The 115,343-nt window shown below is 71.6% G+C and carries 90 protein-coding genes, 1 other RNA gene and 3 pseudogenes (2 of these 94 only partly in view); 45 read left to right on the forward strand and 49 right to left on the reverse strand.

The features are described 5' to 3' along the window. The 3 genes in view from RLT59_RS28125 to RLT59_RS28135 are tightly spaced (each overlapping or abutting the next) and all read left to right on the forward strand, a layout consistent with a single transcriptional unit that may run on beyond the window. A protein-coding gene (locus RLT59_RS28125) for a Nif3-like dinuclear metal center hexameric protein (protein WP_311305967.1) crosses the window boundary here: on the forward strand, window positions 1-146 show its 3' portion. The gene continues 691 nt to the left of window position 1, outside the view; the window shows 146 of its 837 coding nt (coding positions 692-837); its start codon lies beyond the left edge, outside the window; it ends in the stop codon at window positions 144-146. Next, window positions 143-886: a zinc ribbon domain-containing protein gene (locus RLT59_RS28130; RefSeq protein ID WP_311307891.1), complete on the forward strand. Its 744-nt coding sequence runs from the start codon at window positions 143-145 to the stop codon at window positions 884-886. The genes RLT59_RS28125 and RLT59_RS28130 overlap by 4 nt, the downstream gene beginning before the upstream one ends. Continuing rightward, window positions 886-2,157, forward strand: a complete 1,272-nt coding sequence (locus tag RLT59_RS28135) for a bifunctional RNase H/acid phosphatase (RefSeq protein WP_311305968.1) — start codon at window positions 886-888, stop codon at window positions 2,155-2,157. The genes RLT59_RS28130 and RLT59_RS28135 overlap by 1 nt, the downstream gene beginning before the upstream one ends. Window positions 2,158-2,470: 313 nt before the next feature. Here the strand turns inward: RLT59_RS28135 and eda are convergent, their stop codons facing one another. Further along, window positions 2,471-3,091 carry a bifunctional 4-hydroxy-2-oxoglutarate aldolase/2-dehydro-3-deoxy-phosphogluconate aldolase gene (gene eda / locus RLT59_RS28140; RefSeq protein ID WP_311305969.1) on the reverse strand — a complete coding sequence of 207 codons (621 nt, stop codon included), beginning with the start codon at window positions 3,089-3,091 and terminating at the stop codon, window positions 2,471-2,473. Between the two features lie 155 nt (window positions 3,092-3,246). Further along, window positions 3,247-4,047: a peroxide stress protein YaaA gene (gene yaaA, locus RLT59_RS28145; RefSeq protein WP_311305970.1), complete on the reverse strand. Its 801-nt coding sequence runs from the start codon at window positions 4,045-4,047 to the stop codon at window positions 3,247-3,249. 273 nt (window positions 4,048-4,320) lie between these two features. Here yaaA and RLT59_RS28150 point away from each other — a divergent pair. The 4 genes and pseudogenes from RLT59_RS28150 to rnpB all read left to right on the forward strand — a co-directional run bounded on the left by RLT59_RS28150 (window position 4,321) and on the right by rnpB (window position 7,156). Then, a pseudogene (locus RLT59_RS28150) lies at window positions 4,321-5,744 on the forward strand (RNB domain-containing ribonuclease). Between the two features lie 111 nt (window positions 5,745-5,855). Beyond that, window positions 5,856-6,386 carry a TetR/AcrR family transcriptional regulator gene (locus tag RLT59_RS28155; protein WP_311305971.1) on the forward strand — a complete coding sequence of 177 codons (531 nt, stop codon included), beginning with the start codon at window positions 5,856-5,858 and terminating at the stop codon, window positions 6,384-6,386. Window positions 6,387-6,434: 48 nt separating this feature from the next. Then, window positions 6,435-6,710: pseudogene (locus RLT59_RS28160) on the forward strand (Uma2 family endonuclease); the annotation flags it as partial. 44 nt (window positions 6,711-6,754) lie between these two features. After that, window positions 6,755-7,156, forward strand: an RNA gene (gene rnpB / locus RLT59_RS28165) — RNase P RNA component class A. Window positions 7,157-7,222: 66 nt separating this feature from the next. Here rnpB and RLT59_RS28170 read toward each other — a convergent pair. Then, window positions 7,223-7,582: a hypothetical protein gene (locus RLT59_RS28170; RefSeq protein WP_311305972.1), complete on the reverse strand. Its 360-nt coding sequence runs from the start codon at window positions 7,580-7,582 to the stop codon at window positions 7,223-7,225. Between the two features lie 161 nt (window positions 7,583-7,743). Here RLT59_RS28170 and RLT59_RS28175 point away from each other — a divergent pair, with 161 nt between their 5' ends. Further along, a complete protein-coding gene (locus RLT59_RS28175; protein WP_311305973.1) occupies window positions 7,744-10,242 on the forward strand; it encodes a hypothetical protein in 2,499 nt (832 codons plus the stop codon). Window positions 10,243-10,298: 56 nt separating this feature from the next. Here RLT59_RS28175 and RLT59_RS28180 read toward each other — a convergent pair whose 3' ends face one another. Beyond that, window positions 10,299-11,984 carry a hypothetical protein gene (locus RLT59_RS28180; protein WP_311305974.1) on the reverse strand — a complete coding sequence of 562 codons (1,686 nt, stop codon included), beginning with the start codon at window positions 11,982-11,984 and terminating at the stop codon, window positions 10,299-10,301. 410 nt (window positions 11,985-12,394) lie between these two features. On the opposite strand from RLT59_RS28180, the gene RLT59_RS28185 reads away from it, so the two are divergent. Beyond that, window positions 12,395-13,399, forward strand: coding sequence for a YdcF family protein (locus RLT59_RS28185; protein WP_311305975.1), 1,005 nt, complete (start codon window positions 12,395-12,397; stop codon window positions 13,397-13,399). A gap of 196 nt (window positions 13,400-13,595) precedes the next feature. Beyond that, window positions 13,596-14,588: a non-homologous end joining protein Ku gene (locus RLT59_RS28190; protein ID WP_311305976.1), complete on the forward strand. Its 993-nt coding sequence runs from the start codon at window positions 13,596-13,598 to the stop codon at window positions 14,586-14,588. A gap of 33 nt (window positions 14,589-14,621) precedes the next feature. On the opposite strand, the gene RLT59_RS28195 is transcribed toward RLT59_RS28190, so the two are convergent. The 4 genes from RLT59_RS28195 to RLT59_RS28210 form a co-directional block, all read right to left on the reverse strand. Further along, the gene (locus RLT59_RS28195; RefSeq protein ID WP_311305977.1) at window positions 14,622-14,888 is read right to left on the reverse strand and encodes a hypothetical protein; all 267 of its coding nucleotides are present in this window, start codon (window positions 14,886-14,888) and stop codon (window positions 14,622-14,624) included. 142 nt (window positions 14,889-15,030) lie between these two features. After that, complete coding sequence (locus RLT59_RS28200; protein ID WP_311305978.1) at window positions 15,031-15,411, reverse strand: ArsR/SmtB family transcription factor; 381 nt, start codon at window positions 15,409-15,411, stop codon at window positions 15,031-15,033. 461 nt (window positions 15,412-15,872) lie between these two features. Next, window positions 15,873-16,250 carry a VOC family protein gene (locus RLT59_RS28205; RefSeq protein WP_311305979.1) on the reverse strand — a complete coding sequence of 126 codons (378 nt, stop codon included), beginning with the start codon at window positions 16,248-16,250 and terminating at the stop codon, window positions 15,873-15,875. A gap of 104 nt (window positions 16,251-16,354) precedes the next feature. Further along, entirely contained in the window at window positions 16,355-17,017 is a 663-nt protein-coding gene (locus tag RLT59_RS28210; protein WP_311305980.1) for a ScbR family autoregulator-binding transcription factor, read from the reverse strand. 254 nt (window positions 17,018-17,271) lie between these two features. Between RLT59_RS28210 and RLT59_RS28215 the strand changes: the two genes are divergently transcribed. Beyond that, complete coding sequence (locus RLT59_RS28215) at window positions 17,272-18,204, forward strand: ScbA/BarX family gamma-butyrolactone biosynthesis protein (protein WP_311305981.1); 933 nt, start codon at window positions 17,272-17,274, stop codon at window positions 18,202-18,204. Further along, a complete protein-coding gene (locus RLT59_RS28220; RefSeq protein ID WP_311305982.1) occupies window positions 18,201-19,142 on the forward strand; it encodes an NAD-dependent epimerase/dehydratase family protein in 942 nt (313 codons plus the stop codon). The genes RLT59_RS28215 and RLT59_RS28220 overlap by 4 nt, the downstream gene beginning before the upstream one ends. On the opposite strand, the gene RLT59_RS28225 is transcribed toward RLT59_RS28220, so the two are convergent. Both RLT59_RS28225 and RLT59_RS28230 read right to left on the reverse strand, forming a co-directional pair. Beyond that, window positions 19,132-20,031, reverse strand: a complete 900-nt coding sequence (locus tag RLT59_RS28225; RefSeq protein ID WP_311305983.1) for a PhzF family protein — start codon at window positions 20,029-20,031, stop codon at window positions 19,132-19,134. The genes RLT59_RS28220 and RLT59_RS28225 overlap by 11 nt on opposite strands. Window positions 20,032-20,121: 90 nt before the next feature. Further along, the gene (locus RLT59_RS28230; RefSeq protein ID WP_311305984.1) at window positions 20,122-20,895 is read right to left on the reverse strand and encodes an SDR family oxidoreductase; all 774 of its coding nucleotides are present in this window, start codon (window positions 20,893-20,895) and stop codon (window positions 20,122-20,124) included. Window positions 20,896-21,217: 322 nt separating this feature from the next. Here RLT59_RS28230 and RLT59_RS28235 point away from each other — a divergent pair, with 322 nt between their 5' ends. Then, entirely contained in the window at window positions 21,218-22,852 is a 1,635-nt protein-coding gene (locus RLT59_RS28235; protein ID WP_311305985.1) for an alkaline phosphatase D family protein, read from the forward strand. 5 nt (window positions 22,853-22,857) lie between these two features. Here the strand turns inward: RLT59_RS28235 and RLT59_RS28240 are convergent, their stop codons facing one another. Then, a complete protein-coding gene (locus RLT59_RS28240; protein WP_311305986.1) occupies window positions 22,858-23,862 on the reverse strand; it encodes a Gfo/Idh/MocA family protein in 1,005 nt (334 codons plus the stop codon). A gap of 78 nt (window positions 23,863-23,940) precedes the next feature. Between RLT59_RS28240 and RLT59_RS28245 the strand changes: the two genes are divergently transcribed. Both RLT59_RS28245 and RLT59_RS28250 read left to right on the forward strand, forming a co-directional pair. After that, window positions 23,941-25,242: a multidrug effflux MFS transporter gene (locus RLT59_RS28245; protein ID WP_311305987.1), complete on the forward strand. Its 1,302-nt coding sequence runs from the start codon at window positions 23,941-23,943 to the stop codon at window positions 25,240-25,242. Window positions 25,243-25,292: 50 nt separating this feature from the next. Then, window positions 25,293-26,291 carry a small ribosomal subunit Rsm22 family protein gene (locus tag RLT59_RS28250; RefSeq protein ID WP_311305988.1) on the forward strand — a complete coding sequence of 333 codons (999 nt, stop codon included), beginning with the start codon at window positions 25,293-25,295 and terminating at the stop codon, window positions 26,289-26,291. Here the strand turns inward: RLT59_RS28250 and ddaH are convergent. After that, entirely contained in the window at window positions 26,288-27,184 is an 897-nt protein-coding gene (gene ddaH, locus RLT59_RS28255; protein WP_399126246.1) for a dimethylargininase, read from the reverse strand. The two genes, RLT59_RS28250 and ddaH, sit on opposite strands and share 4 nt — an antisense overlap. Before the next feature lie 187 nt (window positions 27,185-27,371). Between ddaH and RLT59_RS28260 the strand changes: the two genes are divergently transcribed. Further along, window positions 27,372-28,118 (forward strand): bifunctional DNA primase/polymerase, encoded by a 747-nt coding sequence (locus RLT59_RS28260; protein WP_311305990.1) that lies wholly within the window; start codon window positions 27,372-27,374, stop codon window positions 28,116-28,118. A gap of 21 nt (window positions 28,119-28,139) precedes the next feature. Here RLT59_RS28260 and RLT59_RS28265 read toward each other — a convergent pair whose 3' ends face one another. From RLT59_RS28265 to RLT59_RS28295, 7 genes are all read right to left on the reverse strand, one after another. Further along, the gene (locus RLT59_RS28265; protein WP_311305991.1) at window positions 28,140-29,072 is read right to left on the reverse strand and encodes an SCO2278 family lipoprotein; all 933 of its coding nucleotides are present in this window, start codon (window positions 29,070-29,072) and stop codon (window positions 28,140-28,142) included. Beyond that, the gene (gene efeU, locus RLT59_RS28270; protein WP_311305992.1) at window positions 29,005-29,976 is read right to left on the reverse strand and encodes an iron uptake transporter permease EfeU; all 972 of its coding nucleotides are present in this window, start codon (window positions 29,974-29,976) and stop codon (window positions 29,005-29,007) included. The genes RLT59_RS28265 and efeU overlap by 68 nt, the downstream gene beginning before the upstream one ends. A 39-nt stretch (window positions 29,977-30,015) precedes the next feature. After that, window positions 30,016-31,290 carry an iron uptake transporter deferrochelatase/peroxidase subunit gene (efeB, locus tag RLT59_RS28275; RefSeq protein ID WP_311305993.1) on the reverse strand — a complete coding sequence of 425 codons (1,275 nt, stop codon included), beginning with the start codon at window positions 31,288-31,290 and terminating at the stop codon, window positions 30,016-30,018. Between the two features lie 42 nt (window positions 31,291-31,332). Then, the gene (gene efeO / locus RLT59_RS28280) at window positions 31,333-32,469 is read right to left on the reverse strand and encodes an iron uptake system protein EfeO (protein ID WP_311305994.1); all 1,137 of its coding nucleotides are present in this window, start codon (window positions 32,467-32,469) and stop codon (window positions 31,333-31,335) included. 191 nt (window positions 32,470-32,660) lie between these two features. Next, window positions 32,661-33,500, reverse strand: coding sequence for a heme ABC transporter ATP-binding protein (locus RLT59_RS28285; protein ID WP_311305995.1), 840 nt, complete (start codon window positions 33,498-33,500; stop codon window positions 32,661-32,663). Continuing rightward, window positions 33,497-34,594 carry a FecCD family ABC transporter permease gene (locus RLT59_RS28290; RefSeq protein ID WP_311305996.1) on the reverse strand — a complete coding sequence of 366 codons (1,098 nt, stop codon included), beginning with the start codon at window positions 34,592-34,594 and terminating at the stop codon, window positions 33,497-33,499. Before RLT59_RS28290 ends, RLT59_RS28285 begins: the two co-directional genes overlap by 4 nt. Further along, on the reverse strand, window positions 34,591-35,670 hold the full coding sequence (locus RLT59_RS28295) for a heme/hemin ABC transporter substrate-binding protein (protein WP_311305997.1): 1,080 nt from the start codon (window positions 35,668-35,670) through the stop codon (window positions 34,591-34,593). The genes RLT59_RS28290 and RLT59_RS28295 overlap by 4 nt, the downstream gene beginning before the upstream one ends. Window positions 35,671-35,804: 134 nt before the next feature. On the opposite strand from RLT59_RS28295, the gene RLT59_RS28300 reads away from it, so the two are divergent. From RLT59_RS28300 to RLT59_RS28310, 3 genes are all read left to right on the forward strand, one after another. Further along, a complete protein-coding gene (locus RLT59_RS28300; RefSeq protein ID WP_311305998.1) occupies window positions 35,805-37,223 on the forward strand; it encodes an HtaA domain-containing protein in 1,419 nt (472 codons plus the stop codon). A 109-nt stretch (window positions 37,224-37,332) separates the two neighbouring features. Then, window positions 37,333-38,901 (forward strand): HtaA domain-containing protein, encoded by a 1,569-nt coding sequence (locus tag RLT59_RS28305; RefSeq protein ID WP_311305999.1) that lies wholly within the window; start codon window positions 37,333-37,335, stop codon window positions 38,899-38,901. A 76-nt stretch (window positions 38,902-38,977) separates the two neighbouring features. Further along, a complete protein-coding gene (locus RLT59_RS28310; protein WP_311306000.1) occupies window positions 38,978-39,649 on the forward strand; it encodes a PhzF family phenazine biosynthesis protein in 672 nt (223 codons plus the stop codon). Between the two features lie 111 nt (window positions 39,650-39,760). Here RLT59_RS28310 and RLT59_RS28315 read toward each other — a convergent pair whose 3' ends face one another. Both RLT59_RS28315 and map read right to left on the reverse strand, forming a co-directional pair. Next, window positions 39,761-40,426 (reverse strand): biliverdin-producing heme oxygenase, encoded by a 666-nt coding sequence (locus RLT59_RS28315; protein WP_311306001.1) that lies wholly within the window; start codon window positions 40,424-40,426, stop codon window positions 39,761-39,763. 224 nt (window positions 40,427-40,650) lie between these two features. After that, the gene (map, locus tag RLT59_RS28320) at window positions 40,651-41,508 is read right to left on the reverse strand and encodes a type I methionyl aminopeptidase (protein ID WP_311306002.1); all 858 of its coding nucleotides are present in this window, start codon (window positions 41,506-41,508) and stop codon (window positions 40,651-40,653) included. 58 nt (window positions 41,509-41,566) lie between these two features. Between map and RLT59_RS28325 the strand changes: the two genes are divergently transcribed. Then, window positions 41,567-41,800, forward strand: coding sequence for a hypothetical protein (locus tag RLT59_RS28325; protein WP_024494784.1), 234 nt, complete (start codon window positions 41,567-41,569; stop codon window positions 41,798-41,800). Between the two features lie 37 nt (window positions 41,801-41,837). On the opposite strand, the gene RLT59_RS28330 is transcribed toward RLT59_RS28325, so the two are convergent. Together RLT59_RS28330 and RLT59_RS28335 are read right to left on the reverse strand one after the other, a co-directional pair. After that, window positions 41,838-43,148, reverse strand: a complete 1,311-nt coding sequence (locus tag RLT59_RS28330; RefSeq protein WP_311306003.1) for an MFS transporter — start codon at window positions 43,146-43,148, stop codon at window positions 41,838-41,840. 78 nt (window positions 43,149-43,226) lie between these two features. Beyond that, the gene (locus tag RLT59_RS28335) at window positions 43,227-43,829 is read right to left on the reverse strand and encodes a hypothetical protein (RefSeq protein WP_311306004.1); all 603 of its coding nucleotides are present in this window, start codon (window positions 43,827-43,829) and stop codon (window positions 43,227-43,229) included. A 342-nt stretch (window positions 43,830-44,171) separates the two neighbouring features. On the opposite strand from RLT59_RS28335, the gene npdG reads away from it, so the two are divergent. Next, window positions 44,172-44,882 (forward strand): NADPH-dependent F420 reductase, encoded by a 711-nt coding sequence (npdG, locus tag RLT59_RS28340; RefSeq protein ID WP_311306005.1) that lies wholly within the window; start codon window positions 44,172-44,174, stop codon window positions 44,880-44,882. 95 nt (window positions 44,883-44,977) lie between these two features. Continuing rightward, complete coding sequence (locus RLT59_RS28345) at window positions 44,978-45,166, forward strand: hypothetical protein (protein ID WP_311306006.1); 189 nt, start codon at window positions 44,978-44,980, stop codon at window positions 45,164-45,166. A gap of 40 nt (window positions 45,167-45,206) precedes the next feature. Here RLT59_RS28345 and RLT59_RS28350 read toward each other — a convergent pair whose 3' ends face one another. Beyond that, complete coding sequence (locus RLT59_RS28350; RefSeq protein ID WP_311306007.1) at window positions 45,207-45,995, reverse strand: site-2 protease family protein; 789 nt, start codon at window positions 45,993-45,995, stop codon at window positions 45,207-45,209. Between the two features lie 50 nt (window positions 45,996-46,045). Between RLT59_RS28350 and RLT59_RS28355 the strand changes: the two are divergent. Next, window positions 46,046-46,173, forward strand: a pseudogene (locus RLT59_RS28355) (IS5/IS1182 family transposase); the annotation flags it as partial. 70 nt (window positions 46,174-46,243) lie between these two features. On the opposite strand, the gene RLT59_RS28360 reads toward RLT59_RS28355, so the two are convergent. After that, entirely contained in the window at window positions 46,244-46,438 is a 195-nt protein-coding gene (locus tag RLT59_RS28360; protein ID WP_311308002.1) for a hypothetical protein, read from the reverse strand. On the opposite strand from RLT59_RS28360, the gene RLT59_RS28365 reads away from it, so the two are divergent. Beyond that, window positions 46,383-47,183, forward strand: a complete 801-nt coding sequence (locus RLT59_RS28365) for an SGNH/GDSL hydrolase family protein (RefSeq protein ID WP_311306008.1) — start codon at window positions 46,383-46,385, stop codon at window positions 47,181-47,183. The two genes, RLT59_RS28360 and RLT59_RS28365, sit on opposite strands and share 56 nt — an antisense overlap. A gap of 206 nt (window positions 47,184-47,389) precedes the next feature. Here RLT59_RS28365 and RLT59_RS28370 read toward each other — a convergent pair whose 3' ends face one another. From RLT59_RS28370 to RLT59_RS28395, 6 genes are all read right to left on the reverse strand, one after another. Continuing rightward, the gene (locus RLT59_RS28370) at window positions 47,390-49,294 is read right to left on the reverse strand and encodes an ABC transporter ATP-binding protein (RefSeq protein ID WP_311306009.1); all 1,905 of its coding nucleotides are present in this window, start codon (window positions 49,292-49,294) and stop codon (window positions 47,390-47,392) included. A 67-nt stretch (window positions 49,295-49,361) separates the two neighbouring features. After that, complete coding sequence (locus RLT59_RS28375; RefSeq protein WP_311306010.1) at window positions 49,362-50,540, reverse strand: glycosyltransferase; 1,179 nt, start codon at window positions 50,538-50,540, stop codon at window positions 49,362-49,364. Then, on the reverse strand, window positions 50,537-51,346 hold the full coding sequence (locus RLT59_RS28380; RefSeq protein ID WP_311306011.1) for an alpha/beta fold hydrolase: 810 nt from the start codon (window positions 51,344-51,346) through the stop codon (window positions 50,537-50,539). Before RLT59_RS28380 ends, RLT59_RS28375 begins: the two co-directional genes overlap by 4 nt. A 114-nt stretch (window positions 51,347-51,460) precedes the next feature. Continuing rightward, window positions 51,461-51,790: an acyl carrier protein gene (locus RLT59_RS28385; protein ID WP_311306012.1), complete on the reverse strand. Its 330-nt coding sequence runs from the start codon at window positions 51,788-51,790 to the stop codon at window positions 51,461-51,463. Further along, entirely contained in the window at window positions 51,787-56,289 is a 4,503-nt protein-coding gene (locus RLT59_RS28390) for a type I polyketide synthase (RefSeq protein WP_399126255.1), read from the reverse strand. Before RLT59_RS28390 ends, RLT59_RS28385 begins: the two co-directional genes overlap by 4 nt. Beyond that, window positions 56,286-63,158, reverse strand: coding sequence for an SDR family NAD(P)-dependent oxidoreductase (locus RLT59_RS28395; protein WP_311306014.1), 6,873 nt, complete (start codon window positions 63,156-63,158; stop codon window positions 56,286-56,288). The genes RLT59_RS28390 and RLT59_RS28395 overlap by 4 nt, the downstream gene beginning before the upstream one ends. A 783-nt stretch (window positions 63,159-63,941) precedes the next feature. On the opposite strand from RLT59_RS28395, the gene RLT59_RS28400 reads away from it, so the two are divergent. Next, entirely contained in the window at window positions 63,942-67,283 is a 3,342-nt protein-coding gene (locus RLT59_RS28400) for an AfsR/SARP family transcriptional regulator (RefSeq protein ID WP_311306015.1), read from the forward strand. A 3-nt stretch (window positions 67,284-67,286) separates the two neighbouring features. Here the strand turns inward: RLT59_RS28400 and RLT59_RS28405 are convergent, their stop codons facing one another. The 3 genes from RLT59_RS28405 to panB all read right to left on the reverse strand — a co-directional run bounded on the left by RLT59_RS28405 (window position 67,287) and on the right by panB (window position 70,171). Beyond that, entirely contained in the window at window positions 67,287-68,150 is an 864-nt protein-coding gene (locus RLT59_RS28405; RefSeq protein ID WP_311306016.1) for an ABC transporter permease, read from the reverse strand. Then, window positions 68,147-69,163, reverse strand: a complete 1,017-nt coding sequence (locus RLT59_RS28410; RefSeq protein WP_311306017.1) for an efflux ABC transporter ATPase subunit, DrrA-related — start codon at window positions 69,161-69,163, stop codon at window positions 68,147-68,149. Before RLT59_RS28410 ends, RLT59_RS28405 begins: the two co-directional genes overlap by 4 nt. Window positions 69,164-69,283: 120 nt before the next feature. Then, the gene (panB, locus tag RLT59_RS28415; RefSeq protein WP_311306018.1) at window positions 69,284-70,171 is read right to left on the reverse strand and encodes a 3-methyl-2-oxobutanoate hydroxymethyltransferase; all 888 of its coding nucleotides are present in this window, start codon (window positions 70,169-70,171) and stop codon (window positions 69,284-69,286) included. A 187-nt stretch (window positions 70,172-70,358) separates the two neighbouring features. Between panB and RLT59_RS28420 the strand changes: the two genes are divergently transcribed. The 4 genes from RLT59_RS28420 to RLT59_RS28435 all read left to right on the forward strand — a co-directional run bounded on the left by RLT59_RS28420 (window position 70,359) and on the right by RLT59_RS28435 (window position 75,324). Beyond that, window positions 70,359-71,975, forward strand: a complete 1,617-nt coding sequence (locus RLT59_RS28420) for a DHA2 family efflux MFS transporter permease subunit (RefSeq protein WP_311306019.1) — start codon at window positions 70,359-70,361, stop codon at window positions 71,973-71,975. A gap of 83 nt (window positions 71,976-72,058) precedes the next feature. Next, window positions 72,059-72,739 (forward strand): TetR/AcrR family transcriptional regulator, encoded by a 681-nt coding sequence (locus tag RLT59_RS28425; protein WP_311306020.1) that lies wholly within the window; start codon window positions 72,059-72,061, stop codon window positions 72,737-72,739. 190 nt (window positions 72,740-72,929) lie between these two features. After that, the gene (locus tag RLT59_RS28430) at window positions 72,930-73,973 is read left to right on the forward strand and encodes an endonuclease/exonuclease/phosphatase family protein (protein ID WP_311306021.1); all 1,044 of its coding nucleotides are present in this window, start codon (window positions 72,930-72,932) and stop codon (window positions 73,971-73,973) included. A 130-nt stretch (window positions 73,974-74,103) separates the two neighbouring features. Further along, window positions 74,104-75,324 (forward strand): MFS transporter, encoded by a 1,221-nt coding sequence (locus RLT59_RS28435; protein ID WP_311306022.1) that lies wholly within the window; start codon window positions 74,104-74,106, stop codon window positions 75,322-75,324. A 51-nt stretch (window positions 75,325-75,375) separates the two neighbouring features. Here RLT59_RS28435 and RLT59_RS28440 read toward each other — a convergent pair whose 3' ends face one another. From RLT59_RS28440 to RLT59_RS28465, 6 genes are all read right to left on the reverse strand, one after another. Further along, a complete protein-coding gene (locus tag RLT59_RS28440; RefSeq protein ID WP_311306023.1) occupies window positions 75,376-77,130 on the reverse strand; it encodes an NAD+ synthase in 1,755 nt (584 codons plus the stop codon). 91 nt (window positions 77,131-77,221) lie between these two features. Next, a complete protein-coding gene (locus RLT59_RS28445) occupies window positions 77,222-78,787 on the reverse strand; it encodes a multicopper oxidase family protein (protein WP_311306024.1) in 1,566 nt (521 codons plus the stop codon). 60 nt (window positions 78,788-78,847) lie between these two features. After that, entirely contained in the window at window positions 78,848-79,285 is a 438-nt protein-coding gene (locus RLT59_RS28450; RefSeq protein WP_311306025.1) for a DUF6153 family protein, read from the reverse strand. A 99-nt stretch (window positions 79,286-79,384) separates the two neighbouring features. After that, window positions 79,385-79,810, reverse strand: coding sequence for a CBS domain-containing protein (locus tag RLT59_RS28455; protein WP_024489914.1), 426 nt, complete (start codon window positions 79,808-79,810; stop codon window positions 79,385-79,387). 138 nt (window positions 79,811-79,948) lie between these two features. After that, window positions 79,949-80,689: a DUF305 domain-containing protein gene (locus tag RLT59_RS28460; protein WP_311306026.1), complete on the reverse strand. Its 741-nt coding sequence runs from the start codon at window positions 80,687-80,689 to the stop codon at window positions 79,949-79,951. After that, entirely contained in the window at window positions 80,686-81,372 is a 687-nt protein-coding gene (locus RLT59_RS28465) for a thioredoxin-like domain-containing protein (protein ID WP_399126262.1), read from the reverse strand. The genes RLT59_RS28460 and RLT59_RS28465 overlap by 4 nt, the downstream gene beginning before the upstream one ends. A gap of 244 nt (window positions 81,373-81,616) precedes the next feature. On the opposite strand from RLT59_RS28465, the gene glnA reads away from it, so the two are divergent. Beyond that, window positions 81,617-82,978, forward strand: coding sequence for a gamma-glutamylpolyamine synthetase GlnA2 (gene glnA / locus RLT59_RS28470; protein ID WP_266778016.1), 1,362 nt, complete (start codon window positions 81,617-81,619; stop codon window positions 82,976-82,978). A gap of 79 nt (window positions 82,979-83,057) precedes the next feature. On the opposite strand, the gene RLT59_RS28475 is transcribed toward glnA, so the two are convergent. Then, window positions 83,058-84,008, reverse strand: a complete 951-nt coding sequence (locus tag RLT59_RS28475) for a LysR family transcriptional regulator (protein ID WP_311306027.1) — start codon at window positions 84,006-84,008, stop codon at window positions 83,058-83,060. A 102-nt stretch (window positions 84,009-84,110) separates the two neighbouring features. Between RLT59_RS28475 and RLT59_RS28480 the strand changes: the two genes are divergently transcribed. The 3 genes from RLT59_RS28480 (at window position 84,111) to RLT59_RS28490 (ending at window position 85,820) form a co-directional block, all read left to right on the forward strand. Continuing rightward, window positions 84,111-84,335, forward strand: a complete 225-nt coding sequence (locus tag RLT59_RS28480; protein WP_311306028.1) for a cold-shock protein — start codon at window positions 84,111-84,113, stop codon at window positions 84,333-84,335. A gap of 184 nt (window positions 84,336-84,519) precedes the next feature. Beyond that, window positions 84,520-84,795: a hypothetical protein gene (locus tag RLT59_RS28485; protein WP_311306029.1), complete on the forward strand. Its 276-nt coding sequence runs from the start codon at window positions 84,520-84,522 to the stop codon at window positions 84,793-84,795. Between the two features lie 224 nt (window positions 84,796-85,019). Beyond that, window positions 85,020-85,820, forward strand: coding sequence for a putative protein N(5)-glutamine methyltransferase (locus RLT59_RS28490; RefSeq protein WP_311306030.1), 801 nt, complete (start codon window positions 85,020-85,022; stop codon window positions 85,818-85,820). A 29-nt stretch (window positions 85,821-85,849) separates the two neighbouring features. On the opposite strand, the gene RLT59_RS28495 is transcribed toward RLT59_RS28490, so the two are convergent. Further along, the gene (locus tag RLT59_RS28495; RefSeq protein WP_311306031.1) at window positions 85,850-86,365 is read right to left on the reverse strand and encodes a pyridoxamine 5'-phosphate oxidase family protein; all 516 of its coding nucleotides are present in this window, start codon (window positions 86,363-86,365) and stop codon (window positions 85,850-85,852) included. A 136-nt stretch (window positions 86,366-86,501) separates the two neighbouring features. Here RLT59_RS28495 and RLT59_RS28500 point away from each other — a divergent pair, with 136 nt between their 5' ends. Then, window positions 86,502-89,498 carry a bifunctional [glutamine synthetase] adenylyltransferase/[glutamine synthetase]-adenylyl-L-tyrosine phosphorylase gene (locus RLT59_RS28500; RefSeq protein WP_311306032.1) on the forward strand — a complete coding sequence of 999 codons (2,997 nt, stop codon included), beginning with the start codon at window positions 86,502-86,504 and terminating at the stop codon, window positions 89,496-89,498. 93 nt (window positions 89,499-89,591) lie between these two features. Here RLT59_RS28500 and RLT59_RS28505 read toward each other — a convergent pair whose 3' ends face one another. Continuing rightward, window positions 89,592-90,548: a phosphatase PAP2 family protein gene (locus RLT59_RS28505; protein WP_311306033.1), complete on the reverse strand. Its 957-nt coding sequence runs from the start codon at window positions 90,546-90,548 to the stop codon at window positions 89,592-89,594. Window positions 90,549-90,623: 75 nt separating this feature from the next. After that, window positions 90,624-91,691 (reverse strand): LacI family DNA-binding transcriptional regulator, encoded by a 1,068-nt coding sequence (locus RLT59_RS28510; RefSeq protein ID WP_311306034.1) that lies wholly within the window; start codon window positions 91,689-91,691, stop codon window positions 90,624-90,626. Between the two features lie 415 nt (window positions 91,692-92,106). On the opposite strand from RLT59_RS28510, the gene RLT59_RS28515 reads away from it, so the two are divergent. From RLT59_RS28515 to RLT59_RS28535, 5 genes are all read left to right on the forward strand, one after another. Continuing rightward, window positions 92,107-93,384 carry an extracellular solute-binding protein gene (locus RLT59_RS28515; protein ID WP_311306035.1) on the forward strand — a complete coding sequence of 426 codons (1,278 nt, stop codon included), beginning with the start codon at window positions 92,107-92,109 and terminating at the stop codon, window positions 93,382-93,384. 21 nt (window positions 93,385-93,405) lie between these two features. Continuing rightward, the gene (locus tag RLT59_RS28520) at window positions 93,406-94,425 is read left to right on the forward strand and encodes a carbohydrate ABC transporter permease (RefSeq protein ID WP_311306036.1); all 1,020 of its coding nucleotides are present in this window, start codon (window positions 93,406-93,408) and stop codon (window positions 94,423-94,425) included. After that, on the forward strand, window positions 94,422-95,300 hold the full coding sequence (locus RLT59_RS28525; protein WP_311306037.1) for a sugar ABC transporter permease: 879 nt from the start codon (window positions 94,422-94,424) through the stop codon (window positions 95,298-95,300). Before RLT59_RS28520 ends, RLT59_RS28525 begins: the two co-directional genes overlap by 4 nt. A 121-nt stretch (window positions 95,301-95,421) precedes the next feature. Then, window positions 95,422-97,149: a glycoside hydrolase family 13 protein gene (locus tag RLT59_RS28530; protein WP_311306038.1), complete on the forward strand. Its 1,728-nt coding sequence runs from the start codon at window positions 95,422-95,424 to the stop codon at window positions 97,147-97,149. Continuing rightward, complete coding sequence (locus RLT59_RS28535; RefSeq protein ID WP_311306039.1) at window positions 97,134-98,204, forward strand: LacI family DNA-binding transcriptional regulator; 1,071 nt, start codon at window positions 97,134-97,136, stop codon at window positions 98,202-98,204. The genes RLT59_RS28530 and RLT59_RS28535 overlap by 16 nt, the downstream gene beginning before the upstream one ends. Before the next feature lie 15 nt (window positions 98,205-98,219). Here RLT59_RS28535 and RLT59_RS28540 read toward each other — a convergent pair whose 3' ends face one another. Further along, window positions 98,220-98,978, reverse strand: a complete 759-nt coding sequence (locus RLT59_RS28540) for a DUF8017 domain-containing protein (protein WP_311306040.1) — start codon at window positions 98,976-98,978, stop codon at window positions 98,220-98,222. Window positions 98,979-99,563: 585 nt separating this feature from the next. On the opposite strand from RLT59_RS28540, the gene RLT59_RS28545 reads away from it, so the two are divergent. The 6 genes from RLT59_RS28545 (at window position 99,564) to RLT59_RS28570 (ending at window position 111,949) form a co-directional block, all read left to right on the forward strand. Then, window positions 99,564-101,288, forward strand: coding sequence for a carbohydrate-binding module family 20 domain-containing protein (locus RLT59_RS28545; protein ID WP_311306041.1), 1,725 nt, complete (start codon window positions 99,564-99,566; stop codon window positions 101,286-101,288). A 91-nt stretch (window positions 101,289-101,379) separates the two neighbouring features. Further along, entirely contained in the window at window positions 101,380-106,692 is a 5,313-nt protein-coding gene (pulA, locus tag RLT59_RS28550; protein WP_311306042.1) for a pullulanase-type alpha-1,6-glucosidase, read from the forward strand. A gap of 193 nt (window positions 106,693-106,885) precedes the next feature. Next, complete coding sequence (locus RLT59_RS28555; RefSeq protein ID WP_311306043.1) at window positions 106,886-108,922, forward strand: ATP-binding protein; 2,037 nt, start codon at window positions 106,886-106,888, stop codon at window positions 108,920-108,922. Between the two features lie 78 nt (window positions 108,923-109,000). Next, window positions 109,001-110,074 (forward strand): trypsin-like serine peptidase, encoded by a 1,074-nt coding sequence (locus RLT59_RS28560; protein WP_311306044.1) that lies wholly within the window; start codon window positions 109,001-109,003, stop codon window positions 110,072-110,074. Window positions 110,075-110,142: 68 nt separating this feature from the next. Beyond that, window positions 110,143-111,456 (forward strand): alpha/beta hydrolase, encoded by a 1,314-nt coding sequence (locus RLT59_RS28565; protein ID WP_311306045.1) that lies wholly within the window; start codon window positions 110,143-110,145, stop codon window positions 111,454-111,456. A gap of 142 nt (window positions 111,457-111,598) precedes the next feature. Continuing rightward, the gene (locus tag RLT59_RS28570) at window positions 111,599-111,949 is read left to right on the forward strand and encodes a 5-carboxymethyl-2-hydroxymuconate Delta-isomerase (protein WP_311306046.1); all 351 of its coding nucleotides are present in this window, start codon (window positions 111,599-111,601) and stop codon (window positions 111,947-111,949) included. Between the two features lie 12 nt (window positions 111,950-111,961). Here the strand turns inward: RLT59_RS28570 and RLT59_RS28575 are convergent, their stop codons facing one another. The 4 genes from RLT59_RS28575 to RLT59_RS28590 all read right to left on the reverse strand — a co-directional run. Continuing rightward, the gene (locus tag RLT59_RS28575) at window positions 111,962-112,684 is read right to left on the reverse strand and encodes a TetR/AcrR family transcriptional regulator (protein ID WP_311306047.1); all 723 of its coding nucleotides are present in this window, start codon (window positions 112,682-112,684) and stop codon (window positions 111,962-111,964) included. A gap of 37 nt (window positions 112,685-112,721) precedes the next feature. Next, window positions 112,722-113,798, reverse strand: coding sequence for a PDR/VanB family oxidoreductase (locus RLT59_RS28580; protein WP_311307893.1), 1,077 nt, complete (start codon window positions 113,796-113,798; stop codon window positions 112,722-112,724). Between the two features lie 8 nt (window positions 113,799-113,806). After that, the gene (locus RLT59_RS28585) at window positions 113,807-114,712 is read right to left on the reverse strand and encodes a metal-dependent hydrolase (RefSeq protein ID WP_311306048.1); all 906 of its coding nucleotides are present in this window, start codon (window positions 114,710-114,712) and stop codon (window positions 113,807-113,809) included. A 76-nt stretch (window positions 114,713-114,788) separates the two neighbouring features. Continuing rightward, window positions 114,789-115,343, reverse strand: partial view of a hypothetical protein gene (locus tag RLT59_RS28590; RefSeq protein ID WP_311306049.1) — the end only. 1,392 nt of this gene lie beyond the right edge of the window; only the last 555 of its 1,947 coding nucleotides appear in the window; its start codon lies off the right edge, out of view — the gene reads right to left on this strand; its stop codon occupies window positions 114,789-114,791.

The raw sequence follows: 115,343 nt of genomic DNA on the forward strand, positions 1-115,343 counted from the left end.
GGGCCACCGAATGGCCGTGGTGCGAACAGGCCGCGGCACAGCTCGACGCGATTTCCGACCGCCACGGATGGGACCTGCGGGTCCATGTCTCGAAGCAGGTCACCGACCCCTGGACCACCCACCACTCTTCTGGAGCCCCCAACTGAACGCCGCGCCCGCCGACCAGATCCGACTCCTCGACGTCCAGGCCCTCGACCAGCGCCTCTCCCAGCTCGCGCACAAGCGCGACACCCTTCCCGAGCACGCCGAGATCGATTCGCTCACGACCGACCTCGCCCAACTCCGTGACCTGCTCGTCGCCTCCACGACCGAGGAGAGCGACACCGCCCGCGAGCAGACCAAGGCCGAGCAGGACGTGGACCAGGTGCGCCAGCGCGCCGCCCGCGACCAGCAGCGGATGGACTCCGGCAGCGTCACCTCGTCCAAGGACCTGGAGAGCCTGCAGCGGGAGATCGTCTCGCTGGCCAAGCGCCAGGGCGACCTGGAGGACGTCGTCCTTGAGGTCATGGAGCGCCGGGAGTCCGCCCAGGAGCGGGTCGCGGAGCTGACCGACCGGGTCGCCGCCGTCCAGGCGAAGGTCGATGACGCGACCGCCCGCCGGGACGCCGCGACGGACGAGATCGACGCGGAGACCGCGACGATCATCAAGGAGCGCGAGCTCGTCGCCGCCTCCGTCCCCGCGGACCTGCTCAAGCTGTACGACAAGCTCCGCGCCCAGCAGGGCGGGGTGGGCGCCGCCCGCCTCTACCAGCGCCGCTGCGAGGGCTGCCGCCTGGAGCTCAACATCACCGAGGTCAACGACGTGAAGGCCGCGTCCCCCGACACGGTGCTGCGCTGCGAGAACTGCCACCGCATCCTGGTCCGCACCGCGGACTCGGGTCTGTAGTGACCCCTGCGCGCCAGTTCGTCATCGAGGCCGACGGCGGCTCCCGGGGCAACCCGGGGCCCGCCGGGTACGGCGCGGTCGTCATCGACCCGGTGACGGGGGAGACGCTCGCGGAGGCGGCCGAGTACATCGGCGTCGCGACGAACAACGTCGCGGAGTACAAGGGCCTCATCGCCGGTCTGCGGGCCGCGAAGGCCCTCGTGCCGGACGCCCCGGAGGGCCCGGACGCGCCGGACGGCGGCGGAGTGCGGGTGCACGTCCGGATGGACTCCAAGCTGGTCGTGGAGCAGATGTCGGGCCGCTGGAAGATCAAGCACCCGGACATGAAGCCCCTCGCGGCCGAGGCCGCCCGGATCCTCCCGGCGTCCGCCGTCACCTACGAGTGGATCCCGCGCGAGCGGAACAAGCACGCGGACCGGCTGGCGAACGAGGCGATGGACGCCGGTAAGCGGGGCAGGCAGTGGGAGCCGTCCTCCTCGACGGCCGCCCTCGACACCCCGCGCTCCTCGGCGGCCGCCACCCTGCCGCCGGTCTCCGGTCCGCCGGGCGACGCGGCGGCCGGTGCGGCGAGGGCCAGGGCGGCGCTGAACCGGCCCGCTCCCGCCGCAACGGCCACCCCGCAGACCGGCTGGGGCGCCCCTGACCTGGGCGCGCCCGCAACCTTCGTGCTGCTGCGGCACGGCGAGACCGCGCTCACCCCCGAGAAGCGGTTCTCCGGCAGCGGCGGCACCGACCCCGAGCTCTCCGCCACCGGCCGCGAACAGGCCGCGCACGCGGCCGAGGCGTTCGCCGCCCGAGGCACCGTGCAGGAGATCGTCAGCTCCCCGCTGCGCCGCTGCCGCGAGACAGCCGGAGCGGTGGCGGCCCGGCTGGGCCTTGAGGTCCGGATCGAGGACGGGCTGCGCGAGACGGACTTCGGCGCCTGGGAGGGCCTGACGTTCGGTGAGGTCAAGGAGCGGTACGGCGCCGATCTGGACGCCTGGCTGGCCTCCGCGAAGGCGGCCCCCACCGGCGGCGGCGAGAGCTTCGCCGAGGTCACCCGCCGGGTCGCCGCAACCCGCGACCGACTCGTCAGCCGCTACGCCGGCCGCACGGTCCTCGCGGTCACGCACGTCACGCCCATCAAGACCCTGGTCCGGCTGGCGCTCGGCGCCCCGCCCGAGTCGCTGTTCCGGATGGAGCTCTCGGCGGCGTCCGTGTCGACGGTGGCGTACTACGCGGACGGCAACGCCTCCGTACGGCTGCTGAACGACACGTCCCACCTGCGGTAAGGACCACTAGGGCCTGTCTTCAAATTGCCGTCGTCGCCCGGCAGACGGCAGTTTGAAGACAGGCCCTAGGACCAACCAGGACGGCTTCGGCCTTCCGGACAGCGCTCGGCCCCATCGGCGGGGGGAAGCCGGTGGGGCCGAGGCGGTTCCGGCGGGCTGGGGGATTGCCTGCCGGAACCCGGGTCACCCGGAGTCCGGGTCACGTGTCCCTGAAGGTCTCGTGCCCTGGCTGCCGGGGAGCATGCACGCGAAATCGCGCCAAATGTTCCGCCCTTTTCCCGCCTCCAGCCTCCTGCCCCCGGCCGTTCGCCCGTCAGCCGCGCAGCGCCGACGCCTCCGCGGCGAGCCGCTCCACCCGGGCCCAGTCCCCGGCCGCCACCGCGTCGGCGGGCACCATCCAGCTGCCGCCCACGCAGCCGACGTTCGGCAGGGCGAGGTACGACGGTGCGGAGGCGAGCGAGATGCCGCCGGTCGGGCAGAACCGGGCCTGCGGGAGCGGGGCGGAGAGGGCCTTCAGATAGGCCGTGCCGCCCGCGGCCTCCGCCGGGAAGAACTTCATCTCGGTGACCCCGCGCTCCAGCAGCGCGACCACCTCGGACGTCGTGGAGACGCCCGGCAGGAACGGCACCCCCGACGCCTTCATCGCGTCCAGGAGGGCGTCCGTCCAGCCGGGGCTGACCAGGAACCGGGCGCCCGCGGCCACGGTGTCGGAGACGTTCCGCGCCGAGATCACCGTGCCGGCGCCGACCACCGCGTCCGGCACCTCCGCCGCGATGGCCCTGATCGCGTCCAGGGCGGCGGCGGTCCGCAGCGTCACCTCGATCGCCGGGAGCCCACCCGCGACCAGGGCACGGGCGAGCGGCACCGCGTCGGCGGCGTCCTCCAGGACGACGACGGGCACGACGGGGGCAAGGTCCAGCACGGAGGAGGTCATGCCCTCATCCTGCCGCGAAGACCGCACTCCACGCAACGAGCGTTGCGTATGTTGCAACGAGCCCGGCGAGCCCGGCGAGCCCGGCGAGCCCGACGAGCCCGACGAGCCCACGAGCTCGCCGGGGCGCGGGCCCGCAGGCTCGCGGGTTCACAGACTCAGTGGATCTCCGTCACCACGACATCGAGCTCCCACGCCCGCCCGGCGCGCGCGGGCGCCTCGGCCTCCACCACGTAGCCGAGATCACGCAGGACGCCCACCAGCTCAGCGGGCCCCTTCGGCGCGGCGCCCGACCGGAGGAGATCGCGGACCATCCGGCCCTTCGTGGCCTTGTTGAAGTGGCTGACCACCGACCGCTTCTCCACCCCGTCGACCAGCTGGGAGTGCAGCACCCGCACACTCGCCGTGCGCTCCGCGACCTCGCCCTTCGGTTTCCACGCCGCCGCGTACGCGGACGAGCGCAGATCCAGCACCAGGCCGTCCCAGGCCGCCTCCGGCATGACCTCCGCCATCGGCGTGCGCCAGAACGCCCCGAGCGCGCCGAGCCCCGGCAGCTTCACCCCCATCGAGCAGCGGTACGGGGGAATCCGGTCGCCCACCCGTACCGCGCCCCACAGCCCGGAGAACACCAGCAGCGACTTCCCGGCCCGGCGGCGGGCGGCGGTGTCCAGGGACGCCAGGTCCAGCGCGTCGTACAGCACCCCGGTGTAGATCTCCCCGGCCGGGCGGGTGCCGGCCGTCCGCAGCTCGGCGTTCTTCGCGATCTCGCCGCGCAGGCCCTCGCTCAGCCCCAGCACCACGCGGGCCTTCTCCTCGTCCGCCACGGACAGCTCCACGAGGGCATCCAGCACCGCGGCCCGCGCCTCGGCCAGGCCCGGCAGCGACAGCGACTCCGGCTTCAGAGGTGCTCCCCGCCCCGAGGGGGCCTTTCCTTCGGAGGGCGGCAACAGCACGAGCACGGCGGTTCTCCTTCGTACGAACGGGAAGGGGGACGGCGACCGGCGGTGCGGACCGGTCCACGGCTCCCGGCGGTGTCGCCCGGGTCCGTGAGATCCCCTCGCGCCAGCGTACGGGCAGTCCCGCCCACGCCCTTCCCTCGCCCGGGACGCGACCCTTCGCACGCCCTCCCCGGACCCGTCCCGCACCCTTCCCGAGCCCTCCCTCGCCCGGGATGCCGCCCGCCCCGCCCCGCCCCGTCCTACGCTCGGCTCATGCCCCGCCGCCACCTCCACCTGACCGGCGCAGCCGGCACCCCGCTGCGGACGGCCCTGAGCGGGCTGCGCACCGAACTCGGACTCCCGGACGACTTCCCGCCCGACGTCCACGCCGAAGCGGCCGAGGCCGCTGGAAACCCGGCGGTCGCCGGACACGAGGACGCCACGGAGCTGCCGTTCCTCACCATCGACCCGCCCACCTCCACCGACCTCGACCAGGCGATGCACCTCGAACGCCGCGCCCACGGCTACCGCGTGCACTACGCCATCGCCGACGTCGCCGCCTTCGTCCGCCCCGGCGGCGCGCTCGACGCCGAGGCCCACCGCCGGGTGACGACGTTCTACCTCCCCGACGGCAAGGTGCCGCTGCACCCCACCTCGCTCTCCGAGGGCGCCGCCAGCCTCCTCCCCGGCCGGACCCGGCCCGCCGTCCTCTGGGAGATCGACCTCGACGCCGAGGGTCGCACCGTCGCCACCCGGGTGCGCCGGGCGCTCGTACGCAGCCGCGCCAAGCTCGACTACGCGGGCGTGCAGCGGCGGATCGACGCGGGCACCGCGGAGGAGCCCCTCGCGCTGCTCAGGGACATCGGCACCCTCCGCGAGGAGCAGGAGGTCGCCCGCGGCGGCATCTCCCTCCACGTGCCGGAGCAGGAGATCGTCCAGCGGGACGGCGGCTACGGCCTCGAATACCGCGCCCCGCTGCCCGCCGACGGCTGGAACGCCCAGATCTCCCTGCTCACCGGCACGGCCGCGGCCCACCTGATGGCCGAGACCGGAACCGGCATCCTGCGTACGCTGCCGGTCGCCCCGGACGGCGCCGTCGCCCGCCTCCGCCGCTCGGCCGAGGCCCTGCACATCGACTGGCCGCACCACGTCCCGTACGCGCGGATCGTCCGCTCGCTGGACCCACGCAGGACCGACGCAGGACCGACCACGCAGCCTTCCTCCAGGACTGCACCACCCTGCTGCGCGGCGCCGGATACACCGTCTTCGAACATGGCGACCTGCCCACCCCCGCAGTCCACGCCGCCCTCGCCGACCTCTACACCCACTGCACCGCGCCACTGCGCCGCCTCGTCGACCGGTACGCCGCCGAACTCTGCGTCGCCGCCGCCGGGGACCGCGAGCCGCCCGAATGGGTACTGGCCGCCCTGCCGAAGGAGATGGCGGAGGGGACCCGGCGGGCCAACACGGTGGAACGCGAGTGCGTGGACCTGGTCGAGGCCGCGCTGCTCAAGGACCGGATCGGCGCGGTCTTCGACGGGTACGTGGTGGACGTGAAGGAGCAGGAACCGACCACCGGCACCATCCACATCGACGCCCCGGCCATCATCGGCCGGATCGAGGGCGGCACCACGGCCCTCCCTCTCGGGGAACGGCTGCGGGTACGGCTCACACAGGCGGACCCGGGTACTTCAAAGGTGCTGTTCGCACCCGCCTGAGCGAGCCTCGAACCCGGTCTCGTACGATCGCGCCTTCGACCTCTCCGCCTTCGACCTCTCCGCCTCCACGGATCCGCCTCCGCGAATCCGCCCCACGAACGAAGGACCGGCGTGACCGACCCCGAGGGCCCGCCCGCCACCGACCGCCCCGGCCAGATCGTCACCGCCGCGCGCACGCTCCTGGAGCAGGAAGGCCCGGAGGCGCTCACCATGCGCCGCCTCGCCGCCCGGGTGGGCATCACGGCGCCCTCGCTCTACAAGCACTTCCCGGACAAGTCCTCGGTGGTGAACGCCCTGGCAGGCGTGATGTTGCGAGAGACGGCAGAGGCCCTCGAATCGGCCGAGTCCACCGCGCCGGGCTCCTTCCCGGCGCTGGCCACCGCCTACCGCACCCACGCCCTCGCCCACCCCCACCTCTACCGCCTCACCACCGGCCGCCCCCTCCCTCCGGACCTGGAGGAACGCGCCGCGGCCCCCCTGTTCCGCGCCCTCGCGGACGACGCGGACCGCGCCCGCGCGGCCTGGGCCTTCGCCCACGGCATGGTGGCGATGGAACTGAACGGCCGCTTCCCCACGGGCTCCGACGCCGAGGCGGCGTGGACGGCCGGGATCACGGCCTTCGCCGCTTCGGTCCGCCTCTGACACGGGCGCGACGTCCTGTGCCACGATCGGGGGAACATCCCCATCTCACGGACGGCGGATCCCTGGATGCCCTGCGAGGGCGTGGCGCTGGTCGTCGAGGTCACCTCGTCCAAACCGGCGGCCGACCGTACCGGCAAGCGCCACTGCTATGCCCGGGGGCCCGTGCCCCTCTACCTGCTGGTCGATCGCGAACAGTCATCGGTGACGCTGTTCAGCGACCCGCAGGGGGACGACTACCGGCAGCACTGCACCGTCCCGTTCGGCAAGGCCATCCGCCTTCCGGATCCCTTCGGGCTGGATCTGGAGACCGAGGCGTTCCTCTGAACAGCCCGCCCGTCCCGGACAGGTAGCATGGGCGCCACGGCAGACGAGCCGGGCGGGCGGCCGCGTGAGGATCTTCGGATCCTCCCGAGGAACGTCCGGGCTCCACAGGGCAGGGTGATGGCTAACGGCCACCCGGGGTGACCCGCGGGACAGTGCCACAGAAAACAGACCGCCTTGGACTTCGGTCCTCGGTAAGGGTGAAACGGTGGTGTAAGAGACCACCAGCGCCTGAGGTGACTCAGGCGGCTAGGTAAACCCCACCCGGAGCAAGGTCAAGAGGGGCCGTCGCAAGACGGCCCTGCGCGAACGTTCGAGGGCGGCCCGCCCGAGTTCGCGGGTAGACCGCACGAGACCGGCAGCAATGCCGGTCCTAGATGGATGGCCGTCTCCCCGGCCGCCGCGAGGCGACCGGGAGACAGAACCCGGCGTACAGCCCGACTCGTCTGCCGCTACCAGCGGTTTCGCCGGGGAGCAGCGCAGCAGGCCCGCAGATCAGCAGCAGGCCCCGCAGATCACCAGCGGCCGAGGGCGGCCATGCACGTCATGCACCGCCTCGTCGCCCGCAGCCGCGCGTTTCCCCCAGTGGCGATGGCCGGGCTGCCTTCGCTGATACGGCCCCAGTCTCCGGCGGGCGGGTCGAGAATCCAGCCCCAGTTCGGGGGCCGCACCTCGTCTTCTGTCATGTGATCGCAAGCGCCCGGGATGTGCGCTTTTCCACTCTTCTTGATCAAGATGGCGTTGCCGGGGAACTGCCGCCACTCCTGCCGGACGCGCCTCTCCTCCGGGCGTGCCTTGGGCACGCTGCCATCAGGAGGGCAGGCGCAGCCCATGCCGATGATGTTGTCGCATCGCTCGCAGCGCACTTCTTTCATGCGGAGGAGTCTCCCATCCGGGAGCGCGCAGCTCAGGCGGGATCGGGAGCGGACAGGGGATACGCGGTGAGCCTGGCTGTCCAAGCGTCCCAGATCTCTCTACGGTAGTTCCCGAACGCTTTGTGGGGCTGGGTGGCCGAGGGGGCTTCGTGGGAGTTGAATTGGCGGTTCTTGCCGCGTCGGCGGCGACGATGGTGGCCGAGGTGTTGGCATCGGAGGCGTTAGAGCGGGCGCGGAGCGGTCTGGCGGGGTTTCTGCGGCGACGCGGTTCCGGCGGGGCTCCCGAAGAAGAACTGCCGGTGATGCGTGAGGAATTGGTCAGGGGACGGGCGGCGGGTGACGTCGATGCCCAGGCGCAGGTCCAGGCGCGTCTGAGACAGCGGCTGGAGGCGATCTTCCAGGAGGACCCGGGCGCCGCGGAGGAATTGGCCCGGCTGCTGTCCGTGCTTGCGCCGGACGAGTCGCGCGCCTTCGTCAACTTGGTCAGCGGCGGGGTGAACCATGGTCTGATTCTGCAGAATTCACCTGTCCACGGTGAGATCCATTTCCACGTTCCACCGGCACCGTCCGCATCGGGGCGTCGGGCCAAGCCCGATCAAGTTCCGCCTTCCGCAGAACCGTTCAGCAATCGGACAGCCGAACTCGCTGCGCTGGAAGCGGGTTTCGGCACGCTGGATTCCCGCTCCGTCAGTGTTGATGTGCTCTTCGGGATTCCTGGAGTGGGCAGGAAGGCCATGGCCTGGCGGTGCGCGGAGAGGACCAAGGCGCGTTTTCCGGACGGGCAGTTGTATGTGGACTTCGCGGCCCTGCGCGACCAGGCCACTCCGATGACAGGCCCCGGCGGGGACGTGTCGGAGGCCCTGGCCATGTGCCTGAGGGCCCTGCCGGAAGAAGACGGCATCGGCATCCCGGACTCGCTCCCGGAGCGGACCAATCTGTTCCGCTCGCGGACAGCCGGCCTGCGTATCCTCCTCGTTCTCGACGGCGTCAACCAGGCCGCACAGGTCCGTGCGCTCATTCCCAAGGGGCCGGGCAGCGCCGTACTGGCCACGAGCAGTGGCCGGATCGGTGAGCTGGCGGTCCAGGGCGCTGCCCGGTTCATCCCGGTCAAGCCGCTGGACGCCCACGGCGGGCTGGAACTGCTCAAGGACCGGTGTGGCGCGGAGGCGGTCGAGGCCGAAAGGGGCGCCGCGGAGCGCCTGGTCCAGCTGTGCGGCGGGCTGCCCGTGGCCCTGCAGGTCGTGGCCGCGCTGGTCACCGAAGGCGGTCTGAACCTGGCGGAAGTGGCCGCCGAACTGGACGACGAGGCCAGTCGTCTGGCCGGACTGTCACTGGATGGCGAGGAGTCTTCTGTGTCCGCTGCGCTGGGTCCCTCCTACCGTCTGCTGCCGTCGGATGCCGCTCGGCTCTTCCGGATGATCGGATGGCTGACGTTCGGCACCTTCGATGCCGGCGTGGCCGCGGTCGCCGCGGACATCGACACGGGCAGCGCGAAGCGCCTGCTGCGGGTGCTGGCGAAGGCAAGTCTGGTGGAGGCCGTCGGCGACGGCCGTTACCGCGTACACGACCTGGTCCGTCTGTACGCCCGGGAGCGTGCGGTCGAGGAGGAGCCGGAGACCGAGGAGGCGGCACTGACGGAGCGGGTGGGCACGCACTATCTCGTGCTGACCGCGTTCGCCGACCGGGCACTGCGCAGGGAGCGCCTGCGGATCGCGAACCTCTCCGCCCTGCTGCGGAACGCCGATGACCCCTTTGCCGCGCCCGGCGGGCCACCGCCGCTGGAATGGCTGGACACCGAGCGCTCCGCCATCCTCGCGGTACTGCGCCAGGCCGTCCGGCACGAGCTGTACACCCTGGCCTGGCAGCTGGCCGAGACGTTCTCGGTGCTGTTCCTGTACCACCGCTATCTCAGGGCCTGGACAGAGACGCTGGAGCTCGGCATCGAGGCTGCCGCGGCAGCGGCCTCCTCGGCGGAAACAGCAGCGGAGATCGAGGAGGCCACGGCGGGCGAGGCCCGACTGCGCGGCCTGCTGTCGCGCCCGTTGCTCGACCTCCGTGAGAACGACCGTGCGCGAGAGCACCTGGAGCGGGCCGTCGCCCTGGCCGAGACGACCGAGCGCCTTGCCCTGCGGGCGTCCGTACAGGAATTCTTCGGCCGTTACCTGGACGTCGTCGACCCGTCCGGAGCGGCGGCGGTGTATCGGCGCTCTCTCGAACTGAACGAGCGAGCCGGAGAGACGCGCGGAGCCGCGCTCGCCACGTTCTTCCTGGGGTGCGCGCTGGATGTCCGGGGCGATCACGCGGAGGCCATGGTCCTGTTGCGCCGGGCGCAGCAGGAACTGCAGAACCGTGCGGAGCCCGACCTGCGGATGGCGGCCCGGGTGAAGGCCGCCCTCGGTGTCGTGCACGGTCATCTCGGTGACACCGCGCAAGCGCTCCAGGACCTGCGGGAGGCGGTCGGGGCGCTTGCCGGGATGGCGGACGGCATGCAGTACGAGGCCCAGGCCCGGGTTCAGCTCGCCGACGTCGCCGAACAGGCCGGTGGCCATGAGGAGTTGGTACGTGAGTGCCTGAGCAGGGCCGTAGGCATGTACGAGGCGCGCGGCAACCACCGCCTGGCGGAGGAACTGCGGCAGCGGCTGAACGGTCTCGACGACTGAGCCGCTGACCCCCGGGTTTCGGCGCGGGCCGTGCGGTCACCCGTTCGTCCGTGCGGTCACGCGTTCGGCAGAACGGGGCGGAGGCGGAGGATGACGTCCTCGTCCCGCATGTCACCGATCCGCAGCGTTACCCGGGCGTCGTCCAGCGGAAGCCCCGCGCGCAGACAGGCGTACACGACTGCGGCGTGCAGCCCCGGATCCGGTGCCGGGCCGGTGGACGCCGTCTCCACGAACCTGCCGTCCCTGAGCCCGACCAGACAGCCGCCCCCGCGGATCGCGGACGCGGCGAGAAGACTCCCGGGCAGCTGAGCGAGTGTGTCCTCGGTCCAGCGCAGCGCCCCGAGCGGGGTGGGGGCGGCCTGGCGTCGGACGATCACCGAGGCGCTTTCGGCCAGCCGGGGGTCGCGCTCGTCGTCCGCGCAGGCCAGATGCGTGAAGAGGGTGGCGGAGTCCGGAGGTGTCCTGCCGTACGCGGTGACGGCCGCCGGGATGCGGTGCACGCTGATGGCCGGCGCCGCGCTGTTCCCGGTGACGCCGGTGGTCACCTGCCACGAGGTGATGGGGGCGAGGGGCGGATCCGGGTCGGGCAGCAGCAGGGGTGCCGGGGGCGGGGAAAACGGTTCCGGGAGCTTCAGCAGGTGGTAGAGGGCGGTGCGGAGCCGGGCCAGGGCGTGTCCCGGCTCGGAGAAGGCCCGCGCCGCGACTGCCGCGTACCGGTCAGGCGTGTGCGCGCGTACGACATCCTCCACCTGTTGGCGCAGGTCCCCGCGTGGATCGAGCCGGGGCGCGACGGCCGCCAGGTCGTGGACGGCCGTTCCGGGCACCGCGTCGCCGCCGAACGCGGCGAGCAGCAGCGGTGTACCAGCCGCCGCCCCGTACAGCGTTACCGAACCGTGATCCCCCACCAGGACGTCCGCGGCGACGAGCGCGGGCCGCCAGGCGTGGATGGCGGGCATGAGCAGCAGCCCCGCGTCCAGAGCGGCGGCCTGCACGGTGCGGAGCTGCCAGGCTCCGTGGGCCGCCCACACATTGGGATGGACGATCGCGCCGACGCGTGCCTCGTCGCACGGCAGTTGCGACAGGAGGCGGGGGAGCAGGTCCGGCTCACTCCCCAGCAGGGAGGTCGGCCCCCAGGTGGAACTGACCATGACCAGGCGCTGATGGTCCGAGACGCCCAGCGCCTCCCTGTACGCCTTTCTCCGCGCCCGGCTGCCGATCAACTCGTCGAAGCAGGGGTCACCGACCAGCAGTGTGCGGCCGGACGCCTTCGGGTGGGTGGCGAGCAACTGCTCTTCCTGCGCGGGGTGCGAGACGGCGAGCCAGGCACGTCCGCTCTCCAGCAGGGAGTCCGGTACGACTCCGGAAAGCCTTTCGCGGGCACTGCGTGAATCGGGCACGAACTTCTGGAAGCCGACGCCGTGGGGCAGCACCAGCACCGGGCAGTCGCCCTCCGGTACGTCGACGTTCTCGCTGGCGGAGAGGATGAGATCGGGGGTCATCTCCGCCAGTTGCTCCCAGGGAGCGACTCGGCATCCGGCAGTGTGGAGAAGGTCGAGGACGCCGGCGTTGAACGCGGAGGTGTGGTCGTAGGCGAAGACCACGCTCACGCGGGTGTCGCCGCGAAGAAGCGCTGGAAGCGTTTCGAGGACGCGAACGGTCGAGGTGACCGTACGGGCGGCTACGACCAGGGTCCGTTCGCCGTGGAATGTGCTCCAGCGGTGCGCGTCCTGCCCGACCGGCACGCGAAGTGGCTGTCTACCGAACAAGGCCGCCGCCTTCAGCGAACCCAGGACGACACTCGGTCACCGGCTCGCGGCTCGCGGCTCGCGGCTCGCGGCTCGCGGCTCGCGGCTCGCGGCTCGCGGTCATGGTGCTCTTATGGCATTTCAAGCCGGTTGGCAATCTTTCCAGAGGCTTCGTGAAGGCTGGCAGGACGTGTGAACTCGTCACACCGTAACGAATCATGCCGCCCACGGCGTACGTATCGGCGCCGGAGCTCAGGGGTACGACTCCATGCCGGGGCCACACGGGATGGCCGCGTCTCGCGCCCCTGCGCCAGGTACCGCCGCGAGCCGGGCCGCCTCCGCCCGGCGGGAGCGGCATGATCCGGCCTCCTCGGAGGTGCCCGCGGCCCTCCGCCTAGCATGTGCGCATGGTGGCCTACGTTCCGGCAGTCCTGATCTTCGTCGCCTTCTGTGTCGGCACGCTCCGCGAGCGCCGGCGTTTCAGCAACGCCGTCCTCCTGGGACTGTCGCTCACCTTCGCCGCGGCCGCCTGGCTCGCCGGGCCGGCCCGGTCGCAACCGGCCGCGGGCAGGGAGATCGGCATCGTGCTCGTCCTCCTCGTGGCGGTGGGCATCGCCATCCTGTCGTGGTTCCTGATCTCCAACGGCGTGACGATGGTGCGCAAGGAGGGCAGGAGCCCCGCCAACCTCCTGTCCCTGCTGACAGGGCTTGCCCTGGTGGTCCTTCTCGCGCTGATGATCACCGCCCTGATCCTGGAGAACGTCACCCTGGTGGTGGTGACAGGTACCGTGCTCGCCCTGGCCGGCTACATCGCCTTCCTGTTCGTCTGCTTCGTCGTCTACGCGTTTCTCTACGGCCGCCTCCACATCCACCGCAAGGCCGACTACGTGGTGGTGCTCGGTGCCGGTCTCATCAACGGCACCACGGTGTCGCCGCTGCTGGCCGGCCGGCTTGAGCGGGCCCGCGCCGTCCACACGAGGCTGTCGGCTCACGGCAGGCAGCCCGTCCTTCTCGCCTCAGGCGGTCAGGGGCCCGACGAGAGCCTGCCGGAGTCACACGCGATGGCCGAGTACCTGATCGAGCGCGGATTCCCGGCCGCCCTGATAGAGCGCGAGGACCGCTCGACGACGACCGAGCAGAACCTGCGGTACAGCAAATCGATCATGGAGAAGGCCCGTCCCGACTACCGGTGTGTCGTGGTCACGAACAACTACCACGTCTTCCGCGCCGCGGTGACCGCACGCCGGGCGGGGGTCAGGGGCCACGTCGTCGGGTCACCCACTGCCGCGTACTTCTGGCCCAGCGCGATGATCCGCGAGTTCGTCGCCATCTTCCTGACGTACTGGCGCACCAACCTGGCCGTCTGCCTGCTCCTCGTCCTGGGCGGGGCGTGCATTTGGCTGCTCAGCTGATCGGGGCCCGCCGGATGCGGCCGGGGACGGGTCCGGCCGCCCGCCTCCCCGGGCCGTCGCGCCTGTCCGGCGTGCGATCACGACCGGTCGGGGTCAGGATCGAGGTGCGGGCGGCGGTGGCCCGGCCGGCGCCGTCCGGGCGTTCACCCGGCGCGGCGGTCGACCGGCCGCACCCGCCATGGGCCTGGAGGTGTGCATGCCGCGACCCCTGTGGACCGGAGCGATCAGCTTCGGGCTGGTCACGATCCCGGTCAAGGTGATCAGCGCGAGCGAGGACCACGCGATCCACTTCCATCAGTTCCACCTGTCGGACATGGGCCGGGTGCGGACCCGCAAGGTGTGCGACCTCGACGGCGAGGAGCTGGCGCAGGACGAGATCGGCAAGGGTTACGAGATCACGAAGGACGAGACCGTCCCGATCACCGACGAGGAACTCGACCAGATGCCGCTGCCGACCGCGAAGGCGATCGAGATCGTCTCGTTCGTCGACGCGGACAGCATCGACCCGGTCCGGATCGCCGACTCGTACTACCTGGCGACCGGCGGCCAGGTCGCCGCGAAGCCGTACACCCTGCTCCGGCAGGCGCTTGGGCGCTCCGAGAAGGTCGCCGTCGCCAAATTCGCCTGGCACGGCCGCGAGCGACTCGGCATGCTCCAGGTCCGCGAAGAGGCGATCGTGCTCCACGTCCTGCACTGGCCCGACGAGATCCGCAGCCCGGAGTCCCTCGCGCCGAAGGACGTGGAGCTGGACGAGAACGAGATCGAGCAGGCCGTCCAGCTCACCGAGACCATGGCCGCCGACGACATCTCCGGCTTCCGGGACCGCTACCGAGAGGCCCTGGAGCAGCTCATCGAGGCGAAGTCCGAGGGCAAGGAGGCTCCGGAGCCGGCCGAGGACACGGAGCGGGAATCCGGGAAGGTCATGGACCTGATGGCCGCCCTGAACGCCTCCGTGGAGGCCGCGAAGGAGAGCCGGGGCGCCGACGAAGGCGATGCCGCGGACGCCACGGTGCACCCGATGCGGTCGCGCGGGAAGGCCCCGGCGAAGAAGACGGCGGCGAGGAAGACAGCGGCCGAGAAGTCTACGGCCAAGAAGTCGACGACGGCGAAGAAGACCGCCGCGAAGCGGTCCCACGTGAAGAAGGCGACGGCCGGGAAGAGCGCGGAGGAGAAGCGCAGCGCGTCCTGACCGGCTGCCCCGGCACGCCGGGGCAGCCGGGGCTCAGGCCTCCTCCGTCGTCTCCGTACCCGTCGAGAGCGTGTTCAGGATGCCGTGCCGGACGAAGGCGCGTGCCTGCTCGCTCCGTCGGACGCGTTCCGCCTCGCTGAGCGGTACGGGGTCCGCGTACCTGCGCTCGTGGATGTCGTGGACCAGGTCCGCGGGGGCGCCGAGGGCCGGCAGCTCGGTCAGCGCCTCGCCCTTCGTGATCAGCCGCCCGTCGCGCAGCGTGACCGTGGCGCGGGCCAGGACCAGCGGGCCGAGGCCCACCCAGATGTCCTGGAGCCAGAGGTGCGGCTTGTCGGTGGCCGGGAGCCAGTACTCCCTCAGGTCGAGCCGGATGTACTCCTCCAGCTGCCCGGGGGCGAGCGGCGGGAGCAGGTACGTGGGCGGCGGTCGGGTTCGCGCGTGTTCACGCCGCCGTGCCCGGCTCGCCGTTCAGCAGGGCCTCGCCCAGCGAGGTGCGCCGGTGCAGCACCTGGTGACGCCGGCGGTGCGAGCTGATCAGGCCCGCCTCGCGCAGCACCGCCGCGTGCCGGCTCGCGCTCGCCGGGGCGAGGAACAGCTCGGCCGCGATCCCGCCGGTCGACATGGGCCGGTCCAGGATGTCGAGCACCTGCGCGCGGGTGTGGCCGAGCAGCCGGCCCAGTGAGTCGAGCGTGCCGGACGGCGGGCGGCCGGGGTCGAGCCAGCCCGGCGCGGGAGCCAGCGGGAGCACCAGGACCGGCGGCAGCCCGGGGTCCGCCAGCGTCACCGGCCAGTAAGTGCAGAAGAACGACGGGATCAGGTGCAACGGGCGTCCGTCCAGGGTCAGTTCCCACTCGATCGGATACGCGCACTCCAGCGCCCCGTCCCGCCGGATCAGCTCCGACTGGTAGCTGGCCAGCAGCCCTTCCGCCCCCGAGGTGAGCGCCGCCTGCGCGCGGGGTGAGGAAGTCCGGGAAGTACTCCGCGTGCGGGCAGATCCGCATCAGCGCGGCCGCCGTCCCGGTCAGCCCCTCGTCGTCCAGGTCCGCACGCGCCTTGCGGCGCCACGGATCAAAGACCAGTGCGCCGTGCCGGTTCTGCAACAGCTGCAGACTCAGCGCCGTCTCCCACAGCGGGTGGACGGATTCCGCCAGCCGCAGCCGGTTGAGGTCTTCCGTGCCGAACTCGATACGCAGCATCTCATCCCCCGATGGTCCTGGCTGCGTTGTCCACTATGGCAGGAGATGGGGTGGAGGACGGGACCGTGCCCGGCCACTGTGGCCGGGGTCAGCGATGGCTCAGGACGTTGACGACCCGGCCGTTGGGATCGCGGACGAAGAAGCGGCGCACGCCCCACTCCTCGTCCTGCGGGCCGTACACGATCTCCGCGCCCGCGCGCACCAGCGCCGTGTGGGCCGTGTCCACGTCCGCCACCTCCACGCTGACGTCCGGCGTGACGGGCGCGGTCAGGTCGGCGCTCATGAAGCTGATCTGGGCGGTGGGTTCCGAGGGCGGGGCGAGCGTCATGATCCAGCCCTGGTTCATGACCTCCTCGAACCCCAGCAGCCCGTAGAACGCGGCATTCGCCCGCATGGTGCCGGCTTCGCCGTCGGGACCGGTGCCCGCGACGACGGGGATGTTGGGGACGACGCGGCGGACTGACATCGACGACTCCTGTCACATGGCTGACTCGACGTCACCGACATTACGGCCCCTCGCACCGGACCGCCCGGTATGCTTTGGCCCTGCCAAGCCGACCGTTCCGATGGTCAGTTGGGGGTGCGGACCTGAGGCGGTACGGTTTCGAGGAGGCGGAGAAGACGTTCACCACGATCTTCGGCCATATCCAGAGTGGCCAGAACGGCCGGCGTCGAGATACTCGGCAGTACGTAGTGCAGCAGCACCGAGATGCGCCGCCCGAGGTCCTCGCGGTGGGACAGGACCTGCGACATCACCTGGATGCCCGAGAAGGATCCGGCCAGCATCTCGGCGGTCTCGCCCGGGTCCACGTGCGGCAGCAGCTCGCCCTGGCCCTTCGCCGCGCTCAGCAGGTGTTCCAGCCGATCTATCCAGGCACGGAAGGGCGTGCCCCGGTCGAGGCCCTCCACGGCCTGGTCCATGGCCAGGCCGACACTGGCCCGTACCAGCGGCTCGTGGCGCAGCCGGTAGGCGAGGATCATGCCCTGGTCGACCAGTTCCTGGAGCTTGGTCAGCTGCGGCGGCAGCGGATCGCTGTGCAGCTGTATGTCCATCACCCCGAGCGCGAGATCCTCCTTCGAGGTGAAGTGGAAGTAGAGCGCGCCCTTGGTCGCCCCCGCCCGCGTGAGGATCTCGCTGATGGTCGCGCTGCTGTAGCCGCGCTCGTCGAACACCTCGGCGGCCGCCACCAGGATCGACCGGCGGGTCTGGATCGCGCGCGCCTGTTGTGCCATCAGCTTCTCTCTAGTGGTGGCGGGGTTGGTGTCATATGGGGTTGGCTGGAAAGTAAAACCGGGCTGTCAGTATCTTACTGCGGGGCGGCTCGGCTCTGTGACTCGGATCCTCCTGGGGGAACTTCATGGTTCAGATCACCTCACGCGGTGTCTCGGTGCCGGCCGGCGGCGCCGGGGCCGCGAGGAACACCGATCGCCCCGAGGCTCCCGGCGGAGTTCCGGACTCCGCCCCCGCCGCCGGAATGGAGCAATCGGTGCGAAGAAGGAGCTCCCCGGAACACCTCAGACAGCTGGTCCACCGGCCCGACGCGCAGGACGTGTTCCCGACCGGGCTGACCAAGCTGACCGACTCCCAGTTCTCGGTGTCGGCCCACTGGCCGAGGCCGCACCGCTTCTTCACCCCGGTCGCGGGCCACCAGGACCCCCTGCTGATCGCGGAGACGATGCGGCAGACCACCATGCTGATCGCGCACTCCGAGTTCGGGGTGCCCCTCGGGGACGCGTTCGTGATGTGGGAGCTGCGGTACGCCTCCGAGGCCGGGCGCCTCATGCTGGGCGAGGAGCCCTGGGACATCACGGTGGACGTGTCCTGCTCCCGGATACAGCGCCGCGGCCGGAGCCTCGGCTCCATGCACCTGGAACTCCTCCTGCACCGCCGCGGCACCGTGCTGGCCTCCGGCGGCGGGCGGATCAGCTGCACCTCCGCCAGGGCCTACCAGCGGGTACGAGGACACCGCAGCGACATGCTCGACGCGCGTATACCCCTCCTGCCCGCCGTCGCACCCCGGACCGTGGGCAGGACCTCCGAGCACGACGTCGTCCTCGCTCCCGCGGCGGCTCCCAGCACCTGGGCGCTGCGGCTGGACACCCGGCATCCGACGCTCTTCAGCCATTCCAACGACCATGTCCCGGGCATTCTGCTGCTGGAGGCCGCCCGGCAGGCGGCCCAGGCGGCCTCGCCCGGCCGTACCTTCCTCCCGACCTCGGTACAGGCCGACTTCCTCCAGTACGTGGAACTCGACCGCCCCTGCTGGATCGAGGCCCTGCCCGTCCCCGCCGACGGCAGCTCGCCCGCCGGGGTACGCATACGGGCCGTCCAGGACGACGAACCCGCCTTCACCTGCACCCTCCGTTCGCCGGATCTCCGTCAGACCGGCCTCAGCGACGCCCGGAGCCGCCGCTCATGACCACGCGCATCCTCATCACCGGGGCCACCGGCTTCGTCGGCAGCCGGGTGGCCGCCGCCGCCCGCGCGACCCCCGGCGTCAGCCTCCGGCTGATGACGCACCGCACCGAGCCCGATGCCCCGGCCCTGACGGCCGACGGACCGGTCTTCGAAACGGTGTACGGGGATCTCGCCGATCCCGGGACGCTGCGGGGCAGCTGCGAGGGCATCGACGCGGTGATCCACTGCGCCTCGCACGTCGGCTCCGGCGAACCGACCGCCCGGACCGTCAACGACCTCGGCACCCGGGCCCTGGTCGACGAGGCGGTACGCAGCGACGTCGGCCGGATCGTCCAGCTCAGCACCGCGTCCGTCTACGGCCGGGGCCCCTTCACGGCGCTGCTCCCCGGAATGGCCGAACCGGCCCCCGCCTCGGCCGTCAGCCTGACCAGGGCCGCCGCGGAACAGCACGTCCTCGCGGCCGGCGGGGCCGTCCTGCGCCCGCACCTCGTCCACGGGGCGGGGGACCGGTGGGCGATTCCCGGACTGGTGGCCCTGCTGCGGTACCTGTCGGCCGGACCGGTCGGCTGCGACGCCCGCCACTCGATGATCGACGTGGCCACACTGGGCCGTGCGCTGCTGGGGGCGGCGCTCTCGGAGAAGGCCCCGGCCGGCGTCTACCACGTGAACCATCCGGAGCCGGTGAGCTGTTCCGAGGTCCTCTCGACGGTCCTCACCGAGCTCTCGCTGCCGTGGGCGAGCACGGAGATCGGGGTGGACGAGGCCCGCGCCCGGCTGGCCGGTGTCCCCTACGCCAAGCACCATTTCGAGATGCTCACCGTGGACCACTGGTTCGCCGACGAGCGGGTCTGGCGGGACTTCGGCTGCGAACCGGGTCCGGATTTCCGTACGTCCTTCGCCGAACACGCCCCCTGGTACCGGAAGTTCCTCAGCCGCTGAACGGCTGCTGCCGGACCGCCGCCGGGATCCTGGTGCCCGTGCCGCTCACCCTGACCCGCGTGTCGCCCGCCCGCAGCGTGACGGTGAGCGTGCCGGGCCGGCCCATGTCCTCACCCTGGTGCAGGGTCAGCCCGACGGCCTCCGGGACCAGGGACAGGGCCCGCAGATACGCGCCGAAGGCGGCGGCCGCCGCACCCGTCGCCGGATCCTCGACCACACCGCCGACGGGGAAGGGGTCGCGGACGTGGAAGACGGTCTCCGAGGCGCGCCACACCAGTTGCAGCGTGGTCAGGTCCAGCCGGTGCATGAGTGATTCGACGCGGCCGAAGTCGTAGTCGAGGGCGGCCAGCCGCTCCCGGGTCGCGGCGGCCAGCACCAGGTGCCGGGCGCCCGCGTAGGCGATGCGGGGCGGCAGGGCCGGGTCGAGATCGGTGGCGGGCCAGCCCAGACCGGCCAGCGCCTCCACCAGGTCGTCCGGGGAGACGTCCGTGATGTGGGGTTCCACGCTGGTGAGGGTGGCCCGCAGCTCGGCGCCCTCGCGGACGACGGTCACCGGCACCGGGCCGGCGGCGGTGGCGAACTCCAGGTCCCCGGGGCCGTCCCGCTCGGCGAGCGCCAGGGCCGTCGCGATGGTGGCGTGACCGCAGAAGGGGACCTCGGCCTTCGGGCTGAAGTAGCGGATCGCGTAGCCGCGCGCGCCCGGCGCCGCCGCCCCGGTCCGCCCGGTCAGGAAGGCCGACTCGCTGTATCCGAGGTCCGCCGCCACGGCGAGCATCTGCGACTCGTCCATGCCGGACGCGTCCAGCACCACACCGGCCGGATTGCCGCCGTCCGGGTCGGCGGAGAAGGCGGTGTAGCGAAGGACCGCGGACGGCGAGATCTCGTTCATGTGCCGCACAACCGGTCCGGGGTCCGGGGCATTCCCCGGACCCCGGACCGTGACGGGCCGCGAGCGACCGTGACTTTCCGGCGCAGTGGGTCAGCCCCGCCCCACGTACGGCATGGCCGTCGCCAGCACCGTGGCGAACTGGACGTTCGCCTCCAGCGGCAGCTCCGCCATGTGGACCACGGTCCTCGCCACGTCCGCGGCCGCCATCACCGGCTCCACGGCCAGCTCGCCGTTGGCCTGGAGGATGCCGGTCGTCATGCGCTCGGTCATCTCCGTCGCCGCGTTGCCGATGTCGATCTGCCCGCAGGCGATCCGGTACGGGCGCCCGTCCAGCGACAGCGACTTCGTCAGACCGGTCAGCGCGTGCTTGGTCGCCGTGTACGCGACCGAGTGCGGGCGCGGCGTGTGGGCCGAGACCGAGCCGTTGTTGATGATCCGGCCGCCCTGCGGATCCTGCTCCTTCATCCGGCGGTACGCCGCCTGCGCGCACAGGAACGCCCCCGTCAGGTTCACGTCGACCACCGTGCGCCAGTCCTCGTACCCGAGGTCCTCGACCGGCACGCCGCCCGGACCGAAGGTGCCCGCGTTGTTGAAGAGCAGGCCGAGGTGGCCGAAGGACTCGTGTACCGAGGAGAAGAGCGCGTCCACCTCCTCGGGGCGCGAGACGTCGGTGGGGACGGTGATGACGCGGGCGTGCTCCCCGGCCAGCGCGGCGGTCTCGGCGAGCGGTTCCGGGCGGCGGCCCGCGAGCGCCACCGACCAGCCGGCGCCGGTCAGGGCGAGAGCCACCGCGCGGCCGATCCCGGAGCCCGCGCCCGTGACCACGGCCGTCTTCCTCGCGGAGTTCAACAGTTTGTTGCTCATGGTGCGGCAGCGTACGCCCAGGGCCCGGTGCCGGTGGAGCGCCCCGGCCGTCCGGCGGCGTTCGTCCGGGTCAAGGGGCGCTCTCGGAGGGCGGGTTCGTGCCCCCGGGGGGTGAACCCGGCGCCGGGTTCCGGCGATTCCATGGCTCTCGGGGCCGGAGTTGACGATCATGGTCCTGGCCGCAATTGCGGACTTTGCCCCTGGGGACCCATTCCTGCCGCAATCCTCATCCCGGCGACGCCCGCACGACGCGAGCGGGACAACCGCCGGATGTGCTGGACCGGTGGACTTCCCCTCACACCACCAGTCAGGGGAGGGACAGATGACGCACTCATCGCACCAGCAGGAGCAGGAGCTGCGCGACGCCGCCCGGCACACGGGCCGCCGCCGATTTCTCACCGTCACCGGTGCCGCCGCCGCGCTCGCGTTCTCGGTCGGCCTGCCGACGGCGGGCTCCGCGGCCGCCGCCGAGCTGGACGCCCGGCGGATCGACGAGGACCCGTTCACCCTCGGTGTCGCCTCCGGCGACCCGCTGCCCGACTCCGTCCTGCTGTGGACGAGGCTCGCGCCCCGCCCGTTCGAGCCCGACAGCGGACTGCCCCGCGCCCGCGTCGAGGTGAGCTGGGAGCTGGCCCGCGACGAGCGCTTCACCCGGATCGTCCGGCGCGGCTCCGCCACCGCCCACCCCGAGTTCCACCACAGCGTCCACGTGGAGGTCAGGGGACTGGACGCCGACCGCGTCCTCTACTACCGCTTCCGCACCGGCAAGTGGACCAGCCCGGTCGGCCGGACCCGGACCGCGCCCGCCGACGGCGCCCACAAGCGCGAACTGACCCTGGCCGCCGTCACCTGCCAGGCCTACCACGACGGCTACTTCACCGGGTACAAGCACCTCGCCCAGGAGGACGTCGACGTCGTCTTCCACCTCGGGGACTACCTCTACGAGTACGCGGTGACCGCGACCGGCGGGGCCCGCAACTACACCGACCGCACCCTGCCCGCCCTCTTCAACCGGGAGACGACCACGCTGGAGGACTACCGGCTGCGGTACGCCCTCTACAAGTCGGACCCCGATCTGCGCGCCGCCCACGCCGCGCACCCCTTCGTCGTCACCTGGGACGACCACGAGACCGAGAACAACTACGCCGGGGACACCTCGGAGGACAACCTGCCGCCGGAGGAGTTCCTGATCCGCCGGGCCGCCGCCTACCGCGCGTACTGGGAGAACCAGCCGCTGCGCGCCCCGCAGCGGCCGACCGGCCCGGACATGAAGCTCTACCGCCGCCTCCGGTTCGGCCGGCTCGCCCAGTTCGACATCCTCGACACCCGCCAGTACCGCAGCGACCAGGCGTACGGCGACGGCTGGCAGACCCCCGGACCCGAGTCCGAGGACCCCTCGCGCACCATCACCGGCGCCACCCAGGAACGCTGGCTGACCGACGGCTGGCGCCACTCCCGGGCCACCTGGAACGTCGTGCCGCAGCAGGTCACCTTCGCCCAGCGGCGCGACCTGCCGACCGACGCCTACAAGCTCTCCATGGACTCCTGGGACGGCTACACGGCCTCCAGGGACCGCGTCCTGAAGGGCGCCCGGTCCGCCGGGGTGGAGAACCTGATGGTGCTGACCGGCGACGTGCACGTGAGCTACGGCTTCGACATCAAGCAGGACTTCGACGACCCGGCGTCCCGCACCCTGGGCACCGAGATCGTCACCACGTCGATCACCAGCGGCAAGGACGGCTCGGAGAAGCCGGCCAACTGGAACAACCTGATGCAGGCCAACCCGCACCTGAAGTTCTACAACGGGCGCCGCGGCTACGCCGTCGTCACCCTCCAGGAGCGCCAGGCGCGCGCCGACTTCCGTACGGTGTCCGCCGTCACCAAGCCGGGCGCCCCCCTCACCACGGCAGGATCGCTCGTCACGGAGGTGGGCAACCAGGGCCTCACGCCCGCCTGATCCGCTCAGCCCACGGCCCGGTCCACCGGGTAGCGGACGCCGACGCGGTCACGTACCGCGTCGAGCGTCCGCATCACCGCGAGCGAACCGTCCAGCGGCACCAGCGGGGACTCCGTCTCGCCCGCCCGGACCGCCCGCATCACCTCGGCCGCCTCGAACTGCATCCCCGACAGGCCCTGCGGTCCCGGCCCGGAGGTGACCTCCTCGGGCTCGTGGCCCGCCCGGTGCAGCACGAAGCGCCGCGGATAGAAGAAGCTGTCCGGGAAGTCGATGCGTCCGGCCGTCCCGATGACCGTGGCGGCCGTCGGGTGGTGCCCGACGATCGAGCAGGAGAGCAGGGCGGTGGCGCCCGAGTCCCAGCCCAGCAGCATCCCGGTGTTCAGGTCGACGCCCTCCGGTGACAGCAGCGCGTCCGCCCGCACCCGGTCCGGCTCACCCAGCAGCAGCTGCGCGAACGACACCGGATAGACCCCGAGGTCCAGCAGCGCACCGCCGCCCAGCGCGGGATCGCGCAGCCGGTGCTCCGGGCCGAAGTCACCGGCGAAGCCGAAGTCGGCCTGCACGGTGCGGATCTCACCGATCGCCCCGTCCCGCACCAGCTCGGTCATCCGCCGGATGACCGGGTTGCAGTACGTCCACATGGCCTCCATCAGGAAGAGGCCCCGGCCGCGCGCGAGCTCCACCAGCTCCCGCGCCTCGCGCTCGTTGAGGGTGAACGCCTTCTCGCACAGCACGTGCTTTCCGGCCTCCAGCGCGAGCCCGGCCGCCTCCCGGTGCGCGGAGTGCGGCGTGGCCACGTACACCACGTCGACCTCGTCGTCCGCGACGAGTTCGGCCCAGCTGCCGTAGGCCCTGGGTATCGCGAACCGCTCGGCGAACGCCTTCGCCGCGGTGTCCGTACGGGAGGCGACGGCCACCACCTCCGCATCGGGCATCGCCAGCAGGTCGGCGGTGAAGGTCGCCGCGATGCCACCGGTCGCCAGCACGCCCCAACGGACAGTCCTGCTCATGCGCGCTCCCAAAAAGGTGTCGACCAACCCGGCTGAGCTGAGAGCATAGAGGCGGATTCAACAACAATGGAGATAAGAATGCCGGAGAGCGGCGTCAGCCGAGCCCAGCACGTACACATAACCGACACAGCCCCCGTCACCTCTCCACCCCGGCCGGCCGCCACCGCGGCGGCCCGGCGCACCGGACTTCTCGTCACCCTGGTCCTCGGCGGACTGACCGCGCTGCCGCCGCTGTCCATGGACATGTACCTCCCGGCGCTGCCCGCCGTCACCGACGCGCTGCACGCACCCGCCTCGACCGTCCAGCTCACCCTCACCGCCTGCCTCACCGGCATGGCGCTCGGACAGGTCGTCGTCGGTCCGATGAGCGACCGCTGGGGCAGGCGCCGCCCGCTGCTCCTCGGCATGATCATCTACGTCTTCGCCACCGCGATCTGCGTCTTCGCCCCGACCGTCGAACTCCTCATCGGCTTCCGGCTGATCCAGGGACTCGCGGGCGCGGCCGGCATCGTCATCGCCCGTGCGGTCGTGCGTGACATGTACGACGGCATGGAGATGGCCCGGTTCTTCTCCACGCTGATGCTGATCTCCGGCGTCGCCCCGGTCATCGCCCCCGTCATCGGCGGACAGGTCCTGCGGCTCACCGACTGGCGGGGCATCTTCGCCGTCCTCACCGTCGTCGGCACCCTGCTCACCCTGGTCGTCTGGAAGTGGCTGCGGGAGACCCTGCCACCGGAGGAGCGCCACACCGGCGGCGTCGGTGACGCGCTGCGCACCATGCGCGCCCTGCTCGCGGACCGCGTCTTCACCGGCTACATGATCGCGGGCAGCCTCGCCTTCGCCGCCCTCTTCGCGTACGTGAGTGCCTCGCCGTTCGTCGTGCAGGAGATCTACGGCGCCTCGCCGCAGACCTTCAGCATGCTCTTCGGCATCAACTCGATCGGCCTGATCGCCGTCGGCCAGATCAACGGCAAGATCCTCGTCGGACGGATCAGCCTCGACAAGGCGCTCGGCTTCGGGCTCTCCGTCATCGTGCTGGCCGCGACGGCGCTGCTGCTGATGACGTCCGGGGTCTTCGGTGACGTCGGACTCGTCCCGGTGGCGACGGGGCTGTTCGTGCTGATGTCCGCGATGGGCCTGGCGATGCCGAACACCAACGCCCAGGCCCTGATGCGCACCAAGCACGCCGCCGGATCCGCCTCCGCGCTGCTCGGCACGTCGTCGTTCCTGATCGGAGCCATCGCCTCGCCGCTCGTCGGGATCGCCGGAGAGGCGACGGCCGTACCGATGGCCGTCGTGCAGCTGGTGTGCGCGGTGGGCGCGATGGGCTGCTTCCTGGCGCTGTGCCGGCCCTGGCAGCAGGTGGCCGCCCGGCCGTGACGGGCCACGGCCCGGGGGAGGGGCGGCCGGGATCCGCCTACACTTCGTCGGTGAACGACACCCTCCCCACCGCGGACACCCTGCGCGCGGCCCTGGCCGGACTCCTCGACGGGCTGCCGCCCCGCCAGGCCGCCCAGGCCGTCGACCGGCTCATCGCCAACTACCGGGGGACCACTCCCACCGGCACCCCGCTGCTCCGCGACCGCTCGGACGTCGCCGCGTACGCCGCCTACCGGATGCCCGCCACCTTCGAAGCGGTACGGTCCGCCCTGCACGCCCTGCGCGAGGCCGCCCCGGACTGGGTGCCCGCCACCCACACCGACGTCGGCGGCGGCACCGGAGCGGCGAGCTGGGCGGTCGCCGGGGCCTGGGAAGGGCCCAGGACCACCGTGCTGGACTGGGCGGAGCCCGCGCTCGCGCTCGGCCGCGAACTGGCCGGCACCGCCGGTGTCCCGGCGCTCGACGCCGTCGAGTGGCGGCGGGCCCGGATCGGCGAGGACCTCGATCTCGGCCCCGCGGACCTGGTGACCGTCTCCTACGTGCTCAACGAGCTGACGCCGCAGGCCCGCACCGCGCTCGTCGACGCCTCGGCCCGCGCGGCGCAGGCCGTGGTGATCGTCGAGCCGGGCACCCCCGACGGCTACGCCCGCGTCATCGAGGCCCGGGACCGGCTGACCGCCGCCGGGTTCACCGTCGCCGCGCCCTGCCCGCACAGTGACGCCTGCCCCATCGAGCCCGGCACGGACTGGTGCCACTTCTCGGCCCGGGTGAGCCGCTCCTCGCTGCACCGCAAGGTGAAGGGCGGCTCGCTGCCGTACGAGGACGAGAAGTTCAGCTACGTCGTGGCGACCCGGTTCGCGGTGGACCCGGTGGCGGCCCGGATCACCCGCCGCCCGCAGATCCGCAAGGGCCAGGTGCTGCTGGAGCTCTGCACCCGGGACGAGGGGCTCCAGCGGGCCACGGTCACCAAGCGGCACGGCGAGCTGTACCGCGCCGCCCGGGACATCGACTGGGGCGACGCCTGGCCGCCGCCGGGGGACGCCGGCTAGCCGCGCAGCTCCTGGGTGCAGCACTTCACGCTGCCGCCGCCCTTGAGCAGCTCGCTCAGGTCCATCGGCAACGGCTCGAAGCCGCGCGCCCGCAGCGGGTCGAACAGCCCGGTGGCGGCCTGCGGCAGCAGCACGTTGCGGCCGTCGCTCACCGCGTTCAGCCCGAGCGCGGCGGCGTCCGCCTCACCGGCGATCAGCGCGTCGGGGAAGAGCCGGGCCAGCACCGCGCGGCTGCCCGGTGAGAAGGCGTCCGGGTAGTACATGATCTCGTCGGACGCCTCGTCGAGCACGCTCAGCGCCGTATCCAGGTGGTAGTAGCGCGGATCGACGAGATCCAGCCCGATCACCGGCCGCCCGAAGAACTCCTGGGCCTCGTCGTGCGAGAGCGGGCTCGACCGGAAACCTCGGCCCGCCAGCAGGTACGAGGACGTCACCGCGAAGTCGCCCTCGCCCTCGTTGACGTGGTCCGGCTCGTGGATCTCCGTGAAGCCGTGCTCGCGGAACCAGTCACGGTGGGCGGCCGCCTCCGCGAACCGCTCCTGATAGGCGAACCGGGCGCCCAGCACCCGGCCGTCGACCACGGTGGCCCCGTTGGCGGCGAAGACCATGTCGGGCAGCTCGGGGTCGGGGGTGAGCAGCTCCACGGTGTGACCGAGAGCGCGGTAGCGGTCGCGCAGATCCTCCCACTGGGTCTGCGCCAGCGGGAGGTCCACCGGCTTGGTCGGGTCCATCCACGGGTTGATGGAGTACGTCACCCTGAAGTGGGCCGGGGCGCACATCAGGTAGCGGCGGGGTGTGGCTTCACGAGGCAACGGGGGCTCCTCACGAATCGTCGCGGCGGCATTGGTGGCCGCCGCGGCCGGTGCGTCGCACGGGTATGTGCGTGAGCCCATGGTGCGCCCGCCGGGGCCCGCCGCGCAGTGAACCGATCGGGTGGTTCCCGCCGCGTATTTCATGACAGAAGGTGTGATAGTGCTCACCCCGCGCGGCCGATCCGCCCACCCCGCTTCCGGAGTCTGGCCACCCGAGGCGCAGGATGGTGGGACGATGGACAGGGGCAACGCTGAGGTAAGGGGATAGATGGGCGCCGATTTCGGCCGTAGTCGCGGCTCAGAGAGCAGGTTTTCCCACTGGCTGCGCCGACGACCCAGACCGCAGCAGAGCGAGGTCGACGACACCGTGCGGGAGGCACTGCTCCTGGCTGTCGCAGAGGCCGGAATGCCGATCGCGCCCGCTGCCCATCCGGTGGGCTACCGATGTTCCTGCGAACGCATGGGCTGTCCGACCCCCGCCAGGCATCCGATCTCGTTCGCCTGGCAGACGCAGTCCACGACCGACCGGTCCCAGATCGAGCGGTGGGCCCGCAGCCAGCCGCAGGCGAACTTCATCACGGCGACCGGCATGATCCACGACGTTCTCGACGTCCCGCTGTCGGCGGGGGAGCAGGCGCTGGAGCGGCTGCTCGCCGCCGAGATCGAGGTGGGCCCGGTGGCCCGCTCCGGCGACGACCGGATGCTCTTCTTCACGGCGACGCGGGGTACGCCGGAGGACGAGGAGGAATGGTGGCCGTGCGAGCTGGACTGCCATCCCGAGACGATGGACGAGCACCCCGGGCTGCGGTGGCACTGCCGGGGCAGCTACGTGCTGCTGCCGCCCGCGCGGCTTCCGGGTGAGCTGGATGTGCGGTGGGTGCGGGGGCCGGAGAATCCGCTGCCGGATCCGCTGACGTTGCTGGAGACGCTGACGGACGCGTGTGCGCGGTTCGTGGGCTCCGCGGAGCAGAGCGATGTCGACCACGAGTCGGTGGCCTGGCCGCTGAGCCGGTAGGCGGTGGCCGGCGGGCCCGGCTCAGGAGCCCTTGGCCGAGGTCAGGCCCGGGAGGCGGTTCAGTACGGTCACCTTGGCCGTGCCGGAGCCCTTCTTCGGGACGTACACCAGCTGGCTGGAGACCCGCTCCTTCGTGATGGTGCTCTTCACCTCGCCGGACAGCAGCGCCCGCACATCCGGGGTGACCGTCGGGCGCAGCCCCTTCGCCGCCGTCTGGCGTTCGAAGTGCTTGCTGCTGAAGAAGACCAGTGCCCCGCCGTCCTCCGTCTCCAGGCCGAGCGGCCCGAACGCGCCGCTGTCCAGCGGCTGGTCGATGTACTGGTACGAGAAACCCGCCCGCCGGGTGTTCTGGCGCGTGGTGCGCCAGAGCGAGGTGGAGGCGCCCGGGGCGAAGACGTCGGGCGTGCCCTTCTGCAGGTAGTCCGTGTACTGCTTGCTCAACTCCTGCGGGGCCAGCGCCAGTCCGGTGCTGTCCGCCGGGACCGGCTTGGCCCGGCCGTCCTCGTCCTTCGCGAAGCCGGGCAGCCGCGAGGGGGCGACGACCGACAGGTAGATGGCCTTCCAGCCCGCGTCGGGGCCGGACTTGGCGAAGACGACGAGCCAGCGGGTGTCCAGCTTGCCGTTGTCCTGGTCCCGGTTGGAGTCGGTGTCCGCGACGAACCACCTCGGCCAGCCCGCCTTCTTGGGGATGACGTAGTTCGCGTCGGTCAGCTCCAGCGGCTGGTGGTTCGGGTTGCCGTCCGGGTTGTTCGTGTGCCGGGCCTTCAGGCCCGCCTGGTTGATCGCCCCGAGCGAGCCGCCGATCTCGTCCGCGTCCAGCGCCGGATCATAGGCCTTGTCCGCCGCGTTGTACGCGGCGGTGAACGTCTTCAGGGCCTGCGCGGCCTCAGACTTCGTCGCCGCCGGCACGACTTCCAGCTCGCCGTGCACCGTCATGCATCCGCTCGCCGTCATGCTCAGCACCGTCGCCGTCGCGAGCCCCGTCGCCAGCCGAACCGGCCTCAGACTTCTCATCCGTTGCTTTCTGCGCCTTCTGATCCGTCGCCCCCACTGACCGTGCGAACCCTACCGGGGCGAGGAAGAGCGCGAGCGTGGGGATCAGATACAGCGCCCACACCGCGATCTGGAGAACCGTCGGATCGGGCTGGAAGTTGAAGGTGCCCTTGAGCAGCGTGCCGTACCAGCTGTCCGGCGGGATCGTGGTGCTGATGTCGAACGCCCGGTTCTGCAGGCCCCCGAGGAACTCGGCCTCCTGGAGGTCGTGCACCCCGTACGCGAGCACGCCCGCCGCGACGACCACCAGCATGCCGCCGGTCCAGGTGAAGAACTTCGCCAGGTTGATCTTCAGCGCACCCCGGTAGAACAGCCAGCCCAGCACCACCGCGGCGGCGATGCCCAGCACCGCGCCGATCATCGGATGCCAGCCGTCGTCCGCCGCGTGCACCGCCCGCCAGACGAACAGCGAGGTCTCAAGGCCCTCCCGGCCCACCGCGAGCAGCGCCGTGGCGACCAGCGCCCCGGTCCCCATCGCCAGCGCCGCGTCGAGCTTGCCGTGCAGCTCCGCCTTCAGGTGCCGGGCGGTACGCCGCATCCAGAAGACCATCCAGGTGACCAGGCCGACGGAGAGGATCGACAGCGAGCCGCCGAGCGCCTCCTGCGCCTTGAACGTCATCTCCTGGGAGCCGAATTCGAGGCCCGCGCCGAACGCCAGGCTGACGACGACCGCGATCCCGACACCGACCCAGATGGGCAGCAGCTTGTTCCGGTTGCCCGTCTTCACCAGGTACGCGATGAGAATGCAGACGACCAGGCTGGCCTCAAGGCCCTCGCGAAGGCCGATCAGGAAGTTACTGAACACGATTCGGATCCCTTTCCGCTTCGGGGTGCTTGAGAACGGCTACGAGAACAGCGCCCGGCCCCACCAGTCGTCCTTGTCGCGGACGCCCGGCGGGACGGCGAAGTGCGCCGAACCCACGTGCTGGATGTACTCGTTGAGCGCGTCGTGCGCCGCCAGGCGGCGCTGGAGCGGCACGAACGCCTTGCGGGTGTCGCGCTGGTACGCGAGGAAGAACAGCCCGGCGTCGAGGCGGCCCAGGCCGTCCGTCCCGTCGGTGAAGGAGTAGCCGCGCCGCAGGATCGTCGCCCCGGCGTTGCTGTCCGGGTGCGCGAGCCGTACGTGGGCGGTCGGCAGCATCGCCTTCAGGAACGGCTCGTCGCGCTCCTTGGCCTTGCCGACCGGGGCGCCCTCGCCCTTGTCGCGGCCGAAGACGTCCTCCTGCTCCTGGAGCGGGGCCCGGTCCCAGGTCTCGATGTGCATCCGGATGCGCCGGGCCACCAGGTAGGAGCCCCCGGTCATCCAGCCCGCCCGGTCCTTCCCGCCGACCCAGACGTGCTCGTCCAGGGCCGCGGTGTCGCTGCCGGAGATGTTCCGGGTGCCGTCCTTGAAGCCCATCATGTTGCGCGGGGTCTGGGCGTCGGGCGTCGTCGAGGACGTCTTGCCGAAGCCCAGCTGCGACCAGCGGATCGCGGTGCGGCCCATGCCGATCCTGGCGAGGTTGCGGATGGCGTGCACCGCCACCTGCGGGTCGTCCGCGCAGGCCTGGACGCACAGGTCGCCGCCGCTGCGGGCCGCGTCCAGATTGTCGCCGGGGAACTTGGGCAGGTCGACGAGCGCGTCGGGCCGCCTGTCCTCCAGGCCGAACCGCCCCTTCGCGAACAGCGAGGGACCGAAACCGATGGTCAGCGTCAGCCGGGACGGCTGGAGGCCGAGCGCCTCGCCCGTGTCGTCCGGCGGGGCCTCGGCCAGGCCCCCGTACGCCCCGTCACCGACCGCGTGGCCGGCCGTCATCCGCTCGGCGGCCCGGGTCCACTCCTTGAGCAGCGCGACGAGTTCGGCCCGGTCCTCCGTCGTCACGTCGAACGCGGCGAAGTGCAGCCGGTCCTGGACGGCGGTGGCGATACCGGCCTGGTGCGCACCGTGGAACGGCACCGCGGCCCCACTGTCCGCGGCCGGGACCCGGGCGTCGTCGGAGCGGACCGCGGCGACGGCGCCGCCGGCCGCCACCGCGCCCAGGGCGAGTCCGGCGCCGCCCCAGCCGAGCAGCGCCCGCCGTGAGGGTGCCCCGCCGGGGCCCGGGGCGGGAGCGGCCGTGTCCCGTGTCTCCTCTGACATGCCCGGATCCTCTCCGCTCTCTCTGCGTCTGTCCGCGTCGGGTTACTTGGTGACCGCGGCGGCGAGCCTGGAGAGCGGCTCCGCCAGGGCGTTGACCGCGTCCGACAGTTCCTTGCGGTCCGCCTTGCCGACCTTCTCGTACGAGGTGAACTCGTAGGAGGTCTTGTCCTTGCGGTAGGTGTCCAGCAGCTTGTTCAGCTCCGCGAACCGCTTGTCCAGGGTGGCCGAGAGCGCCGCGTCGTTCTTCGAGGCGATCGGCTTCAGCAGCTCGTAGGACTTCTCCGCGCCCTCGACGTTGGCCTTGAAGTCGATGAGGTCGGTGTGGCTGTAGCGCTCCTCCTCGCCGGTGACCTTGCCGGTCGCGACCTCGTCGAGGAGTTCCTTGGCGCCGTTGGCCATCGAGGTCGGGGTGATCTCCGCCGTGCCGACCCGCTTCTGCCAGTCGAGCAGGTCCTTCTGGAGGGCCGGCGCGAGGGCCTTCTCCTCCGTGCCCAGCTTCTTGTCCTGCCACAGCGCCTTCTCCAGGCGGTGCCAGCCGGTCCACTTCTGGCCGTCCTCCAGTCCGTCCGCGCGGACGTCGACCTTCGGATCGATGTCGCCGAAGGACTCCGCGACGGGCTCGGTCCGCTCCCAGCCGAGCCGGGATTCGGCGTAGACCTTCTTGGCGGCCTCGATGTCCCCGGCGGCGACCGCGTCCGTGAAGAGCTCGGCCTTCGGCAGCGTCGCGTCCGCCTGGTCCTGGACGTAGGTGCGGTAGGCGGCGACGGCCTTGTCCATCTCGGGGCTGCGCTTGGCCGCGCTGCCGCCGCTGATCTCCAGCTTCTGCCGGATGCCGTGGCCCTTCATGCCGGGCTTGCAGGCGATCTCGTACGAACCGGCCTTGATCTCGGCCGTGATGGTGGCCTTGGTGCCGGGGCCGATGTTCTCGCGCTCCGCGACGATGCGGTCGTCCGGGAACAGCACGTAGACCTCGGTGACCTTGGAGCCCTTGTTCTGCACGGCCAGTTCGACGTGCCCGGCCGGCAGCTTCTGCTTCGACACCTCGCAGGAGTCGTCCTTCGCGACGACCTGGACGGCGCCGTCACCCTTGCCGTCGCTCTTCTCGGCGCAGCCCGTGACAGCGGTCAGGGCGGCCACGGTGGCGGCAGCGGTGACGACGGAGAGACAAACGGCTCGCATACGGGCTCCACATGAGGATGAAGGAAGAAAACGGAAGGACCGGACAAGGACAGGTGAGGCGGACCTAACTTAACCGACCCTTACCTGGTCGATACCCACGCTCGCAGTGATTCAGCTCTCACCGCACACGCGGGGGGAACGGGGCGATCACGACCGACCCATGGGCGAGCCCGGCAGTCGTAAAGCAATGGTCAAGCGGTCCGGTCGGGCACCACGAGCGGCACCCCGGTCCGCGGATGCGGGAACACCTCGACCGGCTGCCGGTAGACCTTGCCGAGCAGCGCCCCCGTGAACACCTCGGCGGGCGGCCCGTCCACCGCGATCCGCCCGTCGTGCAGCACGGCGGCCCGGTCGGCGTACGCTGCGGCCAGTCCCAGATCGTGCAGGACGACGACGACCGCGTCACCGGCGGCGGCCCGCTCCCGGCAGATCCTCAGCACCAGTTCCTGATGGCGCAGGTCCAGCGCGGCGGTCGGCTCGTCGAGCAGCAGCAGCGGGGCGCGCTGCGCCAGCACCCGGGCCAGTGCGACCCGGGCCCGCTCGCCGCCGGACAGCGCGGAGAACGGGCGGGCGGCGAATGCGGTGACCTCGGTGGCCGCCATCGCCACGCGGACCGCCGGATCGTCCTCGTCCTCGCGTTCCGTACCGGCCCAGGGAGCCCGCCCCATCCGGACGACGTCTTCCACCGGAAAGGGGAAGGAGAGCGCGGCGGACTGCGGCAGCACCGCCCGGCGCAGGGCGAGCTCGGGCGCGGACCAGTCGGTGACCGGCCGCCCGTCGATCCGTACGGTGCCGCTCGTGGCGGGCAGGTCGGCGGCGAGCGCGGCCAGCAGCGTCGACTTCCCGGCCCCGTTCGGGCCGACGAGCGCCAGCACCTCGCCCGCGTGCACCGTCAGCCCGACGGAGTCGAGCACCTGGCGCCCGCCCAGCCGGACCCGCAGCCCGCTCACCTCCGCGACCGGGGCGCCGGGGGCGACCGGCGCCGGGAGCAGGCGCTCGCGCACCGCGAAGAGGTTCCGCAGCGTCCTCATGCCCAACCACCTTGCCTGCGACGGGTCCTGCGCAGCAGCCAGAAGAAGAACGGGCTGCCGATCAGCGCGGTCAGTACGCCGAGCGGCAGCTCGGCCGGGTCCGCGACGGTACGGGCCGCGAGATCGCCCGCGACCAGCACCAGCGCACCGCCGAGCGCACTGCCGGCGACGAGGAAGCGGTGTCCGGGGCCGTTCGCCATCCGCAGCAGATGCGGCACCAGCAGTCCCACGAACGAGATGATCCCGGCGACCGCCACCGCGGCGGCGGTCAGCAGCGCCACGACGAGCACCAGCACGACGCGGAGCCGTTCCACATCGACGCCCAGGTGCCTGGCGGGGCGTTCACCGAGCGCCAGCAGGTCCAGCTTGCGGGCGTAGAACGGCGCGATGACGAGTCCGAGCACCGCGCACGGCAGCACGGCCAGCACCTTCGGCCAGGTGGCCTGGGCCAGCGAACCGAGCTGCCAGAAGGTGATCTGGCTGATCTGCGCGTTGTCCGCGAAGAAGATGAACAGCCCGATCAGCGCACCCGCGAAGGCGTTGACGGCGATGCCGGTGAGGATCAGCGTCACGACCTCCGTCCGGCCGCCGGAGCGCGACAGCGCGTAGACGAGCAGTACGGTCAGCAGTCCGGCGGCGAACGCGCAGACGGTGATGGTCCAGTTGCCGAAGAAGCTCAGCCCGAGCGCGATCGAGGCGACGGCGCCGACCGCCGCGCCCGCCGAGATTCCGATGACGCTCGGCTCCGCGAGCGGATTGCCGAACACCCCCTGCATCAGGGCGCCCGCGCAGCCGAGGGAGGCCCCGACCAGGAGTGCGAGGACGACCCTGGGCAGCCGGACGTTCCACAGGACGCTCTCCCCGACCCGGTCCAGGGCGTGTCCGCCGAGACCGATCCGGTGCTGGACGGAGGCGAGGACATCACCGAGCGGAATGCTGTACGCGCCGAGTCCGGCGGAGAGCAGGGCGCACAGGGCGAGGGCGGCGAGCAGCCCGGCGGTCAGGGTGACGGCCGTCGAGCGCCGGGCGCGGGGCGGCGCGGGAGCCGGTTCCGTATCCGTCCGCCCGGTGGGCGTGTCACAGGTGGTGGTCACTTGGCCGCACCGTCCTGCGGGTGGAGCTGGGCGACCAGTTCGCTCAGCACCCGGTCGGTACGCGGCCCGTAGTTCAGCAGCACCCCGTCATCGATGGAGACGATCCGCCGGTCCATACCGGCCGGGGTCTCCGCGACGCCCGGGATCTTCACCAGACCGTCGACACCGCCGACCGAGTCGAGCCCCTTCGTCATCACCAGGATCGCGTCGGGAGCCGCCTTGGCCAGGGCCTCACTGGTGATGGCGGTGAAGTCCTTCTTCAGCCCGGACGCCTTGCCCGCGTCGACCGCGCCCGCCGCTTCGAGCAGTGAACTCGCGCCGGACTCCCGGCCCCCCAGCAGATAGACGGAGGCGGAGCCGCGCAGATAGAGGAAGGCGACCCGGGGCTTCTTCGCCCCGTCGGCCGGTGCGGGCACGGACTTGCGGACGGCGTCGATCCGGTCCTGGGTGCGCTGCCTCAGCTCATGGCCGGACTCCGGTACGCCCAGAGCGGCCGCCACCGTCTCGATCCGGCGGCCGACGTCCGCGAGTCCGGTGGCCGGTTCGACGACAACGAGCGGAATCCCGGCGTCCCGGATCTGGCCGATGGCCTCCGCCGGGCCGGTCGTGGTGTCCGCGAGGACGACGGTGGGCCGCAGGGAGAGCACGCTCTCGGCCGATACGTCATGGGCGCGGGTCACCACCGGGAGCTTCCCGGCCTGCTCGAAGGTGGCGGTGATGTCGCGGGCCACCACCTGCTTGCCGAGGCCGAGGGTGAAGACGATCTCGCTCAGGCTGCCGGTCAGCGGCACGATCCGGTCGGCCGAAGTGATCGTGGTCCGCTTGCCGTCCGCCGATTTCACGGTGACGGGCAGGTGGGGCGCGGGCACGGTGGCCAGCGGCTCGATCCGGTCCGCGTCGGCGGCCGAGGCGCTCTTGACGCCCGCCGTCTTCGCCGCCGGGGTCCCCGTGCCCCCGCAGCCGGCCAGCAGCAGCGCGGCCGCCAGGGATATCGCGGCCGTACGGAGGCCGGTGCGCCCGCGCCCCGGTCGCCCGGTGTCGCGGCCCGGCGGGGCGAAGTCCTGCGAGAAGCGCACTGGGGCACCGTCCTGTCGTTCTGCGGTGTGCAGTTGGGAGTGGATTGCGAGGAATGTGACGGAAGGGGGTACCGGCACACGATGTGCATAGCTTAGGTTAGCCTTACCTCATCTTCTAGACCTCGGAGGGGTTCATGCCGCCGTTCAGACCTGCCCGCGCGCTAGCCGTCGCGCTTCTCGCGGTACTGCTGGGAGCCCTGCTCCCGGCCACCGCCGCGCAAGCGGCGAGCCGGACGGTGCAGGGCGGCAGGCTGGACTGGGGCATCAAGTCCTCCTTCCAGAGTTACGTCACGGGCCCCATCGCCCACGGCAGTTGGAACCTGACGGGCGGCGCGGCCACGGTCGGCGGAAGCCGGTTCCGCTTCCACTCCGCGACCGGCTCCTACGACCCGGCGACCGGCGCCTTCACCTCCGGCTTCTCGGGCGGCGTCCACTTCACCGGCCACCGGAAGCCCGACGGTTCCAACGAGCTGGACCTCACGATCAGCCGCCCGACCGTCCGTATCCAGGGCGGCAGCGGCACCCTGTACGCCGACATGGTCGGCAAGGACCGGGGGACCGGCCGGGTCACCTCCGCGGCGCAGGTGCCCCTGGCCACGCTCGGCCTGTCCGGGATCGACATGCGGGGCGGATCCACCCCCATCGCCCTCAACAACGTCCCGGCGACGCTCACTTCACAGGGCGCGCGGTCCTTCGCCGGCTACTACACGGCCGGTACGCCGCTGGACCCGGTCAGCCTCTCCGTGGACACCTCGGCCCCGGCCGGGAAGCCCACCGCGTCCAGGCTGCCGGAGAAGCCCGCGGGCAGCGCGAGGCCGAAGGAGACCGCGGGCCGGATCGAGGACGGTGCCGTCGACTGGGGCGTGCGCCGCACGTTCCGGGAGTACGTCACCGGCTCGATCGGCCAGGGCAAGTGGACCCTGGCCGGGGGCGCCCAGGACGGCGGCGCGCTCTTCCGCTTCCCGAAGGGGCAGGGCACGTACGACGCGAAGAAGCAGACCCTGGCCGCCGCCTTCGCGGGCAGCGTCCGCTTCACCGGGGCGGACGGCCTCGACCTGACGCTCTCCCGGTTCGCGGTGGGGCTGAAGGCCGGCCGGGGCACCCTCAGCGCCGACGTCCGGACCAAGGGCGACACCCGGAAGGTCGTGCCGCTCATCACCTTCACCGCCAAGGACTTCGCGCCGAAGGACGGCCTCGCGGTCCTCACGGAGGCCCCCGCGAAGCTCACCGCCGATGGCGCCGAGGCCTTCGGCTCCCTCTACAGGGCGGGCACCGCGATGGACCCGGTCTCGCTCGCCGTGGCCCTCGACGCGAAGGCGAAGCTGCCCGCGCTCCCCGACCTGGGCAGCGACCCGGCCCCCGCCGCGCAGCCGTCGGTCACCCCCGGGCCGAAGACCACCGCCGCCACGGCGCCCGTGGCATCGGCGGCGGACAAGAGCTCCTCGACCGGGCTCTATCTGACCCTCGGCGGGGCCGCCGTGCTCGCCGCGGCCGCGGGCGGCTTGCTGTTCCTGGTGCGCCGCAACCGCTCGACGCCGGGCACCCCTTCCTGACCCCGGGCCTCTCCCCGTCCCCCCACACCTCGCTCCATCCCGCTCCACCCCCGTCCCCTGTCCCACCCCACCCCCGCTGATCCTGTTCATCCTGAGGAGACCACAGACCATGGCAGCCAACCGCCGCCCCATAGCCCTCGCCGCAGCCGTCGCCACCGCGGCCGCTCTCGGCACCGCCTTCGCACTCCCGGCGTTCGCGGCCGGCCAGTCCGGCTCGGACGGCGCAACCGCGGCCGCCCCGACGATGGAACTGAAGGACGGCACGCTGGACTGGGGCTTCAAGGAGTCCTTCCGCAAGTACATCGGCGCCGCGGGCAAGATCACGGTCAAGGACGGTGCCACCCAGGCCGCCGGCAACGGTGTGTTCACCTTTGTCAACGGCAAGGGCACGTACGACATGACCACCCACGGCACCGACACCGCCTTCGAGGGCGGCGTCAACTTCTCCGCCCACGGCGGCGTCCTCGACATCACGCTCTCGGACGTCAAGCTGTCCACCGCCGGCAAGGGCGGCGCGATCACCGCCGACGTGGCGACTCCGCAGGGCACCCAGAACGATGTGGCGGTCGCGGACCTCGACCTGTCGGCCGTGAAGCCCGGTCAGGGCGCGGGCGGGGCGATGGTCTTCAAGGACATCCCGGCCAAGCTGACGAAGGCGGGCTCCGAGGCCTTCAACGGCCAGTACCAGGCCGGGGAGGTCCTCGACCCGGCCACGCTCACGGTGAAGGCGGTCGCGCCCCCGACCGAGGAGCCGACCGAGGAACCGACCGAGAAGCCCACGGAGAAGCCGACCGAGAAGCCCAGCGACAAGCCGACCGTGAAGCCCACGGACCGGCCCACCACCGAGCCCACCCGGCCGACGCCGAACCCCTCCCCGAGCACCACGGCCACCGACAAGCCGGCCGCGGACCCGGGCGCCGTCGTCGACGGCACCCTGAACTGGGGCGTGAAGGCCTCCTTCCGTACGTACGTCACCGGCCCCATCGCCCACGGCAAGGTCGAGACGACGGGCGGCGCGACCGCGTCCGGCGACGGCTACCGCTTCCCCGGCGCCACCGGGCACTTCGACGCCGCCGGGCAGACCCTGAACGCGGAGTTCGACGGCAAGGTCCGCTTCCTGGGCCACCAGGAGGGCGGCGCGTACACGCTCGATCTCTCCCTGAGCAACCTGGAGATCCAGGCCGACGGGACCAAGGGCAAGCTCATCGCCGACGTGTCCACCAAGGACCGCGAGACGAAGAAGGTCGCCACCTACACCGGTCTCGCCGTCGCGGACCTCAAGCTGCCCGCAGGCGAACTCGCGGCCGAGGACGGCGTGGTGAAGCTCTCCGCCGTTCCGGCCACCCTCACCGCCGACGGCACCAAGGCCTTCGGCGGCATGTACCGGGCGGGTGAGCAGCTTGACGCGCTGACCGTCGCGGTCGCCCTCGACAAGGACGCCCAACTCCCTTCCACCGGAGGCGCATCCGCGGGCGGCTCGTCCACCGGCGGTACATCCGCCACCGGCGGCTCGTCCACCGGAGGCACCGTGGGCGGCGGCGGGACGGTCGGCGGCTCCGGCGCGCTGGCCTCCACCGGCTCCGACGTCCCGTCCGGCGCGCTGTTCGCCGCCTCCGGCCTGATCGTCGCGGCCGGTGCCGGTGCGGTCGTCGTGGCCCGTCGCCGCCGCACCGCCTAGCAGCACCGCGTGACACCACCGCCCGGGTGCGGCCCCTCTCACGGGGCCGGCACCCGGGCGGTGCTTGAATGCGCTCGTGAGCGACTACGACGTACCCGCCGGCATCGACGTACTGCGCGTGTTCTGCGGCCCCGACGGCCGGCACGGCAACGCGCTCGGCGTCGTACGCGACGGGCGGGACCACCCGGACCGGGCCTCGCGCCAGGAGCTGGCCAGGCGGCTCGGCTTCAGCGAGACCGTGTTCGTGGACGATCCGGAACGCGGGCACCTGGAGATCTACACCCCGGGCCTGCGGCTGCCGTTCGCCGGACACCCGCTGGTCGGCAGCGCCTGGCTGCTCGACCTGGAGGTTTTGGAGCTTGGGGTGGGGGAGGTGTTCGCCCGTCAGGACGGCGAGTTCAGCTGGATCACCGCCCGCCCCGAGTGGGCCCCGCCGCGCACGCTGGAGCAGTACGGCTCGGCGGCCGAGGTCGAGGCGCTGACCGGCCCGCCGCCGGGAGAGGGCTGGCTCTACGTATGGGCGTGGGAGGACGAGTCGGCGGGCCGGATCAGGGCGCGGGCGTTCCCCCGGCGGGGCGATGGCATCGACGAGGACGAGGCGACGGGAGCGGCCGCGCTGCTGCTCAGCGACCGGCTGAACCGCGCGCTGAACATCAGACAGGGCCGCGGCTCCCAGCTCCTCACGGCCCCCGCACCGGACGGCACGGTGGAGATCGGCGGCCGAGTGGTACTGGCAGCCCAGGGCTGAACCCAAGCCCGCCCGCCGCAGAACCAAGGCAATCAAGCCCGTCCGGCGATTGAGGACAAAAGAAGCGGTGGGGCACCCGAACCAGGGCACCCCACCGCCGGCCGCCAAGGCCTACGCGCTGAGCGGGAACGCCTCTCCCAGCTCCCGGAACACCGCCGTGTTCAGCGCGAACGCCCGCTTGCACTCGTCCACGATCCGCTGCTTCTCCAGGCCGTCCGCGTCCACCGCGTCCAGCAGCTCGCGGTAACCCCGCTTGAACGAGGCCGGGTTGGAGATCCCCTCGAAGACGTAGAACCGCACCCCGTCGCCCTTGCGCTCGAAGCCCCAGGTGCGCTCCGCCTTGTCGCGGATGATCTGGCCGCCCGACAGGTCGCCCAGGTAGCGGGTGTAGTGGTGCGCGATGTACCCCGCGGGCCAGCTGCGGGCGCACTCGGCCACCCGCTCTGCGTACGCGGCCGTGGCCGGCAGCGGCTCCAGGCCCTCGCGCCAGTCCGCACCCCGCAGGTGGGCCAGATCGCGCTCCAGCTCGGCGGTGCGCATCAGCTCGGGCTGGATGAACGGACCGGCGACCGCGTCCTCGCGCAGCGCCCCCGCGCCGTCCTCCAGGGCGCGGTACACGAACCACAGCTGCTCCGTGTAGCGCGTGTACGCGTCCACGCCGAGGCGCCCGCCGAGCAGGTCGCTCATGAAGGTCGAGGTCTCCGCCTCGATGTGCTGCTCGTGCGAGGCGGTGCGGATCAGCGTCGAGAAGGGCGTGGCGGTGACGGTTGCGTCCAAGGCGGGCCTCCGGGGACCAAGGGGGACGGGAAGTCCAGAAAGAGACGGAGATATCGGCCCGCCTCGGCTGTGTATCCGGCGCCGACCGATGTCCCGATCTTCCTACTTAGGCTTGCCTAAGTCAACTGTTTCCCGACGTCCTGTCGGTAAAAACGGCCGGGGAAACGGAAACGGCCGCCCGGAGGGGGCGGCCGTCGGAAGTCGGAGTCCGGAGAGCGGACGGGCTACGGGAGCGTGAGGATCTCGGCGCCCGTCTCCGTCACCACCAGCGTGTGCTCGAACTGCGCGGTCCGCTTGCGGTCCTTGGTCACCACGGTCCAGCCGTCGTCCCACATGTCGTAGGTGTGGGTCCCGAGCGTCAGCATCGGCTCGATGGTGAACGTCATGCCGGGCTTCATCACCGTGGTGGCGTGCTCGCTGTCGTAGTGCGGAATGATCAGGCCGGAGTGGAACGAGGAGTTGATCCCGTGCCCGGTGAAGTCCCGCACCACCCCGTACCCGAAGCGCTTCGCGTACGACTCGATGACCCGCCCGATCACGTTCACCTGGCGGCCCGGCCGGACCGCCTTGATCGCCCGCTTCAGCGACTCCTCCGTGCGTTCCACGAGCAGCCGCGACTCCTCGTCCACGTCACCGCAGAGATAGGTGGCGTTGTTGTCACCGTGCACCCCGTTGATGTACGCCGTCACGTCGAGGTTCACGATGTCGCCGTCGCGCAGCACCGTCGAGTCCGGGATGCCGTGGCAGATCACCTCGTTGAGCGAGGTGCAGAGCGACTTGGGGAAGCCCCGGTAGCCGAGCGTGGACGGATAGGCGCCGTGGTCGCACATGAACTCATGGGCGACCCGGTCGAGTTCGTCCGTCGTGACGCCCGGGGCGATCAGCTTCGCGGCCTCACCCATCGCCTGAGCGGCGATCCGCCCCGCGACGCGCATGCGTTCCACGGTCTCGGCGTCCTGTACCTCCGGGCCGGTGTACGGCGTCGGGGCGGGCTTGCCGACATACTCGGGGCGCCGGATGTTTCCGGGCACGGAACGGACGGGAGTGATCTCCCCTGGTACAAGCAGCGACTGGCCAGACATGCCAGCGAGTCTAACCAGCGAGTCCGGGGCACCATGGCACAGAGGAAAGGAGCCGGTAATGGCCCTGTTCAAGAAGCGCACGGTCGGCAAGCCGGGCGAGTGGTACTACTGCCTGGAGCACAAGAAGGTCGAGGAGGGCCCCGAGTGCCCGGCCAAGGACCGCTTCGGCCCGTACGCCTCCCGCCAGGAGGCCCAGCACGCGATGGACACCGCGCGGGAGCGCAACCTTGAGTGGGAGACCGACCCCAGGTGGCACGACCGCCAGGGGCCGGACGAGAACGCGGGCGGCTGAGGGCGGAGGCGGCGGCTGAGGGGCCCGCGCCCCGGGCTCAGCCCGCGGGCGCCGCCTCCAGGCCCCCTTCGCGCTGCGCGCGCCGGCGCAGCGCGTCCGCGTCGGTCTCCGAGTCGTAGGTGAGCAGCTTCGGCAGGGCCGCCGCCAGCAGCGCCACCGAGGCGACGCAGGCCACCCCGCCGCTCCAGACGGCCGTACGGGTCCCCGTCCAGCCGGCCATCCCGCCGGCCCGGACCTGGCCCAGCTGCGGGCCGACGCTGTACGAGAGCACCTCGATGCCCGCGAGGCGGCCCCGGAGCTCCTCCGGGATGGTCTGGTTCCAGATGGTGGAGCGGCCCAGGCCGCTGAGCATGTCGCCCGCACCCGCCACCGCCAGGCAGACCAGCACCAGCCACACGTTGCCGAACCAGCCCGCCGCCGCGATGGCCAGCCCCCAGACGGCCGCGCCGGACACCACGAACAGCCCGTGTCTGCGCACCCCCTTGGTCCAGCCGCTGGTCAGGCCCAGCACCAGCGAGCCCACCGAGCCCGCCGCGTACATCAGTCCCAGCGACCACTCGGCGTCCAGCTCGTCGCTGAGGAACGGGAAGATCGCGTTCGGGAACGCGAAGAACATGGCGGCCATGTCGATCGCGTACGTCCCCAGCAGCACCGGCCGGCTCCAGGCGTACCGCGCCCCCTCCGCGATGCCGCGCAGCGACGGCTTCTGACCCTTCTCCACGGGCGGTGCGGGCGCCAGCCGGCGGCACAGGACGACCGAGACGGTGAACGTGACGACCGTGATCGTGTAGGCCGTGGCGTGACCGGCGTACGCCACCACCACACCGGCCAGCGACGGGCCCAGGATCGCCCCGAACTGCCAGCGCAGCGAGTTCAGGGCGGCGGCCGCGGCGAGCTGGTCGTGCGGCACGATCCGGGCCATCAGCGAGTCCAGCGCGGGCCGCTGGAGCCCGGAGAGCGCGGAGACCCCGCCGGCGACCACGTAGAGCGGCCAGAGCAGCGGGTCCGGCAGGGCGGCGTTGACCAGCAGGACGAGCGCCAGCAGTCCGAGCCCCGCCTCGGTGCCCAGGATGACCTTGCGGCGGTCCACGGCGTCGGCGAGCGCGCCGCCGTAGAGGCCGAACACGACCAGCGGCACCAGCTCGACCGCGCCCATCGCGCCGACCGCGAGCGGCGAGCCGGTGAGCTGCTTGATCTGGAGCGGCAGCGCGATCAGCGCCATGGAACTGCCGAAGAAGGTGACGAGCCCCTGCACCCACAGCAGCCGGAAGTCTGCGGAGGACCGCCAGGGTGAGAGATCGGGAAGGAGCGCGGCAAGCCTGGCGGCGAGGGCGGAGCGAGAGGTCACGAGGACACATGGTCCGTCGAGATACGTGGTCGGGGCAAACGCATTTACGAAATTGCGGGCGCGGGACCCCGCGCCCGCTCACCAGCGCGGCGGTGGGGGAGCCGTCAGCTGGTCGGCGAGCAGGGACAGCCGGTCGCGGAAGCGCCGCCGGCCACGCGGCACGGGCGCGCCGTTCTCCCCGGCCGCCGCGCTCACCAGGTGCTGGACCGTGTCCAGGTCCACCTCGTCGCCGTCCGCCACGGACAGCGCCTCATGGGCCAGGCCCCGGACCTCCGGATCGCCGTTGTCCAGCGAGAGCACCGTCGCCCCTGCCCGCCGCGCGTCGTGCACCCGCTCCAGCAGGCCCTCGCCGGGCGACCGGGGCGCCACCACGAGCAGCGTCGCGCCCCGCCCGGCCGCCTCGATCCTGCCCAGGCCCACCGCCAGATGGGCCGGGTCCCCGGGCGCCACCCGGTGCCGTACCAGCGTGGGCGCCAGCTCGGGCAGCCCCGACCAGGTGGACTCGTCGACCAGGTGCGCGGCCAGATGCCACGGCTCGTACTCCTCGCTCCCCACCAGCAGCAGCCCGCCGCCGTGCGGGACGACGGACGAGCGCAGCGCCCCCGCGAACCGCCGGGTGGCGGCGGGCCACTCCGTCCCGGCGAGCACCTCACGCAGCAGCGCCACACGTACGGCATCCATGGCCCGGCATCCTGCACCACCGGCCGGGCCCCCCGTGGCGAAACGGCCACCGGACCACCCGAACGGGGCCGGGAACGTGATCCGGATCGCGGTCCGGCGAGAGGGCGGCCCCAGGGCCTGTCCGTCAGATCATGGCCGGGGTCACGGTGTCTGGTACGGCACCTCGCCGCGTTGCCGAAACGCCCGGATCGCTTCTTCCCCAAGCTCTCAGCTTCGTTCGAGCAGGGGAGACCCCACCGGAGGGCGCTCCGGCGCCTTGCGATGCACCGCACCGGACACCGCGCCCTTTCCGACCCTGATCCGACGGACAGGCCCTAGCCACCTGGAAGTACTGTCGGGGCCATGACTACGAATGACAGCGGCAGCGCGCCCAAGCCCCCGTCGAAGGACCCCTGGGACCTCCCCGACGTGTCCGGTCTGACCATCGGCGTACTCGGCGGCACCGGCCCGCAGGGGCGCGGACTCGCCTACCGGTTCGCCCGCGCCGGACAGCAGGTCGTCATCGGCTCCCGCGCGGCCGACCGCGCGCAGACGGCCGCCGAGGAGATCGGGCACGGCGTCCGGGGCGCCGACAACGCCGGATGCGCCCGCGACAGCGACGTCGTGATCGTCGCCGTGCCGTGGGACGGGCACGCCAAGACCCTGGAGCCGCTGCGCGAGGAGCTGGCCGGGAAGGTCGTCATCGACTGCGTCAACCCGCTCGGCTTCGACAAGAAGGGCGCCTACGCCCTGAAGCCGGAGGAGGGCAGCGCCGCCGAGCAGGCCGCCGCCCTGCTGCCGGACTCCCGGGTCACCGCCGCCTTCCACCACCTCTCGGCCGTGCTGCTCCAGGACGAGACGATCGAGGAGATCGATACCGACGTGCTGGTGCTGGGCGAGGCCCGCGCCGACACCGACCTCGTCCAGGCGCTGGCCGGCCGGATCCCCGGAATGCGCGGCATCTTCGCCGGACGGCTGCGCAACGCCCACCAGGTCGAGTCACTGGTCGCCAACCTGATCTCGGTCAACCGCCGCTACAAGGCACACGCGGGACTGCGCGCCACCGACGTGTGATCCGCACCTCCGGGAACGCACCCTGCTCGGAGCGGCCGGGGGCATGGGGGACACTGGACGGGACCGCGCGCCATCCCCCGACAGGAGCCACCTCCATGCCCCGCCTCGCTCTCTACGCCGTCGTCGTCTGCGCCCTCGCCGTCGCGGCGGCCGTGATCTCCTTCGTGCAGGGCAGCTGGCTTCTCGGGATCGTCTGGGTGCTCCTGACCGGGCTCTCGTCCAACATGGCCTGGTACTACCTGCGCAGGCAGCGCGCTGCCCGCCCCGCGCAGGGCGCCTCCTAGGGCCTTTCGTTTGGATCAGGCCGGAACCAAACGAAAGACCCTAGCCGTTCAGCGAGCAGATCTCGTTCTGCGTCTGCCAGAACCGGAAGGCGTCGAGACCGCAGTACGTGTCGAAGTCGCTGACGCCGACCGACCGCAGAACCGCGTCGACCGCGTCGAAGAACACCGCGTTCACGCCGGGGATCCACAGCAGGGCGAAGACCGCGATCAGCCCGAACGGGGCGAACGGCTCCACCTGGCGGCGCACCGCGTGCGAGAGCCAGGGCTCGATCACCCCGTAGCCGTCCAGACCCGGTACCGGTACGGAGTTCAGGATCGCCGCCGTCACCTGGAGCAGCGCCAGGAAGCCCAGCGCGTACCGGAAGGCGGCCGGGACGCCGTCCAGCGCGTCCAGCCAGAACGGAGCCGTGCACACGAGCGCGAACAGCACGTTGGTCAGGGGGCCCGCCGCCGAGATCAGGCTGTGCTTCCACCGGCCGTGGATCCGGCTGCGCTCGATGAAGACCGCACCGCCCGGCAGACCGATCCCGCCCATGATCACGAACAGCACCGGCAGCACGATGCTCAGCAGGGCGTGTGTGTAGAGCAACGGGTTCAGGGTGAGATAGCCCTTGGCGCCGACGGAGATGTCGCCGCTGTGCAGCGCGGTCCTGGCGTGGGCGTACTCGTGGAGGCAGAGCGAGACGACCCAGGCCGCCGTGACGAAGAGGAACGTGGCGAACCCGGGCTGATCGGCGAAGTCCGTCCACACCGCCCAGCCGGACACCGCCGCGACGGCGACGATCCCGAGGAAGACCGGGCTGATCCCTTGGCGCTCTTTGGCGGACATGGGTCGAGCCTAAGGGCTGTCCCGTACTCGCTGTTCACGTCGGAGGCGATCTGTTCACGGCCGGGGTGATCACGGCGCCGGAGCCGTCTTGGACCGGCTCCTTCGCCGGGCTGGGCCCGCGATGCCCACCACCTGGGTGAGCGCACTACGGCGCGAGGGCGCGGACGCGGTTCGGCGCACGAACGTGAGGCGACAGCGGAAACCGGACCCGGCCTGTTCTCCCTGGACCCTGCTTGGTCCGCTTTCTGCTATTTCTTCCGGCAGTCGGCGATTTCGCGTAAGGCGTCTTCAGTGGTTTTCCATTCTTCTGCACCGGCGGTATTCCCTCGGGTCGGCGCATGGTATTTCATTGGGGTGGCAATTTCATCCACCCGAAGAGAGGGCTCCATGCGGGCTTTGAAGATTTTCCTGGCCACGGCGTCGGCGTTATTGCTCGGCGTCACAATGGCTCCGTCGGCGCACGCGGCGGGCGGAAAGTACGTCGCGCTCGGTGACTCCTACACGGTTGGTGTGGGCACCAAGACATATGACAACCCGGACGACGCGTGCCGCAGAGGGCCGCTCTCCTACTCCCGGCTGTGGGCGGCGCAGCACCCCGACTACAACTTCGTCGAGGCGTCCTGCTCGGGTGACAGCACCGTGGAGATGCTGGCCAACCAGGTGCCGCAACTGACGCCGGACACCAGCCTGGTGACCGTTCAGGTCGGCGGTAACGACGTGGGCTTCGTCGACGTGCTGACGAACTGCGTCCTGACCATCGACGACGCCGACTGCCTCGCGGGCGTCGAGGCGTCCAAGGCGGCCATGGCCGGTTACCTGCCGGGCCAGCTCCAGCAGGTCTACTCCGCGATCCGGGCCGGTGCGCCGAGCGCCAAGGTCGTGGCCGTGGGCTACCCGCGCCTGTACGCCATCGGCGGAAACTGCGGCATCTTCGGCCTCAGTGACACGGAGCGCGCCGCGCTCAACTCGGCGGCCGACACCATATCCGACGTCATTTCGGCCGCGGCGGCCCAGGCCGGATTCACCTATCTCGACCCGCGGCCCGCGTTCGACGCGCACAGCATCTGCTCCGACGGCAACGACTGGGTCACGAGCCTGGAGTGGAGCAAGATCAACGAGTCCTATCACCCGAATACGGAAGGGCACCGCGATGGATATCTTGCGCTGCTCAACGGAATTACCGGATGAATCGGACGACGGTAGAACTCCCGTCGTGAAACGTGCGCGGGTGAGGTTCAGGGAAATCCGCACCCCTATGAACGGGAACGGGAAATCCTGAACGGTCAGTCGAAAGAGTGCAGGCGTGGGGGCATCGGGCCGAAAGGCTGGTGCCCCCATTCTTGTCGACGTCATATGCGGGTGGATGGCCGGGAAAGGACCGCTCGGGGAACGGGTCAGCCGACGGAGGAATCCGGGTCCTCCCGCGCACCGGAGGACCCGGCGGCAGCGGGTGCGGGGCCGGCAGGTCCTGCGGCATGCGCGACCGGGAGGGCCGGCGCGTCCTCCACCTCGGGCACGAGCATCTGGCTCGCAGCCAGCTCGCGGTACAGACCGTCCGAGGAGACCAGCTCCGCATGACTGCCGCGGGCCCGCACCCGTCCCTGTTCGAGGACCACGATCTGGTCCGCCTCCATGACGGTGGAGAGCCGGTGCGCGATCAGGATCACCGTGCAGCGTCGCGAGGCCTGATCGACCGCACTCCGTAGGGCGCGTTCGTTGTTGGCATCGAGTTGTGCCGTGACCTCGTCCAGCAGCAGAACCTCCGGGCGGCGCAGCAGGGCGCGCGCGATGGCAAGCCGCTGGCGCTCTCCGCCGGACAGCGTGACGCCGCGGTTGCCCACCTCGGTGCGCAGCCCTTCGGGCTGCCGTGCGACCAGGGAGCTGAGCCGGGTCGCCCGCAGCACCTCGTCGATGTCCTCGGCACTCGCGTCGGGCGCCGCGTACCGCAGGTTGTCCTCGATGGTGCCGGCCATCACCGGCGACTCCTGCTCCACGTACGCGATCCGACGGCGTACCTCGGCGCGCGGCAGGGTCGCGATGTCCACACCGCCGATCCGGATGGCTCCGGAGTCGAGCTCGTGGAAGCGCTGGAGCAGGGCGAACAGTGTGGTCTTGCCCGCTCCCGACAGTCCCACCAGGGCGGTCTGGGTGCCGCCGGGCACCGCGCAGGTGAGGCCCCGCAGCGCGGGCTCCCGGCCCGGATAGGAGAACCGGACGTCGTCGAACTCGACCAGCGGCGGGCCGCCTGCCCGTCGCCCGTCCGCCGCCGGCACGTCCACGTCGTCCTCGGCGGGTATGCGGTGTACCTCCTCGATGCGGCCGATCGCGCCCAGCCCCTGCTGGAGCATGCTGAGCCCGGCGACCAGCGAGCCGATCGGGCTGGCCAGGTAGAACACGTACAGCAGGAAGGCGATCAGGGCCGAGACGGTGAGGTCCCCGGAGGCCACCAGCGCGCCGCCGACCCCTAGGACCCCGAGGAACGCCGCCTGGATGGACACCCCGGACAGCACCTTCACCCAGGCCACATAGCGCGCCCCCGTCAGCCCGGCGCGGTAAGCGCCCTCGATGGCGTCCTCGGCCCGCCGGGTCTCGCGGCCCTCGGCGCCGTTGGCCTTGACCGTGCGGTACGCGCCGAGCGTACGGTCCAGAGCCGCCCCGACCGCTCCCACCGATTCCTGGGCCCGTGCGACCGCGTCCCTGATGTGCGGCAGGATCAGGCCCATCACGACGGCCACGGTCACCAGAACGGCTGCGGTCACCCCCAGCAGACCCAGGTGAACAACCCCCATCAGGACGACGGCGCCGAGGATGCTCAGGACACCGTTGGCCACCATCACCAGGCCCTCGGTGGTGGCGTTCTGGACGAGGACGCTGTCGGAGGTGACGCGCGCGATCAGATCACCGGGCGGGCGGTGCTCCAGCTCCGGTACCCGCAGCCGGATCAGACGTCGCACCAGGTCGCGTCGGATCTGCCGGACCACCCGCTCGGAGGTGCGCTGCTGCCACCAGGACTGAACGCCGGTGAGCACGGCGCCGAGGACCACCAGCGCGGCCAGCAGTATCACCGGGCCCAGCACGCCGCGCCCCTCGTCCAGCCCGTTCAGCACGTTCTGGGCGACCAGGGGCTGGACGAGCCCCGCGGCGCTGGCGGCGAGCACCATCAGCAACGTGGCGCCGAGCACGGTGCGATGCGGGCGGGCGTAGCGCAGCAGAACGCGCAGGGGCGCGGTCGCGGGAGCCTCGGCGTCCGGCGCGGGGACGGTGGCGGGAGCCACGTCTCGTACGGGGTCGTGTGTCATGGGAAACCCATCGGGGAAAGGGAGGCGGGGCGGGGGATCGACCCGGTGCCGTTCCGGGTGGACGGCCTCAGTCGGGTACGGGCGCTCCGGCCGCGGCGCGCTCCAGGACATCGGCCGCGGCGTGCCGGCCGCCGGCCGCCCGCAGCGAGTCTCCGATGGCGCGAGCCGCCGTGCGGTGACCGCCGGAGTCGTCCAGCACGGTCTCCAGAGCCGTCCGCAGCCGGGCCGCGTCGACCCGGCCGAACCTGACCCGGATACCGGCGCCCGCGTCGACGACCTGCCCGGCCACGATCGGCTGATCGTCCCGGATCGGCGCCACCACCAGCGGCAGACCGTGCCACAGCGTTTCGCAGACGGTGTTGTGCCCGCCGTGCGACACCACGGCCGACGCCCGTGCCAGCAGGTCGAGTTGGGGCACGTACTCGCGTACGAGGATGCCGTCCGGCACGTCGTGCAGGAGACCGCCGGGGTCGACGATCACGCCCTGGACCCGGTCGCGGAGTGCGTCCAGGGCGATGGCCGCCTCCCGCAGGAACCGGCCTCCCGCATCGGTGTTGGCGGTGCCCAGCGATACCAGCACCAGCTCGCGGTCCTCGTCCAGCGCGTCCCACGGGAAACCGGCATCGCCGTGGCGGGGCGCGATGACCGGGCCGACCAGCCGGACCCGGTCGTGCGGCAGAGGCCTGTCGCCGATCAGCTCACGTCCGGTGAAGGCCACCACCCCGTGCGGGGAGAACCGGGGGTCGCCCTCGGCGCAGGGGTCTCCCAACCGCTCGCGCAGAGCACCCAGCAGCTCGCGCAGCCAGGTGCCCACCTTGGGGAACGCGGCGAGTGGATCGACGAGTTCGGCCGAGGTGCTGGCCGAAGTGACGTACACGATCCCTCGCCGCTCGGCGGTGAGCGCACCGGCCAGCGCGTGCTGGTCGCTCAGGACGACGTCGGGCCGGAAGGCGTCTACGGCGGCGTCTACGTCGGGTGCCATGGCCTCGGCGAGGGGGACGAGGAAGCGTTCCCACAGATGGCGGAACGCGGCCGGACCGGTCAGTCCCGGGGGCCTGTCCATCCGTCCGTCCGAGGGTATCGCGCAGTCGTAGATCAGCGCGCCGTCGCCCGCGAGCTGCCGGATCTGCGCGGTGTGCCCGCACCAGGCGACCTGGTGTCCCCGGCCGGTCAGCTCGTCGGCCACCCCGACCAGCGGGTTGGTGTGGCCGACGAGCGGCGGCACGACCAGGAGGAACCGCGTCATCGCGGCGCTCCCGCGGGAGTGTGCGCGGCGATCCACTCCATGACGAGATCGCGGGTGACGGCGGGTTGCTCGACCAGGACCGAGTGGCCCTGCTCCGGCAGGATCACCGTGCGGCAGCCGCTCACCCGCTGCTCCAGCTCCGGCGCTTGGGCGCTCAGCCCGGACTCGTCGCCGAAGACGGCGAGCAGCGGACGGGTCAGTGCCGAGAGGTCGTCGTCGATGGTCCGGCTCAGTGGCACGTCCTCGGCGAGCGTCGTCCTGTCCAGGATGCGGCCCGCGTTGCGCGACAACCGGGCAGTGTGCGCCCCGTGACGTGCGGCGATCCAGCTGATCGACTCCTCGAGAACCAGCTGCCTCTTGGCGTCCGCGAGGCCCGCCCTCATGTGTTCGTTCCACCCGGCGACCGGCGGCTCCGCCTCGATCATGGTGACCGTGGCCACCCGGTCAGGATGCCAGGCGGCGAAGGCGCTGGCGACCGTACCGCCGAAGGAGTTGCCGACGAGATGGACCGGGACGGTCAGGTCCAGGCCGTTCAGCAGCCCCAGCAGATCCCCGACGAACGCTTCGAGGCGGTAACCGGTGTCCGGCCGGTCGCTGCGCCCGTGGCCGCGCAGGTCGTACATGACGACGTCGTGTCCGGCCGCGGCGAAGTCGGGGCCCAGCGTGAAGTAGTAACTGGCGAGGCTGTCGGTGAGCAGCCCGTGGACGAAGACGACCACAGGGGGCTCGGCCCCGTCGGGGGCGGGGATCGCGGAGGGTAACCGCTGCACGTGAGTGGTGATCTCTCCGGTACGGATCTTGGGCATGGGGAGTCAGGCCTTTTCGTCGGTCGTGGCGGCATGCTCGGGTGGGCCTGCCGTGGGGGGGACGCCGAATCGCTGCGCGAGGACAGCGGCCGTGGAGAGGAGGGGAGTCCTGGATCACGGTGCCGCTCGTAGCGAATCCGCCACGTAGTCGACGAGCTGCCCCACCGTCAGGGCGATGATCTCGTCCAGCTCCAGATCGGCCACGAACAGGGCGACGTTGACCCGCTCGCCGTAGAGTTCACGCAGCGAACCGGCGAGCGTGACCAGGTCGATGCTCTCCAGTTCGAGGTCGTCGTGGAACGCGGTCTCCCGGTGGATCTCGACGTCGTCGAGTCCCTCCTCGGCCAGCAGGTCGCGGAGCAGGGCCGTGATGTCGGAGAGGGTCCTCTCCGAGAGGCCGTCACGCGTGACGGTGGTGGGCTGCTCAGTCGCCTCGGTACTCATTCCAGATCTCCTGTCGTCTTGTCGTCCGCCGTCCAGGCGACGATGAACCGCCGTCCGTCCGGCTCCCGTACACCGCCGCTCACCTCGGTGCATTCCACGTCGTAGTGCGCGCCGCCGGTCTCCACCCGCAGTCGTTCGGGGGTCGCGGAGACCACCGCGAAGTCGGCAGGGCGCCCTTGGAGCCCCCTCCCGAGCCGTTTGGCAACGGCTTCCTTCGCAGCCCAGAACCGGGTGAACCAGACCGCCGCGCCTTCGTTGTTCGTTGCCACCAGCCGGTCGAGAAGGGCCAGTTCGGCCGGGCCGCAGGAGGCCTGCGCCGTACCCCGCGGACGGTCGGAGATCTCCTCCAGGTCGATCCCGCAGGGGCTGCGGCGGGCGATGGCCACACCCATCTCCCCGCAGTGCGCGATCGACACGACCAGGCCCGCCCCCACGTCGCATCCGTGCTCCCCGCTGACCTCCGGCCGGCCGGACGCGGCGTTGCGCACGGCGATCTCCGCCGGGTAGAGGTCGCCGTGGCCCTCCTGCCACAGGAGCGTGCGCACCGCGTCCTTGGCCGCGATCCGGCCCAGGAGCCAGCGGCGGCGCACCATGGGCCGCAGCCCTTCGTACACCCCGCGTTCCGCGCGTCCCAGCATGGAACGCATCACCAGCTCGCGGGTGGCGAGATCGGGCCAGCGCTCATGGACCAGCAGCCAGCCGCCGGGCCGTGGCGCGGAGAGGGTGTTGCTCCCCGGGAAACGGTCGACCGCACGCATGGTCGCGTCGTTGTCGAAGCGCCGGTCCTGCCAGCCCGTGAACTCGGCCCACACCCGGCCCTCATGGCTGAGCTGCATGTCCGCGGTGAGGGTGGACCCGGTCACCTCGGTGATGCGGACGGCACACGTCAGCCGGGTGCCGGGGGCGGGGTCGGGGCCGAAGAAGCGGATACGGTCCATGCCCACGGGGAAGACCGTGGTGCGCTCGTCGTGCTTCGACATGATCCAGTAGCCGAGCAGCTGTCCCACGTTGTCCAGCAGCGCGCCGGGCGCCTCGGGTGTGGTCAGCACCCCTCGTACGTAGTGGTCGGCCTCGGCCCGCAGTTCGCTCACACCTTGGAAGCGGGGCCCGTGAAACATCCACCGTTCCGAGTACAACTGCGCGGCCCGCAAGTCGGGTTCGCGCTCCGTAGCGGGGTCGGTGGGCCAGATTTCGGGGGCGGCCGGATAGGTGGGCGCCAACTCGACGACCGCGCGTGAGTAGCCGGTGAGGGCGACTTCCACCCGGTCGGGTGCCACGTCCCGCACCTCCACCGGAACCCGCACCGAGGGAATCGCGGCGATCCACTTCAGCAGCCGCACTTCGTGCACGGCGATCGCGCGCGTTCCCGGGCGGGCCTGTTCGGCGATCCGCATCAGATGCGTGATGACCGTGGTGGCCGGCACCACGGGCCAGCGGTCCCCCTCCTCGGGCCAGCCGGGCCGCTGCCAGAAGAAGCAGTGGTCCAGCAGGTACGGCATCTCGGCGACATCCACCCGCAGTTCCTGCGGCACGGTCGGCGCCGGGGATCCGGCGGGCGGAGGGGGTCCTGCGGGGCGACGGGCCGGAGCGGGGTGCCTCGGCCGGACCGGTGGGGTGCGGCGGGCCAGGCTGCGGGCGCCGATCAGCTCCCGGGCCGCCGATGCCGTGTCGTCGAGCAGCGCGGACAGCTCGGCGCCCAGCGGGTCGTGCGCCGGAGCGGGAGTCGCCGGAGCGGCGCTGTCGCGGAGTGCCGGGGCGACCATGCCGTGCATCCGGGCGGGCAGCGAGACCAGCGCCCCACTCAGATCCAGCTGTACGCCCGGACGGCCCGAGGCATGCCGTGCCGTGACCGCGCCGTGTTCGGCCGCTGTCCGGGAGAGCAGCGGGCCGGCCTCGGGGGAGGCGCCCTCCGTCCACAGCGCGGTCACCACCCGGCGCAGCTGCGCCAGGCTGTCGCGCGCCGGGGAGTGCGCGGCTACGACCAGCCGGTCCCGCCCGGCGAGAGTGTCGTCGATGAGCGAACCGAGTTGGCCCGCGCCGAGTTGCACGAACGCCCGGAAGCCGGCGTCGTGGAGCGCGAGGACCGTTTCCCGGAAGCGGACGGGCTCCAGCAGATGACGGACGAACAACTCGCGTACGGCATCCGGCTCGGAAGGAAAGGGAGCGGCGATGGTCGCGGACCAGACCGGGGTGGTGGCCGGGTTGAGCGAGTAGCGCTCGGCAGCCGCCCGGATCGGACCCAGATACGGTGCGAGCAGTGGAGTGTGGAAGCCGGAACGGAACGGCAGCACCTGGCAGATGATGCCCTGGCCGCGGAAGCGGCTCACCAGCGCGGCCACCTCGTCCTCGGGGCCGCAGATCATCGACTGATTCGGGGCGTTGTCGTGCGAGAGCACGACGTCCTCGCGGCCGGCGAGCTCTTCCAGCACCCGCGTGGCGGGCATGCCCAGTACTCCGAAGGCGACGCCCGGCACCCGGAGCGCGTCCGGGTCGAAGCCCGCGAGGAAGGCGTCGACCTCGGGTGCTGTGTGGATGCCGCCGCAGGCCATGGCCGTCCACTCGCCCACGCTGTGCCCGGCGACGGCGTCCGGGACCACGCCCAGCCGACGCAGCGAGGTGTCCAGCAACCGGCCGAGCTGGAAGACGGCGGCACCGTGCCGGCCCACGTCGTCCACGCGTGCGGCGGAGCCGGGGTCCCAGGGCAGCTGGAACCGTGTGGCCAGTTCCTCGACGCGCGGAGTGAACTCGGCTTCCAGGCCGGGAAAGACGAACACGGTCCGGCCGCCCGCGGTCCCCAGCACCGGCCGCGGGGTGAACCACACATCGCTGCGGCCACGCCAGGGCACGCCCCGGGCAACGGCCTTGCGGGCCAGCTTCAGCCTGCGTTCCGTCGGGTCGACGATGCCCAGGCGCACCGGGCCGCCGCCCGGGACCCGCTCGTCCCGGCCCGACGCCAGCACCGCGGCGTCGTCCCCGGTCAGCAGCGCCGCCAGCTCCTCGACGCTGTCGGCGGCGAGCCGCAGCACCCGCTCCGGCTCTCTCGCCGTCGCCCTGGGCGCCCTTTTGGTGGTGGACGTCACCGGCTGTTCCAGCACCACGTGGGCGTTGATGCCGCCGAAGCCGAAGGCGTTCACCCCCGCCCGGCGTGGCGCGCCGCTCTCCGGGTCCCGCCAGGGGCGGGTCCGGGCCAGCGGGGCGAACCGGGTCCCGTCGAGAGCCGGATTCGGGTCGTCGCAGTGCAGCGTGGGAGGGAGCACCCCATGGTGCACCGCCAGTGCCGCCTTGATCAGACCGGCGATCCCCGCGGCCGGCATCGTGTGGCCGATCATTGACTTCACCGAGCCGATGGCCGCCCGTTCACCACCTTGGGCGGGCCCGAACACCTCGGTCAGCGTGGTGAGTTCCGCCTTGTCCCCGGCCGTGGTCGCTGTGCCGTGTGCTTCGAGCAGGCCGATCGCGTCGGCGGCCCTGGGGTCGAGTCCCGCCGCATCCCATGCCTGGCGGACCGCGCGAACCTGACCGCCCGGGTCCGGGGCGAGCAGGCTCGCCGAGCGGCCGTCGCTCGCCACCCCGGTGCCCGTGACGACCGCGTAGATCCGGTCCCCGTCCCGCTCGGCGTCGGCGAGCCGCTTCAGGACGACCACTCCGGTGCCCTCACCGATCAGCACCCCGTCCGCGTCCCGGTGCAGGGGGCGGATGCGCTCGGAGGGGGAGAGCGCTCCGAGCTGGTTGAAGACGCTCCACAGCGTGATGTCGTGGCAGTGGTGCACGCCACCCGCCAGCATCACGTCGCAGCGCCCGGAGGCAAGTTCACGAACCGCGTGGTCGACCGCGATCAGCGAGGAGGCGCAGGCGGCGTCGACCGTGTAGGCCGGGCCGCGCAGATCGAGGCGGTTGGCGACCCGGGAGGCCGCCAGGTTCGGTACCAGACCGATCGCGGATTCGGGCTGCTCGGGGCCGAGCCGGTCCGTGAACGCCGCACGCACCTGCTCCAGCTGACCGCCGCTGAGCTGCGGGGCCAGCTCGCTCAGCGTCCGGACCAACTGGTGTGCGGTGCGCACCCGCTGGTCCAGTCGGGCCAGACCGGGCGTCAGGTATCCGCCGCGGCCCAGCACGATCCCGGCCCGCTCACGGGCGGACGGCAGCACGCCGTCGCCGCCCGCGTCCTCCAGCGAACGGTGCGCCACCTCCAGCGCGATCAGCTGGTCCGGTTCGGTGCCCGCCACCGACGACGGCATGATCCCGAACCGGGCCACGTCGAACTCGGTCGTCCGGTCCACGAACCCACCGCGCCGGCAGTGGATCCGGTCGCTTCTGCGGTCCTTGTCCGCGCCGCCCGGTGCATAGAAGCCGGGGTCCCAGCCGTCGGCCGGAACCTCGGTGATGGAGTCCACGCCGCCGACGATGTTGGCCCAGTACGTGTCCAGGTCGCCCGCGCCCGGGAAGAGGGCGCCCATCCCGATGATGGCGACCGGGGTGCGTGCGCTCACTTCCGTCACCAGCCCGAGGCGGTGTAGACCGTGGCGTGGGTCTCCGGCAGCCCCCAGGCCAGTTCCCGCAGCAGACTGAGCGGGCCTTCGGCCGGGTCGATCAGCTTGATCCCCCGGGCCGCGTAGGAGCGCATCAGCTCGGGTGTCACCATGCCTCCGCCCGTCTCCTGGGCCGCCCAGGGACCCCAGTGCACGGTGAGCCCGCGCCGGCCCGGCCTGCTCCAGCGCCGGCCCAGCTCCTCCAGGGCGTCGTTGGCGGTGGCGTAGTCGCACTGGCCGCGATTGCCCAGGGCCGCGGCGATACTCCCGAAGAGCACCGCGAAGTGCGGGCCGGCCGGCAGCGCGTCCACCGCGTCCAGTACGGCTTCGGCTCCCCGGACCTTGACGGAGAAGACCCGCTCGAAGGAGTCCGCGGTCTTCTCCGCGATCAGCTTGTCCTCGATCACCCCTGCCGCGCAGACGACCCCGTCCAAGCGGCCGTACTCGGTGTGAATACCTTTCACGACGGTGCTGACGGCCTCCGTGTCCAGCACATCCACGCAGTGGTAGCGGGCTTCGCTGCCCAACTCCCGCAGGTCCCGCAGCGTTTCGCGCACCTCGCGGGCGGCCAGCAGGGCGTTCAGCCTGCGCTCGATCTCGGCGGGCCGGGTGAGCCCCGTCGCCAGCAGCGCGCGGCGCAGCGCGTCGCGGCTCTGTGCCGACGCCGTCTGCGGGTCCTCGGCCTCCGTGGGCACCGGGGTGCGTCCCATGAGCATCAGGCGGCAGCGGCTCGCGGCGGCCAGCGCACGGGCGAAGCCGGCGGTGATGCCGCGCGCGCCGCCGACCAGCAGCACCACAGCCTCCCCGTCCAGGCCGATGGCCTGCGCCTCCGAGACGCCGTCCCCGGCGGGCCCCGCCCCGGTGTCGGCGAGTGCGCCGAGACCGGTGGGGGTCAGCCGCAGCCCCCACCGGGTGGTGCCGTCGGTGAGGACGACGGGCTCCCGGTCCTCGGCGGCTGCCTCGACGAGCAGGGTGGCGGCGACGGCTTCCGCGCCGGCGGTGTCGCCCACCTCCAGCAGGGTCGCGGCGCACTCCGCGTACTCCCGGGCGACCGTGCGGAAGAATCCGCGCAGGCCACTGACCGCACCCACCGCGCGCCGCTCCACCGCGACCAGCCGGGTGGGAGCGGCCGCGAGAACCTTCTGGAACAGCGGCAGGGCTCCGGGCAGCGGTGGCGTGTCCGCGTCCAGCGCGCCCAGGTATAGCACGGTGCCGGGCACGTCGTCGGGTACGTCGTCGGCGGTCACCGGTTCGGCACCGATGGTGCGCAGCCGGTCCGCCAGCGCCTCGGCAAAGGCTCCACCGCCGAGCAGCAGTATCCGGGACCCGGCCCGCACCGAGCCGGTCACCTCGGGCAGTGCCTCCTTGGTGAACTCCAGCCGGACGGGGGCGACGATCTCCGGTTCGACGGCGTCGGGCGCGGCCGGCACGGGGGCGGACACCGCCGGGGGCGCGTCGGCCCCGGGACCGGGGTCACCGCCGCCGAGCGCCGTGACGAGGAGGCCGGTGAGGGTGGCGGCGGTGCGGGCGGAGCTGAGCTGGTCGAGCCCCTCGGGGGTGTTGGTGGGCAGGCCGAGGCGGGCGGCGAGTTCGCCCGCTATCTCGGCGCGTTTGATGGAGTCGACGCTGAGGTCGGCTTCGAGGTCGAGATCGGGTTCGATCATGTCCACGGGGTAGCCGGTGCGGTCCGCGACGACGCCGAGGACGGTGTCCAGCACGTACGCCCCGTCCCTGACGGGCGCGGTCGAAGCGGCGTCGGGAATCAACGGCTCCGCGGGAGCCGCGACGGGAAGCTGCGGCGGAGCGTAGCCGACGGTTCCCGCGTACGCCGGGGCGAGGGGCGTCGGCGAGGGTACGGCTTCGTACCCGTCCGGCGCGCCCAGATAGCGCAGCAGCACATCCCGTTGGGCCGCCACCATCTCCCTGCTGCTGCGGAGGAACTCCGCGATGAGGGCATCGGGGCCCGACAGGGCGCCGGTGTTCTGCTGATGCTCCGACACGATCGACTCCGTTATCCGGCGGGCGGGATGAAGTGCGCCTGGGGCGATGGCGCCGTCGGCGCGGCGCAGCAGGTGGCCGTCGACCGTCCACCCGGGGGCACGCGTGGCGGTGGCGGTCTCCGGGTCGACGGTGTCCCGCCCCTGGACGAGCCGGGCGACGCGCACATCGACGCCCAGGACCGCGAGCCGGGCCAGCGCGTCGAGCAGTGAGCGCAGTCCGTCGCGGGGCCCGGCGGCCACGGGCACGGTGCGGTGCGGACGGTCGCGCAGGACCTCGTCCACCAGCCGCGACAGCACCTGGCCCGGCCCGACCTCGGCGAAGACCCGCGCGCCCGCCTCGTACATGGCCTCGATCTGCTCGGCGAAGCGCACCGGCGCCTCGATCTGCGCCGCCAGCGACTCGCGGATGCCCTCGGGCGTGGCCGGATAGCGTCCGGCGGTCCGGTTCGTCCACACGTCGAAGGCGGGCGGATGCGGTGTGACCTGTGCCAGATGTCCGGCGAACGTTTCGGCCGCACCCGCCAGCAGGGGGCTGTGGAAGGCACAGGCCACCTGGAGCTGTTTGGCCGAGTGGCCTGCCTCCCGCAGCGCGGTGCAGGCCGCGAGCACCGACTCGGTCGGCCCCGAGACGACCGTCTGAGAAGCCGAGTTGAGGTTCGCCGCCACGACGTTCCCGACGGTGCCGGCCGACCGGAGGACTTCCTGGACCTGCTCGGCACCGGCGTTCACGGCCGCCATCGATCCCGGGTCCCCGTCCGCGACCGCACCCATGATCGCCGCGGCGCGGGCGGCACTCGCCGCCAGCAGCTCCTCCGGCGCGAAGACCCCGGCGGCCCCCAGCGCCGCCAGCTCGCCGTAACTGTGCCCCGCGGCCATCGCGGGCCGCACCCCCAGGCTGCCCAGCAGGTCGGCGGCGGCCAGCTCGACTATGCCGAGCGCGGGCTGCGCCACGGTCGTGTCGGTGATCCCGGCCAGCTGCGCGGCCTTCGTGTCCGCGTCGAAGGCGGCGGACGGATAGAGGTCCCCGGCCCACTGCCGGCCGAGGTGGAGGTAGCGGTGCAACTCGGGGAAGGCGACGAAGAGATCCGCCAGCATCCCGGGCCGTTGGCTGCCCTGGCCGGGAAAGAGGAACGCCAGCGCACCGCCCGGCGCGGTCCCGGTGTCCCCGTACAGGCCCTCCTGCTCCAGTGCTGCGCTGAACAGGCCTTCACCGGGGGAGTGTTCACCATCGACCGCCCGCTTCAGCAGGTCGGGCAGCGTTTCGAGCGCATCGGCCACCACGGCGAAGTGGACCGGCTCCTCGTTCAGCGCTGCCCGGTCGGCGCGGAGTGCCGCGTGACGCGCGTAGTCCCGCAGCCGCCAGTCCCCGCCCCGCTCCAGCAGGTCGAGCAGTCGCCGTGCGGTACGGGCGGCGCTCTCTTCGTCCTTGCCACGGAACACGAACAGCTCGGCGGGCCAGCTGTCGCGTGCGTGGGACGCCGGCGCCTGGTCGTGGGCGCGCAGCACCACGTGGAAGTTGGTGCCGCCGAAGCCGAAGGCGCTGACCCCGGCGATCCGCTCGGCAGGCTCCGAGGCCCAGGGGCGTGCCTCGGTGTGAAAGGCGAACGGGCTCGTCTCCTGCTCCCACGCCGCGTTGGGCTCACGCAGGTGCAGCGTGGGCGGTTTGATGCCGTGATGGAGGGCGAACGCCGTCTTGATCAGGCCGGCCATGCCTGCCGCGCACTTGGTGTGCCCGATCTGCGACTTGACCGAGCCGATGGTGCAACTGCCGGTCCCCGCACCGGCTTCGGTGAAGAACTCGGTGATGGTGGCGAGTTCGGTTCGGTCGCCGACGACGGTGCCGGTGCCGTGCGCCTCGATGAGGCCGACCTCTGCGGGCGAGATGCCGGCCGAGGCGTACGCCCGCGCCAGCGCCGCCCGCTGGCCGTCCGGGCGGGGTGCGGTCAGTCCCAGCGCGCGGCCGTCGCTCGCACTTCCCACCCCGTCGATGACGGCGTAGATCCGGTCGCCGTCCCGCTCCGCGTCGGCGAGCCGCTTCAGGGCCACACAGCCCACGCCCTCACCCAGCGCGATGCCGTCGGCGTTCGAGTCGAAGGTGGCCGAGCGGCCGGTGGGGGAGAGCGCGTGCACCGAGGAGAACAGCAGGAAGTCGTTGATGCCGTTGTGCAGGTCGGCGCCGCCGCACAGGACCAGGTCGCTGGTACCGGTCACCAGCTCCTTGCAGGCCGCGTCCACCGCGGTCAGTGAGGAGGCACAGGCGGCGTCCACCGTGTAGTTGGCGCCACCGAGGTCGAGCCGGTTGGCGATGCGGCCCGCGATGACGTTGGCCAGCATGCCCGGGAAGGAGTCCTCGGTCAGCTTCGGGAGCTGTTCGTCCAGGCCCGCCGGGATGCTCCCGGTGTACGCGGGAAGCACGGTGCGCAGCGTCGTGGCGCCGGAGAGGTCGCTGCCCGCCTCCGCTCCGAAGATCACCGAGGTGCGCCGGTGGTCGGTGCCCGGCGCGTCGTATCCGGCGTCCACCAGCGTCCGGCGGGCCGCTTCGAGCGCCAGCAGCTGCACGGGTTCGATGCTCGGGAGCGCAGCCGGGGGGATGCCGTAGACCAGCGGGTCGAAGGGGATCTCGGGCAGGAAGCCGCCCCAGCGGGACGGGGTGCGCTCGCCGTCGCCGTCCGGCGCGTAGTACACCTCCGGGTCCCAGCGCTGTGCCGGGACCTCCGTCACGCAGTCCTTGCCGGACAGGACGTTGGCCCAGAACTCGCTCAGGTCGGTGGCGCCAGGGAACATGCCGGCCATGCCGACCACCGCGATCCGCAGCGGCGCGGGCGAGGGTGCCCGGTCGGCCGTATCCGGTCGGAGACTCCTGACACGCTCCCGCAGCCGGTGGCCAGCGCCCTCGGTCACCGACGTGTGCAGGGCCGCCACATCCGTGGTGCCGTGCCGCAGCACCACCACGTCTCCGGCCATGAACATGCCCTCGTCCGCCTGGCGGTCCTCGTCCACCGTCAGCAGGTTCTCGCCGACTCGCTCGATGCCTTTGGACGCCAGCCGCAGCCGGCCGACGTTGAAGCGTTCCAGCTGTTCCCAGGCTTCCCGGTCGGGGACACCGCGCTCGCTCAGCTCGGCCTTGAGAGCCGCGAAGTCGCGGGTGATGGCGGAGTGCGCGCAGCGGGTGGCGTGCCCGGGGGCCGTCTCCAGCAGGTCGGTGCGCTGTGCGGCGATCACCTGGCGCTGGTACAGCGGCTGGATCGCTCCGGCCGTTACCGCCTCCGTGGTGAACAGGTACGCCGTGCCCATCAGCACACCGAAGCCGACGCCGGCGCGGGTCAGCGGAGCGGCCAGGGCGGCGGCCATGGCCGCGGACCGCTCGTCGTGGATGCCGCCCGCGAAAAGCACGGTCAGTTCGCCCGCGGACCGGCCGCCGGAGTCGGCCAGAAAGTCGAGCAGGACCTCGGTCTGCGCTTGCCACAGCGGGAAGCTGCCACGAGGACCCACATGGCCGCCGCACTCCGCGCCCTCGAAGACGAAGCGGCGGGCCCCCGCTGCCAGGAACTGCCGCAGCAGGCCGGGGGACGGCACGTGCAGGAAGGTGGTGATGCCCTCGGCCTCCAGGGCCGCGGCCTGCGCGGGTCTGCCGCCGGCGATGATCGCGTGCGAGGGCCTCAGCTCCCGGACCACGTCCAGCTGGGCGTCCTTCACGGCTTCGTCCGCGAAGCCCAGGATGCCCACGCCCCAGGCGGCGTCGCCGAGCAGTTCCCTGGTCTCCTCCAGCATGGAGCGGGTGCGTCCGGGTCCGGACAGTGCCAGCGCCAGGAAAGGCAGTCCGCCCTCGGCCGCCACGGCCGCCGCGAAGCCGGGCTGGTCGCTCACCCGGGTCATCGGTCCCTGGGCGACGGGCAGCGTCGTGCCGAGCGTCCGGGCGCCGGGCGAGCCCGCGGCCAGTACGGTGGCGGGGCCGCTGTCCGCCAGTGCCTCGGCCACGGCATGGCGGACCGCCCGCAGGGCCAGGGACACGTTGGTGTAGTTCCGGGCGAACGATCCGCTCAGATAGACGTCCTGGCCGGCCGGCAGGAACTGGACACGCGGATCGTCCGAGCCGACCGCGGCGGCGAACTCCGCCGGACTCTCGGGGAGCCGGGGCGCGTGCGGGCCCCGCCGGCGCAGCACCCGCTGACCGTGGTGCACCACCGTCTCGGAGCCGTCGAGTCCGCGGAGTGCGTCCGCCACGCCCGCGGGCAGCTCCGCCTCGTCGAAGAGGGCCAGCTGGGTGTCGAGCACGACGCCCGCCGCTCCCCCTGCGACGGCCGCGGCGGCACTGTGCGGCCCGATTCCCCCCGAGGCCCACACGGGGATCACCAACGTCGCGTCCGCCAGGACCTGTTGGAGGAGAATGAACGTGCTCAGCTCGCCGACCCGGCCGCCGTTCTCATGGCCGCGGACCACCAGGCCGTGTGCGCCGGCGCGAGCGGCCCGGTGCGCTTCGGCCAGGTCGGTGACCTCCACCAGAACCCGCCGGCCGGGGAACTGCTTCGGCCGGCGCGCGGCGTCGGCCAGCAGGACGGTGGCCGCGCCCTCGGGGAGCGAGCCGGCGGTTCCGTCGCCCGGCAGCAGGCAGCCGGGGCGTATCCGCACACCGAACGGCGCCCGGGTCCATCGGTTCGTCCGCTCCAGCAGCTCTTCGGTCCGGCGTGCGTCACCTGTGGGCAGCTCCAGGACACCCAGTGCGCCCGCCCGAGCCGCGGCGGCGGTGAGCCGGGGAGAAGGGTGGTGGAGCGGGTTGACCGCGATGACGAGGTCCGGTGCCGACAGTCCACAGGGCGCGTCGGGTAACGGCGTCGGCATGAAGTCTCCTCGTTCGAGGGGGAGTTGGTCGGCCGTAGTTAACTGGGGAAGACTCAAAGGGGTCAACACGTGACGGTGTGTCACCGGCGCCCCGTTGTCTACGCGCGTTACGTGGGCGTGGCACCCAAAGGCCTCCATGGTGGAATAAGTGGACTTTCTCACGTCGGCGCGCAGGTTCTGTCATGCGCAAGTCACGCGTGTGTCATGTGAGTGCCACCTGGTTCGCGGGGTGGGTGGCGCTCGATGTGTCCGAGAACACACTGCGTGGAACGGGAGCTTCGCCGGATCTCCCTTCTTCGTTACGCAGCGTGGTTGGGATGCCGGTGCGCCGAACGCTGTCGGGGCCGGCGGCCGCCCGGCGCACGAGAAGGACCGGTATGACCGGCGGATACCGGACAGGACGCCGCCGGCGGTGGCCGGTCCACGGCGGTCACCACCGTCCGCGATATCGCCGCCGGACAGCCCGGGACCACATCCGCACTCTCGCCGTTCTCGGCCTCACGCGACCGTGCAGGCGAGGCTCGAAAGGCCCTGAGCCCTGGGTCGTCCGGACGGTGAGTTCGCCGGCGCCGTGATGACCGGCGCCGGCGCGGGCGCCGTCGGCCCTGCGGGCGGCGGTTCGGCGGCGAGTCCCGGCCGTACGGGCGACACGCGGGAAATGCCTCGCGTCGGGCCGGTGGTTCCATGAAGGGTGGGGTCATGAAGGGCGGAAACGCGGACGGGCCGCACGGGCGCGGCAGGGCGGCGGTCCCGCTTGTGGCCCTGGTCACGGACAATGGGCCCGTGCGCTACAGCATCCTCGGTACCACTGAGGCACTCCGCGACGACGGCACGGCCGTCACCATCGGCGGGGCGCGGCTGCGCGCCCTGCTCACCGTTCTCGCGCTGCGGGCCGGCCGGACGGTGCCCGCCACCGTGCTCGTCGACGAGGTGTGGGGCGGGGACCCGCCCGCGGACGCGCCGGGCGCCCTCCAGGCACTCGTGGGCCGGCTCCGGCGGGCGCTCGGCCATACGGCGGTCGCCTCGGCGGAGAGCGGCTACCGACTGGCCGCCGAACCGGACACCGTCGACCTGTACCGGTTCGAACGGCTTGCGGGGGAGGGGGCGCGGGCCCTGGAGGAGGGTGATCCGGCAAGGGCCGTGAGCATCCTCGAAGACGCGCTGGGCCTGTGGCGCGGGCCGGTCCTCGCCGATCTCCCGGACCGCCGCACCGTCGCGGTCCGCTGGACGGCCCGGCGGCTCGACGCCCGCCGCACCCGCCTCACCGCCGCGCTCGCCCTCGGCCGGGCCGAGGAGATGCTGCCGGAGTTGGCCGCGCTCTGCGGCGAGCACCCCCTCGACGAACCGCTCCAGCTACTGCGGCTGCGGGCCTTGCGCGACGCCGGACGTACCGCCCAGGCGCTGGCCGCGTACGAGGAGGTGCGCACCGTGCTCGCCGACCGGCTCGGCGCCGACCCGGGAGGCGAACTCACCGCCCTGCACGCCGAGTTGCTCCGCCAGGAACCGGCGCGCCTGGCCGTCCCGGCGACCCCGGCCGCCCGGCCTCCGAGCCCCGGCCGCCCCGCCCCCGCCATCCCGCACGGCAACCTCCGGGCCCGGCTCACCAGCTTCGTCGGACGGGAGAGCGACATCGACGCCCTGCGCGGCGATCTCTCCCGGGCCCGGCTGGTCACCCTGCTCGGCCCCGGCGGCGCGGGCAAGACCCGGCTCTCCCAGGAGGCCGCCGAGTCCGTCGGCTCCGCCGCCTGGCCGGACGGGATCTGGGTGGCGGAGCTCGCGCCGGTCGACGATCCGGGATCGGTGCCGGAGGCCGTCCTCACCGCGCTCGGCGGCCGGGAGATCGTGCTGCGCGGTGCGGGCGCCGAGGAGCTCCGGGCCACCGAACGGGGCGCGGGCGAACCGCTCGCCCGGCTCGTCGAGCACTGCTCCGGGCGCCGCATGCTGCTGCTTCTGGACAACTGCGAGCACGTCATCGAGGCCGCCGCCGCCCTCGCCGACCATCTGCTGGCCCGCTGCCCGGAACTGACCGTCCTGGCGACCAGCCGTGAACCCCTCGGCGTACCGGGCGAGTTCGTCCGGCCCGTCGACCCGCTGCCCGAACCGATGGCGCTGCGCCTGTTCGCCGACCGGGGCGGCGCCGCACTCTCCGGCTTCCGGACCGACGCCGACGAGCAGACGGCGGCGGCCGTCGCCGAGATCTGCCGTCGGCTGGACGGGCTGCCGCTCGCCATCGAGCTGGCCGCCGCCCGGCTGCGGATGCTGAGCCCGCGCCAGATCGCCGACCGGCTGGACGACCGGTTCCGCCTGCTGACCACCGGCAGCCGCACCGTGCTGCCGCGCCAGCAGACCCTGCGGGCCGTCGTCGACTGGTCCTGGGACCTGCTGGACGAGGGCGAACGCACCACCCTGAGACGGCTGTCGGTCTTCTCCGGCGGCTGCACCCTCGCCGCCGCCGAGGCGGTCTGCGCGGACCGGCCGCAGGACTCGTGCGATCTCGCCGGGGTGCTCGGCTCACTCGTCGACAAGTCCCTCGTCGTCGCCGCGCCCGGCGGGGACGGAGGGATGCGCTACCGCCTCCTGGAGACCGTCGGTGAGTACGCCGCCGAACGGCTCGACGAGGCGGGGGAACGGGACGCCGTCGAACGCCGGCACCTCGTCTTCTACCGGGAGCTGGCCCGTACCACCGACCCCGAACTCCGGGGCGCCGGACAGCTCGCCGCCCTCGAACTGATCCAGCGCGAATACGAGAATCTGCGCACCGCCCTGCGGCGGGCGGTCGCCGCCCGCGACGAGCAGGAGGCGCTCTGCCTCGTGCTCTCGCTCGCCTGGTACTGGCAGATGCGTGATCTGCGCAGCGACGGCCTGCAGTGGGCGAAGGCCGCCGCCGCACTCGGTCCCGACCCGTTCGCCGGGCCCGCCCGCCTCGCGCCCTCCCTCCATGAACGCTGTATCGACGCGCCGCCGCCCATGGGCCCCGAGCTGCTCCGGGAGGCGCGGCGTGAGGTGGCGCTGGTCCAGCTGGCCGGCATGGACGAGGCGATGGACTTCTGGTCGAAGGAGCCCGGCATGGCGCGGTTGCGGGTCATCGCCGCCACGTACCTGCCCGGCCAGCCGCAGACCTGCCGCAGCCCGGGTTCGCTCTGGTTCTTCGCCGTCATCTTCACCGGTGTCATCTCGGACGTGCGTGAACTGCTGGACGAGAGGGTCCGTGCCTCCCGGGAGTTCGGATACGACTGGGAGCTGGCCTCCGCGCTCCAGGTGCGTGCCAACATGCTGGCCAACCGGTCGGACTGGGCGGGCGAGGCCCATGCGGACGCCGACGAGAGCCTGGAGATCTTCGGTCGTCTCGGCGACGACTGGGGCGCGGCGGAGGCGCTCTCCGCGCGCGGTGAGGCCAACGAGAAGGTGGGCGACTACACCCGGGCGGCCGAGGACTACCGGGCCGCGATCGGTTACGCGGAGAAGCTCGGCGCCCGGTCCCAGGTGCTGGTGCTCCGTACCCGGTACGCCGCCGCACTGACCGAGCTCGGCCGCGGCACGGAAGGCGAGGCGATCTTTCGGGATGTGCTCCTCGAGGGGCGGGGCGTGGGGCACGAAGGGACGGCGTTCGCCCGGTTCTTCCTCGCCCTGTGGCTGGGTATGTCCGGCCGTACCGCCGAGGCTCGCGAACAGCTCGCCGTGATGCGTGAGGAATTCGGGTCCACGCACATAGTGCTCTCCGACGCGTTTCTGCTGGGCGGCGAAGCCTGGCTGGACAACCAGGACGGGCTGTACGCCGACGCCCTGGCCCGGATCCGGGAGGGGATGAAGCGGACCGAGGACTGGTTGTGGCAGATGGTGGCACCCCATATGCGCGTGCTCCACCTGGTCACGGTGGCGCGGGCGTTGGGCGGGCTGGGCGGGGAGCGCAGGGCCCTCCTCTCGGCGCGGCTGCTGGGCGCCGGGCAGGCGCTGATGCCGGACGGGCACGTGCCGACGGCGATGGAGCGGGGCAACCGCGCCGCGGCCGAGGAGTTGGCCCGCGGTGTTCTCGGGGCCGGTGCCTACGAGGCCGCGTACGCCGAGGGCGGTGGCCTCTCCCTGGAGGAGGCCACCGCCCTGGTGCTCGCGGACGCGGATGAGTAGAAGTCAGGACTTCTTGCGGAACTTGGACACCGCGAGCGGGGCCATCACCGCGGTGATCACCACGGTCCAGCCGAGCGTCAGCCAGACCGAGTGGCCGAGCGGGCCGCCCATCATCAGGCCGCGGGCCGAGTCGGCCAGGTTGGACAGCGGGTTGTAGTCGGTGAACGCCTGGAGCCAGCCGGGCATCGTCTGCGGCGGGGCGAAGATCGAGGAGCCGAACTGGAGCGGCATCATGACGAGCATCCCCATTCCCTGGACCGCCTGGGACGTCTTCATGCTCAGACCGAGCAGGATGAAGATCCACATGATGGCGGCGCCGAACGCGGCCGCCAGGCCGATCGCGCCGATCAGCCCCAGTACCGAGCCGTGCAGCTGCATGCCGAGCGCGAAGCCCATGCCCAGCAGGATCAGGGTGGCGACCATCATCCGGCCGAGCTCGACCACGATCTTGGCGATGAGCACGGAGGACCGGGCGATCGGCATGGTGCGGAACCGGTCCATGACCCCCTTGCGGAAGTCGTCGTTGACACCGCTGCCGACGGCCATGGCGATGTTCATGCCCATCATCGCCATCAGACCGGGGATCAGGTAGTTCAGGTACTCCTGCCGGCCCCCGCCCATGCTGCCGCCGACGGAACCGCCGAAGACGTACACGAACAGCAGGACGAAGATCACCGGCATCAGGAGCGCGTCGAACATCGACTCCGGATCCTTCTTGATCTGGAGCAGATTGCGCCGCACCAGCGCCCCGATGTGCCGCAGGTTGTTCCGCAGCCCTATCCCGCCCTCGTCGTGGACCTTCGCGGCCGGGGCGGCGGACGTCGTGCCGGTGGGGGCGGGGGTGGGCGTCAGAGTCGTCGTGCTCATGCCGCGACCTCCTGGGGAATCGTCTCGGTCTCGGTGACGGTGGCCTTGCCGCCGGTGATGGCGAGGAACACCTCGTCCAGGCTGGGCAGCGCGGTGGCGACGTGCGCCAGCGAGAAGCCCCGGGTGCCGAGCAGGCCTATGACGGCGGTGAGCTGCTCGTCGCTGAGGATCGGTACGTACAGCAGTCCCTCGTCCGGGACGGCCTGCGCGCCCGCGACGCCGTCGAGACCGGCCTCGCGCAGGGCCTGCGCCATCGCGGCCAGTTCGGCGGGGTCGGAGGGGCGGATCTGCAGGGTGCGGCCGCCGACCTTGGCCTTCAGCTCGTCGACGCCGCCGCGGGCGATGATCCTGCCCTGGTCGATGACGGTCAGCTCGCTGGCGAGCTGCTCGGCCTCTTCCATGTACTGGGTGGTGAGCAGCACGGTCGCCCCCTCCGCGACCATCCTCTGCACCTCGTCCCAGACCTCGTTACGGGTACGGGGGTCGAGCCCCGTCGTCGGCTCGTCCAGGTACAGCACGGCCGGGCTGCCGATCATGGACGCGGCCAGGTCCAGCCGGCGCCGCATGCCGCCGGAGTAGTCCATGGCGGCCTTCTTCGCCGCGTCGGTGAGCGAGAAGCGCTCCAGCAGCTCGTCGGCGCGCGAACGGGCCTTCTTGCGCGGCAGGTCGAGCAGCCGCCCGATCATGTAGAGGTTCTCCCAGCCGGAGAGCTTCTCGTCGACCGAGGCGTACTGCCCGGTCAGGCCGATGGTGCGGCGCAGCTGGCGGGGCTGGCGGACCACGTCGTAGCCCGCCACGACCGCGTGTCCGGCGTCGGGCAGGATCAGGGTGGAAAGGCAGCGTACGAGAGTGGTCTTGCCGGCGCCGTTGGGGCCGAGCACGCCGAGGACGGTGCCCTCGCGTACGTCGAGGTCCACGCCGTCCAGAGCCTTGGTCGAGCCGTAGTGCTTGACCAGTCCCCGTACCTCGACGGCGTTTCCGCCGCTCCTGGGGTTCTTGTCGATTCGCGTCATGTCCACTATCAGAACAGCCGCCACCGACAGCCCACCGACAAGCGGCCGACAGCCCGCCGATGGGGGAAGCCGGCGGGCTGTCGGTGGTGCCGGAAGTGGTCGTCCGGCCGGTGGATCCGGTCAGTGGAAGGTGTGCTCCGGTGCCGGGAAGGTGCCGCCGACGACCTCGTCCGCGTACGCCTTGGCGGCGTCACCGAGGATCTGGCGCAGGTCGGCGTACTGCTTGGTGAAGCGCGGCACCTTGCCGCCGGTCAGCCCGACCATGTCGGTGTAGACCAGCACCTGGGCGTCGGTGTCCGGACCGGCGCCGATGCCGACGGTCGGGATGTGCAGGGTGCGGGTGACCTCGGCGGCCAGCTCGGCCGGTACGAGCTCCAGGACGACGGCGAACGCGCCCGCGTCCTGCACGGCCTTGGCGTCGCGCAGCATCTGCTGGGCGGCCTCCTCGCCGCGGCCCTGCACCCGGTAGCCCATCGCGTTGACGGACTGCGGGGTCAGGCCGATGTGGGCCATCACCGGGATGCCGGCGTCGACCAGGAGCTTGATCTGCTCGTGGCTGCGCTCGCCGCCCTCCAGCTTGACCGCGCCGACCCCGGATTCCTTGATGAGCCGGGTGGCGTTGCGCAGGGCCTGGACCGGGCTCTCCTGGTAGGCCCCGAAGGGCAGGTCGGCGACGATCAGGGCACGCTTGGTGCCCCGTACGACGGCGGCGGACAGAATGGCGATCTCGTCCATCGTGACGGGCACGGTGGTCTCGTAGCCGAGGTGACAGTTGCCCATCGAGTCACCGACGAGCATGACCGGGATGCCGGCCTCGTCGAAGACGGACGCGGTCATCGCGTCGTAGGCGGTGAGCATGGGCCACTTCTCGCCGCGCTCGGTGGCGGCGGCGATGTCGTGGACGGTGACGCGGCGGTTGCTCTTTCCTCCGTACAGCGCCTTGCTGCTGTCGGCGGGGGCTCCCGCGGTGGGTGTGGCGGACTGGTTGTGCGCAGCCTGAAGCGACATTGCCAACGGCTCCTTCGTCATCTCGAGGCGCCCTGACGGCGTCCCCGGATTTCTTCCATGGTGGCATCCCGGAGCGGGCCACGGGAAGTGGGCCCGCGCATCGGCCTGGCACCGGGTGCCATTTCGCCCGGTAAAGACTTTCCAATACGAGACGGTCTCGTATCGAAATGAGGTTAGGCTTTCCTTCATGTCCATACCGTCCGGCGCTCCCGCCGTCGTGCCCCAGGTCCCGGAGGCGGTCCACCGCCGCCGCTGGGCGATTCTCGTTGTCCTGATGTTCAGCCTGCTCATCGTGGTGCTGGACAACTCGATCCTCAACGTCGCCGTCAAGACGATCGCTTCCCCCGCACCCACCGGACTGGGGGCCACCCAGAGCGAGCTGGAGTGGGCGATCAACTCCTACACCCTCGTCTTCGCCGGACTGCTCTTCACCGCAGGTCTGCTCGGCGACCGCATCGGGCGCAAGAAGATGCTGCTCCTGGGCATCGTGCTCTTCGGTATCGGCTCGGCCTTCGCCGCCATGTCCGGCTCGCCCGGCGAACTCATCGCCTGGCGCGCCGTGATGGGCTTCGGCGCCGCCTTCGTGATGCCGGCCACCCTCGCCGTCCTGATGAACGTCTTCGAGCGCGACGAGCAGCCCAAGGCCATCGGCATCTGGGCGGGCAGCGTCGGCCTCGGCATCGCGATCGGCCCGATCACCGGCGGACTGCTCCTCGAACACTTCTGGTGGGGCTCGATCTTCCTGGTCAACGTGCCCGTCGTGATCATCGCGCTGATCGCGATGCTGATCCTCGTACCGGACTCCAGGGACCCGAAGCCGGGCCGCCTGGACCCGCTCGGAGTGGTGCTCTCCATCATCGGCCTGGTGCTGCTGGTGTACGGGATCATCCGCGGCGGCGAACTCGCAGACTTCACCGACGTCTCGGTACTCCTGCCGGTCATCGGCGGACTCGCCGTCCTGGTGGTGTTCGTCCTCCACGAGAAGCGCAGCGCCAGCCCGGCCATCGACATCACGTACTTCAGGAAGCCGGCCTTCTCCGCCGCCGTCGCCGCCATCGCGCTGGTCTTCTTCGCGCTGATGGGCGTGACGTTCTTCTCCGCCTTCTACATGCAGAGCGTGCGCGGCTGGACCGCCCTCCAGTCCGGGCTGCTGATCCTGCCGCTGGCCATCGCCCAGATGGTCTTCGCGCCCAGGGCCCGGCTGGTGGTCGCACGGTTCGGCGCCCGCGCCGTCTGCACCGTCGGCATGCTGATGGTCGCGGCCGGACTCGCGGCGTTCGCGCTGTTCGACGCCGACACCCCCGTCTGGCTGATGTGTGTGGTCTTCTTCGTGCAGGGCACCGGCATGGCCCATGTGATGCCGCCGGTCACCGTCGCCGTCATGCAGGCGCTGCCGCGCGAGAAGGCCGGCTCCGGCTCCGCCGTCAACAACACGTTCCGGCAGGTCGGCGGCGCGCTCGGAATCGCCGTCCTCGGCTCCGTGCTCTCCGCCGTCTACCGGAGCGACATCGAGAGCCACCTCGGGGCGCTCCCGGCCGCCGCCAGGGACACCGCGGCGGAGTCGATCGAGACGACGCTCGGCATCGCGGAGAAGATGGGGCCGAAGGGCGCCCCGCTGGTCACCGCCGCGCACGACGCGTTCCTCGGCGCCATGCACGTCACGGCCATCAGCTCGGCGTTCGTCGCCCTGCTCGGGGCGATCGTGGTCGCGCTGTTCCTGCCGGGCCGTACGCCCGCCGCGCAGCCGCCCGTCCCGGGCGGCGCCCAGGACGATCCGACGGTGCCCGCACCCGCGGCACGCTGACACCGGAACGGGCCGGTCCCGGGGGGATGCCGCCGGGACCGGCCCGTTCGGGGAGAATCGGGGGCGGCGAAAGGTGGTTTCACGTGCAGGCTCAGGCAGCGGACCGGGACGAGCGGGCCCCGGGCGAGCGCGACCGCGACCCCGGTGAGGAGCAGGAGCCCCGCCGAGGGCGTCCGCGCAGCGCGGCTGCCGAGCGGTCCATCCTGGACGCCGTCGTCGAACTGCTGGAGGCCGGCGAGCCCCTGGCCGGCCTGTCCATCGAGCGGATCGCCCGCACCGCCGGGGTCGGCAAGGCCACCATCTACCGGCGCTGGGCCGACAAGGAGGAGCTCTTCGTCGACGTCCTGCGCGACATCGAGCCCGCGGAACCCGACGTCTCCGGCACGGCGGGCCTCGGGGACCTGCGCGTCCTGCTGGAGTCGATGCGCAGACGCGGACTGGCCCAGCGCTCCTCCGTACTCCTGCACAACGTCTTCGCCCAGATGAAGAGCCACCCCCGGCTCTGGGCCGAGTACCAGTGCACCGTGATAGCGCCACGCCGGGCCGCCATGCTCGCGGCCGTCCGGCGGGCCGTCGAGGCCGGTGAGCTGCGCGGCGACACGGACGTGGAGCTGATGGACGACCTGTTCGTCGGACCCATGCTCGTACGCACCATCCACCGGCCCGACGCGCCGCTGCCCGAGGACCTCACGGACCGCATCATCCAGCTGCTGGTCGAGGGGGTCGGGCCGCGCCCGCCGGGCGGCACCGCCCACCGGGGCTGACGCGCCCGGACCCCCACGAGTGTGATCGTTCTGTCACAAGCCCCCGCAGACCGCCTCCCGCCGGAACCCGCCGCGCCCCCTCGTTCGTCCTGGTGGCAGTACGGCCGTCGTCGACGGCGGGAATCGCGTCGCTCATCGCCTAGGGTCGTTGGCGCGGCGATGTGCACGGCAAGGCAGTGAGGACAGCGCGATGGTGCAGGCGTACAGGGCGGACACCGGAAACGGCGGCGGAGGACCGCAGCCCACCGGCCCCCGCTTCCGGGACCTGCGCGACAGACTGAGCGACAGGCTTGGCCGGCTGGCCCGGGACCGGGGCATCTGGCGGCGCGGACTGGTCCTGGCCGGCTGCTCCGTCCTGCTGACCTTCGTCATGCTCCTGCACTCCCACATCCCGAACACCATCGGCAACCTGGGCAGCCTCACCGAGACGTTCCTGCCGTGGATCGCCGTCTTCGTACCGGTGCTGCTCGTCCTGGGCCTGGTGCGGCGCTCCGCGACCGCGCTGATCGTGCTCCTGCTGCCGGTCATCGTCTGGTTCAACGTGTTCGGCGGACTGCTCACCGACAAGTCCGGCGGCGGCGGCGACCTCACCGTCGCCACCCACAACGTCAACGCGGACAACGCCGACCCCGCGGGCACCGCCCAGCAGGTGGCGGGCTCCGGGGCCGACGTCATCGCCCTCCAGGAACTGCCCGCCGGCAAGGTGAAGACCTACGAGTCGGCGCTCGCCGGGCGCTTCCCGTACCACTCGGTACAGGGGACCGTCGGCCTCTGGAGCAAGTACCCGATCAGCGACACCCGCCCGGTGGACATCAAGATGGGCTGGGTCCGGGCCATGCGGACCACCGTCACCACCCCCAAGGGCGAGGTCGGCTTCGTCGTCGCGCACCTGCCCTCGGTCCGGGTCAAGCTGCACGCCGGTTTCACCGCGAACCAGCGCGACCAGAGCGCGGACGCGCTCGGTGAGGCCATCGCGGACGAGGGGCTCGACCGGGTCGTCCTGCTCGGAGACCTCAACGGCACGATGAACGACCGCTCGCTTAACGCGGTCACCTCCCAGATGCGCTCCACCCAGGGCGCGGCCGGTGACGGCTTCGGATTCAGCTGGCCCGCCTCGTTCCCGATGGCCCGGATCGACCAGATCATGGTGAAGGGCGTCGACCCGGTGTCGTCCTGGACGCTGCCCGCGACCGACAGCGACCACCTCCCGATCGCCGCCCGCGTCAAGCTCTGACGTCACGGTCCGTTTACTTCCCGGCATAAACCATCTGAGAGTATTTGTTCCGATCAGAGACCGAGGCCGACCGGCGATGGAGCCGGTCCGCTGTCGCGTGCTCCGCCGCCCTTCGGAAAGGTCTCTCCTCATGCCCCTGGCTCTGCTCGCACTCGCAGTGAGCGCCTTCGGCATCGGTACCACGGAGTTCGTGATGATGGGCCTGCTGCCCGATGTCGCGGACGATCTCGGCACCTCCGTCCCCACGGCGGGCTATCTCGTCTCGGCCTACGCGATCGGTGTGGTCCTCGGCGCCCCGCTGCTCACCGCCCTCGGCTCCCGCGTGCCGCGCAAGCGGATGCTCCTGCTGCTGATGGCGCTCTTCACCGTCGGCAACCTCGCCTCCGCGTTCGCCCCCGGCTTCGGCTGGCTGATCGCGGGCCGGATCCTGGCCGGGCTGCCGCACGGCGCCTTCTTCGGCGTCGGCGCGGTCGTCGCCGCCCGGCTGGTGGCCGACGGGCGCCAGGCGCGGGCCGTCGCGACGATGTTCCTCGGCCTGACCGTCGCCAACATCGTCGGAGTGCCCGCCGCCACGCTGCTCGGCCAGCACCTCGGCTGGCGCGCCACGTTCCTGGTGGTCGCGCTGATCGGGCTGGGCGCGATGGCCGCGCTCGCCCGGCTCGTCCCGCAGATCCCGGTCGAGGCCCACCAGGACGTCCGCCGGGAGCTGCGCGCCCTGGGCAACCGGCAGGTGCTGCTCGGACTGCTCACCGCCGTCTTCGGCTTCGCCGGGGTCTTCGCCGTGTACTCCTACCTCTCGGCGATGACGACGGAGGCGATGGGCTTCAATGAGTCCTCCGTGACGCTGGTGCTGGCGCTCTTCGGCATCGGCATGACCCTGGGCGCGCTCGCCGCGGGCCCGCTCACGGACCGGGCACTGCGTCCCACGCTGTACGGATCGCTGGGCGTGCTCGCGGTCGTCCTGGTCGTCTTCCCGTTCGCCGCCCATGTGCCGTGGGCCGCGCTGGTGATGGTGGTGCTGCTGGGCGGGGTCGGCTTCATGACGACGACGCCGCTGCAGATGCTCGTCATGAACAAGGCCAAGGACGCCCCGACCCTGGCGTCCGCCTCCAACCACTCCGCGTTCAACCTGGCCAACGCGGGCGGCGCCTGGCTGGGCGGTGTGGCCATCGCGGCAGGCTGGGGCTGGACGTCCCCTGCCCTGGTCGGCGCGGTCCTCGCCGTGGCCGGCCTCGCGGTGGCGGTCACCGCGGGCGTCCTGGACCGCGACCGCACCCCGTCGAGGGTGGTCGCCAGGGCCACGCCGACGGCCGAGCGGACCCCGGCACCCTCAAGCCCGTCCGGCGATTGAGGACAAACCCCCAGCCGGACGGGCCCGAAGCCGAAACCCCACCCCCCGGCGTCAGCCGGACTCGCGCCACCGGTTCGTGATCGGCAGCCGCCGGTCCTTGCCGAAGCCCTTGGGCGAGATCTTCGTGCCCGGCGGATACTGCCGCCGCTTGTACTCCGCCGTGTCCACCATCCGCAGCGTCTTCGCGACCAGCGCCGCGTCGAACCCGGCCGCGACGATCGCGTCGAGCCCCTGGTCCCGGTCGACGTACAGCTCCAGGATCCGGTCCAGCACGTCGTAGTCCGGCAGCGAGTCCGTGTCGACCTGCCCCGGGCGCAACTCCGCGCTGGGCGGCTTGGTGATGGAGGCCTCCGGGATCGGCGGGGTCTGCCCGCGCTCCTCCGCGGCCCGGTTGCGCCACTTCGCCAGCCGGAAGATCGCCGTCTTGTAGACGTCCTTGATCGGCCCGTACGCGCCGACGGAGTCCCCGTAGAGCGTCGAGTAGCCGACCGCCAGCTCCGACTTGTTGCCCGGAGCCAGGACGATCTGGCCCTCCTGGTTGGAGACGGCCATCAGCATCGTGCCGCGCAGCCGCGACTGGAGGTTCTCCTCGGCGAGGCCGGTGAGCCCCAGAGACCCCATGTACGCGTCGAACATCGGCTCGATCGGCACGGTGCGGAAGTTCAGCCCGGTGCGCCGAGCCAGCTCGGCCGCGTCGCCCTTGGAGTGGTCGGAGGAGTACTTCGACGGCATCGAGATGCCGTAGACGTTCTCCGCCCCCAGCGCGTCGCAGGCGATCGCCGCGACCAGCGCCGAGTCGATCCCGCCGGAGAGCCCGATGAGCACGCTGCTGAAGCCGTTCTTCGCGGCGTACGCGCGCAGGCCCACGACGAGCGCGGAGTACAGCTCCTCGTCGTCGTCGAGCCGGTCCGCGTACCCGCCGGCCAGCTCCGCCTCGTACGGCGGCAGCGGCTTCTCGGAGAGGACCACGTGGTCGATGCGGAGCCCGTCGTTCACCACGCCGGAGGGTGCGTCGGCAGCGGCGGCCGGCAGGTCGAGGTCGATGATCACGCTGCCCTCGGCGAACTGCGGCGCACGGGCGATGACCTCGCCCCGCTTGTCGACGACGATCGAGTCGCCGTCGAAGACCAGCTCGTCCTGGCCGCCGATCATCGCCAGGTAGGCCGTCGTGCAGTCGGCCTCCTGGGCCCGCTTGCGGACCAGTTCGAGCCGGGTGTCGTCCTTGTCCCGCTCATAGGGCGAGGCGTTGATCGAGAGCAGCAGTCCGGCCCCGGCGGCCCGCGCGGCCGGCACCCGGCCGCCGTCCTGCCAGAGGTCCTCGCAGATGGCGAGCGCGACATCGATCCCGTGCACCCGCACGACGGGCATCGAGTCGCCCGGCACGAAGTACCGGAACTCGTCGAAGACGCCGTAGTTGGGCAGGTGGTGCTTGGCGAAGTTCAGCGCGATCCCGCCGCGGTGCAGCACCGCGGCGGCGTTGCGCGGGGACCCGGCGGGCTGGCCGTAGCGCGGCGCGGCGGCCTCGGAACGGTCGAGGTATCCGACGACGACCGGCAGCTCCCCGAAGCCCTCCTCGTCGAGGCGGGCGGCGAGCGCGCGCAGCGCGTCGCGCGACGCCTCGACGAAGGAGGACCGCAGGGCCAGGTCCTCGACGGGGTAACCGGTCAGCACCATCTCGGGGAACGCCACCAGGTGGGCGCCCTGCTCGGCGGCGTGCCGGGTCCAGTGGAGGATCGCCTCGGCGTTGCCGGCGAGGTCACCGACGGTCGAGTCGATCTGATTCAGTGCGAGGCGTAGTTGAGGCACGCCGCCCAGTGTAATCGTCTGACTGACGCGATGTCCTGGCGGGCCGCGTAAAAGGCCGCGTGGCCCGCCGGACGGCCCGCCGGGTGGCCGGTCAGCTCCGGTAGCCGACGACCGTCATCATGCCCGCCTCCGCGTGGTAGAGGTTGTGGCAGTGGAGCATCCACAGCCCCGGGTTGTCCGCGTCGAAGTCGACCGTGAGCGTCTGCCGGGGGAGCACGATCGCGGTGTCCTTACGGGCCCCGGACGCGTTCCCGGCCAGCGCGAAGGTGTGCCCGTGCAGATGGACGGGGTGCCACATCGAGGTCGCGTTGCGGAACTCCATCCGGACCCGCTCCCCGGCCTTCACCGGATGGCGCTGGTCTGCGCTGTACGGCTTCCCGTCGAACGCCCAGTCGTACGCGGCCATGGAACCGGTCAGCCTGATCCGCACCGTCCGGTCGGGCTCCTTGGCGGCCAGGGCCACGGACGCGTGCGGGACCAGCCGGTCGGCCGTCACCAGCGAGCCGTCCAGTTCCTTGGGCCGCACGGGGGCGGCGGGCGCAGTCCCGCCCCCGGTCCGCAGCAGTGCCATCGCGGAGACCTTCTTGCCCTCGGCCAGGGCCGTCAGCGGGAACACCCCGTCCCCGGCGGTCACCAGCACGTCGTACCGCTCGCCCATGCCGAGCAGCAGGGCGTCCGTCGTGGTGTGCCGGACCGGGAAGCCGTCGGTGTGCGTGACCGTCATCCGGTGGCCGCCGAGCGCGACGCGGAAGGCGGTGTCACCGCCCGCGTTGATGATCCGCAGCCGGATCCGGTCGCCGGGCCGGGCGCTGAAGGCCGCCGGGTCCTGCGGGGTGCGGCCGTTGACCAGGTAGTACGGGTAGCCGACATCGCCCGCGTCGCCGCCGAGCAGCTTGCTGGTGGCGCCCATCAGCATGCGCGAGGGCCCGGACCCGGCATCGGCCGAGGGCATGTCCTCCATGGCGTGCCCGCTGTGCCCCTTGGTGAGTTCCTGGAGCACCGCGTCGGGGGTGGAGCCGTCCACCCCGTCGAGCCAGTCGTCCAGGACGACGACCCACTCCTTGTCGTACGAGAGCGGCTCCTTCGGGTCCTCCACGATCAGTGGCGCGTACAGCCCTCGGTCCAGCTGGACGCCGGAGTGCGGGTGGAACCAGTACGTGCCGGGGTCCGGCACCGCGAACCGGTACGTGAAGTCCTTGCCCGGCTCGATCGCCCGCTGGGTCAGTCCGGGGACCCCGTCCATGTCGTTGCGCAGGGCGAGCCCGTGCCAGTGCGTCGAGGTCGACTGCGGAAGGTGGTTGGCCAGGGTGAGGGCGAGCGTGTCACCCGCGGTGACCCGCACCTCCTTGCCGGGCAGCCGGTCACCGTACGCCCAGGTGCTGACGGTGTGCCCGCCGCCCAGGTCGAGCCGGGACGGGGTGGCGGTGAGGGAGACCTCGCGTACGGGGCCGGAGCCGCGGCGCTTCTCGGCCGCCGCGACCTCGGGGCCGTCGGGGGTCACGTACCCCTCGGGGGCGGTGGTGCCGGACGGGCCGCCGTGACGCATGCCGGAGTGGTCCGGCATGCCGTCGCCGTCGGAGCAGGCGGCGAGAACTCCGGTACCGGCCAGGGCGATCGATGCGCCGAGCACGGCGCGTCGGGTGTGCTGAGCGGGCATGACTGAGTGCACCTCAAAGATGTTGTCGGTGTGGTGAAAGGCGGACGGGACGCGGTGCGCCTATATCCGCAGTACCGACAGATCGGTGAGGAGGGCCCTGCGCGGCCGTGGCGGGGGAGGGGGTCGCGGGGAGCGCTGTGAACGGGCCGCGGTGTGCCGCGACAGGCCGCCCGCGGGCCGCCGGGCCATCAGCAGCGCGGTGAGCAGGGCGAGGCCCCATACGGACAGCACGGCGAGGCAGACGGCCATCGGATCCATCCCCCGCATCGGCGCGGGACGGTCCGGGTGGTGGGCGTGAGCGTTCACCGCCCGGGTGTCCGCGCCGGCGGACGCCGCACCGGCCATGACCATCGAGTGCGCCGCGTGCGAGGACGGCTGGCCCGCACCCTGCCCGCCGTGCTCCGCCGGGTGACCGACCGTGTGCATGGTGAAGATCCCGAAGAGCAGCGCGGCGAACAGCAGCAGCTGCCCGTACCTCGCGCTCCTCGTCCCGAACATGGCGGCCACCCTACCCCTACCGGGTATATAAACGGCGGCGGCCCGTCACCCCGTGCGGCGGAGGACGAGCCGCTGCCGGCGGCTTGGGGGCCGTGCGGGTCAGTTGCGTGAGTAGACCTTCTCGGCCCAGCCGGCGATCTGGTCGTCCGAGAGGTGCTGCGCGAGATCGGCCTCGCTGATCATGCCGATCAGCCTCTTGTTCTCGACCACGGGGAGCCGCCGGATCCGGTGGTCCTGCATCTCGTGCAGCACGTCCTCCACCTCCGCGCCCGCGTCGATCCAGCGCGGCGTGCCCTGAGCGAGGTCGCCCGCGGTCACCTTCGACGGGTCCTTGCCCATCGCCACACAGTCGACCACGATGTCGCGGTCCGTCAGGATGCCGATCATCCGGTCCTGATCGCCCTCGGCCGAGATGGGCAGCGCGCCGACCTTGTGCTCACGCATCAGCTGGGCGGCGCGGTCGAGGGTCTCGTGCGCCGGGATCCAGGTGACGCCGGTGTGCATGATTTCCTTGGCGGTGGTCATGGGGGATTCCTCCTGCGTGCCGGTGGGCACTGCTCTACGACCCCGAGCGAACCCATCGTGAGGGGCCCGTTCGGGGTACGCGAGCGCTATCACCCATTCGGGTGCATCCGAGGCGTGGGGGAACCTTCACCCCGCCGGTCAGCCGCGGGGCGCGGCCCCGCGCGCGGCCAGCATCTGCGCCATCGCGTCCAGCTCGGACTGCTGGGCATCGACCATGCCCTGGGCGAGCCGCTTCTCCGCCTTCACGGTGCACAGGTCCGCGCAGCCGCGCGCCATGTCGATGCCGCCCTTGTGGTGGTCCGTCATCAGCTGGAGATAGAGGATCTCGGCCTGTCTGCCACTGGCCTCGCGGAGCCGGCCGAGCTCGGTGCGGGTGGCCATGCCGGGCATCAGGGACCCGTCATGGGCCTGATAACCGCCCCCGTGCCCCGACACCCCCTCCATGTCACCCATGCCGTCCATGCCGTCCATGTCGTGCCCGGCGTACTGCCCGTCCATCCAGGCCATCGGCTCCTGCCCGGCGGACACCTTGGGCAGCTCCCACAGATCGAGCCAGCCGAGCAGCATGCCCCGCTGGTTGGCCTGCGTGTTGGCGATGTCGTACGCGAACCGCCGCACCTCCTCGTCCCGCGTACGGTCCCGGACGATGAAGGACATCTCCACGGCCTGCTGGTGGTGGACCGCCATGTCGCGGGCGAACCCGGCGTCCGCCGAGTCCGTCGCGGGCGTGCGCGGGGCGGACCCGGCGGCGCTCGTGTGCTCGCCCGCCCCGTCGTCCCGTGCCGAGGCCACCGTCGCGGCGCCCGCGAACAGCACCGCGAGCGCCACGGCGGATCCGGCCACCCAGCGGGTGCGCCGGGTGCGTCCCGTAACCGTCACGGGGCCTCCAGTCCGCCGGTGCACGACGCGCCCGGCTCGGGCGTCTGCGGCCCCTGCACGTACGCGGAGAAGAACTGCGCCACCCGGGGGTCACCGGCACCGTCCACCGTCAGCTGCTTGCCCCAGGCACTCAGCATGATCGGGGCGGCCTGGTCCTTGTACGGGCTCATCAGCGAGTACGGGGTCTTCCCGACCCGCTCGGCGAGCTCGGCCACGTCCGCGGCCGGGGCCTTGTCCGTGTACGTCACCCACACCGAACCGTGCTCCAGTGAGTGCACGGCGTTCATGTCGGGGATCGCCTTCTTGTATACCTCCCCGTCGCAGTTCATCCAGACGGGGTTGTGGTCACCGCCGACCGGGGGCTTCATCGGGTACGTGACGGTCTTGGTGACGTGGTTGCGGGTCAGCTTCTTCGCGTCCCAGGACTTCTCGCCCTCGATGCCGCTGCCGGCCGCGTCCTTCCCGTCCGCCCCGGACCGCTCCGACGCCTTCGCGTCCGCGGACTTCTGGTCCGCGGAGGCCTCGGACCTGTCCAGCAGCGTGTAGCCGCCGAAGGCGACGAGACCTGCGACGACGACGGCGCCGATGCTTATGGCCGCCACCCGGTTGCGGCGGTCCCGCGTGCGGTCGGCGTTGCGCATCTGCTCTATGCGCGTCCTGCGGTCGTGGCTCTCGTGGCTCATATCGTGGGTCCTTCTGCGAAGGGGCGATGAGGGTCCGGAACGGGCCGGAAATCCGGTGTGCGCAGGGCGGTTGCCGGGCCGCCGCGACCCGTGCACACCATGGCCGACGATCGTAGTGGGTGGCCGAGTGCTCCATCTCACGTCGTGTGCGTAATCTGGGTGAAATCCCGGGTCGTGATACTGGCAGTGTCTCCCCTACCCCGGGCGGTGGTGCACGGACCGTCTGAACTGCAAGGATGTGGCTATGGACAAGCAGCAGGAATTCGTCCTCAGGACACTTGAGGAGCGCGACATCCGGTTCGTCCGGCTGTGGTTCACCGACGTGCTCGGTTATCTCAAGTCCGTGGCCGTGGCCCCTGCCGAGCTTGAGCAGGCGTTCGACGAGGGGATCGGCTTCGACGGCTCGGCCATCGAGGGCTTCGCCCGCGTCTACGAGTCGGACATGATCGCCAAGCCGGACCCGGGTACGTTCCAGATCCTGCCCTGGCGCGCGGAGGCCCCCGGCACCGCCCGCATGTTCTGCGACATCCTGATGCCGGACGGCTCGCCGTCCTTCGCGGACCCGCGCTACGTGCTCAAGCGCATCCTGGCCAAGACCTCGGACCTGGGCTTCACCTTCTACACCCACCCGGAGATCGAGTTCTTCCTGCTGAAGGACAAGCCGGTGGACGGCAGCCGCCCCACCCCGGCGGACAGCTCCGGCTACTTCGACCACACCCCGCAGAACGTCGGGATGGACTTCCGCCGCCAGGCGATCACGATGCTCGAATCGATGGGCATCTCGGTCGAGTTCAGCCACCACGAGGGCGCCCCGGGTCAGCAGGAGATCGACCTCCGCTACGCGGACGCGCTGTCCACCGCGGACAACATCATGACGTTCCGTCTGGTCATGAAGCAGGTCGCGCTGGAGCAGGGCGTGCAGGCGACGTTCATGCCGAAGCCGTTCTCGGAGTACCCCGGCTCCGGCATGCACACCCACCTCTCCCTCTTCGAGGGCGACCGCAACGCGTTCTACGAGTCCGGCGCCGAGTACCAGCTGTCCAAGGTCGGCCGCTCCTTCATCGCGGGCCTGCTCAAGCACGCCGCGGAGATCTCCGCCGTGACCAACCAGTGGGTCAACTCCTACAAGCGCATCTGGGGCGGCTCCTCCCGCGCCGCGGGCGCCGGCGGCGAGGCCCCCTCGTACATCTGCTGGGGCCACAACAACCGCTCCGCCCTCATCCGCGTCCCGATGTACAAGCCCGGCAAGACGGGCTCGGCCCGCGTGGAGGTCCGCTCCATCGACTCCGGCGCCAACCCGTACCTGACATACGCGGTCCTGCTGGCCGCCGGCCTCAAGGGCATCGAGGAGGGCTACGAACTCCCGGCGGGCGCCGACGACGACGTCTGGGCCCTGTCCGACGCCGAGCGCCGCGCGATGGGAATCGAGCCGCTCCCGCAGAACCTGGGCGAGGCGATCTCGCTGATGGAGAAGAGCGAACTGGTCGCGGAGACGCTCGGCGAGCACGTCTTCGACTTCTTCCTCCGCAACAAGAAGCAGGAGTGGGAGGAATACCGCAGCGAGGTCACCGCCTTCGAGCTGAAGAACCTGCTGCCGGTGCTGTAACTCCCCTGCGGAGCAGCCGAGTACGGGCTTCGGGCCGACGGTGTCGCACCGTCGGCCCGAAGCCGTATCGGGCGGCCGGTCACCACAACGCGACGTCGGGTGGCGTCGTCGCCCAGGCCGGGCGCCAGACCGGCCCGGGGAGCCCCGGCAGGCTGCCGAGGTGGGCGATGACCCCGCGCAGCCCTGGATGGGGGTTTGTCGCGGGGAGGATGAGCGACAGCGGGTACGCGAGGGCCGGGCTCACGACCGGGATGCGCCGCAGGTCGTACTCAGCCGGCCAGGTGTACCGGTCGCGCGCCCCTACGAGGGTGGCCACCTGGGCGGATTCCGCGAGGGTCTCCAGGAGTACGTCGTCGCCGAAGTGCGGACCGGTCGCGTCGATGCGCAGGTCGAACGCGGCGGCGAGCTGGTCGTAGAAGTCCGACCACTCGCTCAGCGGCGCGATGCCCGGCACCCAGATCCGGTGCTTGCGCAACTGCTTCGGCGTCAGGCTGCTCGCGGCAGCGAGCGGGTGTTCCGGGCCGACGAGGAGTTCCAGCGGTGAGTCGAACGCGTGGATCATCCGCACGCCGGGCGGCAGTACGGCCGGGTCCGTGACGGTACGGAAGGTGGCGTCGATATCGCCCGCCGCGACGGCGGCGGCCGCCACGCGGGGGTCGTTGACCCGGAGGGTCACCACGTCGAGGTCGGTCCCAGGGCGCGACCGCCAGTACTCGTGCAGCACGACGGCCTGCGCGCTCCGCAGGCCGAGGACGTCGATCCGCAGGGCCCGGGAGCCCGGCCTGACCGCGGCGACGGCGCGCTCGACACCCGCCACGACGCTCCGTGCGTGGGGGAGGAACGCCTGACCGTCGAGGGTCAGCTCCACCCCTCGGGGGGTGCGGGTGAACAGGCGGACCCCCAGCTCTCGCTCCAGGGCGGCGATCCGCTTGGAGACGGCCTGCTGCGTCACGCCCAGCTCATCGGCCACGTGCCGCAGCCGTCCCAGTTCGGCCGCCCGGACGAACGTACGCATTGCCTCGGTGTCCACGGGTTCAGTCTAGATACGCACAACTGATGGTTGTGGCGGCAGAGGGTCGGTTGTGGGAGTCCCGTACGGGCCCGCACGGGCGGTGGCCATAGGATCCGGCCCATGGTGACTGCGACGGTCCGGGAGTGGCGCGACGAGGAAGGGTGGGGCGTGCTCGATTCCCCCGAGACCCCCGGCGGCTGCTTCGGCCACTACTCCGACATTCAGCAGCCCGGATTCCGCACCCTGACGCCCGGACAGCGGGTGGACCTCGTCTGGGAAGCGCCCGGCTTCAAACAGGACGGGTACGACTACCGCGCGGTGAGTATCGTGCCGCGGTCCGCCTGACGTCCGCAGCCGTCCCGGAGCCATCGGCGGCTGTATCCGCTCGACCCCGCCACCCGCTCCGAGTGCGTCCACTGCAACCGCCGCATGCCCACGATCTGCACGGGGATCAACTGCCCGCTGAATGGTGGACTGCACGCACCCGAACACTGACAATGGCAGCAGAGCCGCAGTGGACGGGGGAGCCATGGCTGAAGTTCTCGGAGTGCTCGGCGTGCTGTTCGCCGTGATCGTCATCCTGATCGTGAAGCTGATGCTGCGAGGCCTGGGCCGCCCCACAGACAACTTCGACGGGCAGCAGATCGAGCGGCAGCACAGTGCGGAGGCGCGGCACACCCGGGCGGCCAACAACTCGGTCGCCGTACACAGCCGCTTCATCGACGGCGGCAACGACTGGCGGCCCCGCAAGCGCTGCCCCCCCCCGGCGGGACGGCACGCGCCGGACCCCGCTGGGGTAGGGTGACGTTCCCCCGCACGGGGACGTACGCAAAATTCCCCCGCAAGGGGCGTACAGCAAGACCCCCGCACGGGGACGTACCGCGAGATCCCCGCACGGGGACGGGCCGAAGGAGGTGGGACCCATTACCGCTGTATCAGGCTGGGTGCTCGCCCCTCGTCAACGCGTGGTCGACCGGACATAACCGACCGCGGAGCACCCATCGGCGTCTTCCCGAAAGGCTCCGTTCCATGCCGGTCCCGCTGTCCCCGATCGCCCGCTCCTCCCTGGTCACCGCACTCCGCACCGCCGGCTGCGTCTTCGCGGAGGACGAGGCGGAGCTGATCGCCTCCACCGCCGCCGATCCCGCCGCCCTCATCGCCATGGTGGAGCGGCGCGTCGCCGGTCTTCCGCTGGAACACGTCCTGGGCTGGGCCGAGTTCAGCGGGCTGCGGATCGCCGTGGACCCGGGGGTCTTCGTCCCCCGCCGCCGCACCGAGTTCCTGATCCAGCAGGCCGTGGCGCTCGCCCCGCGACCCGCCGTCGCCGTCGACCTCTGCTGCGGCACGGGCGCGCTCGGCGCCGCCCTCGCCGCGGCGCTGGAGGGGATCGAACTCCACGCCTCCGATGTCGAACCCGCCGCCGTGCGCTGCGCCCGGCGCAACGTCGGTGAGCTGGGCCGGGTCTACGAGGGCGACCTCTTCGCCCCGCTGCCCGGCTCGCTGCGCGGGCGCGTCGACGTACTCCTCGCCAACGTGCCGTACGTACCGACCGGCGATGTCGCGCTGCTCCCCGCGGAGGCGCGCGTGCACGAGCCGCTGGTGGCGCTCGACGGCGGCGGCGACGGGCTCGACGTCATGCGCCGGGTGGCCGCGCAGGCGCCCCAGTGGCTGGCGCCGGGCGGCAGCCTGCTGGTCGAGACGAGCGAACGGCAGGCCGCCCTCGCCGAGGAGACCGTCGGCGGCAGCGGACTGATCCCGCGCGTGGTGACCTGCGACGAGCTGTACGCCACCGTCGTGATCGGGACCATGCCCGACCCGCCGCCCCGGTAGCCGTCAGCAGGTGCCCCGGACCCGGCCGCTCAGGCGAAACGCCACCGGGTCTGGGTGAACCGCTCGCCCTTGCCGAAGCCGAAGACCGTGCGCGGGGACACCGCGAAGACCTCGGCCCGATTGCCCTGAGCGCCCACGAACAGGCCGTCCGCGACGTCGAAGTGCCAGAACTCCCCGTACTTCGCCTCCCAGACCTGGGCGAGAGCGGTCAGCGGGGCCGCGTCCCTCACCCGCTCCGCCCGGCCCTCCATTACCACGTCGAAGCCCTCCGCCCAGGTGCTGGTGCCGGTCGTGAGGACCACCTCGGCGTTGGCCGCCAGATTGCGCGCCTTGCGTTCCTCCGCGCCGGTGGAGAAGTGCAGCGCCCCCTGCCACCAGACCCCGATCAGCGGGGTGACGTGCGGGCGCCCGTCGGGCCGGACCGTCGTCAGCCAGTACAGCTCGGCCCCGGACAGCAGTTCCCGCGCGTCGGCCCAGCGGGCGGGCTCCGCGCCGGGGCTGCTGTAGCGGGGGTCCAGCTCGGGGTGCGGTTCCGCTGCGGACATGATCGGGCCTCCAGGAGAGTGCTGAACGGGATGTACTGGCGAAGTACAGACTGTGCGGCCCCTCCGTATTCATCGGCGCGGGACTAGGCTCGTAAGACTGGAACGTGATCGGGCGGCGAGCAGGAGAGAGCGCGGAATGACGACGTTGCCGGGGCGCAGGAGCAGTACGTTCACCCGATTGCTGCGACACGGATTCACCGACCCGTCCGTCGCCGAGCGGCTGCTCGACCTGCCGGACCTGACCTCCGTACGCTCCGACCCCGTCCTCCTCGAAGCGCTCGGGGCCACCGCCGACCCCGATCTCGCGCTGCGCGGCGTCGTACGGCTCGTGGAGGCGGAGGAGCCGGACGAGCGGCAGATCCTGCTGGACACCCTCGTCACCGCCAAACCGCTGCGGGACCGGCTGCTCGGGGTGCTCGGGGCGTCGGAGGCGCTCGGTGACCACCTGGCCCGCCACCCGCGCGACTGGCAGGCCCTCGTCACGTACGAGGCCACCGATCTGCATCCCGGAGTGGCCGAGTTCGAGCACGAGCTGGCCGGGGCCGACGACCAGGACGCCCTGCGCGTCGCCTACCGCCGGTGCCTGCTGTCGATAGCGGCCCGGGACGTGTGCGGCACCACGGATGTCGCGGAGACCGCCGCCGAGCTCGCGGACCTGGCCACCGCGACCCTGCGGGCCGCCCTCGCCATCGCCCGTACGGCAGCGCCCGAGGACGCCGCGCAGTGCCGCCTCGCCGTCATCGCGATGGGCAAGTGCGGCGGCCACGAACTGAACTACGTCTCCGACGTGGACGTCATCTTCGTCGCGGAACCCGCCGACGGCGCCGAGGAGAGCGCCGCCATCCCGGCCGCCACCCGGCTGGCCGCGCACATGATGCGGATCTGCTCCGACACCACCGTCGAGGGCACCATCTGGCCCGTCGACGCCAACCTCCGCCCGGAGGGCCGCAACGGGCCCCTGGTGCGCACCCTGTCCTCGCACCTCGCCTACTACCAGCGCTGGGCCAAGACCTGGGAGTTCCAGGCGCTCCTCAAGGCCCGGCCGGTGGCCGGCGACCCCGCGCTGGGCGCCGAGTACGTCGACGCCGTCTCGCCGCTCGTCTGGCAGGCCGCCGACCGGGAGAACTTCGTCCCCGACGTGCAGAAGATGCGCCGCCGGGTCATCGACACGATCCCCGTCGACCGGGTCGACCGCGAGATCAAGCTCGGGCCCGGCGGACTGCGGGACGTCGAGTTCGCCGTACAGCTGCTCCAGCTCGTGCACGGCCGCAACGACACCGGCCTGCGCAGCGGCTCGACCCTGGAGGCCCTGGGCGCGCTCGCCCGGGGCGGTTACGTGGGCCGGGTGGACGCCGCGCAGCTGGACGACGCCTACCGCTTCCTGCGCACGATGGAACACCGCATCCAGCTCTACCGGCTGCGCCGTACCCACCTGGTCCCGGAGGACGAACCGGACCTGCGGCGCCTCGCCCGCTCGCTGGGCATGCGCACGGACCCCGTCACCGAGCTCAACCAGGCCTGGAAGCGGCACGCCTCCGTGGTGCGCCGGCTGCACGAGAAGCTGTTCTACCGGCCGCTGCTCGACGCCGTCGCCCAGCTCGCCCCCGGCGAGTCCCGGCTCAGCACGAAGGCCGCCGCGCACCGGCTCGAAGCCCTCGGCTACGAGGACCCGGCGGCCGCGCTGCGCCACCTGGAGGCGCTGTCGTCCGGCGTCTCGCGCAAGGCCGCCATCCAGCGCACCCTGCTGCCCGTGCTGCTCGGCTGGTTCGCGGACTCCGCCGACCCGGACGCCGGACTGCTCGGCTTCCGCAAGGTGTCCGACGCGCTGGGCAAGACCCCGTGGTACCTGCGTCTCCTGCGCGACGAGGGCGCGGCGGCGGAGAACCTCGCCCGGGTCCTGTCGGCCGGCCGGCTCGCCCCCGACCTGCTGCTCCGCGCCCCGGAGGCGGTGACCATCCTCGGCGACCCGCAGGGGCTGAAGCCGCGCGGCCGGGACGCCCTGGAGCAGGAGGTACTGGCAGCGGTGGGGCGCTCGGACGGCGCGGAATCCGCAGTGGCGGTGGTGCGCGGGGTGCGGCGGCGCGAACTGTTCCGGACCACCTCCGCGGACCTCATCAGCTCCTACGGCACCGAGGACAGCCCCGCGGAGCAGGACCCGGGCGCGCTCGTCGACCGCGTCGGCACCGCCGTCACCGACCTCAACGCCGTCACCATCGCCGGCGCCCTGCGCGCCGCCGTGCGCGCCGAATGGGGCGACACGCTCCCCACCCGGTTCGCCGTGATCGGCATGGGCCGCTTCGGCGGACAGGAGCTGGGCTACGGCTCCGATGCGGACGTCCTGTTCGTCCACGCGCCGCGCGAGGGCGTCGACGAGCAGGAGGCGACCCGGGCCGCGAACCGGGTGGTGGCCGAGATGCGCAGGCTGCTCCAGCTGCCCACCGCGGACCCGCCGCTGATCATCGACGCCGATCTGCGCCCCGAGGGCAAGAGCGGACCGCTGGTCCGCACCCTGAAGTCGTACGAGGCGTACTACCGGCGCTGGGCGCTGGTCTGGGAGAGCCAGGCGCTGCTGCGCGCCCAGCCGATGGCCGGTGACGCGGATCTGGGCCGCGACTTCATCGAGCTGATCGATCCGCTGCGCTACCCGGCGGAGGGACTGGGAGAGGACGCGGTCCGCGAGATCCGGCGGCTCAAGGCCAGGATGGAGTCCGAGCGGCTGCCGCGCGGGGCGGACCCGACGCTCCACACGAAGCTGGGCCGGGGCGGGCTCAGCGATGTCGAGTGGACGGTCCAGCTGTTGCAGATGCAGCACGGCTGGGCGGAGCCGGGGCTGCGGACCACCCGGACCCGTGAGGCGCTGGCGGCCGCGTGTGCGGCGGAGCTGCTCTCGGCAGAGGACGCGCAGACGCTGGACGAGGCGTGGGTGCTGGCGACCCGGGTCCGCAACGCGGTGATGCTGGTACGGGGGAGGCCGGGCGACACTTTCCCGTCCAACCCCCGGGAGCTGACCGCGGTGGGGCGGTACCTGGGGTACGAGCCCGGCCACGTCGGCGACATGCTGGAGGACTACCGGCGGATCACCCGGCGGGCGCGGGCGGTGGTGGACGAGCGGTTCTACGGGGCGGCGGTGTGACTCAAGCCCCTCCGGCGATTGAGGAGCGGGGTCCCGTGCGGAGCCCCGAAACCCGGGCGCGCCCGCACCTGTCCCCGGACCGGCCCCCGGCCCTCAGTTCCGGCCCACCGCGGCCTTCGCCCGGTGGACAGACAGCGCGGACAGCCGGGCGCGCCCGGCGTCCTTCGGGGGAATCCGCCTCGGCAGATGGTGCGGCAGCGCTCCGTACCAGGCGTACGACACCGCGTAGCCGAAGGCCAGGCAGGCCATGCCGCCCACCGCGTCCAGCCAGAAGTGGTTCGCGGTCGACACGATCACCATCAGAGTGACCACCGGGTAGAGCAGGCCCAGGATCTTCGCCCAGGGCGCGGAGGCCAGCGCGAACACGGTCAGCCCGCACCACAGCGACCAGCCGATGTGCATCGACGGCATCGCCGCGTACTGGTTCGACATGTTCTTGAAGTTGCCCGAAGCCATCGAACCCCAGGTCTGGTGGACCATGACCGTGTCGATGAACGTGCTGCCGTTCATCAGGCGGGGTGGTGCCAACGGGTACAGGTAGTAGCCGGCCAGCGCGGCCGCCGTGGTCGCGAACAGGGCCAGCCGGGCTGCCGCGTAGCGGCCCGGGTGGCGGCGGAACAGCCACACGAGCACCCCGATGGTGACGATGAAGTGCAGTGTCGCGTAGTAGTAGTTCATCGACACGATCAGCCATGTCACCGAGTCGACCGCGTGGTTGACCGACCGCTCCACGGCAATGCCCATGAACCGCTCGACCGACCAGATCCAGTCGGCGTTGGCCAGAGCCGCCGCCTTCTGCTCGGGGACGGCGTTGCGCACCAGCGAGTACAGCCAGTAACTGACCGCGATCAGCAGGATTTCGAACCAGAGGCGCGGCCTTCGCGGGGACCGTGGACCACGCAGCCCCGCCAGAGTGCGATCGCGCAGTCTTCGCATCCGGTTCGCGTCGCCGGGTTGCTTCGTGTTCGCCTCGGGAGCCGCCTCGTTCACGATGGGTGACGGGGTGGCCTCCGTACGGCCTTCCTGTCGTTTCACGCTCAATTCACCCATAGGCACAGAGTCTGCCAGATTTGCCCCCTCCGCCTGATGATCCTCCGGTCGGGAGCGGCCCGCACGTCCTGCGGACTACGGCTGTGCGTGGGATCCTTGGACGGTCGGGGCGGGCGATGCCGCGTCCGGACCGGGACCCGCGGCGGTCGAGCCGCGCACGACCAGCTCGGGCATGAAGACGAACTCGCTGTGCGGGGCGGGTGTGCCGCCGATCTCCTCAAGGAGCGTACGCACAGCGGCCTGGCCCATCGCCGTCACCGGCTGCCGGATCGTGGTCAGCGGCGGATCGGTGAACGCTATGAGCGGGGAGTCGTCGTAACCGACCACGGACAGATCGCGCGGCACCTCCCTGGAGAGCCTGCGAGCTGCCCGGATGGCACCGAGCGCCATCATGTCGCTCGCGCACACCACCGCCGTGCAGCCCCGCTCCATCAGCGCGGAGGTGGCCGCCTGACCGCCCTCCAGGGTGTAGAGGGAGTGCTGGATCAGCCCCTCCACCTCGTCCGGAGTGAGGTTCAACTGCTCGCGCACCGTGGCGTGGAAGCCCTCGATCTTGCGGACCACGGGGACGAACCGCTTGGGCCCGACGGCCAGTCCGATCCGGGTGTGGCCCAGCGACACCAGGTGCGTCACCGCCAGCCGCATCGCGGCCCGGTCGTCCGGTGAGATGAACGGCGCCTGCACCTTGGGCGAGAAACCGTTAACCAGTACGAAGGGGACTCCCTGGGCGCGCAGTTGCTCGTAGCGCTGCATATCGGCCGAGGTGTCGGCGTGCAGTCCGGAGACGAAGATGATTCCCGAGACGCCGCGGTCGACCAGCATCTCGGTCAGCTCGTCCTCCGTGGAGCCGCCGGGGGTCTGGGTCGCCAGCACCGGGGTGTAGCCCTGCCGGGTCAGCGCCTGCCCGATGACCTGGGCGAGCGCCGGGAAGATGGGGTTCTCCAGCTCGGGCGTGATCAGACCGACCAGACCCGCGCTGCGCCTGCGCAGCCGTACGGGCCGTTCGTAGCCCAGGACGTCGAGCGCGGCGAGGACGGATTCGCGGGTGGCAGCGGCAACCCCTGGCTTGCCGTTCAGTACACGGCTGACCGTCGCTTCGCTGACCCCCGCCTGAGTTGCGATATCGGCAAGCCGTGCGGTCATGGGACTGGACTGTACCGGGAGCGGGTCGGATTGCCCACCATGCACAGGAATCGGACGCCGACGGCCGGGAGACCGGCCCGCGACCCCGCCCCTGGCTCCTCCTGAGGCTCGTCCTGGCTGCCCGTACGGCTCCTACGGTCGAACCATTCGGCAATATCTTGCAAAGTCTTGCGGGGTCGGCCTGCGGGCTGCGGTCAGATCGTCGCACTGCGGAATCATGGGTGGTGGCCAGCCCCTGTCAGGGTTCATGGCCGCGCGTCAAGGGGCTTGACGGCAACCGTGCGGACACGCGAATGTAACGATCGCCGGAGCTTGCAGAAATCTTCCGCAAACTCTTTCGGCCTTCTTTCATCCTTGTTACGTTCACGTCGACCCGGCGCCGCGACGGAGCGGTACGGCAGTTGAAGGAGTTCAGATGCGACATGGCATAACGGCCACCGCCCTGGTCGCGGCCCTGGCGCTCGCGGCGACCGCCTGCGGCAGCGACGACGACAGTTCCAACGGCACCTCCAAGAGCTCGGGCGAGCTCTCCGGCACCGTCACGTGGTGGGACACCTCCACCGCGGGCAGCGAGGACAAGGTCTTCAAGAAGATCGCCGAGGGCTTCGAGAAGGAGCACCCGAAGGTCGACGTCAAGTACGTCAACGTCCCCTTCGGTGACGCGCAGAACAAGTTCAAGAACGCCGCGCAGTCCGGCTCCGGCGCCCCCGACGTGATCCGCTCCGAGGTCGCGTGGACGCCCGAGTTCGCCGACCTCGGCTACCTCGCCCCGCTGGACGGCACCCCCGCCCTCCAGAAGGTGGACGACTTCCTGAAGCAGGCCGCCGCGTCCACCGAGTACAAGGACAAGACGTACGCGGTGCCGCAGGTCATCGACTCCATGGGCATCTTCTACAACAAGAAGATCCTCAAGGACGCCGGCGTCCAGGTCCCCAGGACCGTCGACGAGCTGAAGACCGCCTCGAAGAAGATCAAGGACAAGACCGGCAAGACCGGCCTCTACCTGCGTGGCGACGACGCGTACTGGTTCCTGTCCTTCCTGTACGGCGAGGGCGGCGACATGGTCGACGCCTCCAACAAGTCCGTCACCATCGACAACCCGGCCGGCGTCAAGGCGATGAAGGTCGTCAAGGACCTCGTCGACTCCGGCGCCGCCAAGACCGACGCGACGGACGGCTGGGAGAACATGCAGTCGTCCTTCAAGGACGGCAAGGTCGCGATGATGATCAACGGCCCGTGGGCCGTTGCCGACACCTACACCGGCAAGGAGTTCACCGACAAGGCCAACCTGGGCGTCGCCCCGGTCCCGGCCGGCTCCACCGCGCAGGGCGCCCCGCAGGGCGGTCACAACCTCGCCGTCTACGCCGGTTCCAAGAACCTCGACGCCTCCTACGCCTTCGTCGACTACATGACCTCCGTCAAGACCCAGGCCCAGGTCACCAAGGAACTCAACCTGCTGCCGACCCGCACCTCGGCCTACGCGCAGGAGAGCGTCGTCGACAACGAGATCGTCGGCTTCTTCAAGCCCGTCGTCGAGAGCGCCGTCGAGCGCCCCTGGATCCCGGAGACCGGCAGCCTCTTCGCGCCGCTCGTCACCGAGTACACGAAGGTCCTCACCGGACAGACCTCCCCGGAGAAGGCCGTCAAGACGACCGGCGACTCCTACCGCAAGCTCCTCAAGGGCTGGAAGTAACCCAGGAAGGAAGGCCGGCTGATGGCTGTCCACACCAGCCAGTCGGTGGCGAAGGCCGCGGGCGACGACACCGTCGCCCGCGGCCGGAGCCGCGGTACTGGCAACCCCACGCCCCCGGGCCGGATCCGGCGGGCGCTGTCGACCCACTGGTACGCCTGGACCATGGTCGCCCCGGTCGTCATCGTGATCGGCGTGATCATCGGGTATCCGCTGGTCCGCGGCATCTACCTGTCGCTGACCGACGCCAACGAGCGCAACGTCGAGCGGTCCATCGGTGTCAACCACATCCCCGCGACATACGAGTTCGTGGGTCTGGACAACTACACCGACGTACTCAAGGGCAGCGAGTTCCTCGGCACGCTCGGCTGGACCCTGGTGTGGACGGTCTCCTGTGTGACCATCACCTTCGCCCTCGGCATGGGGCTCGCCAACATCCTCAACCGCCGGATCGCCGGGCGCTCCGCATACCGGATGGCGCTCATCCTGCCCTGGGCCATCCCCGGCTTCGTCTCCGTCTTCGCCTGGCGCTTCCTCTACAACGAGGACCGGGGGCTGCTCAACAGGATCCTCTCGGGGAGCGGCTTCGACGGCATCCCGTGGCTCAACGACCCCACCTGGGCGAAGATCTCCGTCATCGCCGTCAACGTGTGGCTCGGTGTGCCGTTCATGATGGTCGCCCTCCTCGGCGGGCTCCAGTCCATCCCCAGCGAGCACTACGAGGCCGCCGAGATGGACGGCGCCACCCCCTGGCAGCGCTTCCGCCACATCACGCTGCCCGGACTGCGGCCGGTCTCCACCACCGTGATCCTGCTCTCCACCATCTGGACCTTCAACATGTTCCCGGTGATCTACCTGCTGACCGGCGGCGGACCCGGCGACGCCACCCAGATCCTGGTGACGCAGGCGTACAAGTTCTCCTTCGAGATCAGCCCGCGCGACTTCGCGCTCTCCTCCACCTGGGGCGTGCTGATCCTCGTACTCCTGATGCTCTTCGCCGCTGTGTACCGGCGAGTCCTCCGCACCCAGGGAGATGACTGGTGACCACGGCACCCGCCCCCGCCGCGCGGCGCTCCGCGCCCAAGGTCCGGCTGCGCGGCGAGCGTTCGCCGCTGGCCTCCACCGCACTGCACCTGACGCTGATCGTCGCGTCGGTGATCGCCGTCTTCCCCGTGCTGTGGGTCCTGCTCACCTCGTTGAAGCCCGCCAAGTTCGCGACCACCACGAGCTTCTTCAAAGAGACGACGTTCGAGAACTACACGCACCTGCTCCAGGACACGAAGTTCCTGACCTGGTTCGGCAACTCGGTGGTCGTCGCGGGGCTCACCACACTCGTCGGCGTGATCGTCTCCGCCTCCACCGGCTACGCCGTCAGCCGGTTCCGCTTCCCCGGGAAGCGCGGACTGATGTGGACGCTGCTGATCACCCAGATGTTCCCGGTCGCCGTCCTCATCGTGCCGATCTACAACATCATGGCGACCATGGGTCTGCTCAACCAGCCCTCCGGTCTCGTCATCACCTACCTCACCATCTCGGTGCCGTTCTGCGCCTGGATGATGAAGGGCTTCTTCGACACCATCCCGCGCGAGATCGACGAGTCGGGGCAGGTCGACGGCCTCACCCCGTTCGGCACGTTCTGGCGGCTCATCCTGCCGCTGGCCAAGCCCGGACTCGCCGTCACCGCGTTCTACTCCTTCATCACCGCCTGGGGCGAAGTGGCGTACGCCTCCGCCTTCATGGTCGGGGAGGACAACCTCACCCTCGCGGGCGGACTCCAGCTGTTCGTCAACCGCTACGGGGCGCAGTGGGGCCCGATGACCGCCGCCTCCGTGCTCATCGCGATACCCGCGGCCCTGGTCTTCCTGTTCGCGCAGAAGCACCTGGTCACCGGCATGTCCGCCGGAGCCGTCAAGGGCTGAGCCGAGAGGGTGCCGCCGTCCGCGCAGCACGACCGTACGACCCGCACGCACCAGTCACGGTGGCGCCGGCATCCCGACCCGGTCCCGGCGCCACTCCCCACCCAGACACCCCAGGGACGACATGACCCAGCACCTCGCTGCCCCCTCCACCGGCACGTCCGCCGACGCCCCGGGCCACCGCACCGGCTGGTGGCAGGACGCGGTGATCTACCAGGTCTATCCGCGCAGCTTCGCCGACGGCAACGGCGACGGCATGGGCGATCTCGCAGGCGTCACCGCCCGGCTCCCGTACCTCAGGGACCTCGGCGTCGACGCGGTGTGGCTCAGCCCCTTCTACGCCTCCCCGCAGGCCGACGCCGGATACGACGTCGCCGACTACCGGGCCATCGACCCGATGTTCGGCACCCTGCTGGGCGCCGACGCGCTGATCCGGGACGCCCACGAACTGGGCCTGCGGATCATCGTCGACCTGGTGCCCAACCACTCCTCAGACCGGCACGAGTGGTTCAGGCGGGCGCTCGCGGAGGGCCCCGGCTCCGCCCTGCGCGACCGCTACCACTTCCGCCCCGGCAAGGGCGCGAACGGCGAACTCCCGCCCAACGACTGGGAGTCCATCTTCGGCGGACCGGCCTGGACCCGGACCACGGACCCGGACGGCACGCCCGGCGACTGGTACCTCCACCTCTTCGCACCCGAGCAGCCCGACTTCAACTGGGAGCACCCGGCCGTCGCGGACGAGTTCCGCTCGATCCTGCGCTTCTGGCTCGACATGGGCGTCGACGGCTTCCGGGTCGACGTGGCGCACGGCCTCGTCAAGGCCGAGGGCCTGCCCGACCTGGGCACGCACGACCAGCTGAAACTGCTCGGGAACGACGTGATGCCGTTCTTCGACCAGGACGGCGTCCACGAGGTCTACCGCAGCTGGCGCACCATCCTCGACGAGTACCCCGATGCAATGGGGCCCGAAGGACCTTCGTCAGAGGGGCGGCGGCGGGCGACGGGCGGGCGAATTCTGGTCGCCGAGGCCTGGACCCCGACCGTCGAGCGCACCGCCAACTACGTACGCCCCGACGAGATGCACCAGGCCTTCAACTTCCAGTACCTGGCCACCTCCTGGGACGCCGAGGCGCTCCGCGAGGTCATCGACACCTCGCTGAACGCGATGCGCCCGGTCGGCGCCCCCACCACCTGGGTGCTCTCCAACCACGACGTCACCCGGCACGCCACCCGGTTCGCCAACCCGCCCGGCCTCGGCACCCAGATCCGTACCGCGGGCGACCGCGAACTGGGCCTGCGCCGGGCCCGCGCGGCGAGCCTGCTGATGCTGGCGCTGCCCGGCTCCGCCTACGTCTACCAGGGCGAGGAGCTCGGCCTGCCCGACGTCACAGAGCTGCCCGACGAGGCCCGCCAGGACCCGTCGTTCTTCCGCGCCGAGGGCCAGGACGGCTTCCGCGACGGCTGCCGGGTGCCGATCCCGTGGACCCGCGAGGGCTCCTCGTACGGCTTCGGCGCGGGCGGCAGCTGGCTGCCGCAGCCCGCGGGCTGGGGCGAGCTGAGCATCGAGGCCCAGACCGGCGCGGCCGGCTCCACCCTGGAGCTGTACCGGGCCGCGATCACCGCCCGCCGGGCGCACCCCGGACTCGGCGCGGGCACCGCGGTGGAGTGGCTGGACGCCCCCGAGGGGCTGCTGATCTTCGCCCGCCCCGGCTTCGTCTGCACCGTCAACACCACGGACACCGCCGTCCGCATCCCCGTACGCGGCACCGTCCTGCTGTCCAGCGCCCCGGTCACCACCGACGGCGCCGAGATCGAGCTGCCGGCCGACACCACGGTGTGGTGGACGGTGTGACCGTCCCCCCGCCCAGGGCCGGCAGCCCGCTGAGGCTCTCCGACATCGCCGGACAGGCCTCGGTCAGCGAGGCGACCGTCAGCCGGGTGCTCAACGGCAAGCCGGGCGTCGCGGACACCACGCGTCAGCGGGTGCTCGCGGCGCTCGACATCCTCGGCTACGAGCGCCCGGTACGGCTGCGGCAGCGCAGCGCCGGACTGATCGGACTGGTGACACCCGAACTCACCAACCCGATCTTCCCGGCGTTCGCGCAGTCCGTCGAACAGGTCCTGGCGGGCCACGGCTACACGCCGGTGCTCTGCACCCAGCTGCCCGGCGGTGCCACCGAGGACGAACTCGTCGAGCAGCTCGTCGAGCGCGGCGTCGGCGGCATCGTCTTCCTCTCCGGACTGCACGCCGACACCTCGGCCGACCCGGCGCGCTACGCCGCGCTGACCGACCGGGGCGTCCCGTTCGTCCTGATCAACGGCTACAACGAACGGATCAGCGCCCCGTTCGTCTCGCCCGACGACACCGCCGCCGTCCGCATGGCCGTCGGCCACCTCGCGGAACTGGGCCACCGCAAGGTCGGCCTGGCGATCGGCCCGCAGCGCTACGTGCCCTCCCGCCGCAAACGCGACGGCTTCGTGGACGCGGCGGTCTCCCTCCTGGGCATGGACCGCTCGGAGGCCGAACTCCTGGTGTGCTCCACCCTGTTCAGCGTGGAGGGCGGCCAGGTGGCGGCGGGCGCCCTGCTCGACCGGGGCTGCACGGGCATCGTCTGCGGCAGCGACCTGATGGCACTCGGCGTGGTGCGCGCCGCCCGCGACCGCGGCCTCGCGGTGCCGCGCGACGTCTCCGTGGTCGGCTTCGACGACTCCCAGCTCATCGCGTTCACCGACCCGCCGCTGACCACGGTCCGCCAGCCCGTCCAGGCGATGGCGGCAGCCGCGGTGGGCGCCCTCCTGGAGGAGATAGCCGGCAGCCCCGTCCAGCGCACGGAGTACGTGTTCCAGCCGGAACTGGTGGTACGGGGATCGACGGCGGCGGTGGCGTCGGGGGTGCGCGGGGGCTGACGTCGGCAGCGCCCCTCAGCCCTCCCCGTCGCCCTTCTTGAAGAGCCGGACGGTGCTGAGGATCTTGCGGATCGTGGTGTCGGGGACCTCGTCGGGGACGCCGTGGGCGCCGACGTAGGTCCATGACACGAAGACGCCCTTCGCGTTCTTGAAGGCGAACGTCACCGCCTTGTCGTCGCCGTCGCACTTGCCCTTCGCCGGGGTGCCGGACGAGGTGACGGTCACGAGGCTGCCCTGGATGCCCGTCTTCGTGCGGTAGGGCTCGGGCTCACCGATGGTCAGGCGGGTTCGGTCGGGCTGGGTGTAGGCGCCGTAGACCCAGTTCGTCGCGGTGTCCTTCGCGGCCGCCGCGGTGTTCTTCGAGCTCTTCTCCCCGGTGGTGCCCGTCGAGGCGAGCGGGGTGTCCTCCTCGCTGCCGCTCTTGTCGTCGTCGGACGTGCACCACTTCTCCTTGAGCACCGCCGGGGCCATCATCGCGACCAGCGGCTTCTCCTCGGGGTCGTCGTCCTTCGCGACGTAGCTGACCCAGCTCGCGGACTTCCGGGCCCAGGAGGGCGGTACGTCGAACGTGATGCCGCGCTGGGCGTTCACTACGGTGTTCCAGCCGGGGACGAGGGGGCCCGAGCCGCCCTCGGCCGCGGAACGGGACTTGTCGCCGGGGCTCGCCGAGGCCGATGCCGCGGGCTTCGGGTCGGCCTTGTCGCTCCCGTCGTCGCGGAGCACCAGGACGCCGGTCACCGCGCATGCCGCGACGATCACCGCGGCCGCGGTCACGACGGCGACCGTGGTCCGGTTCCGGGAGCGGCGGGGTGGTTCGGGGGGCCGGACTGCGTAGGACTCGAACCGCTGTACACGTTCGGGGAGTTCGGCTGTTCAGGGGCGTCTGCTGTCCTGGCCACATGGAGAGTCAGTCCAGTTGGCTCTGTTCGAGCCGTTCGATCGGTGTGTTCCTCTCTGCCCGGCGCACGCGGGAGAGCCCCCGAGATCGGCCCGGGGTGGGCCGGCGGGGAAGCGAGCTCGGGGTCCCTCCACGTCGTGACCGGTCCGGCCGGGCGGGCGCGTGGGGCCCGGGGTATCGGGACCCCCGGCCGACCGGACCGGAGTCGGGTGAAACGTAACAGGGCTGCAATGGCTTGCGTAAGGCCTTGCAGGGAGGAATCTGCGGTATTTCGTTGATGCGGGCAGGGTGTGAGCGGGTCTTGTCCAAAGGGTTGACCGGGTCCTGGCGGGCTCGTACGGTCTCCCCGCGGCAAGGTTTGCATTCTTGCAGCAAGAACCTTCAGGAGTCTTGAGGGCAGGGCGCGTTGCCGGACGAGGCTGAACCGTCACCCGCGTTTCCCCCACCGCAGGAGGAAAGACATGGCATGTAGACCCCTGTTGTCTGCAGCGCTCGCGCTGATCGCGGGCGCCGCCGCCCTCGTGGTCCCCGCCGCGAACGCGCAGGCTTCCGCCCCGGGTGCCAAGGGCGTCACCGCCGTTCTCTTCGAGTGGAAGTTCGACTCGGTCGCCAAGGCCTGTACGGACTCCCTCGGCCCGGCCGGTTACGGCTTCGTACAGGTCTCCCCGCCGCAGGAGCACATCCAGGGCGGGCAGTGGTGGACCTCGTACCAGCCGGTCAGTTACCGGATCGCCGGACGGCTCGGTGACCGTGCCTCCTTCGCCAACATGGTCAGCGCCTGCCACGGCGCGGGCGTCAAGGTGGTGGCCGACTCGGTCATCAACCACATGTCGGCCGGCTCCGGCACGGGTACCGGCGGGTCCTCGTACAGCAGGTACGACTACCCCGGCCTGTACTCGGTCAACGACATGAACGACTGCCAGTCGCAGATCAGCAACTACGGCGACCGCGCCAACGTCCAGAACTGCGAACTCGTCGGCCTGGCCGACCTGGACACCGGTGAGGAGTACGTGCGCGGCAGGATCGCCGGATACCTCAACGACCTGCTCTCGCTAGGCGTCGACGGCTTCCGTATCGACGCCGCCAAGCACATCCCCGCCGGGGACCTCGCCAACATCAAGTCCCGGCTGAGCGACCCCGGGGTCTACTGGAAGCAGGAGGCTATCTACGGGGCCGGTGAAGCCGTCTCGCCCGACGAGTACGCCGGCACCGGGGACGTCCAGGAATTCCGTTACGCCCGGAGCCTCAAGCAGGTCTTCAAGAACGAGAACCTCGCCAACCTCAAGAACTTCGGTGAGGGCTGGGGCTTCATGCCCTCCGCCAGGGCCGCGGTGTTCGTCGACAACCACGACACCGAGCGCGGCGGCGACACACTGAGCTACAAGGACGGTGCCGACTACACGCTCGCCAGCGTGTTCATGCTGGCCTGGCCCTACGGCTCGCCCGACGTCCACTCCGGCTACGAGTGGTCGGACAAGGATGCCGGACCGCCCAACGGCGGTGCGGTGGAAGCCTGTTACAGCGACGGGTGGAAGTGCCAGCACGCCTGGCGCGAGATCGCCTCCATGGTCGGCTTCCACAACACCGCCCGCGGTGAGTCCGTGACGAACTGGTGGGACAACGGCGGCGATCAGATCGCCTTCGGCCGGGGCTCCAAGGCGTATGTCGCGATCAACCACGAGGGCTCCTCGCTGGGCCGTACCTTCCAGACCTCGCTGCCCGCCGGTGACTACTGCGACATCCAGTCCGGCAAGGGCGTCACCGTCGACGGCTCGGGCCGGTTCACCGCCACGCTCGGCGCCGACACGGCCCTCGCCCTCCGGACCGGCGCCCGCACCTGCTCCGGCGGCGGCACCGGTCCGACGGACCCGACCGACCCCGGTACGGGCACCTCGGGCGCCTCCTTCGGCGTCAACGCCACCACCCAGCTGGGCCAGAACATCTACGTCACCGGCGACCAGCCCGCCCTCGGTAACTGGAACCCGGCCGCCGCGCCGAAGCTCGACCCCGCCACGTACCCCGTCTGGAAGCTCGACGTGAGCCTGCCCGCCGGTACGTCGTTCGCGTACAAGTACGTCCGCAAGGACGCGAGCGGCAACGTCACCTGGGAGAGCGGCGCCAACCGCACCGCCACCGTGCCGGCCTCCGGCAAGGTCGCGCTGACCGCGGACGTCTGGCGCGGCTGACCTCTTCCCCCTCCTGTTCGGGTGCCGCGTCCGGCTCTTCCGGGCGCGGCACCCGGAGCACCCTCGTCCCTCATACAAGGAGACCCCGCCCGTGTTCCGTTCCACCCTGAGACGGGGAGCCGTAGCCGCGTTGTGCACGGCGTTGCTCCCGCTCGTCCCGGCGGCCTCCGCGTCCGCCGCTCCCGGGCCGCCCGCCGCGCCCTCGGACGCGAAGCTGGCCGCGGAGCCCGCCCGGCACGACCTGACCCGCGAGCAGTTCTACTTCGTGATGCCCGACCGGTTCGCCAACGGCGACACCCGCAACGACCGGGGCGGGCTGACCGGTTCGCGTCTTGAGACCGGGTACGACCCCACCGACAAGGGGTTCTACCAGGGCGGCGACCTCAAGGGGCTGACGAACAGGCTCGACTACATCAAGGGGCTCGGCACCACCGCCATCTGGCTCGCCCCGATCTTCGAGAACCGGCCCGTCCAGGGCACCGGCAAGGACGCCTCGGCCGGATACCACGGTTACTGGATCACCGACTTCACCCGGGTCGACCCGCACTTCGGCACCAACGCCGACCTGACGAAGCTGATCGACAAGGCCCACGGCAAGGGCATGAAGGTCTTCTTCGACGTCATCACCAACCACACCGCCGACACCGTCGACTACGCCGAGAAGACGTACGGGTACAGGCCCAAGGGCGCCTACCCGTACCTCGACCGCGACGGCCGTCCCTTCGACGACGCGGCGGGCATGGCGAAGACGGACGCCGACTCCTTCCCGTACAAGCCGGTCGCGGGCGGCGGCAAGACACCGGCCTGGCTCAACGACCCCACGATGTACCACAACCGGGGTGACTCGACCTATGCCGGTGAGTCCACCACGTACGGCGACTTCTCCGGGCTCGACGACCTGTGGACCGAACGGCCCGAGGTCGTCTCCGGCATGGAGAAGATCTACGAGAAGTGGGTCCGCGACTTCGATATCGACGGTTTCCGGATCGACACCGTCAAACACGTCGACCTGGACTTCTGGACCCAGTGGGCCACCGCGCTCGACACCTACGCGGCCAGGCACGGGCGCGAAGACTTCTTCATGTTCGGGGAGGTCTACTCCGCCGACACCGCGATCACCTCGCCCTACGTCACCCAGGGGCGGCTGGACGCCACACTCGACTTCCCGTTCCAGGAGGCGGCCCGCCAGTACGCCTCGCAGGGTGCCCCGGCCTCGAAGCTCGCCGCCGTCTTCGGTGACGACTACCGCTACACCACCGACAAGGCCAACGCCTACGAGCAGGTGACCTTCCTCGGCAACCACGACATGGGCCGCATCGGGACCTTCCTCAAGCAGGACAACCCGGAGGCCGGGGACGCGGAGCTGGTGAAGCGGGCCCGGCTGGCGAACGAGGTGATGTTCCTCAGCCGGGGCAACCCCGTCGTGTACTACGGCGACGAGCAGGGCTTCACGGGGGCCGGGGGTGACAAGGACGCCCGCCAGACCATGTTCGCCTCGAAGACCGCCGACTACCTCGACGACGACGAGCTGGGCACGGACCGGACGCACGCCTCCGACGCGTACGACACGAAGCACCCGCTCTACCGGTCGATCGCCGCCGTGTCCGAGCTGACCGCCAGGAACCCGGCGCTGCGGGACGGAGTGCAGACCGAGCGGTACGCCGAGGGCTCCGTCTACGCCTTCTCCCGTACGGACCCGGCGCGCGGCGACGAGTACGTCGTGGCCACCAACAACGGCACGGCCGCGAAGACCGTCGAGCTGCCCACCGAGTCCGCCCGGATGGACTTCCGTACGCTGTACGGCGGTTCCGGTACGGTCCGCAGCGGCGCCGACAAGCGGATCACCGTCACCGTCCCGGCCCTCTCCAGCGTCGTGCTCCGCGCCGCGAAGCCGCTGGGCGCGCCCGCCGCGAGGCCCACGATCTCCCTGAAGGTACCGGCCGCCGGAGCCACCGGCACCGTCGAGCTGACCGCCGACGTGGACGGCGGCTCGCTCAACCGGGTCGTCTTCGCCGCCCAGACGGGCAACGGGAGGTGGACCACGCTCGGGTCCGCCGACCACGCCCCGTACCAGGTCACCCAGACCATCGGCAGCACGACCGCCGCCGGACCACCCCTGCGCTACAAGGCCGTTGTCGTCGACCGCGCCGGGCGCACCGCGAGCGCCCTCGCCTCCTCCACCGCCGGGCAGGCACCGCCGCCCGCGAAGCCCGTCGGCGTCGAACGCGACTACGCAGTCATCCACTACAAGCGCGCCGACGGCGACTACGACGGCTGGCAGGCCAGGTCCGGCGAGACCGCCGCGGACTTCGCCGGGCGCGACGCATACGGCGCGTTCGCCTGGATCAAGGTGCCGGAGGGCGCCGACTCCGTCCCGTACACCGTCGAGAAGGCCGGGACCGCAGACGGGCCGGAGCGGACCGTCGACCTCGCGAAGACCGGGCAGGTCTGGATCACGGAGGGGGAGGACGGGCAGGGCGGCACCGCGCCCGAGGGTGCCTACCCCGCCCCGGACACATCCAAGGCCGTTCTGCACTACTACCGGGCCGACGGCGACTACGACGGCTGGGGGCTGCACACCTGGACCGGAGCCGCAGAGCCCACCGACTGGGCCAAGCCGCTCCAGCCGGTGAAGAAGGACGCCTCCGGTCTCACCTTCGAGGTCCCGCTCACCGAAGGCGCCACCTCGCTCAGCTACATCCTGCACCGGGGCGACGAGAAGGATCTGTCCAGCGACCAGTCACTCGACCTGGCCACCTACGGCCACGAGGTCTGGATGCTCGGTGGCACGGCGGGATACCTGCTGCCGCAGACCGGCGGCGTCCCCGCCCCCGACCTCACCAAGGCCGAGGCGCAGTGGATCGACGCCGACACCGTCGTCTGGAAGGTGAAGACCACAGAGGCCACCAGCCAGCAGCTCGTCTACGCGGCGGGCGGCGGGATCTCCGTCGTCGACGGCGCGCTCTCCGACGAGGGCCGGTGGCTGCGGCTCAGCCCCTCCGCGCTGACCGACGCGCAGAAGGCGAAGTACCCGCACCTCAAGGACTACCCGGCGTTCACCGTGGACGCCCGCGACCGGGACCGGGTCCGTGACGCCCTGCGCGGCCAGCTGATCGCCACCCAGCGCGCGGCCGACGGAGCCCTGCTCGCCGCCACCGGGGTACAGAGCGCCGGGGTGCTCGACGACCTCTACGGGAAGCGGGCGAGCGGCGCCGCGCTCGGCCCGGTCTTCCGGCACGGCACGCCCACCCTCTCCGTCTGGGCGCCCACCGCCCGTACCGTCGCGCTCGAACTCGACGGCAGGGCCGTCGCCATGCGCCGCGACGACCGCACCGGCGTCTGGTCCGTCACCGGGAAGAAGAACTGGACCGGCAAGCCCTACCGGTACGTCGTGGACGTCTGGGCGCCCACCGTCCAGAAGCTGGTCACCAACAAGGTCACCGACCCGTACTCCACCGCCCTGACCACCGACTCCGCCCGCAGCCTCGTCGTCGACCTCGACGACGCGAAGCTCGCCCCCAAGGGGTGGAGCACCCTGCGCAAGCCCGCCGCCGTGCCGCTGCGCGACGCCCAGATCCAGGAGCTCCAGATCCGCGACTTCTCGATCGCGGACCTCACCTCCAAGCACCCCGGCGAATACCTCGCCTTCACCGACACCCGCTCCGACGGGATGAAGCATCTCAAGCAGCTAGCCGACGCCGGTACCAGCTATGTGCACCTGCTGCCCGCCTTCGACATCGGCACCATTCCCGAGAAGAAGAAGGACCAGCAGAAGCCGGGCTGCGAGCTGTCCGTCTACGCGCCCGACTCCGCCGAGCAGCAGGCCTGCGTGGCGAAGGCCGCCGCGAAGGACGGCTTCAACTGGGGCTACGACCCGCTGCACTACACCGTCCCGGAGGGCTCGTACGCCTCGGACCCGGACGGTACCCGGCGCACGGTCGAGTTCCGGCAGATGGTGCAGGGGCTCAACGGTGCCGGTCTGCGGACCGTCATGGACGTCGTCTACAACCACACCGTCGCCTCCGGCCAGGACGCCAAGTCCGTCCTCGACCGGATCGTGCCCGGCTACTACCAGCGGCTCCTGGAGGACGGCACCGTCGCCACCTCCACCTGCTGCGCCAACACCGCGCCCGAGAACACCATGATGGGGAAGCTCGTCGTCGACTCGATCGTCACCTGGGCCAAGGAGTACAAGGTCGACGGCTTCCGCTTCGACCTGATGGGACACCACCCCAAGGCCAACATCCTGGCCGTCCGCAAGGCTCTCGACGCCCTGACCACCGCCAAGGACGGCGTCGACGGGAAGAAGATCATCCTGTACGGGGAGGGCTGGAACTTCGGTGAGATCGCCGACGACGCCCGCTTCGTCCAGGCCACCCAGAAGAACATGGCCGGCACCGGCATCGCCACCTTCTCCGACCGGGCCCGCGACGCCGTGCGCGGCGGCTCCCCGTTCGACGAGGACCCCGGCGTGCAGGGCTTCGCCACCGGCCTCTGCACCGACCCCAACACCTCCACCCACAACGGCACGAAGGCCGAGCAGAAGGCCCGGCTGCTGCACTACCAGGACCTGATCAAGGTCGGGCTCACCGGCAGCCTCGCCGGATACACCTTCACCGACAGCTCCGGCGCCACGGTCAAGGGCTCCGACATCGACTACAACGGGGCCCCGGCCGGATACGCCGCAGCCCCCGGCGACGCGCTGGCCTATGCCGACGCCCACGACAACGAGACGCTCTACGACACCCTCGCCTTCAAGCTCCCGGCGGACACCCCGGCCGCCGACCGGGCCCGGATGCAGGTCCTGGCCATGGCGACGGCCACCCTCTCGCAGGGCCCCTCGCTCTCCCAGGCGGGCACCGACCTGCTGCGCTCCAAGTCCCTCGACCGCAACTCCTTCGACAGCGGCGACTGGTTCAACGCCCTGCACTGGGACTGCCGCGCGGGCAACGGCTTCGGCCGGGGACTGCCCCCAGCCGCCGACAACGAGGCCAAATGGCCGTACGCCAAGCCGCTGTTGACCAACCCGACGGTCAGCCCCGGCTGCGCGCGGATCAACGGCGCCTCGGCCGCGTACCGGGACCTGCTCACCATCCGCGCCACCGAGAAGGACTTCGGCCTCGCCACCGCCGGACAGGTGCAGTCCGCGCTCTCCTTCCCGCTCTCCGGCAGGAACGAGACCCCGGGAGTGATCACCATGCGGCTCGGGAAGCTGGTGGTCGTCCTCAACGCCACCCCCGGCACCACCACCCAGAAGGTCCCCGCCCTGGCGGGCCGGAACTACGCCCTGCACCCCGTCCAGGCTGCGGGCGCGGATCATACCGTCAAGAAGGCGACCTACGGACGGAGTTCGGGAAGTTTCACCGTTCCGGGACGCACAGTGGCGGTGTTCTCGGCACGCTGACCGGAACAGGTCTACCGTGAGGCCAGCCGCCGGGGAGAGTCGCAACATCACCCTCCCGGGCGCCCTTCCCACTCCACCCGGCCGGGTCCCGGCCCCGAACCCGTACGCACCGGCAGCCGCGCCGTCGGCCCCGGTGCCGTACCGGGCCCGGGGGCCGGGCCCCGGCCTCTCCACCTGTTCAGCGACGGTGACGATGGTGAGCTACATCCCCGAGGAGACCACGAGCTTCGTCGGACGGAAGACGGAGCTGGGCCGGATCGAGCACGCCCTCGCCACCCGTCGGCTGACCACGCTCACCGGCTCGGGCGGGGTCGGCAAGACCCGGCTCGCGGTCCGCGCGGCCGGCCGCGCGGAGCCCGGATTCCGCGACGGCGTCTGGTGGGCCGACCTCGCCCCGCTGCACGACGACGGACTGCTCCTGGCCACCGTCTCCGACGCGGTCGGGCTCAGCGACCACACCCTTCGGATGCCCATGGACGTGCTCTGCGAGTGGCTCGCGGACAAGCGGCTGCTGCTCGTCCTGGACTCCTGCGAACATCTGCGTTACGCCTGCGCCCACCTCCTCGGGGAGATCCTCACCACCTCACCCGGACTCACCGTGCTCGCCACCAGCAGACAGCCCCTCGGCATCAAGGGCGAACAGCTCGTCGAGGTGGACCCGCTGCCCGTCGACGGCGCGGCCGACGCCCTCGAACTGTTCAGGGCCCGGGTCGCCGCGGCCGCCCCGGGCACCCGGTTCGACGAACCGGGCACCGCGGAGGCGGCCGCCGAGATCTGCCGACGGCTGGAAGGCATCCCGCTCGCCATCGAACTCGCGGCGGCGGGCACCGGCAGGCACACCGTCGAGCAGATCGCGCTCCGGATCGGCTCCCGCCTCGACCTGCTCGCCGACGACTCGATCCGCCCGCAGCGCCACCGCACCCTGCGCACCACCATCGGCTGGAGCCACGAGCTGTGCACCCCGCTGGAACGGCTGCTCTGGGCACGGGCCACCGTGCTGCGCGGCGACTTCGACGAGGCGACCGCCCGCGAGGTCTGCGCCGGGGGACCGCTCACCGGGGACGGGGTGGCCACGGCGCTGCGCGGCCTGGTGGCCAAATCGGTCGTCGTGCGCGACGGCGCCCGCCACCGGATGCTGGACACCATCCGTGAGTACGGCCGGATGTGGCTCGCCGAACTCGGGGAGGAGCGCGCCGCGGCCGACCGGCACGCCGCCTGCTTCCTGCAACTGGCCCGCAGCGCCCACGCGGGCTGGACCGGCGACGACCAGATCAGCTGGTACCACCGCATCGCCGACACCCACGCCGACCTGTGCGCGGCCCTGGACCACCTGCTCACCCACGACACCGCCGCCGCCCAGGAGATGGCCGGCCGGATCGGCTTCTTCTGGTGCTGCTGCGGCCACCTGCCGCAGACCCGCGACTACGCTCAGCGCGCCCTGGACGTCGGCCCGGCACAGGGCCCGCACCGCACCCGGGCCCTGTGGGTGCTCGGCATCTGCGTGATGCTCCAGGGCGACTACCCGGCCGCCGAGCGGATCGGCAAGGAATGCGTACGGGCGGCCGCGGAGGACGGGGCCGACGAGGGCGTCCTCGCCGCCGCGTACCTGCGCGGCCTCACCCATCTCATGGTCGGCCGGCCCGAACTGAGCCTGCGCGAGGTGGACCGGGTGCTGCGCAGCACAGAGGCCGGCACCCCGCTCGAATCGACCTACCGGCTGCGCTGCCACCTGATCACCGTCTTCGCCCTCACCGGCCTCGGCAGGCTGGACGAGGCAGCCGAGGCCGCGATCGTCCTGCGCGCGGCCTGCGAGGCCATGGACGAGTGCTGGACCCGCAGTTACGTCGACTACCAGCTCGCGTTGATCGCGCTCCTCCAGGGCCGGGCGGAGGCGGCCGCCGCGCACGCCCGGTCCATGCTGACCGGCAAGCACCGGCTCCGCGACAGCTTCGGCATCGCGCTCGGCCTGGACATCCTGGCCGCCGCGGTCGCCGCCCAGGGCGAGGGCGCCCACGCCGCCCGGGTGTACGGCACCGGGCAGCTCTACTGGCGGATGGTCGGCCACCCGCAGCGCGGCACCCCGGAGCTGGGCCCGCTGCGTGAGGCCTGCGAACGCCAGGCGCGCGAGGCCGTCGGTGACGCCGCCTACCAGCGGGCCTTCGACCGGGGCCGGGCGGACAGCGCGGAAGCGGGTCTGGCGCTCGCCCTCCACGGGGAACTGCTCACTTAGAGGGCCCTCCAAGGGCCTGTACGGGCGGGAAACAGGAATCTGACAGCTTGCTGACATCCTCTCCCTATCCTCCACCCCATGCGATTCCTCCCTAGCCCGTTCCCTCGGCCGTCCCTCCGTCCGCCGCGGCGCATCACCGCGGTGGCAGCGGTGGCGGCGACCATGGGCATGTCCCTGCTGGCCACGGCCCCCGCTCACGCGGCGGAACGCCCCGCGGCAGGCCCGGTGGCCACCCACCGGCAGGCGGTCACCGCGGCACAGCAGCGGTCGGTGCTCCAGTACTGGACGCCCGAGCGCATCGCCGCGCTCACCACGCCGACGTCCGGCAACCCGCCCACCGCTGGCGCCGACGGCGCGCCCTGGACCACCGGGGGTGCGCTGCCGGGGACCGTCGGGCGGCTCTTCTTCACCGACCACGGCGAGGACAGCAGCTGCACCGCCACCGTGATCCGGAGCGCCAACCGAAGCACCGTGGTGACCGCGGGCCACTGCGTGAACAACACCGACCTGCTGGGCGAGGACAACCAGTGGGCGGCCAACGAGATGTTCGTGCCCGGCTACCACGACGGTCAGGCGCCCTATGGCAAGTTCGTCGGCCGCATGGGCGTCGTCGGCTCCACCTGGCTGGCCAACGATCAGCAGCACGCGGAGACGTACGACTCCTACGACCAGGCGTTCGTCGTGCTGAACACGGACGAGCGGGGGCGGCGGCTCCAGGACGCGGTCGGGACGGCGCAGAGGATCGGCTTCGACCGGCCCGGCGACGTGCCCGGCGACTCCTTCGGCTACCCGCGCGCCAGTGCTGACCCGGCGCGCGAGGGCCTGCCCGAGTACACCGGTGAACGTCTCGCGTACTGCTCGGGGACGGCCAGGGAATACCCCGGCACGGTCGAGTTCCCCGAGCCGCCCGGTCTGTTCGGCCCGCCGTGCGTCATGGGCGGCGGCTCCAGCGGCGGACCGCGGATCACCGGTCTGAACCCGGTGACCGGTGTGGGCACCGTGGTCGGAGACAACACGCAGAGCGCGTTCTTCGAGACCGATGGCGCGCCCTGCGCCGATTCCTCCCACGACGGCTGCGTCCGCCACCTCGTCGGTCCGCAGTTCAGTACAGCGATCACCGAGCCGCTGTACGACCGGGCCCAGCGGGCCTGAGTGCCGAGCCGCGTGGGCAGCCGCCCACCGCTCACAAGCCATCGCAATGACCGATATCTACGATCCGCATGGGTGAGGCCGATATGAAACGTGGACGCAACCGGCGTACGAAGTTGCTGCTCGCCGCGCCCCTGACAGCCTGTGCTGTGTGCTTCACCTCGACACAGGCGTTCGCCGCCGCCGACGGGGCCCGTACTGAGCCTGCGCGGCACGGGGTGAGCGAGGTGCGTTACAACCTGGGCGACAAGGCTTTCCCGCCGCCCAAGTCCTCCGGATACGTGGGCGACAACGAGCTGAACGGGGCTGTCTACTACCCCGACGACATTTCCACCGGCACCCACCCGCTGATCATGATCGAGCACGGATTCTGGGACACCTGCGCCGATGCCGAGGCCTCCAGGTCGCTCACCGCCGCGCAGGCCGCGCTGGCGGAGGACGAGCGGAGCGGTGACACGGCCGACGCGGCGAAGCAGGAGGCGATCATCGAGGCGGCCTCCGAGCGGCTGTCGGCATGGCCGTGCGCACCTGGGGTGCGGCAGATCCCCAGTTATCTCGGGTACGACTACCTCGGCCGTGATCTGGCGAGCCGGGGGTTCGTCGTCGTCTCCGTCGGCGCGAACGGCATCAACTCGACGTCCGAAGGCCAGGCCGACACGGTCTATCAGGAGCGCGCGGCACTGATCAACGCCCAGCTGCGCATGTGGCGGAAGCTGTCGTCGACCGGCGAGGGCCCGCTGCGTGGCAGCTTCGTCGACGCCAGGTCCGGACGTCCCTCATCGGTGAACTTCAAGAACCATGTGGACATGCGGAACGTGGGGCTGGTGGGGCACTCCATGGGCGGCGGCGGAGTGATGCAGGAGATCGCCGACAGCAGCCGTGCCGCATGGCCCGAAGGCGTCTCCGTCAAGGCCGCGTTCGCTCTCGCGCCCACCGCCACCTGGGACGTCGAACTCATCACCAAGACGTCTTTCGCGGTGATGTGGGGCACGTGTGACCAGGTGAACACCGGAGAGTTCTTCGACTGGAACAAGGACGACAACAGCGCACCGATAGCCCAGTACACGGTGCGCGGCGGTGTTCACGACTTCTACAACAAGCAGTGGTCGCCCAGCAGCGGTCAGGTCGGCGCACATGACGACGCCGTTCCCGGCAGCAAGCCGGGCACCTGCGAGTCCCAGTTCCCCGGGGCCACCGCCCTCCGAACCGATCAGAAGGAACTCTCGGAGCAGCGGCAGCGTCGGATCACCAAGGATTACGTGGGCGCCTACTTCGCTGCCCGCCTGCTCGGCCGGACGCGGTACGAGCCCTACCTGACCGGAGAGAAGCCGTTCCCCGGGACGGGCGGTGTCGTCAGCACCCGATTCGACGGGGGCGTCGGCTGAGCGCTTCGCGGACCTGGTCGGTGGCCGGGCGGGAGTGAAGTCGGGCCGGTTGCCGTGATTCCCGCTTGTGCGCGTTCCCCGGGGCGGGAAAGGGTGGGGGCGTACCGTGTCTTCCCTCCCCGCCCTGTCCAGGAGCCCCGCTATGCCGCAGATCACCGTCGACTACTCCGCCGAGCTCGACGACACCTTCGACCGGGCCGGTTTCACCGGCGCACTGCACCCGCTGATCGCCGAGACGGTCAGCACGAAGATCACCGCCTGCAAGACCCGCTTCCGCCGGATCGAGGAGACCGTGGTGGCGGACGCGCCCGAAGGCGACGCGCTCGTGCACATCGAGATCGCGCTGCTGGCCGGCCGCACCCCGGAGACCAAGGCCCGGCTCACCGAATCGGTACTGGAGCTGCTGGCCGCGCGCATCCGGCCGACCGACGGACTGGCCCTGCACCTCTCGGCCGAGACCCGCGATCTCGACCCCTCCTACCGCAGCGCCTGACCGGGACAGCCCTTAGGGAAGCCGCTGCGGGGGCACGGCCGGTACGGCGGGCGCCAGCGCGGAGAGCCGCACCAGCAGGTCTCCGAACGGCCCGTCCGCCGGCTCCTGCGCGAGGACCCACAGCACGATGCCCGCCATCTCCTCGTTGTACGCGGCGCTCACGGCGGTCAGCGCCGCGAAGTCGTGCACGAGCTGCAACTCCAGCTCGGCGCGCGGGATATGGCGCCCGTCCAGCCAGATCAGGGCCGTTGACTCCGCGAGCGACACCCAGGACCTGACGGCCAACTCCAGCCTGGCCGGAGGCTCCTCGACCCCCAGGTGGGCCAGGATCTGCTCGCAGGCCGCCTGCCGCACCCCGTCGATCATCGCGTTCGCCTTCGACGAGCCCACGGCCGGGCCGCCCCGCATCAGGGCGGCGAAGCCCGGTCCGTGCTCGTCGACGAAGTCGAAGAACCGCCCCATCACCCGCAACAGCCGGGCGCCCAGGGGGCCTTCGTGCGGCTCCAGGAACCGGGTCGCCAGCTCGTCGGCCGCCCGTCGCAGCGCCGCCTCGTACAGGCTCTGCTTGCCCGGGAAGTAGTGGTAGACCAGCGGCCGCGAGATCCCGGCGGCGGCGGCGATCTCGTCGATCGAGACCTCGTCGGGGGAGCGGTGGCTGAACAACTCGAGCGCGACACCGATCAACTGCTGCCTGCGCTCCTCGACGCCCATCCTGCGCCGCACCCCGGTCGTCATGGGGAACAGCGTACCGACCGGCAGGTCCGGCCTCTGCCTACAGGTCCAGTACCAGCCGCTCGCCCCGGCACCGGGACACGCAGAGCAGCATCGAGTCCGCCCGCTCCGCGTCGTCGAGCAGTTCGTCCCGGTGGTCCACCTCGCCCTCCAGGACGCGCTGTTGGCACGTACCGCAGAAGCCCTGCTCGCAGGAGTACGAGACGTGCGGCAGCTCCGCGCGGACGGCGGCCAGCGCCGACTGGCCCGCCGCGACCCGGACCGTGCGGCCCGAGCGGCGCAGCTCCACCTCGAACGGGGCGGAGCCGGTGGCGTCCGGGGCGGCCGCGGTGAAGCGTTCCAGGTGCAGGGTGCAGCCGGCCGGGAGCGCGGCGGCGACCGCGTCCATCAGGGGCTGCGGACCGCAGCAGTGCACCGCCGTGCCCGGCGCCGCGTCCGCCAGCGCCGAGGCGATATCCGGGTGGCCCGCCTCGTCCTGCGGTACGACGGTGACGCGGCCGCCGCCCGCGTCCAGCTCCGCGATCTCCGCCAGGAACGGCATGGTCGCCCGGCTGCGGCCTCCGTAGAGCAGCCGCCAGTCGGCTCCGGCGGCGGCGAGCGCCCGCAGCATCGGCAGTACCGGGGTGATCCCGATGCCGCCCGCGACCAGCACGTACGCGGGGGCGTCCGCCAGCGGGAAGCGGTTGCGTGGACCTCGGATCTCGACCTCGTCACCCTCGCGGAGCCGCTCGTGCACCTCTCTGGAGCCGCCCCGGCCGTTCTCGTCGAGCCGGGTCGCGACGGTGTACGTGCCGGCGTCGGCGGGGTCGCCGCACAGGGAGTACTGACGGACCAGACCGGACGGCAGCACCAGGTCCAGATGGGCGCCGGGCTCCCAGCGCGGCAGGCCGGAGCCCTCCAGGCGGAGCAGCACGACCCCGTCCGCGGGGGTGGACCGCTCGGTGACCGTCAGCCGCCTGCCGGTGGTCGAACGGCGCTGCGAGTGACCGGATATGGGCTCGTCGAGGGCCGGCAGCGGCCACAGCGGGGACGTCTCTATGCGGCGGCGCATCGCCCGCTTGGCGAGCAGTGCGGCGGCGGCCACCACGACGACGGTGCGCGGCCGGGGGAGGGGCAGGGGCATGGTCAGCCGGCTTCCGTCGTACGGGCCTCGGCCGCGACAGCGGCGGGCGAGCGGTTGAGGTAGTCGACGGCCTGCGCCGTACTGCCCTCCTGCGAGGGGTGGTACGCGCGGCTCAGGTAACGCGGTATGGACCGCAGCATCGACGGGGTGCTGGGCAGGGTGCCGCGCCTGCCGCTGCGGTAGAACTGCCCGAACGAGGCCTTGCCGTCCAGCAGGCTCGGGTCGTTCTCCATGAAGAAGCGGGCGCCGCGCTGCCAGAGGAAGGCCAGTGCGGAGAACGCCGTCGCCCAGGTCCGCACCCGTCGCCGGTAACCGCCGTCGACATGCATGAACACGTCGAAGGCGACAGAGCGGTGCTCGACCTCCTCCGCGCCGTGCCAGCGCAGCAGGTCCAGCATGGTGGGGTCGGCGCCGCGCCGGTCCAGCTCCTCCGCGTTCAGGACCCAGTCGCCGAGGAACGCGGTGTAGTGCTCGATGGCCGCTATCGTCGCCACCCGCTCCATCAGCCACCACTTGCGCGTCCGGCCCGGCGGCAGCGTCCGGTCCCCGAGCAGCTTCTCGAAGAGCCAGTCGACCTGGGCAGTGTACGGGGTCGGGTCGAGGCCGAGCTCCCTCAGGTGCGGGAGTACGTCGTCATGGGCCTGGGAGTGCATCGCCTCCTGCCCGATGAACCCGATGACGTCCTCGCGCAGTTGCTCGTCGTGTATGTACGGAAGCACCTGGCGGTAGACGTGGATGAACCAGCGTTCCCCGGCCGGAAGCAGCAGATGGAGCACGTTGATGGTGTGCGTGGTGAACGGATCGCCCGGTACCCAGTGCAGGGGCGTCCGGTCCCAGGCGAAGGAGACCCGTCGGGCCTTGAGCGCGATCCGTTCCGACGCGACCGCCGCAGGCTGCGTGTTAGACATGTTGTCAATGTACTGAGGGGTAGGCCCGGGGAACAGGGGCCTGCGGCGAATTCCCGCACCCGTTCCCGGCCGGCCCTCACCGCAGGGCCCCGACCTGACTTCCGTCTCTCAGCCGCCCGTTCAGCCGTGCCCGGTCACCCGCTCCGGCGGGCACCGCGAGCAGCCGCCCCCGCGCGCTGCCCGTCACCCCGCCCGAGGTGGCCAGCGAGGTGAACTGCTCGCTGCCCGCCGCGAGCACGTACCACCGGCCGCCGCGCGACTTCCACAGCACGCCCGCCAGCACCCTCGGGGTGCGCTTCCCGCACGCGGGCGTGTCCTCTGAGCGCGCCGCGACGGCCCCCGCCGGACGGCTCCCGGACGGTCGCGCGGAGGGCGCCTGGAACTGGGCGAGCACCAGGCTCCCGGTGCCCCGCCAGGTCTCCGCCCGGGTGCACAGCCACCGGGCGGCGCCGTCGCCCTCGGGCAGCGACTGCGTCGCGTACATCCAGGAGTTGACCGAGCGCACACCGTGCGAGCGCACCGACGGGAGCAGGCAGGCGGTGCGCGCCCAGCTCTCCAGCTCCGGCCGTCCCGTCACGTCGTGCGGCTCCGCCGGCGGTCCCGAGGTCAGCCGGGCCGGGGCGAGTTCACC

Source organism: Streptomyces sp. ITFR-6 (assembly GCF_031844725.1).
Classification (GTDB): domain Bacteria; phylum Actinomycetota; class Actinomycetes; order Streptomycetales; family Streptomycetaceae; genus Streptomyces.

Bases quoted from the DNA above. Each gene is read 5' to 3' on its own strand.
- RLT59_RS28380 (WP_311306011.1), bottom strand. From the start codon at position 51,346: ATGCCCAAGATCCGTACCGGAGAGATCACCACTCACGTGCAGCGGTTA.
- RLT59_RS28325 (WP_024494784.1), top strand. From the start codon at position 41,567: ATGGCCCTGTTCAAGAAGCGCACGGTCGGCAAGCCGGGCGAGTGGTAC.
- RLT59_RS28185 (WP_311305975.1), top strand. From the start codon at position 12,395: ATGGTGGCCTACGTTCCGGCAGTCCTGATCTTCGTCGCCTTCTGTGTC.
- RLT59_RS28420 (WP_311306019.1), top strand. From the start codon at position 70,359: ATGTCCATACCGTCCGGCGCTCCCGCCGTCGTGCCCCAGGTCCCGGAG.
- RLT59_RS28205 (WP_311305979.1), bottom strand. From the start codon at position 16,250: ATGTCAGTCCGCCGCGTCGTCCCCAACATCCCCGTCGTCGCGGGCACC.
- RLT59_RS28480 (WP_311306028.1), top strand. From the start codon at position 84,111: ATGGTGACTGCGACGGTCCGGGAGTGGCGCGACGAGGAAGGGTGGGGC.
- RLT59_RS28560 (WP_311306044.1), top strand. From the start codon at position 109,001: ATGCGATTCCTCCCTAGCCCGTTCCCTCGGCCGTCCCTCCGTCCGCCG.
- RLT59_RS28210 (WP_311305980.1), bottom strand. From the start codon at position 17,017: ATGGCACAACAGGCGCGCGCGATCCAGACCCGCCGGTCGATCCTGGTG.
- RLT59_RS28520 (WP_311306036.1), top strand. From the start codon at position 93,406: ATGGCTGTCCACACCAGCCAGTCGGTGGCGAAGGCCGCGGGCGACGAC.
- RLT59_RS28455 (WP_024489914.1), bottom strand. From the start codon at position 79,810: ATGACCACCGCCAAGGAAATCATGCACACCGGCGTCACCTGGATCCCG.
- npdG (WP_311306005.1), top strand. From the start codon at position 44,172: ATGACTACGAATGACAGCGGCAGCGCGCCCAAGCCCCCGTCGAAGGAC.
- RLT59_RS28395 (WP_311306014.1), bottom strand. From the start codon at position 63,158: ATGCCGACGCCGTTACCCGACGCGCCCTGTGGACTGTCGGCACCGGAC.
- RLT59_RS28430 (WP_311306021.1), top strand. From the start codon at position 72,930: ATGGTGCAGGCGTACAGGGCGGACACCGGAAACGGCGGCGGAGGACCG.
- RLT59_RS28495 (WP_311306031.1), bottom strand. From the start codon at position 86,365: ATGTCCGCAGCGGAACCGCACCCCGAGCTGGACCCCCGCTACAGCAGC.
- RLT59_RS28530 (WP_311306038.1), top strand. From the start codon at position 95,422: ATGACCCAGCACCTCGCTGCCCCCTCCACCGGCACGTCCGCCGACGCC.
- RLT59_RS28545 (WP_311306041.1), top strand. From the start codon at position 99,564: ATGGCATGTAGACCCCTGTTGTCTGCAGCGCTCGCGCTGATCGCGGGC.
- RLT59_RS28265 (WP_311305991.1), bottom strand. From the start codon at position 29,072: ATGACGGCGAGCGGATGCATGACGGTGCACGGCGAGCTGGAAGTCGTG.
- RLT59_RS28370 (WP_311306009.1), bottom strand. From the start codon at position 49,294: ATGACACACGACCCCGTACGAGACGTGGCTCCCGCCACCGTCCCCGCG.
- RLT59_RS28220 (WP_311305982.1), top strand. From the start codon at position 18,201: ATGACCACGCGCATCCTCATCACCGGGGCCACCGGCTTCGTCGGCAGC.
- RLT59_RS28515 (WP_311306035.1), top strand. From the start codon at position 92,107: ATGCGACATGGCATAACGGCCACCGCCCTGGTCGCGGCCCTGGCGCTC.
- RLT59_RS28285 (WP_311305995.1), bottom strand. From the start codon at position 33,500: ATGAGGACGCTGCGGAACCTCTTCGCGGTGCGCGAGCGCCTGCTCCCG.
- eda (WP_311305969.1), bottom strand. From the start codon at position 3,091: ATGACCTCCTCCGTGCTGGACCTTGCCCCCGTCGTGCCCGTCGTCGTC.
- RLT59_RS28500 (WP_311306032.1), top strand. From the start codon at position 86,502: ATGACGACGTTGCCGGGGCGCAGGAGCAGTACGTTCACCCGATTGCTG.
- RLT59_RS28575 (WP_311306047.1), bottom strand. From the start codon at position 112,684: ATGACGACCGGGGTGCGGCGCAGGATGGGCGTCGAGGAGCGCAGGCAG.
- RLT59_RS28435 (WP_311306022.1), top strand. From the start codon at position 74,104: ATGCCCCTGGCTCTGCTCGCACTCGCAGTGAGCGCCTTCGGCATCGGT.
- RLT59_RS28190 (WP_311305976.1), top strand. From the start codon at position 13,596: ATGCCGCGACCCCTGTGGACCGGAGCGATCAGCTTCGGGCTGGTCACG.
- panB (WP_311306018.1), bottom strand. From the start codon at position 70,171: ATGTCGCTTCAGGCTGCGCACAACCAGTCCGCCACACCCACCGCGGGA.
- RLT59_RS28345 (WP_311306006.1), top strand. From the start codon at position 44,978: ATGCCCCGCCTCGCTCTCTACGCCGTCGTCGTCTGCGCCCTCGCCGTC.
- RLT59_RS28385 (WP_311306012.1), bottom strand. From the start codon at position 51,790: ATGAGTACCGAGGCGACTGAGCAGCCCACCACCGTCACGCGTGACGGC.
- RLT59_RS28245 (WP_311305987.1), top strand. From the start codon at position 23,941: ATGCCGGAGAGCGGCGTCAGCCGAGCCCAGCACGTACACATAACCGAC.
- RLT59_RS28305 (WP_311305999.1), top strand. From the start codon at position 37,333: ATGGCAGCCAACCGCCGCCCCATAGCCCTCGCCGCAGCCGTCGCCACC.
- RLT59_RS28445 (WP_311306024.1), bottom strand. From the start codon at position 78,787: ATGCCCGCTCAGCACACCCGACGCGCCGTGCTCGGCGCATCGATCGCC.
- ddaH (WP_399126246.1), bottom strand. From the start codon at position 27,184: ATGGGCTCACGCACATACCCGTGCGACGCACCGGCCGCGGCGGCCACC.
- RLT59_RS28375 (WP_311306010.1), bottom strand. From the start codon at position 50,540: ATGACGCGGTTCCTCCTGGTCGTGCCGCCGCTCGTCGGCCACACCAAC.
- RLT59_RS28490 (WP_311306030.1), top strand. From the start codon at position 85,020: ATGCCGGTCCCGCTGTCCCCGATCGCCCGCTCCTCCCTGGTCACCGCA.
- RLT59_RS28300 (WP_311305998.1), top strand. From the start codon at position 35,805: ATGCCGCCGTTCAGACCTGCCCGCGCGCTAGCCGTCGCGCTTCTCGCG.
- RLT59_RS28505 (WP_311306033.1), bottom strand. From the start codon at position 90,548: ATGGGTGAATTGAGCGTGAAACGACAGGAAGGCCGTACGGAGGCCACC.
- RLT59_RS28335 (WP_311306004.1), bottom strand. From the start codon at position 43,829: ATGGATGCCGTACGTGTGGCGCTGCTGCGTGAGGTGCTCGCCGGGACG.
- RLT59_RS28555 (WP_311306043.1), top strand. From the start codon at position 106,886: ATGGTGAGCTACATCCCCGAGGAGACCACGAGCTTCGTCGGACGGAAG.
- RLT59_RS28410 (WP_311306017.1), bottom strand. From the start codon at position 69,163: ATGACGCGAATCGACAAGAACCCCAGGAGCGGCGGAAACGCCGTCGAG.
- glnA (WP_266778016.1), top strand. From the start codon at position 81,617: ATGGACAAGCAGCAGGAATTCGTCCTCAGGACACTTGAGGAGCGCGAC.
- RLT59_RS28260 (WP_311305990.1), top strand. From the start codon at position 27,372: ATGGGCGCCGATTTCGGCCGTAGTCGCGGCTCAGAGAGCAGGTTTTCC.
- RLT59_RS28565 (WP_311306045.1), top strand. From the start codon at position 110,143: ATGGGTGAGGCCGATATGAAACGTGGACGCAACCGGCGTACGAAGTTG.
- RLT59_RS28225 (WP_311305983.1), bottom strand. From the start codon at position 20,031: ATGAACGAGATCTCGCCGTCCGCGGTCCTTCGCTACACCGCCTTCTCC.
- RLT59_RS28365 (WP_311306008.1), top strand. From the start codon at position 46,383: ATGCGGGCTTTGAAGATTTTCCTGGCCACGGCGTCGGCGTTATTGCTC.
- RLT59_RS28170 (WP_311305972.1), bottom strand. From the start codon at position 7,582: ATGAAAGAAGTGCGCTGCGAGCGATGCGACAACATCATCGGCATGGGC.
- map (WP_311306002.1), bottom strand. From the start codon at position 41,508: ATGTCTGGCCAGTCGCTGCTTGTACCAGGGGAGATCACTCCCGTCCGT.
- RLT59_RS28485 (WP_311306029.1), top strand. From the start codon at position 84,520: ATGGCTGAAGTTCTCGGAGTGCTCGGCGTGCTGTTCGCCGTGATCGTC.
- efeB (WP_311305993.1), bottom strand. From the start codon at position 31,290: ATGTCAGAGGAGACACGGGACACGGCCGCTCCCGCCCCGGGCCCCGGC.
- RLT59_RS28350 (WP_311306007.1), bottom strand. From the start codon at position 45,995: ATGTCCGCCAAAGAGCGCCAAGGGATCAGCCCGGTCTTCCTCGGGATC.
- RLT59_RS28230 (WP_311305984.1), bottom strand. From the start codon at position 20,895: ATGAGCAACAAACTGTTGAACTCCGCGAGGAAGACGGCCGTGGTCACG.
- RLT59_RS28405 (WP_311306016.1), bottom strand. From the start codon at position 68,150: ATGAGCACGACGACTCTGACGCCCACCCCCGCCCCCACCGGCACGACG.
- RLT59_RS28465 (WP_399126262.1), bottom strand. From the start codon at position 81,372: ATGAGCCACGAGAGCCACGACCGCAGGACGCGCATAGAGCAGATGCGC.
- RLT59_RS28235 (WP_311305985.1), top strand. From the start codon at position 21,218: ATGACGCACTCATCGCACCAGCAGGAGCAGGAGCTGCGCGACGCCGCC.
- RLT59_RS28570 (WP_311306046.1), top strand. From the start codon at position 111,599: ATGCCGCAGATCACCGTCGACTACTCCGCCGAGCTCGACGACACCTTC.
- efeO (WP_311305994.1), bottom strand. From the start codon at position 32,469: ATGCGAGCCGTTTGTCTCTCCGTCGTCACCGCTGCCGCCACCGTGGCC.
- RLT59_RS28450 (WP_311306025.1), bottom strand. From the start codon at position 79,285: ATGTTCGGGACGAGGAGCGCGAGGTACGGGCAGCTGCTGCTGTTCGCC.
- RLT59_RS28510 (WP_311306034.1), bottom strand. From the start codon at position 91,691: ATGACCGCACGGCTTGCCGATATCGCAACTCAGGCGGGGGTCAGCGAA.
- RLT59_RS28585 (WP_311306048.1), bottom strand. From the start codon at position 114,712: ATGTCTAACACGCAGCCTGCGGCGGTCGCGTCGGAACGGATCGCGCTC.
- RLT59_RS28240 (WP_311305986.1), bottom strand. From the start codon at position 23,862: ATGAGCAGGACTGTCCGTTGGGGCGTGCTGGCGACCGGTGGCATCGCG.